Below are 112568 nucleotides of genomic sequence, written 5' to 3'. Positions count from 1 at the left end.
ACGGCTGGACCTCGCGGTAGGAGGCGAAGAACGGCTCCATGTCGACGACGAGGTCCTTCTCGAGCGGAAGGCCCTTGATGGCCTCGACGTAGATCGGCTTCGAGATGTCGAGGTCCTTGATCAGCGTCTTGCAGGCCAGACGATTGCGACCGTTGATGCGCATCGCATCGGAGCCGCAGATGCCGTGGGCGCAGGAACGGCGGAACGTGAGCGAGCCGTCGACCTCCCACTTGATCTTGTGCAGTGCGTCGAGCACGCGGTCGGTGGAGAAGAGCTCCACGTCGTAGTCGACCCAGTGCGGCTCGGAGTCGACCTCGGGGTCGAACCGGCGGATGTTGAAGGTGACGATGAAGGACTGGATCGCCGCCTCTTCGGTCGTGGCCGCGGGGGCTTCGGCGATGGCGTTCGACATGCTCAGTACTTCCTCTCCATCGGCGGGTAGTTCAACTCGCCCTGCTCGTTCTTCGTGAACACGACGGGCTTCCAGTCGAGCTTGATGTGATCGCCCGGGTCGGACGAGTGCGCATCGCCCGTGAGATAGGCCATGGTGTGCTGCATGTAGTTCTCGTCATCGCGCTGGGGGAAGTCGTCGCGCATGTGGCCGCCACGGCTCTCCTCGCGGTTCTGCGCGGCGTAGACGACGACCTCGGCGATGTCGAGCAGGAAGCCCAGCTCGACGGCCTCGAGCAGGTCGGTGTTGAAGCGCTTGCCCTTGTCGTCGACGTGGATGTTCCGGTAGCGGTCGCGCAGGTCGGCGATGACGCCGAGCACGTGCTGCAGGGACTCGTGCGTGCGGAACACCTGCGCACCCTTGTCCATCTCGTCCTGCAGCGTCTTGCGCAGCACGGCGATGCGCTCGGTGCCCTGGTTGTTGCGCAGCCCCTCGAGCATGTCCGAGACGAAGGCCGCAGGGTTCTCGGGAAGCGGCACGAATTCGGCGGTCTTGACGTACTCGACCGCGTTGCGCCCTGAGCGCTTGCCGAACACGTTGATGTCGAGCAGCGAGTTGGTGCCGAGACGGTTGGCCCCGTGCACCGAGACGCAGGCGCACTCGCCGGCCGCGTACAGACCGGGGACGACGGTGTCGTTGTCGGCGAGGACCTCGCCGTTGTTGTTCGTCGGGATCCCGCCCATCGCGTAGTGAGCGGTCGGCATCACCGGCACGGGCTCGACGACCGGATCGACGCCGAGGTAGGTGCGGGCGAACTCGGTGATGTCGGGGAGCTTGGTCTCGAGGACCTCGGCGCCGAGGTGGGTGCAGTCCAGCAGCACGTAGTCCTTGTGGGGACCGGCGCCACGTCCTTCTGCGACCTCCTGGACCATGCACCGGGCGACGATGTCACGCGGCGCGAGGTCCTTGATGGTCGGGGCGTAGCGCTCCATGAAGCGCTCGCCCGAGGCGTTGCGCAGGATCGCGCCCTCACCACGGGCGCCCTCGGTGAGGAGGATGCCGAGCCCGGCGAGACCGGTCGGGTGGAACTGGAAGAACTCGAGGTCCTCGAGGGGGAGACCCTTGCGCCAGACGATGCCGACGCCGTCGCCGGTGAGGGTGTGCGCGTTCGAGGTGGTCTTGAAGATCTTGCCGAAACCGCCCGTCGCGAAGATCACGGCCTTGGCCTGGAAGACGTGCAGCTCGCCCGTCGACAGGTCGTACGCCACGACGCCCGAGACCTGCGTCTTGCCGTCGGCATCCTTCACCGTCAGCAGGTCGAGGACGTAGAACTCGTTGAAGAAGTTGATGCCCAGCTTGACGCAGTTCTGGAAGAGCGTCTGCAGGATCATGTGACCCGTGCGGTCCGCGGCGTAGCAGGCCCGACGCACCGGGGTCTTGCCGTGCTCGGCGGTGTGGCCGCCGAATCGGCGCTGATCGATCTTGCCCTCGGGCGTGCGGTTGAAGGGGAGACCCATGTTCTCGAGGTCGATGACCGCGTCGATGGCCTCCTTGGCGAGGATCTCCGCAGCATCCTGGTCGACGAGGTAGTCGCCGCCCTTGACCGTGTCGAAGGTGTGCCACTCCCAGCTGTCCTCCTCGACGTTCGCGAGGGCTGCCGCCATGCCGCCCTGTGCCGCGCCGGTGTGCGAACGCGTCGGGTAGAGCTTGGAGATGACGGCGGTGTTCGCGCCGGAGCCCGCCTCGATCGCCGCGCGCATGCCGGCGCCGCCGGCGCCCACGATCACGATGTCGAACTGGTGGTAGTGCACTCCGTCGCGCACGACGGAAGCCTGGGTCTCTGTAGTCACTTCTGGTATGCCTTCTCTTCTACTTGCCCAGCGTCTGGCACTGTTCCCACAGCGTGCTCGTCTCGGTCACGCCGAGGCACGGGTCGAAGGTGAAGACGACCAGCGTGCCGAGGATGATGAGCAGGGCCGCAGCCAGGCCGAGGGCCCAGGTCAGCGCCTTGCGGGCGGTGTTGTTCGTGACATAGTCGTTGACGATCGTCCGCATGCCGTTGGCACCGTGGATCAGTGCAAGCCAGAGCATGAGGACGTCCCACCACTGCCAGAACGGAGTGGCGAACTTGCCCGCGATGAACGCGAAGTCGAGGGCGTGGATGCCCTCGCCGACCATCAGGTTGATGAACAGGTGGCCGAAGATCAGCACGACGAGGACGACGCCGGAGCCGCGCATGAACAGCCAGCCCCACTTCTCGAGGTTGAATCCGCGGCGGGCGCGTGCCGGAGCGGCGACGGTCTGAGCGGTCATCAGTGTCCTCCTCCGAAGCCGGCGAACGCGAGCATGAGGTGGCGCGGCACGAAGCCCGCCATGATGATGCCCCAGACCAGCAGCACGCCCCAGAAGAGCTGGCGCTGGTACTTGGCGCCCTTCGACCAGAAGTCGACCGCGATGATGCGCAGGCCGTTCATCGCGTGGAACACGATGCCCGCGACCAGCACGACCTCGCCGAGGGCCATGATCGGGTTCTTGTATGTGCCGATGACCGCGTTGTAGGCCTCGGGCGACACCCTGATGAGTGCTGTGTCGAGCACATGCACCAACAGGAAGAAGAAGATGGCGACTCCGGTGATGCGGTGAAGCACCCACGACCACATGCCTTCGCGACCTCGGTAGAGGGTGCCGCGCGGCGTCTTGGAAGTGGTTTCCGAAATCGACGGTGTCAAGCGAGCGCTTGTGGACACGGTCGTCCTCCCTGGATCGATGTGACTCGGTCGCGTGCGATGCGTCTTTCCCGCGTGAACGTGCTGGCGTAGGGCACGGCCGATCGGACACCATCCTATTCCCGTGAGAGGGGACTGGGCGACGAAGGGGAACCTAACTCTCTCGATGTCGAGATGTCCGCCTCCGTGTCCGGATGCCGGCCCGCGATACCCTGTCGGGGTGAGCCAACCGATTCCGAACTTCTATGCCGTCATCCCCGCGGGCGGCATCGGCAGCCGTCTGTGGCCGCTGTCGCGCGCGGACGCCCCGAAGTTCCTGCACGACCTCACCGGGTCGGGGCATTCGCTGCTCCGCGACACCTGGGACCGGCTGGAGCCGCTGGCCGGAACCGACCGCATCGCCGTCGTCACCGGCCGTGCGCATCGGGCCGCGGTCGAGGCAGAGCTCCCCGGCATCCAGGACCTGAACGTCTTCCTCGAGTCCGAGCCCAGGGAGTCGGCGGCCGCGATCGGCCTCGCCGCCGCGATCCTCCACCGCCGCGACCCCGACGTCATCATCGGCTCCTTCAGTGCCGATCACGTGATCCGCAGCACGAGGGTCTTCGAGTTCGCCGTGCGAGACGCGGTCGAGGTCGCCCGCGAGGGGTACATCTGCACGATCGGCATCGCTCCGACCGAGCCCGCCATCGGGTTCGGGTACATCAAGAAGGGTCCCGAGCTCGTCGTGGAGGGAGCGCGCGAGGCCGCGCTCGTCGAGAGCTTCGTCGAGAAGCCCGACCTCGAGACGGCGAAGGCGTACTTCGCCGATCGTGACTACCTGTGGAACGCCGGCATGTTCATCGCGAAGGCGAGTGTGCTGCTCGAGGAGCTCGCCGAGAACGAGCCCGCCCTCTACTCCGGGCTGCTCGAGCTCGCCGAGGCGTGGGACGACCGCGAACGCCGGGGCCCCGCCGTCGACCGCATCTGGCCGAGGCTGAAGAAGATCGCCATCGACTACGCCGTCGCCGAGCCCGCCGCCCGTCGCGGCCGCCTCGCCGTCGTGCCCGGCCACTTCGACTGGGACGACGTGGGGGACTTCGCCTCGCTCACCAAGCTCATCAACAACGGCCGCAAGAACGACCTCGCCGTGCTCGGGCCCCGGGCCCGGGTGCTGTCGGACGCGGCCAGCGGGATCCTCGTCAGCCAGACCTCGCGAGTGATCAGCCTGATCGGCGTCAAGGACATCGTGGTGGTCGACACTCCCGATGCTCTGCTGGTCACCACCGTCGAGCACGCCCAGCGCGTGAAGGGCGTCGTCGAGTCGCTCAAGCTCACCGGTCGGGGCGACGTGCTCTGATGAGCACGCGCCGGCGCTCATCGGCTGGCTTGGTTTCAGCTTTGTAACCATTCGAAGGCGGCCCTGGGTCGAGCATGCACAAAAGTCGAAACAGTAGGTAACTTTGAGCGATCCGCGATGGGCGCGGGACCCTTCCAGGAGGCATGAGTTGACCATCTCCACCACCAAGAAGCTGCTGGGCGCAACCGTCGCCGCTGGCGTCATCTTCTCTCTCGCCGGCTGCGGCCAGGCTCCCACCGAATCCGGTGGAGATGCGGGCGGAGACGCAGCATCCGACTTCCTGCCCTGCCTCGTCTCCGACGCCGGCGGGTGGAACGACAAGTCGTTCAACCAGTCCGCCAAGGAGGGCATGGACAAGGCAGCCGATGAGCTCGGCGTCAAGCCGCTCGAGTTCGAGTCGGCCAACGACAACGACTACGCACCCAACCTCGAGACCGCTGTCTCCGAGGGCTGCTCGCTCATCGTCTCGGTCGGCTTCAAGCTGTCCGCCGCGACCGTCGAGTCCGCGCTGGCGAACCCGAAGATCAACTACGCGATCATCGACGACTACGCCGACACCGACTTCGACGGCACCACGGATGCTCCGAACATCAAGCCCCTCGTCTTCGACACCGCTCAGGCCGCCTACCTCGGCGGGTACGCCGCCGCAGGCTGGTCCGCTCAGGCCGGTGTGAACAAGGTCGGCACGTTCGGCGGAATGCAGATCCCGTCGGTCGCCGTGTTCATGGACGGCTTCCAGCTGGGTGTCGAGAAGTACAACGAGGACAAGTCCGGCGCCGTCGAGGTCTTCGGCTGGGACAACGTGTCGCAGAAGGGCTCGTTCACCGGTGGCTTCGACGCCAACGACACGGCCAAGCAGACCGCGCAGGGCGTGCTCGACCAGGGCGTCGACGTCATCCTCCCCGTCGGTGGACCCATCTACCAGAGCGCCGCTGCGGCGATCAAGGACAGCGGCAAGGACACGCTCATGGTCGGCGTCGACAGCGACCTCGCGGTCGCCGACGAGTCGGTGGCCGACGTCACCCTCTTCTCGATCATGAAGGCGATCGACGTCGCCGTGCAGGACGCCACGATCGCCGCCTCCAAGGGCGACTTCGACCCGGCGCCCTACGTGGGCACGCTCGAGAACGAGGGTGTGAAGCTCTCGGGCTTCGGCTCGTTCGAGGGCGACCTGCCCGACGGCCTGCTCGACGAGATCGCAGCGCTGCAGGAGCAGATCATCTCCGGCGACATCACGGTGGAGTCCCCGAACTCCCCGTAAGTCATCGATGTCCAGCACGGGGCGAGTGGTGAAAGCGGCCACTCGCCCCGTGCCGTGGGCGGACGATGATGACTGTTCACGGCGCACCAGGGCGATCCCCGGTGATTGCGCCGCAGACCCTCTGGATCACACTTCTGGATAAGGTGCAGATATGAAGCTCGAACTTCGCGGGATCACCAAGAGATTCGGCACCCTCGTGGCCAACGACCACATCGACCTGGTCGTGGAGCCCGGGCAGATCCACGCGCTGCTCGGCGAGAACGGCGCGGGCAAGTCCACGCTGATGAACGTGCTCTACGGCCTGTACCAGGCCGATGAGGGCGACATCCTCCTCGACGACGTGGTGCAGCGTTTCCGCGGCCCCGGCGATGCGATGAACGCCGGCATCGGCATGGTGCACCAGCACTTCATGCTCGTGCCCGTCTTCACCGTCGCCGAGAACGTGATGCTGGGCCACGAGCAGACCAAGGGCGTCGGCACCCTCGACATCGCCAAGGCCCGTGAGCACGTGCGCGCGGTCGCCGCTCGCTTCGGCTTCGACATCGACCCCGACGCCGTCGTCGGCGATCTCCCCGTCGGCGTGCAGCAGCGGGTCGAGATCATCAAGGCGCTGTCGCGCGACGCCAAGGTGCTCGTGTTCGATGAGCCCACCGCCGTGCTCACCCCTCAGGAGACCGACGAGCTGATGGCCATCATGCGCCAGCTCCGCGACGAGGGAACCGCGATCGTCTTCATCACCCACAAGCTCCGAGAGGTCCGCGAGGTGGCGGACACCATCACCATCGTGCGCCTCGGGCGCATCGTGGGCGAAGCATCGCCCACGGCCACCAACGGCGAACTGGCATCGCTCATGGTCGGCCGCGCGGTTGAGCTCACCGTGAAGAAGGATGCTCCGCGTCTCGGCGAGGGCGGTCTGGCGGTCTCGGGCCTGCGCGTGCTCACCGCCGCGGGGGCCATCGTCGTCGACGGCGTCGACTTCACGGTGCGTCCCGGCGAAGTGCTCGCCGTCGCCGGTGTGCAGGGCAACGGGCAGACCGAGCTCGTCGAGGCCATCGTCGGCCTCGCACCGCGTGTCGAAGGTTCGATCACTCTCGACGGCACCGAACTCGTCGGCAGGAGCGTGCGGGCCATCCTCGACGCCGGTGTCGGCTTCGTCCCCGAGGACCGCACGGAGGACGGCCTGGTCGCCGGCTTCACCGTCGCCGAGAACCTGATCCTCGATCGCTCCGCCGACCCCGAGTTCAGCCGCGGCGGCACTCTGCGTCGTGCGGCGCTCGACGAATTCGCCCATGAGCGCATCAAGGAGTACGACATCCGCGCGCAGGGTCCGCACACCCCGGCGGGCACCCTCTCGGGCGGAAACCAGCAGAAGGTCGTGATCGCGCGCGAGATGAGCCGCGAGCTGCGTCTTCTCGTCGCCGCTCAGCCGACGCGAGGCGTCGACGTGGGATCGATCGAGTTCATCCACAAGCGCATCATCGAGACGCGCGACGCGGGGATCCCCGTGGTCGTGGTCTCGACAGAGCTCGACGAGGTCGCGGCTCTCGCCGACCGCATCGCGGTCATGTACCGGGGCACCATCGTCGGGATCGTCCCCGGCGACACGCCCCGGGAGACTCTGGGACTGATGATGGCGGGCGCCGCCGAAGGAGAGGTGGCCGCATGAGCGGTACGACGCCGCAGGCCGGCTCGAACGAGGGGTCGGGCGATCAGCTCTCGCTGAACACGACGACCACTCTGCGCGACTCCGCAGACGTGCCGCCGCCCCCTCGGGGCAACGTCATACTGAAGGAGATGCTGCGGGGGAGCGCCGTCACCACGATCCTCGCGATCTTCCTCGCGCTCGTCGTCGGCGGCATCCTGATCGCCCTCACGAACGAGGACGTCCTCACCGCATCCGGCTACTTCTTCCAGCGTCCGAGCGACACGATCGCCGCCGTGTGGAACGCCGTCTACAACGGGTACGAGGCTCTGTTCCGAGGCGCGATCTTCAACGCGCGCGGCGCGGATTTCGCCACTCAGATCCGTCCGCTGACGAACACGCTCGGCTTCGCCGCCCCGCTCATCGCGGCCGGTCTCGGCGTGGCCCTCGCGTTCCGCGTCGGTCTGTTCAACATCGGCGCCCGCGGTCAGATGCTCATCGGCGTCGCGGTCGCCGGACTCCTGACCTTCCAGCTCGATCTGCCGTTCTGGCTGCACATCCCGGTGACGCTGATCGCCGGCATCGCCGGCGGTGCACTGTGGGGAGCCATCGCCGGACTGATCAAGGCCCGCACCGGGGCGCACGAGGTCATCCTCACGATCATGCTGAACTACGTGGCCTATTACCTGCTGCTGTGGATGATCCGCACCCCCGGCCTGCTCCAGAAGCCCGGCACCAACCAGGCGCTCGGCTATGCCACGCCGGAGAGCGCGCAGTTCCCCGAGCTGCTCGGCCCGCAGTTCCCCCTGCTCGACTTCGGCTTCGTCCTCGTCATCGTGGCGACGCTGTTCGTCTGGTGGCTGATCGAGCGCTCGTCCCTCGGCATGCGGATGCGCGCCGTCGGCGAGAACCCGCACGCCGCCCGCGCCGCCGGAATCAGCGTGCAGCGCGTCTACGTCTACGCCATGCTGCTCGCCGGCGCGCTCGCCGGGCTCGCAGGCATGAACCAGATCCAGGGTGCGGTCACGACCGGCCTCACCGAGACCATCGACGCAGGCATCGGCTTCGACGCCATCACCGTCGCACTGCTCGGGCGCAGCCGCGCCTGGGGCACATTCGCCGCCGGCATCCTGTTCGGCGCGCTCAAGGCAGGGTCGTTCTCCATGCAGGCGCAGGACATCCCCGTCGACATCGTGCTGGTCGTCCAGTCGCTCGTCGTGCTGTTCATCGCCGCGCCGCCGCTGCTGCGCGCGGTGTTCTTCCTGCCGAAGACCGACGCGGAGAAGGCGGCCAAGTCGAGAGCCAAAGCCGCGAAGAAGGCGGTGACCGCATGACCTCCCTCGCTCAGACCGAAGCCGCCGACGGAACCGTGCAGCTCGCTACCGTGCGCGCGCGGCACCTGAAGGCGCCGATCGTCCTCGCCGGAGCCACCGTGCTGCTGGCGCTCCTGTTCCTGCTCGTGCCGCGCAGCGGCACCAGCACCTTCCGGCTCAACGACCCCGCCTCGCCCTTCGCGCTGCCCGACGTGGCGCTGCCGACCGGGCCGACGAGCTGGGTCATCATCGCGATCCTCGTGGTGCTGTCGGCGCTGGCGTTCCTGCGGGCGTGGTCGTACCGCAAGCCGTCGATCTGGCTGGTCATCGCCTTCAGCGTGCTCGCCGTGTTCGGGTTCCTCGTGTGGGCCGGCGCCGGCGGACTCGTGCCCGTGAGCAGCCTGCTCTTCGGCGCCGTCTCGCTCTCCGTGCCGCTCGTGTTCGGTGCGCTCGGCGGAGTGATCGGCGAGCGCGCCGGTGTCGTGAACGTCGCGATCGAGGGGCAGCTGCTGCTCGGAGCGTTCTCGGCGGCCCTGCTCTCGAGCATCACCGGCAGCGCGTTCATCGGTCTGCTGGGCGCGATGGTCGGCGGCGTGCTGGTCGCCGCCGTGCTCGCGGCCTTCGCCATCAAGTACCTCGTCGAGCAGGTCATCGTCGGCGTCGTGCTCAACGTGCTGGTCAGCGGTCTCACCGGATTCCTCTACGGAGCGCTGCTCGCTCCGAACGAGGCGACGCTCAACACCCCTGTGCGGTTCAGCCGTATCGAGATCCCGCTTCTCAGCGACATCCCGATCATCGGCCCGGTGCTGTTCAACCAGACCTTCATCGTCTATCTCATGTTCATCACCGTCGCCGTCGTGGCCTGGGGGCTGTACCGCACCAAGTGGGGTCTGCGGCTCCGCGCCGTGGGCGAGCACCCGCAGGCCGCCGACACCGTCGGCATCAAGGTCAACGCGACGCGCTTCTGGAACGTGCTCCTGGCCGGCGCCATCGCCGGCATCGGCGGTGCGTACTTCACGCTCGTCTCGGTGCCGCAGTTCGGGAAGGACATGACCGCGGGCCTCGGCTTCATCGCTCTCGCCGCCGTGATCTTCGGCCGCTGGGACCCGATCCGCGCCACGCTCGCCGCGCTGCTCTTCGGCTTCGCGACCAACCTGCAGAACCTGCTGTCGATCCTGAAGACCCCGATCCCCGGCGAGTTCATGCTCATGCTGCCGTATGTGGTGACGCTGCTCGCGGTGGCAGGCTTCGCAGGTCAGATCCGTGGGCCCGCCGCCAGCGGCAAGCCGTACATCAAGTCGTAGGAGAGACATGACAGACATCGACTGGGACGAACTCCGTCAGGTCGCGACCGAGGCGATGACGAAGGCGTACGCGCCGTACTCGCGCTACCGGGTGGGCGCCGCCGCTCTCGTCGGCGACGGGCGCATCGTCGCCGGCTGCAACGTCGAGAACGCCTCGTATGGGGTCACGCTGTGCGCGGAGTGCGCGCTCGTCGGCGACCTGCACATGTCGGGCGGCGGGCAGCTGGTCGCCTTCGTGTGCGTCAACAACGACGGACAGACGATCATGCCGTGCGGACGCTGCCGGCAGCTGCTCTACGAACACGCGATGCCCGGGATGCTGCTGGAGACCGTCTCCGGCATCCGGACCATCGATGAAGTACTGCCGGACGCGTTCGGCCCCCGAGCCCTTCGTCAGGCTCAGGAACCAGAAGGAGAGTGGCGATGAGCGTTGAGCCTTTCGACGCGGTAGATGTCATTCGCGCCAAGCGCGACGGAGGTGCGGTGCCCGAGAAGGCGCTGCGCTGGATGGTCGACGCGTACACGCGCGGCTACGTGTCGGATGCGCAGATGGCGTCGTTCGCGATGGCGATCTTCCAGCGCGGCATGGAGCGCGACGAGATCCGGGTGCTCACCGATGCGATGATCGCGTCGGGGGAGCGGATGAGCTTCGCCACCCTAGGCAAGAAGACGGTCGACAAGCACTCCACGGGAGGCGTGGGCGACAAGATCACCCTTCCGCTCGCACCGCTCGTCGCCGTGTTCGGCGTCGCGGTGCCGCAGCTCTCCGGTCGGGGTCTCGGGCACACCGGCGGCACGCTCGACAAGCTCGAGTCGATCCCCGGCTGGCGCGCGGCGCTCAGCAATGAGGAGATGTTCGCGCAGATGCAGGGCGACGTGGGCGCGGTGATCTGCGCCGCAGGCTCGGGCCTCGCTCCCGCCGACAAGAAGCTCTACGCGCTGCGTGATGTGACCGGCACGGTCGAGGCGATCCCGCTGATCGCCTCGAGCATCATGTCGAAGAAGATCGCCGAGGGCACCGACGCGCTCGTGCTCGACGTGAAGTTCGGCTCCGGAGCGTTCATGCAGGACATCGACAGGGCGCGCGAGCTCGCTCGCACGATGGTCGCTCTCGGCACCGACTCCGGCGTCGCCACCACCGCACTGCTGACGGACATGAACGTGCCCCTCGGCTTCGCCATCGGCAACGCCAACGAGGTGCGCGAGTCGGTCGAGATCCTCGCCGGCGGCGGACCCGCCGACGTCCGGGAGCTGACGATCGCCCTGGCTCGCGAGATGCTCGCGCTCGCCGGACAGCCGGATGCCGATGTCGAGGCGGCTCTCGACGACGGACGTGCGATGGACGGCTGGAAGGCCATGATCCGCGCCCAGGACGGCGACCCCGATGCGGCACTGCCGACGGCGCGGGAGACCCACGTGGTCACCGCGCCGGCAGACGGCGTCGTCTCGCAGATGGATGCGCTGCCGTTCGGCGTCGCGGCCTGGCGGCTCGGCGCAGGACGCGCGCGGGCGGAGGATCCGGTCGTCTTCGAAGCCGGCATCGATCTGCATGCGAAGCCGGGCGACCGGGTGGTGGCCGGTCAGCCGCTGTTCACCCTCTCCGCTGCAGATGAGGCGCGATTCCCGAGAGCGCTCGAGGCGCTGGAGGGCGCGTGGGCCGTCGGCGACGAGGCTCCGACCGCGGGTCCCATCGTGCGCGAGCGCATCACGGCGTGAGCGGCGACCGCTAGCCTGAACTGAGCTCAATCCGCGACCGAGAGGAATCCGATGTCGATCGACGCGAACGGTGATGTCACCATCCAGGGGGCCTCCCTGCGCAGTCTGCCCAAGGTGTCGTTGCACGATCACCTGGACGGCGCCGTGCGCCCGTCGACCATCATCGAGCTCGCGGATGCGATCGGACTCGCACTTCCCGAGACGAACCCGAAGTCGCTCGGGCAGTGGTTCGCCACGAAGAGCGACTCCGGCTCGCTCGTCGAGTACCTGAAAACGTTCGACGTCACCACCGCCGTCATGCAGACGACGGAGGGCCTGACCCGCGTGGCGCGCGAGTTCGTGCAGGATCTGGCGGATGACGGCGTGATCTACGGCGAGGTGCGCTGGGCTCCCGAGCAGCACCTCACGCGCGGACTCTCGCTCGAGCAGGCCGTGGAGGCCGTGCAGCAGGGCATCGAAGAGGGCGAGGACGCCGCGGATCGCGCCGGTCGCAGCATCCGCGTCGGCCAGCTGCTCAGCGCCATGCGGCACACCGATCGCTCGCGGGAGATCGCGGAGCTCGCGGTCGACTTCCGGGGTCGCGGTGTGGTCGGGTTCGACATCGCCGGTCCCGAAGACGGGTTCCCCGCCTCGGACCACCGCGCTGCATTCGACCTCCTCGCCGAGAACTTCTTCCCGGTGACCGTGCACGCCGGCGAGGCGGCAGGGCCCGATTCCATCCGCTCCGCGCTGATCGACGGACGCGCACTGCGTCTGGGGCACGGTGTGCGGATCGCGGAGGATCTGCAGGTGATCACCCAGGAGGGCGACGAGGTGCAGGTGCAGTTCGGAGACCTCGCCCGCTGGGTGCGGGACCGCGAGATCCCGCTCGAGCTCTCGCCGTCGTCGAACCTGCAGACCGGGGCGATCACGGCATGGGGCAACACCCTCGCCGACCACCCGTTCGACCTGCTCTACCAGCTCGGATTCGCCGTCACGGTCAACGTCGACAACCGCACGATGAGCGCGACGTCGCTCACGCGGGAGCTCGCGAACCTCGTGGCGACGTTCGAGTACGACCTCGACGATCTCGAGACCTTCCAGTTCAACGCGGCGGCCGGTGCCTTCCTGCCGGTCGAGGAGCGCGAGGAGCTCGTCGAGATGATCGCCGAGGGATTCGACGTCTGAGTCATGGTTTCCGGGGGGAAACGACGCCGTGCAGGCCTCGTCGTCATCATCAGTGCCGTCGTCGTGCTCGCCGGGGGAGCGGCGCTGGCGTATGCCTGGGTCACGCGCACGCCGGCGGAGGTCATCCCGCGCGCGAGCTCCGCGACCCTCGAACGCTCGCTGACGCCCGCACAGCAGCTCCTCGCGGATGCGGATGACCCGCTCGCGTGCGCGGTGAGCTTCGTGGGTGACGGCGCACCGCAGGACCCGATGCTCCAGCATCAGGACGCCCTGTACGTCGGTCTTCCGATCCCCGCCCAGGACGGTCGCGTGTTCGCGGGCTGGTATGCGACCGAGGCCGATGCCGCGGCGATGACGGTCGCCGCCCGCGTGAACGGCGCCGACCCGGTCGTCTGCGTCGACCAGCAGGCAGCCCTGTTCGCCGCGTGGACGACACCGGAGGCCAACGCGGCCGCCGACGTGCAGGTGTCGATCCTGATGTACCACCAGTTCACGACCGACCCCGACGGCGAATCCGGATGGCTGCGGGGCAACTACGCGTACATCGGCGACTTCGACGCGCAGATGAACCACATCGCGAGCACCGGCTTCTACCTCCCGACGTGGGATGAGCTCAGCGCGTTCATCGACGGTCGTCTCTCACTGCCCGCGCGTTCCGTGATCATCACGGATGACGACGCGGACCAGACCTGGTTCGACCTGGCGGTGCCGGTGATCGATCGGTACGGGCTGCTCTCGACCTCGTTCATGATCACCGCGGATCGTCAGGATCCCGCGCCCTCGAAGTACGTCCTCCGGCGATCGCACACGCATGACATGCACAAGGCGGGCGACAACGGCAAGGGACGGATGGTGAACTGGACGGCCGAGCAGATCGCCGCAGACCTCAACGCCTCCGCCGACGTGCTCGGGGTGCGGGAGGTCATCGCCTACCCGTACGGTCACTACAACGACACGGCGAAGCAGGGCGTCACGATGGCCGGCTACGAGATGGCGCGCACGATCGAGCCGGGATACGTCGAGATCGGCACGGACAAGCTGGCCCTCCCCGTCGTGCGCATCGACTACGGCATGGGCCTCGACGCGCTGATCAAGCGGATCGGCTGACCGCCGATCACTGACCGCCGACCACTGACCGCCGCGCACTTCGGAGCCTGTGCGCTGCCGGTCAGCGCGGGGCGAGCTCCGCCATGAAGGGGCCGAGGATCTCGGCGACCAGCGCATGCATCTCGTCGCTCGTGATCGTCGGCTCTCCATCGCCGGACTGTGGGCCGTAGTCACCGAACGATGCGTGTGACGCTCCGTCGATCGCGACCATCCTGGCGTCGTCCGGCAGCAGGTCGCGGGCCGCATCGACCTTCTCGGGCGTGGAGAGACCGTCTTCGGTGCCCGAGAGGCTCAGCACCGCGAGACCGGAGTCGGAGACGTCGTTCGCGCAGTAGGAGCCGAACAGCACGAGTGCCTCGGCGTCGGCAGCGAGCTGGCAGGCGCGGACGCCGCCCAGCGAATGCCCGCCGACGGCCCAGTCGTCGATGCCGGGGGCGGCGGAGGTGAACGCGTCGAGCCCGCGGAGGTCGAAGAACGCGAGGTTGAGCCACGGGCGCGTGATCACGACCGTGACGCCCTCTTCGGCGAGGCTCTGCAGGATCGGGGCGTACGCCCACGGATCCACCTTCGCTCCGGGCACGAAGACCAGGCCGCGGTCGGAGGTGCCGTCGGCGGGAGTGAGGACGATTCCCTGCTCGGCGTCCTCCACCTGGATCGCGGGGTTCTCCTTCACGCTCGCCAGCGGTGCCCGCTCCGCCGGCATCACCCCGATCTGACTCCAGGCGACGGTGCCGCCGATCCCGAGGACGAGGACGGCGACGAGTCCCCAGACGATCACCTTCAGGACGCGACGGCCACGCTTCTTCTGCACGTCTCCAGACTACGGCTCGATCGCGAGCCGCTCCCGGCGCACGGCGGAGCGGTAGGCGTCCTTGTTGACGTAGTACGCCATGCGGTCCAGCCCGAGGTAGCGATAGCCGCCGGTGACGTCCGGCCACGGTGCGGTCCTCACTCGGGAGCGGAACCGCTCAGCGGCATCGGGATCGCGCTCGGCAGCATGGAGGTAGGCGGCGAGGAGGTCGGCCTGCTCGTAGCGCCCCTGCCAGCCGATGCCGGATGCCTCGATCATGCCCATCACATACAGCCCGTTGAACGAGGACGGGAAGATGTTCAGGAACAGACGCGGGGCTGCGCCCTGCCACGACAGGTGTGCACGGTCGACGAACGGGTAGTCCAGCCGGTAGCCGGTCGCGAGCAGCACGAGGTCGTAGTCGTCGGCGGACCCGTCACGGAACCGCACGGTCGCCCCGTCGAAGCGGTCGACGTCGGGACGGATGCGCAGATCGCCCTGTCCGAGATGATTGAGGATCATCGTGTTGACGATCGGATGGGACTCGTAGATCCGATAGTCCGGCCGGGGGAAGCCGAAGCGCACGGGGTCGCCGGTGAACGCGCGGAGCACCCGGCTGTCGACCGACTGCTTGATGCGCGCCGGCAGCGGCCGGCCCTGGTTGAGGGTGTCGCTGGGGCGTCCGAACAGGTAGCGCGGCACGAAGTAATAGCCGCGGCGCACGCTCATGTCCACGGACACCGCTCGGTGCACCGCGTCGACGGCGATGTCGCACCCGGAATTGCCCGCGCCGATCAGCAGCACGCGTCGTCCCTCGAGCTGGTCGGCGGATCGATAGTCGCTGGTGTGCATCAGCTCACCGGTGAACGCGCCGGCGAAGGCGGGGATGCTCGGGGTCGCGAGGGTGCCGTTCGCGAGCACGACGCCCGCGTACCGCTGCGTCTGTGTGCCCTCTGCGTGCACACTCGTGAGGTCCCACCCGCCGTCGCGCGGCTCGAGGCGGGTGACGGTCGTGTCGAAGCGGAACAGATCGACGAGGTCGAAGCGGTCTGCGTACTCCTCGAAGTACTCCTTCAGCACGCGGTGACCCGGATAGTCCGCCGAGGACCGCATGGGGAACTCGGAGAACTCCGTCGTCGTCCTCGACGAGATGAGATGAGCCGACTCGTACATCGTGCTGCGGGGGTTGTCGATGTCCCAGAGCCCGCCGACGCCGTGCGAGGCCTCGTAGCCGTCGACGGCGACGCCCCGACGCGTCAGCGCCCGCGCGGCGGCGAGTCCCGACGGGCCCGCGCCGATGATGGCGTACCTGCTCATGCTGCTCCTCACACGGCATCCTGCACACACGGCATCCTGCTCACACGACACGCCGCTCACACGACACGCCGCTCACACGACACCGTGCTCGCGCGACTGCGCCCCTGCCGATCGTAACGGCAGGGGGCGCAGGGGCGACAGGGCGCAGGACTCAGGCGCGCAGCGCCGTCTGCCGCGACACGACCGCATCGTGGATCGCCGGGAAGAGCGGATGCTCGGGCGCGAGCCCCGTGGTGCGGGTGGTGAACGCCGCGGCGTCCTCCGTGCGCAGAAGGTGCTGCAGCTCCACAGCCTGCTCGTCGTCGGCCTCGTCGAACTCGAGGGCGGCGGTGACGGCGCCGACGAGAGCCGTCGTCGACAGCCCTCGCTCCGCGGCCATGGCGGCGGGGCCGATGAACCTCTCGTTGCGCGAGATCTTGCGCAACGGCTGACGTCCCACGCGCTGCACGGTGTCGACGAGTGCAGGGTTGCGGAAGCGCTGGAGGATCGTCGCGCGGTAGTCGGCGAGGTCGGCGGGATCGAGACCGTGCTGCGCGACGAGCACCGCCGACGTCTCCTCCAGGGCGGCGGAGACCCGAGCCGCGATCTCGGGGTCGTCGAGCGCATCCGAGATGCGCTCGATGCCGGCACGGGCGCCGAAGTACGCCGTGGCGGCGTGCCCGGTGTTCACCGTGAACAGCTTGCGCTCGATGTAGGGCGCCAGGTCGTCGACGAAGTGCGCGCCGGGGATCGTCGGCAGAGCTCCGCCGAAGGCTCCGGTCTCGATGGCCCACTCGAAGTACGGTTCGACGGTCACGTCGACGCCGCCGTCCGCGGGCTGCCCCGGCACGATGCGGTCCACCGCCGTATTGGCGAACACGGCACGCGAGAGAAGGTCTCCGGCATCCGCGCCCGCCGCCTTCTCGACCTCCGTGCGCAGCGTGTCGGTCGCGCCGATCGCGTTCTCGCACGCCATGACCTGCAGCGGGGCGGCGTCGGGGGAGCGGCGGCGCAGTCCCTCGACGATCGTCGGCGCCACGAACCGCAGCACGGTCGGACCCACGGCCGTCGTGACCACGTCGGCGGAGGCGACCTCGTCGGCCACGGCATCCGGATCGGTCCTGCTGTTCACGGCGCGGAAGCCGGTGACCACGTGGTCGACGCCTCCCGGGCCGGCCTCATGCACCGTGTACGAATCGACCGCGTCGATCGCGTCGACCAGGGCGTCGGCGACGTCGGAGAAGACGACCTCGTAGCCGCCCTCGTGCAGCAGCAGCCCGACGAAGCCGCGCCCGATGTTGCCGGCTCCGAAGTGCACAGCCTTCTTCACTCGTTCACCGCCGAGAGCAGGGCGTAGAGCTCCTCCGGGGTCTGTGCGGCGTTGAGCTTCGCGACGTCATCCTCGTCGGAGAAGAGGATCGCGATCTGCGAGAGGATCTCGAGGTGCTCGTCGCCGCGTCCCGCGATGCCCACGACGAACGTGGCGGGCTCGCCGTCCCAGTCCACCCCGCCGTCGTAGCGGACCACCGAGAGCGCGGAGCCGAGGATGGCATCCTTCGTGTCGTTCGTGCCGTGCGGGATCGCCAGGCCGTTGCCCATGAAGGTCGAGACCGTCTGCTCGCGCTGGCGCATGGCGTCGACGTACGCGGGGGTGACGGCGCCGGCGGCCACCAGGATGTCGGTGGCCTCCTGCAGGGCGGCGTCCTGCGTGCTGGAGCCCGCGTGGATGCGGACCTGGTCGAGGGTGAGAACGCTCATGGTGATTCCTTCTTCCTGAATGTGGAGGAGGGGCGGATGCCGAGGCACCCGCCCCTCCCGGTCTGTCACGCCTCGGTGCCGCGCTGCTCGCGCACCATCTCGACGACCTCTTCATACTTCGGGGAGTTCATGAAATTGTCGACCGAGACGTGGATCGAATTCGGCGACTGCGCCTTCGCGCGATCCGTCAGCTGCTGCTGCGTGATCACGAGGTCGGCCGTGCCGTCGAGGTTCGCGATGGCCTGGTTGGTGACGGTGATGCCGTCGACCCCCGCCTTCTTGAACCTGTTGCGCAGCACGCTCGCGCCCATCGCCGACGAGCCCATGCCGGCATCGCAGGCGAACACGACGTTCTCGATACGGCGGTCGGTCGCTACCGCTGCCGGAGCGGCGGCGTTCGCGGCGGATCCGGAGGACGCGCGGAGCGCGTCCATCGCCGCGGAGGACTTGCCCTTGTTCGCCTCGGTCTGTGCGATCGCGGCGCCGAAGGTGTCACCCTCGGCGGCGAGGTCGCTCTTGCGGGAGGCGCGCAGGATCACACCGGTGATGAGGAACGTCACGGCGGCGGCGACGACCACCGACAGGTATACGACGAGGAGGTTGCCGACGCCGCTGCCGATGGCTGCTGCCGTCACGGCGATGATGCTGCCGGGCGCGGCCGGGAAGGCCAGACCGCCGCCCAGGATCATGTTGGTCGTGACACCGGCTGCTCCACCCGCGATCAGCGCGAGGATCGTCGTCGGCTTGCTGAGCGCGTAGGGGAAGTAGATCTCGTGGATTCCGCCGAAGAACTGGATGATCGCCGCTCCCGGTGCCGACGCCTTCGCCGCGCCGACGCCGAAGAACGTGAACGCCAGGAGCAGTCCGAGGCCGGGGCCGGGGTTCGCCTCGATGAGGAAGAGGATCGACTTGCCGTTCTCCGCAGCCTGCTCGATGCCGAGCGGTGTGAACACGCCGTGGTTGATCGCGTTGTTGAGGAACAGCACCTTGGCGGGCTCCACGATGATCGACACGATCGGCAGGAGGCTGAGCGACACGAGCCAGTCGACAGCGGCGCCGAGCACGGCGCTGATGCCGAGCATCACGGGGCCGAAGGCGAAGAACCCGAGGATCGCGAGGATCATGCCGAGGATGCCGGCGGAGAAGTTGTTCACGAGCATCTCGAACCCGGGCCGGATCTTGCCGTCCCACAGTCGGTCCATCTGCTTCGTGATCCAGGCGGCCAGCGGGCCCATGATCATCGCTCCGAGGAACATGGGGATGTTCGTGCCGACGATGACACCCATCGTCGCGATCGTCGCCACGACGCCGCCGCGCTCGCCGTAGACCATACGGCCGGCGGTGTTGGCGATGAGCAGGGGCAGCAGGTAGGTGACCATCGGGCCGACGAGGCCGACGTACGCGAAGATGTTGCCGCCGTCACCTTCGGCGAGTGCCGTCATGGCACCCTGCCAGCCGATGACTGCGGAATCTCCGCCCCCGCCGATGATCTCGGCCACAGGGGCCCAGTGCCACCCGGGGAAGGGTGTCTCCGCGCCGAAGAACCCGGCCGGGATGAACAGCATGGTGATGAATCCCCACGCGATGAACGCGGCGATGTTGGGCATGATCATTCCGGACAGGAACGTGCCGAAGCGCTGCACGCCCGTTCGGAGGTCGCCTGCCTTCGTGGCGGCCGGTGACGTCGTCGTCATGATGTCGTCTCTTTCTGCTGGTGAGGGGGAAGGGGTGCTGTGGCGTCGGCCACGGCGAGGCGGGCTCCGGCGGCGTCGTCTGCCGCCAGTGCCAGTTCGGCGAGGTTGCGGGCCTCGTCGAGGGTTCGGGTGGAGAGCATCCGGCGCACGTCCGCGAGTGCGGAGGGTGCCATCGAGAGGGTCGTCGCGCCGAGGCCGACGAGCACCACGGCGAGCATCGGATCCGCGGCGGCTTCGCCGCAGATGCCGACGGGTTTGCCGAGGCGGGCACCGGCGGCGCCGACCTCGCGCACGAGGCGGAGGACCGCAGGGTGCCACGGGTCCTGGAACCCGGCGACGGAGCCGAGCATGCGATCGGCGGCCATCGTGTACTGGGTGAGGTCGTTGGTGCCGATCGAGGCGAAGTCCGCATGGGCGAGCACCCGATCCGCCAGCAGCGCTGCCGCCGGGACCTCCACCATGACGCCCGCCGTCTTCAGCCCGTACTCACGGGCGAGGGAGGTGAAGTACTGGGTCTCCTCGACGGTCGCGACCATCGGTGCCATGACCCACAGGTCGGCCTCGGTCGCGGCATCCGCCTCAGCGAGCGCCGTCAGCTGCTCGCGCAGGATGTCCTCGCTCGCCCGCAGCGCGCGCAGACCGCGGAGCCCGAGAGCGGGGTTCTCCTCGTGCGCGTCGTTGAGGAACGCCAGGGGCTTGTCGGCGCCGGCATCGAGCATCCGCACGACGACCTTCTTGCCGGGGAAGGCCGCGAGCAGCTCCCGGTAGGCCTCCCGCTGCTGCTCGACGGTCGGCGCCTGGGCCGACGAGAGGAACAGGAACTCGGTGCGGAACAGCCCGACGCCCTCAGCCCCGCGTTCGACGGCATCGGCTGCGTCTGCGGGCTTTCCCAGATTCGCCAGCAGCGGGATCAGCGTGCCGTCGGCGAGGGCGCCGGGAGTCAGCGGTGCGTCGTCTGCCGAGCGTCGGGCGTCCGCGCGCTCGTCGGCACGGTCCTTCTCGTCGTCGGTCGGATCCACGGTCACGATGCCTGCCGCCGCGTCGACGATCACCGACGTGCCCGTGGTGAGATCCGCGGCCGCGGAGGCGCCGACGATCGCGACGATCCCCTTCTCCCTGGCCAGGATCGCGGTGTGCGAGGTGGGGCCGCCGTCGAAGGTCACCAGGGCGAGCACCTGATCGAGATTCAGCAGGGCGGTGTCCGCGGGAGCGAGGTCTCTCGCGACGAGGACGAACGGATGACCCGGGTCCGGCACACCGGGAGCATCCTCGCCCCGGAGTCGGGCGAGAACGCGCTGGGCGATGTCGTCGAGGTCTGCGGCGCGCTCGCCGAGGTAGCCGCCGACGGCCTCCAGTGTCGCGCGGAAGCCGGCGAACGCGTCGTGCACGGCCCACTCAGCGGTGGCGCCGTCGTCGATCCTGGTGTCGACCTCGTCCTGCAGGGTCGGGTCCTCGGCGATCATCGCCTGGGCCTCGAGCACCTCCTGAGCCGAGCCGCCTGCGGACCCGCCGCGAGCCGTGAGCTCCGACGCGACCGCGGCGACGGCCTCGCGCACCCGGGTGCGCTCCACATCGGCGCCCTGCGTGCTCGGAGTGTTCTCGGGTGCGGGCGAGGCCTCGGTCATGCGCACGACGACGCCCTGGGCGACGCCCAGTCCGATGCCGACGCCGCGCATTTCGCTCATGCGCTCTCCTGGTCGTGGTCGGTGGTGAGCAGTTCGGTCAGGGTGTCGAGAACGCCCTCCGCGCCGTCGCCGTCCGCGGTGAGGGTGACGTAGTCGCCATGCTCGACCGCGAGCGCGATGACACCGAGGATGCTGGCGGCGTTGACCGGCTTGCCGGAGTCCTTCGCGATGGTCACCGGGATGCCCGACTCCTTCGCGGCCTGCGCGAACAGCTTCGCGGGGCGGGCGTGGAGTCCGTGGGAGGAGCCGATCCGAACGGTACGGGAGACGGTCATGATGTTCCTTTCGAGGTGGTGTCGGCGAGGATCGAGCGCACGAGCGCCAGCGTGCGGGTGCCGTCGCGGTCGGCGAAGACGTCCTCCGGGAGGACGACGGCACGGGTGCGCGCCACGTCGCGGATGGCGTCGAGGCGATCGGCGAGGTGAGGGCCCACGAGGACGAGGTCGTGCGCGCCTCCGGCGACGGAGTGCTCCATGCCGGCGGACGCGTCCCATTCGAGACCGGCCTCCGACGCCGCTCTGCGGAGCCGCTGCGCGACGAACGTGCTCGACGCGCCAGCGCCGCACACCACGAGGATCCTCATCGATGCTCACCTTTCCTGAGAACAGTCTGGGAACCGCGGGCACCCTCTCGCCAACAGCGTCCTTTCCGCCCCCGCGGAACGTCGGTTCCGGAGCAGGGCGCCCCGCTTACTGACATCATGGGAATCACGTCAGGACAGTGCAGTCGGCACGGAGGAGGGGAGGATCATGTCGCGTCAGCGCCAGGACCAGCTCCTCTCGACCCTCCTCCGCCAGGGCGACTGGGCGACGGCCGCGAGCCTCGCCGATCAGCTCGGGGTGACCCCGCGCAGCATCCGCTCGTATGTGGCTGCCGTGAACGCCCGGACGGGCGACGCGGACGCCGTGGAGTCGGGGCCTGCGGGGTATCGGGCAGGTGCGGGGGCGCGTCGCGCACTGCGCACGCGGCAGAGCGGCGAGTCGGCCCCCAGAGACCGGCTGCACGGACTCGTACGCACGCTCCTCGACGTCCCGACCGGCGTCGACGTGTTCGAGGCGGCGAACGAGCTGCACGTCAGTGAGGCGACCCTCGAGGCGGATCTCTCGCGCGTGCGCGGGCTGCTGGAGGGAACGGAGCTGACCCTGGAGCGCGACCGGGAGATCGTGCGGCTGCGCGGCACCGAGGCGGCGCAGAGGCGGCTGCTCAGCCGCCTCGCTCACGACGAGATGGACGCCGCGTCCTTCCACCCCGAGACCTTCCGGCGCGCGCTCGAGGGCGGTGCGGTCGCGGCGGGGTCTGTCGCGCCCTTCAAATCCGCGCTGGTGGGGGAGCTCGGCGAGCTCGGCTACTACGTCAACGAACTCGCGATCTCCGATGTCCTCCTGCACATCGCGATCGCGGCCGAGCGGGTCGCCGCGGGTCACGCCCTGGAAGCGGGCCCCACGGGGGCGCGTGAGGAGATCCCCCGGGTGGGCGCCGTGATCGCCCGTCTGGCCCACGAGCACTTCTCGGTCACTCTGGGCGACGGCGACAGCAGTCACCTCGCCTCGCTCGTGCTCACGCGCATCGTCGCACCGGGGGAGGATGCCGCCGGCGACGTGGCACGCAGCGGTGTCGACCCCGCCGTCGAGACCGCCGTGAGGGCCGAGATCGCCCGTGCCGCCGAGGACTTCCAGGTCGATCTGGTCGATGAGACCTTCGTGCTGCGCCTGGCGCTGCACGTGCAGAATCTGATGCGGCGTGCCCAGGAGCGCGCGCTGACCCGCAATCCGCTCACCCGCTCGCTGAAGACCTCGTATCCGATGATCTTCGAGGTGGCCGTGTCGATCGCCAGCGGACTGCACGACCGCCTGGGCACGCCGATCCACGACGACGAGATCGCCTACGTGGCCATGCACGTGGGGGGACGGCTCGAGCGCAGCCGCAAGGCGGAGTCGATCCTCACGGCGACGATCGTCTGCCCCGGATACTACGAGCTCCACGAACTGCTGCGATCGAGCGTCGACCGGTCGCTGGGCTCGGCGATCGAGGTCACCAGCGTCATCACGAACGTCGATCCCGACTGGGCGTCCTTCGACACCGACCTGGTGCTCAGCACCATCGAGCCCGGCGTGGTCGGCGATCGGTTCGTGCGCATCCAGCCCTTCCTCACCGACTCCGACGTGGATCGCATCCAGCAGGCCGCGGCCAGGGTGCGCCGGGGGCGACGGCTGACCCGGCTGCGTGCCGAGCTCGCCCGCTACTTCGACGCAGACGCCTTCGTGTACCCGCTCCCCGACGAGGGCGAGGAGGCGATCATCCGACGACTCGGCGGGCTACTCGTCACGGCCGGGCTGATCGGCGAGGACTACGTCGAGAACACCATCGTGCGCGAGCGCATGTCGTCGACGGCGTTCACCGATGCGCTCGCCGTCCCGCACGCGCTGCAGATGACGGCGACGAGGACGGCGATCGCCATCGGTGTGGCCGACGGATCCGCCGCGTGGGGCGAGGGACGGGTGCAGGTGGTCGCGCTCGCCGCCTTCAGCGAGACGGATCGCGCCGCGTTCCAGACGGTCTTCGAGCAGCTCGTCGAGGTGTTCAGCGAGCGCGACAGCGTGCAGCGCATCCTCCGCCGCGGCACCACTTTCGAGACGTTCCTCGACGAGCTCGTCGCCGTCATCGACGGCTGACGCTCAGCGGTCACTCCACCCGCTCTCAGCCGCGGGGGTCGAGGACGGCGGCGAGGGTGCCGAGAACCGCGTCGGCGCCGGCCGACTCCGCGGTCTCGAGCACCACGGCGTCGCCGGGCGCGAGCGCGAGATCCATCAGCGCGAGGACGCTGCTGAGATCCACGACCGCGCCCGACGACGTGCGCAGGGTGACGGCATGCGGATGCGCCTGCACGAGCCGCACGAGCTCGGCGACGGGGCGCGCGTGCACCCCGTTGTGCGCGGTGATGACGACGTGTCTTCTCGGCATCCGGACCCTAGGAGCGTTCTTCCAGGAGCGTCCGCACGGCGGCCTCGAGCCCGCGCACGGTCTCGGCGGCGCCCGTGGCCGAGTCGGCCTTCGCGTCGATGTAGACCTTGAGCTTGGGCTCGGTGCCGCTGGGACGCACGATGATCCGGGAGCCGTCGTCGAGCCGGTAGCGCAGCACGTCGCCCGAAGGCTGCCCCTGCGGGGCATGCAGCAGATCCTGAGCCTCGGCGACCGCCAGGTGTCCGAAGCGCGTCGGCGGCAGCGTGCGCAGCGAGAGCATCACGTCGCCGATGATCGAGAGGTCCTCGACGCGCACCGACACCTGTCCGCTCGCGTAGTGCCCGTAGGTGTCACCGAGCTCGGTGAGCAGTTCGGCGAGCGACCCTCCGCGGGCGTGCGCCTCGGCTGCGAGACCGAGGATCGCGACCGCCGCCGAGATGCCGTCCTTGTCGCGGACCGTCTCGGGGTTGACGAGGTAGCCGAGCGCCTCCTCGAAGCCGAAGGCGATCCCCGGCGCACGCGAGATCCATTTGAATCCGGTGAGGGTCTCGTGGAAGTCCAACCCGTGATGGGCGGCGACCGCACCCAGACCGGGGGAGGAGACCAGCGAGCAGGCCAGTGACGCGCCCGGCGTGCCTGCCGCGGCCCGCGCCGCCCGCGCGCCGAGCAGGAGGCCGACCTCGTTGCCGGTGAGGCGGCGCCAGCCGCTGTCCGACGAGGCGTCGGGGATGGCCACGGCGAGCCTGTCGGCATCGGGGTCGTTCGCCAGGATGAAGTCCGCCTGCACGCGTCGCGCACGTGCGAAGGCGAGATCCATCGCACCGGGTTCCTCGGGGTTGGGGAACGACACCGTGCGGAAGGTCGCATCGGGCTTCAGCTGCTCACCGACGACCATCGGCTGCGGATATCCCGCCGCAGCCACGATCTTCGACAGCGTCTCCCAGCCCACGCCGTGCAGCGCCGTGTACACCCAGCGCAGGTCCGAGGACCCTGCGGGTGCCGGCGACACGGCGGCGGTCGCGGCGATGTACGCCTCGACGACGTCTTCGCCGGCCGTCTCGTACGCCCGCGAGCGCGGGAGCGTCGAGATGTCGCCGTCGTCGGCGATCCTCTGGATGTGCGCGGCGATCTCCGAGTCGGCAGGGGCGACGATCTGCGACCCCTGATCCGCTCCGCCGAGGTACACCTTGTAGCCGTTGTCGTTCGGCGGGTTGTGCGAGGCGGTCACCATCACGCCGGCGTCCGCTCCGAGGTGCCGCACCGCGAAGGCGAGCACCGGTGTCGGCAGGAGCCGGGGGAGGAGGATCGCGCGGAGTCCGGCGCCGGCGAAGAGCTCGGCCGAGTCCGTCGCGAAGACCCGTGAGTTGCGTCGGCCGTCGTAGCCGACGACGACCGTGGGGGTGCGCGCACCCGCGCGCTCGCGCAGGAACGCGGCGAATCCGGCGGCGGCCTGTGCCACCAGCACCCGGTTCATGCGGTTGCTGCCGGCGCCGAGAGCTCCGCGCAGTCCCGCGGTGCCGAAGGCGAGTCGGGTGCCGAAGCGATCCTCGAGGTCGGCGACGGCGGTCTCCTCGCCGCCGGCGGCGCGGGTGATCACGGCGGCGAGTTCGTCACGGGTCTCCGCGTCGGGGTCCTGCCGCATCCACGCGCGAGCCTGCGCGAGGCGTGCCTCGCTCACAGCGCCTCGACCACGCGGGCGAGCAGCGCCGAGATCACAGGCTCCGCCTCGCGGCCGGCCTCGATCACCTCGGCGTGGCTGAGCGGGGTCTTCTGGATGCCTGCCGCGAGGTTCGTGATGAGCGAGAAGCCCAGGATCTCCATACCGGCTTCCCGCGCGGCGATGGCCTCGAGCGCGGTCGACATGCCGACGATGTGGCCGCCCATGTGCTTGGCCATCTGCACCTCGGCCGGTGTCTCGTAGTGCGGTCCGCGGAACTGCGTGTAGACCCCCTCGTCGAGCGACGGGTCGACGCTGCGCGCGATGTCGCGCAGACGGGTGGCGTAGAGATCGGTGAGGTCGATGAACGTCGCGCCCTCGAGCGGAGAGTCGGCCGTGAGGTTGATGTGGTCGCTGATCAGCACGGGCTGGCCGGGGGTCCAGGTCTCGCGCACGCCGCCCGCGCCGTTGGTGAGCACCATAATCTTGGCCCCGGTGGCCGCGGCCGTGCGCACCGAGTGCACGACACGACGGACTCCGTGGTTCTCGTAGTAGTGGGTGCGGGCGCCGATGACGAGCACGTTCTTGCCGTCGGGGGTGCGGATGCTGCGCAGAGTGCCGACATGGCCCTCGAGGGCGGGCTTGGAGAAGCCGGTGACCTCGGTCGCCGGGATGGTCGCTGTGGTCTCGCCGATGATGTCGGCGGCCTTGCCCCAGCCGCTGCCGAGGGTCAGAGCGATGTCGTGCTTCTCGACTCCGGTCAGGCGCGCGATGTCTGCGGCTGCGGCTGCGGCGACCTCGAACGGGTTCGCATTCGGGTCGTCGAGGGGGTTGCTGTGTGTTTCGGACATGGATCCACTCTAGGAAGGTGCAGGCTCGGGGGCCAGGATTGCGGAAGAATGGAGACCATGTCTTCCACCCCTTTTGAGCGCACTCAGCGCGTCGCCGTCCTCGGTGGCGGTCCCGGCGGTTATGAAGCGGCCCTCGCGGCCGCTCAGCTCGGAGCCGAGGTGACCCTGGTCGAGCGTGTGGGCGTCGGAGGAGCGGCCGTGCTCACCGACGTCGTCCCGTCGAAGAGCCTGATCGCCACGGCCGATGCCGCCGTCGCGATCTCGGAGGCCTCGGACCTCGGCGTGCAGTTCTACGCGAAGGGCGAGCACGGCAAGCCGCTCAAGCCCGAGATCGCGATCAACCTGGCCGCCGTCAACAAGCGACTCATCGCACTGGCGGGTCAGCAGTCCGAGGACATGCGCACGACTCTGCTCGACGCCGGCGTGCGGATCCTCTCCGGACACGGCCGCCTCGAGGGGCCGAACGCGATCGTCGTCTCGACCGGCCAGGACGGCACCGACTTCGATCGCATCGAAGCCGACACGATCATCGTCGCCGTCGGGGCCTCGCCCCGCGAGCTCGACTCCGCGAAGCCCGACGGCACGCGCATCCTCACCTGGACGCAGCTGTATGACATGAAGGCGCTGCCCGAGCACCTCATCGTCGTCGGCTCCGGGGTGACCGGTGCCGAGTTCGCATCGGCGTACATGAACCTCGGCGCGAAGGTGACCCTCGTCTCCAGCCGCGAGCAGGTGCTGCCGGGCGAGGACCAGGACGCCGCGCAGGTGCTCGAGAAGGTGTTCACACGTGGCGGCATGACGGTGCTCTCCAAGGCTCGTGCCGAGAAGGTCGAGGTGACGAAGGACGGCGTCGTCGCCACCCTCTCCGACGGGCGCACGGTCGAGGGCAGCCACTGCCTGATGGCCGTCGGATCCATTCCGAACACGGCGGGCATCGGGCTCGAAGAGGCGGGCGTCGAGCTCACCGAGCAGGGCAACATCCGTGTCAATCGCGTCGCGCGCACCTCCGTGCCCAACGTGTACGCGGTCGGCGACTGCACGAACTTCTTCCCGCTGGCATCCGTCGCGTCGATGCAGGGCCGCACGGCCGTGTTCCACGCACTGGGCGACATCGTCATCCCGCTGGAGCTGATCAAGATCACCTCGAACATCTTCACCGCGCCCGAGATCGCGACGGTCGGCTACTCCCAGAAAGACGTCGAGGAGGGCATCGCCGACGGGCTCGTCTACAAGCTCCCGCTGGCGGCGAACCCGCGCGCCAAGATGATGGGCATCAAGGACGGCTTCGTGAAGCTGATCGCCCGCAAGGGATCCGGCACCGTGATCGGCGGCGTGATTGTGGCGCCCAAGGCCTCCGAGCTGATCTACCCGATCGCCGTCGCGGTCGAGCGTCGTCTGACCGTCGACCAGGTGTCCCGCGTGTTCGCGGCGTACCCGTCGCTGTCGAGCAGCATCACCGACGCGAGTCGGGCCATGCACCTCGTCAACGCGAAGATCACCTGACCTCTGCGGCATCCGCAGCGCACGAGAAGAGGCGCCCCGCATCAGCGGGGCGCCTCTTCTCGTCGACGTCGTGGTCAGCTGATGGTGAGCAGCTGGTGGCCGGCCGAGACCGTCGCCCCGGCGACCGCTCCGATGTTGCCGATCGTGCCGTCCTTGTGCGCCTGCAGCGGCTGCTCCATCTTCATCGCCTCGAGCACGACGACGAGGTCGCCCTTGACGACCTGCTGCCCCTCTTCGACGGCGACCTTGACGACGGTGGCCTGCATGGGCGACTTGACGGCGTCGCCGGAGGCGCCGGCGCTCACCGAGGTGGCATGGTTGCGTCGCGACGGCGGCACGGCGGCCGGACGGCCGGTGGTTCCTGCGGCGACGGCGACACGGTCGGGGAGGCTGACCTCGAGACGTTTTCCGGCGACCTCGACGACCACCGTGTGGCGGCTCTCCGCGGCCGACGGCGACTCCAGCTCGCCGTCCCATGCGGGGATGTCGTTGTCGAACTCCGTCTCGATCCAGCGGGTGAAGACCCCGAACTCGCCGTTCTCCGCTGTGAAGGCGGCGTCGCGCACGACCTTGCGGTGGAAGGGGAGGACGGTGGGAAGACCCGCGACCTCGAACTCGTCGAGGGCTCGTCGCGAGCGCTCGAGGGCCTCGGCGCGGTCCTTGCCGGTGACGATGATCTTCGCGAGCAGCGAGTCGAACGCGCCCGACACGGAATCGCCGGCGGTGACGCCGGAGTCGAGCCGGATGCCGGGGCCGCCGAAGGTCTTGAAGACGTGGATGGGGCCGGGCTGCGGCAGGAAGCCGCGACCGGGGTCCTCGCCGTTGATGCGGAACTCGATGGAGTGGCCGGTGGGGGCGGGGTCCTCGTAGTCGATGGTGCCGCCGGCGGCGATGCGGAACTGCTCGCGCACGAGATCGATGCCGGTGACCTCCTCGGACACCGGGTGCTCGACCTGGAGGCGGGTGTTGACCTCGAGGAACGACACGGTGCCGTCGGCGCCGATGAGGAACTCGCAGGTTCCCGCACCCACGTAGCCGACCTCCTTGAGGATGGCCTTGGACGCGGAGTACAGCTGCGCGTTCTGCTCGTCGGTGAGGAACGGCGCGGGCGCCTCCTCGACCAGCTTCTGATGGCGGCGCTGCAGCGAGCAGTCGCGGGTCGAGATGACGACGACGTTGCCCTCGGCGTCCGCCAGACACTGCGTCTCGACGTGGCGCGGCTTGTCGAGGTACTTCTCGACGAAGCACTCGCCGCGTCCGAACGCGCTGACCGCCTCTCGGGTGGCCGACTCGAACAGCTCGGCGACCTCGTCGAGCTCGCGCGCGACCTTCAGGCCGCGACCGCCGCCGCCGTAGGCCGCCTTGATCGCGATCGGGAGACCGAACTCCTGCGCGAAGGCGATAACCTCGTCGGCGCCCGAGACCGGACCGGGCGTTCCGGGGGCGAGCGGGGCTCCCACCTTCTCAGCCACGTGGCGGGCGGTGACCTTGTCTCCCAGTGCCTCGATGGCCTCGGGGGAGGGGCCGATCCAGGTCATCCCCGCACCGATCACGGCACGGGCGAACTCCGCGTTCTCTGCGAGGAAGCCGTAGCCGGGGTGCACGGCGTCAGCGCCGGCGCGACGGGCGACCGAGAGGATCTTCTCGATCTGCAGGTAGGTCTCGGCGCTGGTGGATCCGCCGAGGGCGTAGGCCTCGTCGGCGAGACGGGTGTGCAGGGCGTCGCGGTCCTGGTCGGCGTAGACGGCGACCGAGGCGATCCCGGAGTCCCGAGCGGCACGGATGATTCGGACGGCGATCTCGCCGCGGTTGGCGATGAGCACCTTGGCGATATCAGGCATGATTGCCAGCCTAGCGAGAAGGCTCACGATCCATTTGACGACTCTCCACAAGAAAGACGCGAAAACGTCGAGCGGACCCTACGACCAGAGGTCCGTCCACCGCACACCGAGATCGCCGGCGAGTCGGCGCACCGTCGACAGCGACATCCCGACGACCGTGGAGGGGTCGCCCTCGACGCGGGTGATGAAGGCTCCTCCGAGGCTGTCCACGGTGAAGGCGCCCGCGACGAGCAGCGGCTCCCCGGAGGCGACGTACGCGGCGATCTCGGCATCGGTCACATCGTCGGCGAAGGTCACCGCGGCTTCGGCGGTCGCCGTCGCCTCGACCGGCTCCGTGTCGGGGGAGACCCGGAAGACGGAGTGCCCGGAGTGCAGGATCCCGGTGGCGCCGCGCATCTCCCTCCACCGTCGGGTCGCCTCCTCCGCCGTGTAGGGCTTGCCGTACACCCGGCCGTCGAGGGCGAACATCGAGTCGCCCCCGATCACGATGCCGTCGAAGGAGCCGTCGGCCGCGAGCCGGTGCGCGACGTCCGCGGCCTTGGCCCTGGCCAGCAGAAGCACGAGATCGGCGGGAGGCAGATCGGCGCCTCTCCCCGCCGCCGCGGCCGCGGCCACCGCATCTTCATCGACGTCGGGTGACAGGGTCAGCGGCTCGATCCCGGCCTGTCGCAGCAGCATCAGACGGGCGGGGGAGGTGGAGGCGAGGCAGACGCGCATGTGCACCACCGTATCCTCGAAGGATGACTTCCTCCCCAGCCCTGCTCGATCTGGACATCACCGGCATCGCGCACGGCGGCACCTTCATCGCCCGCCACGACGGACGCGTCGTCTTCGTCTCCGACGCGATTCCGGGTGAGCGGGTGCGCGCCCGTCTCACCGCCGACTCCACCGACGAGTCGAAGAGCTTCTGGCGCGCGGAGACGGTGGAGGTCCTCGACGCCTCGCCGCACCGTCGCCCCCACATCTGGACGGAGGCTGACGTCTCCCGGGCGCCGGAGGACCGACCCGGAGGTGCCGACCTCGGGCACATCGACCTGGCCCACCAGCGCACCCTCAAGCGTCAGGTGCTGACCGAGGCCCTCGACCGGTTCGCCGGCCCGGGGCTCGAGGCGCCCGAGATCGAGGCGGTCGACTCGACCGACGGCACCGGATGGCGCACCAGGGTCACTCTGCACGTCGACGACGAGGGGCGGGTCGGGCCCTACGCCGCGCGCAGCCACCGGGTGATCCCCGTCGGCTCGCACCCCCTCGCGCGCCCGGCGATCGCGAAGGCCGCGCTGCGCCTCCAGGGCGGGGAGGCGGGCAGCGTCGACCTGGTCGAACCCGGCGACGGCACGGTCCGCGTCATCCGCCGCGAGCGGCTCGACGAGCGCCCGGCACGAGGACAGGGCCGTCGGCCCGCTCCGGAGGTCGTCTACGAGCAGGTCGGCGACCGTCGCTTCCAGCTCGACGCCGGCGGTTTCTGGCAGGTGCACCCGCGGGCGGCGTCGGTGCTCGACGGTGCCGTCTACGGGATCCTCGACGGGCACGTCGATCCGGAGGCCGCCCACCTCGACCTCTACGGCGGAGTCGGGCTGTTCGCCGCATCCCTCGCCGACCTCGGCGCCACCGACATCGTGACGGTCGAGTCCAGCAAGAGGGCGACGGCGCACGCGCAGCAGAACCTCGCGGGGAGGGGAGTGAAGGCGGTGACGGCCCGAGTCGACCGCTACCTGGCCGGCCTTCCCGCAGGCACTCGCACCGGTGCCGTCGTGCTCGACCCGCCCCGAGCGGGAGCCGGCCGAGCGGTCGTCGATGCGCTGCACGCCCTCGCGCCGGAGGCGATCGCCTACGTCGCGTGCGACCCCGTGGCGCTGGCTCGCGACCTCGGAACGTTCCGTCAGCACGGGTGGAACGTCGGCACTCTGCGAGGCTTCGACCTCTTCCCCCACTCGCACCACTTCGAGGTCGTCGCGCTCCTCACCCGGTGACAGGGCCGCCGTCGCCGCACTCAGTAGGCTGGGGGGATGAGCAGGGTCGCACTGATCGACGATCACGAGTCCGTCCGCCTCGGTCTGGAAGCGGCGTGCGCCCGAGACGGAGCGCAGACGGTGGTCTTCTCCGGGAGCACGGTGGTGTCGTATCTCGATTGGCGTTCCGCGACGTCCGAGCCGTCGGCCGACGTGGTCGTCCTCGATCTCACGCTCGGTGACGGCACGACGGTGACCGAGAACGTCCGATCCCTCGTCGACGACGGAGCCAGCGTCGTCATCCACAGCGTCGCCGATCGACCGGCGGCGGTGCGTGAGGCGCTCGCCGCGGGTGCCGCGGGAGTCGTCAGCAAGTCCTCCGCGCTGGACGACGTGCTCGACGCGATCGGGACGGTCGCCGACGGCGAGCCGCTCAACAACGTGGAATGGGCCAGCGCCGTCGACGGCGACCGTGATTTCGCCGACGCGCAGCTGTCGGCCCGGGAACGCGATGTGCTGCGTCTGTACGCCGCGGGCCTGCCGTTGAAGGCTGTCGCCGAGCGCCTCGGCGTCGCCTATTCGACCGCCAAGGAGAACATCACGCGCATCCGGGTGAAGTACGTCGAGGTCGGACGACCGGCACCCACGAAGGTCGATCTCCTGCGCCGCGCGATGGAGGACGGGATCGTCGCCCCAGACGGGACCCCGAGTGCCCACTGACCCGCTCAGCATCCGCGAGGCCTGGTCCACGATCCCCTCCCCGGGGAGCGTGGAATCCGAGTTCGAGCGATTCACCGGCAAGCGCATGGAGCGCATCCTCGCGACCGTCGTGGCTCTCGGCTCCGGTGTCCTCGGGACGCAGGCGCTGATCGCCGCGATCACGACCACGACCTGGTCGGATGCCTCGCGGGTCGCGATGGTGCTGGTCGTCTTCGTCCCGCTGCTGGGGATGCTGATCGCCTGTGTCACCGGACGCGCGGTGCGCATCGCGGCGGGGATCTTCGCGATCCTCTACGTCATCGCGCTGGGCGCCTGGCCGATCGTCGTCGACCCGGCGGCCAGGGCGACGGATCAGCCGTGGATCTTCTTCCTCGTCAACGTCGGCGTGGTCGCGGCCGTGCTCGCCTTCCCCCTCTGGCTCCAGCTGTCATGGGCGGTGGCACTGCCCTTCGTCTACGGCTACGTCCGGCTCGTCGAGGGTGGCTTCTCGCGCGAGTACTGGGTGACGACGGCCTTCGATGTGTCGTTCACCCTGATTCTCGGCATCGTCATCATCGCGTTGGGCTGGATGTTCCGTTCGGTCGCGGCGGGCGTCGACGACGCGCGCACCCGCGCCGTGGCCTCGTATGCGGGTGCCGCTGCCGCCGCCGCCGCCGAGGAGGAGCGTGCCGCGATGTCCGCCCTCATGCATGACAGCGTCCTCGCCGCTCTCATCGCCGCCGAGCGCGCTGACGGGGAACGGGCCCGGGACCTCGCCGTGGGCATGGCACGCGAAGCGCTGACCCGTCTCGCCAACACCGAGGCCGCGGTCGCGGAGGAGGGGAGCGACGAACCGGTCGGCGCCGCGCAGATCGTGGTCGAGCTGCGACGTGCGCTCTCCGAACTGGGCGCTGATGCGATCGTCGAAGAGCGGGGCGGCATCGGGCTCATCCCGGGGCGCGCGGCACGTGCCCTCGTTCTCGCCGCTCGCCAGGCTCTCGGCAACGCGGTCGCGCATGCGCAGGGGAGAGGGCTGCACATCATCGCCGAGGGGCGGGGGGAGGAGGGGATCAGCCTCACGATCTCCGACTCGGGGCCGGGCTTCGACCTCCGGGAGATCGGGGAGGATCGGCTCGGCATCAGCGCGTCCATCCTCGCGCGCATGGCCGGGGTCGCCGGAACCGCCGACATCGAGTCGAGCGAGTGCGGAACGAAGGTCACGCTGGGATGGGAACGCCGATGACGTGGACGGTGCGCAGTGTCGCGACCTCGCTCGCGGTGGGCTTCGCGATGTACTTCGCGGCGCGCGGCGTGTGGTGGATCGAGCAGCCCACGGCCCCCCTGCTCATGGTGGCGGCCATCGGCCTGTACCTGGTGGTGGTGAACGTCGCGATCCTCTGGGACTCCGCCGTCTCGGTGCGGATGCCGCTCTGGGCCGGTCTCCTCGCCCTCCTGTCGAGCGTGCTCATTCCCGTGCTGGTGACGTTCTCGCTCGATCCGCTGACGCTCACCGCGCCTTTCGCGACCTGGTACATCGGCGCTCTCGGCGTGCTGGGCGTCGTCTGCGTCGTGCGCCGACGGTTCGTGATCGGGTGGCTCGTCGTGCTCGCCCTCCTGGGGGCGTCGTCAATCTTCCTCGGTCCCGTGGTCGCGCTGTCGCTCGGTGTCGTCGGATCGTTCATGTGGGTCGCGGTCGCACATCTTCTGGTCATGTTCTGGGATCGCGCCGTGCGTGACGCGGAGCGGCTCGCCGGCATCCAGCAGGCGGTCTCGGCGTGGCACGCCACTCAGCAGGTCAGGCAGAAGGAACGGCGACTGCGGACGCAGTTCGCGCTGGCGGTCGCCGGCCCCGTGCTGACCCGCGCGGTGGCGACGGGCGGTGTGCTCGATGAGGAGGAGCGGCTCCGTGCCCGCCTCGCAGAAGGGCGGCTCCGAGACGAGCTGCGCGGTGCCGATCTGCTGAACGACGCGGTGCGGGATGCGATCGAGGACGCTCGGCGGCGCGGTGCGGTCGTGACGGTGTTCGACGAGGGCGGATTGGACGACGTCGATGAGGATCGCCGTGCGGCGATCCGCGACGAACTGGCGGGGGTGCTCCGGGCGGCGGAGGCCGAGCGGTGGATCATCCGTGCTGCGAGGGACGCGCGGACGGCGGTCACGGTGGTGGGCCGAGCGGGCTCTCGTGGAGCGGGTGACGACGACGCGGTCGACGTGTGGCACGAGATCGCCCGCGACGCCGCAGCGGAGTGACCCGTGTGCGGCACCTCGGCTCCGGCCGGGGGAGGGAGCCGGAGACGAGGTCGAAGAGAGTGGGCGAGGGGCGGCGATCACGCCAGCCCCTCGCCATGCGGACAGTTACCCGAAAACCGTCCGCTGGTGGCCGATCTGCGTCTGTCTACCCTGTGACAGAGAGACCAGCCGAACGCGAAGCGTCCCCCTAAGTCTGACGCGTCTGCGGGCGGATGTATGTAGGTATTTTGGGGGACAAGATTCCGGGTCGATGAGAGAGGATGGGGCATGGGTACGCGCCGAGGGACCAACCTCCCCAGGATGGGGGACTTCAATCAGTCCGTGATCCTCGAGGGCATCCGCCGCTCCGCCGCGGGGCTCAGTCGCATCGAGCTCGTGGACATCACCGGCCTCTCGGCGCAGACCGTCACGAACATCACCCGCCGGCTGCTCGACGACGGGGTGATCGCCGAGGCCGGCCGCACGATCAACGGCCCGGGCAAGCCTCGAGTCACGCTGCGTCTGGTCGCCGAGAGCCGTTTCTCGGTCGGCGTTCACCTCGATCCTGCACTGATCACGGTCGTGCTCCTGAATCTCGCGGGGCAGGTCGTCGGTCGACGGGTGCAGCCGACCGCGGATCAGGATCCGCAGCGTGTCGTCGCGACCATCGCGCAGACGATCGACGCCGTGCTCGATGAGTCCGGGATCGACCGCGGCCTGGTGGCGGGGGTCGGCGTCGCGGTCCCCGGTCCGCTCGACGCCGAGAAGGGCACGGTGATCGATCCGCCGAAGCTGATGGGGTGGCACCGGGTGCCGTTGCGTTCCGCGCTCGCGGAGGCGACGGGACTGAGTGTCACGATCGAGAAGGACACCACGGCTGCGGCCGTCGGAGATCTGTGGACGAGCAGGTCGAAGGCGGGGGGATCCTTCGTGTTCATCTACCTCGGCACCGGGATCGGCTCCGCTCTGGTCCGTGACGGCGAGGTCGTCACGGGCTCCTCCCACAATTTCGGTGAGATCGGGCACATCATGGTCGATCCCGATGGACCCGACTGCGCCTGCGGGGGGCGGGGGTGCGTCGAGGTCATGTGCACGCCGCGGGCGATCGTCGAGCAGGCGGTCGCGGCAGGGGTGTTCGACGGCGACGGGGAGGCGTCGGATGGCCCGCACGCCGAGGACATGGACTCGCGTCTGACCCGGCTGTGCGAGCGAGCGTCGGCCGGAGAGGCCGGTGCCGCGCGTGTGCTGCGTCGCTCGGCCGGGCACTTCGCGGTGCTGATCTCCGTGCTGACCAACGTGCTCGATGTCGACCGCGTCGTTCTGGGCGGGCCGTTCTGGGACAGACTGTCGGACGTCTACCTGCGCGAGATCCCCGGGCCCCTCCGCTTGCGCAACGCCACGCGCTCCGTCCGCGAGATCCCCGTGGAGGGGACGGTCGTGGGGGAGGACGGAGGTGCTGTGGGGGCGGCGTGCGTCGTTCTGGACGCGATGCTGACACCCCGCGCGTCGGACCTGTACCTCGATGACTGAACGTCTCGTCAGTTCGTATACCGGAATACTGGTTGATCTTCGTGGAGTGATTACTCCACTCGATATACTAGAGAGCGGATGCGCCGACGGGTCATCCTGATGCGCGACGACGGTCCCGCATCGGCCGGGGGGAGACTGTCTGCGCGGCCCGTGAGCCGGGGGGCTCCGGGCCCGCAGGCGCCTCACGTCTCGGACTCAGCCTGCGAAGCGGCCCCACGGGATGTCGCGCCGCAGCGAGGTGCGCAGCGGACGCTGAGTGCGAGACCACGCCGACACGACGGGCTCCTCTGCGACGGCACCCGCGGCCTCCTGCGCATACGCGTCGCTGACCACGGCGATGAGGGCGGCGAGCTCCTCCTCCGTCGCGGAACCGCGCGTGATCTGCATCGCGGGCGTCGACGGCCGGTCCGCCCCGGCATCCGCTCCCCGTGTGTCGCTCACAGGGGGATGTTCCCGTGCTTCTTGGGCGGGAGCTCGGCGCGCTTGCCGCGCAGCGCGCGGAGCGCCTTGGCGATGGAGACGCGGGTGTTCGCCGGCTCGATGATGCCGTCGATCTCGCCGCGCTCCGCGGCGAGGAACGGTGAGGTGACGCTGTACGTGTACTCGTTCGCGAGCCGCGTGCGCACCGCGGCGACGTCTTCGCCGGCTTCCTCCGCGCGCTTGATCTCACCGCGGTAGAGGATGTTGACCGCGCCCTGGCCGCCCATGACGGCGATCTCGGCCGTGGGCCAGGCGAGATTGACGTCGGCGCCGAGCTGCTTCGAGCCCATGACGATGTACGCGCCGCCGTAGGCCTTGCGCAGGATGACCGTCACCAGTGGAACGGTGGCTTCGGCGTACGCGTAGATGAGCTTCGCGCCACGGCGGATCACACCGGTCCACTCCTGGTCGGTGCCGGGCAGATAGCCCGGAACATCGACGAGGGTCACGATCGGGATCGAGAACGCGTCGCAGAAGCGCACGAATCGGCTGGCCTTCTCGCCGGCCTCGATGTTGAGCGTCCCGGCCATCTGCGACGGCTGGTTCGCGATGATGCCCACCGAACGGCCCTCGACGCGTCCGAACCCGATCACGATGTTCGGGGCGAACAGCGGTTGGACCTCGATGAAGTCGCCGGCGTCGACGACGTGCTCGATGACCGTGTGGATGTCGTACGGCTGATTGGCGGAGTCGGGGATGATCGTGTTCAGGGAACGATCGGCATCCGTGGTCTCCCACTCGAAGCCGCTCTCGTACCCGGGGATCTCCGCCATGTTGTTGTCGGGGAGGAAGCCGAGCAGCGTCCGTGCGTAGTCGATCGCGTCGTCCTCGTCTTCCGCGAGGTAGTGCGCGACGCCGGATCGGGTGTTGTGGGTGAGGGCTCCACCGAGCTCCTCCATGCCGACATCCTCACCCGTGACCGTCTTGATCACATCGGGACCGGTGACGAACATCTGGCTGGTCTTGTCGACCATGATGACGAAGTCGGTGAGCGCGGGACCGTACACGGCGCCGCCGGCGGCCGGACCCATGATGATCGAGATCTGCGGGATGACACCGGACGACCGGGTGTTCAGGCGGAAGATCTCGCCGTACTTGCTGAGGGCGAGCACGCCCTCCTGGATTCGCGCTCCGCCGGAGTCGAGGATGCCGATGATCGGCATCCCGCCCGAGAGCGCGAACTCCATGATCTTGATGATCTTGTCGCCCGACACCTCGCCGAGCGACCCGCCGAACGTGGTGAAGTCCTGCGAGTAGACCGCGACGGTACGCCCGTGGATCGTGCCGACGCCGGTGACGACGGAGTCGCCGTAGGGGCGGTTCTTGTCCATTCCGAAGGCCGTGGTGCGGTGGCGCACGTACTCGTCGAACTCGACGAAGCTCCCGGGGTCCACGAGCAGTTCGATGCGCTCGCGGGCGGTCATCTTGCCCTTGGCGTGCTGCTTGTCGTGCGCGATCTTCTCCGCGTCGACAACGGCTTCGTTGTAGCGAGCGCGGAGGTCTGCGATTCTGCCGGCGGTGGTCGAGAGTTCGGGCTTGTCCGTCACGGATTCCACCCTATCGTCGGCTCGGGCCGCGCCGTTGGATGCTCGCCACAACGGGCCGTCCGATCCTTTGGCGAGGATCGTGCGCGTGACCGGCTCGTCAGCACACTCCTCGCTCAGCTCCGCGGATCACCGGACCCGAGCTCGCCAGGGAGGTCATGGGTCCCCGCGCGATCCACCGCCTTCTCGCTCTTTCCGCGACCTCGACCTACCGAGGCGATTCTGCGTCCGGCCCAGCCGACGCCGCGTGCGGCCGAGCCCGCGGCACCGGCGACGGCGCCTCCCACGAACTGCGCGCCATGCAGCATCCGCAGCTCCAGCTTCTCGGCGCCGTCGACGGGCTCGAGTTCAAGCGGGAAGTCGATCGGAGCGTTCCCGAACGCACGGTGAGACGTGGTGAGCACGCGGCGGCCGAGAATGTGGTTGCCGGCGCCTCCCACGGCGGCCCCCACGCCGAAGGGCAGCGCCTTTCCGACGAACGAGGCACCGCCCCTGGCGGCGAACTGCTTGACGAACATGCTCTTGAGCCGGTCGACCAGCGGACCGACCGCCGCTTTGGGCAGCGACTTCGTCACCATCTCGCCCCAGTACGACGAGCGGGTGCCGCCCTTGCCCGTCGCCTCGCCGGCGAGCTGGCCGACCAGTGCCACGCCCTCCTTGCCGAGCATCAGGGTCATGACCAGCGCTCGCGCCCGGTCGGGGTTGGAGATGGCGATGCCGTGCACCTCTGCCACGGATTGCGCGAACAGCGCGGTCGACTCGACGAAGCCGACGGTCTCGACCCCGGAGAGGGCCAGGGTGATCCCGGTTCCGATGCCCGGGACGACGGCCGTGGCTCCGACGGCTGCTCCTCCGGTCGTCACCGCCGCGAGGTATCGCCGCTCCAGGATGCGGATGATCTGCTCGGGGGAGGCGTGGGGATTGCGCAGGCGGATGCTGCGGATGTGCGCGAGCACCAGGGGGCGCTGGATCGACAGCACGCGGTCGAGCCCCCGCACCATGAGCGGATGCTCGGTCGAGCCCACGGGAGGCACTCCCTTGTCCCACGGGGAATCGTCGGGAAGAGAGTGGATCTTGTGCACCTTGGGGCCCATGCGTCGATCCTAGGAACCCTGGCCGCGAAAAAGCCGAAAGCCCGGCTCCCTTGACGGGGCCGGGCTTTCGTGGAAGACGATCAGACGAACAGGTTCGCCCGCTCGAGATCCTCGGCGAAGTCGACCTCGACCGCGTAGAGGTCCGAGACATCCATCGGCTCGAGGAGCAGTCCGTCCTCGGCGATCGCGAGCTCGAGACCGCGCTCGAAGTAGTCCTGGTCTTCGACCCGCTGCAGCTGGCGCATGAACGCCTTCTTGTTCGCGGCGGAGATGTAGTTGATGCCGACGGCCTCGCCCAGGCCGCCCCTCACGGTCTTCGACAGCTTGTCGATGAAGCCCTCGGCCGTGACCGTGTACTTCACCTCCTCGTCGCTGACCTTCGAGGTGTTGACCGTGACGAACGACTGGTCGCGCTCGATGTATGCGGCCGCACGCCCGAGGATCATCGGGTCGAAGACGACGTCGCCGTTCATCCAGAGAACGCCGGCCTTGCCCGTGGCACCGAGGGCACGCAGCAGGCTCTTGGATGTGTTGGTCTCGTCGTAGCGCTCGTTGTGCACGTAGTTGACGTTCGGGAAGGCCTCGATGATGGTCTCGGCGCGGTATCCGACGACGGACGTGATGCGGGCGTCGGAACCGAAAGCTGCGCGGATGTTGTCGTGCTGCTGACGCATGATGGTGCGTCCGTCGCTGAGCTCGGTGAGCGGCTTGGGCAGTGCACGGCCCAGGCGCGAGCCCATTCCGGCTGCGAGGATGACGGTCTGAAGAGTCACGAGTGCTCCTAAAGGAAGTTGTGTTCACGATCGGTTCACCGATCAGACACTTCGTCGTGCCGAGAGTCATGGTATCGACCGAGCCTGGGAACCCCGGGGGCTGGAGGCCGCTGTTGCCAATTCGTGATCCAGTACACACCCCGCACTCAGATTCGTAAAGGGGTTGACTCGTTCGGCGAACCTGCGTGTCGACCGGGTAATTGTTGCGGCGACCCGAAGAAATCGATCGCCCGTTGATACCGTAGGACGGTGACTGCTTCCCCCGACGACCCCACCGATCAGGCGGCTGACGCTGCGCCCGTGCCTGAGAATAAGACGCCGGCTCGGAGGACTCCCACGAAGAAGGCTCCGGTGAAGAAGGCCGCGGCCCCGCGCACGCCCGCCAAGGCGTCTGCAGACAAGGCCGCTGCGACCATCGAGGTCGTCGCGGAGCCTGCGCTGCGGATCAGTCCGGTCACCGGAGAGACGGCACGATCCGCCGCGCCGACGAAGACCGCATCCGCCGCGCGCGCCGCTGCTGCCAGGAACTCCAGGACGACAGCGGCCAAGACCACAGAGGCGAAGACGAGCGCTGCGAAGGCGGCATCGGCGAAGCCCGCCGCATCGAAGCCCGCCGCATCCAAGAGCGTCGCATCGAAGACCGCCGCAGCCAAGGCGGCAGCGGAGAAGAGCGCCGCAGCGAAGACCAAGGCTCGCGCGGCGGCGGCTCGCACCACCGCTGCCAAGACGGCTGCCGCGAGGGCGGCGGCGGCCAAGGCTGCCGCCGCCAAGGCTGCGGAAGCGGAGGCCGTCGAGGCGGAGAAGACCGCCGTTGCCGACGATCGGCCCGCGGAGACGATCGGTGCGGAGGCCTCGGGCGCGCGCACGGTCGAGACGGAGACGCCGATCTCCGCCGCCCGCGGCGAGACGGCTTCCGGCGAGGTCTCGGTGAGCGCACCAGCGGTGCCCGAGGAGCCCGAGGAGCCCGAGGCCATCCCCGCGGAAGACACCGAGGCTCCCGTCGTGGAGGAGGCTCCCGTCGTGGAGGAAGCTCCGGTCGTGGAGGAGGCTCCCGTCGTGGAGGAAGCTCCCACCGTGGAGGAGGCTCCCGTCGTGGAGGAGGCTCCGGTCGTGGAGGAGGCTCCAGCTGACGCTCCCGCCGACGACGTCGTGAGCACCGAGGACGAGCCGCCCGTCGTCGACGACGACGGTGCCATCGCTGACGTCGGCGCAGGCGAGCAGCCGGTCGACGGCGCGGGGGCGGCATCGGCGAGCGAGGCGATCCGGATCCGCGGGCTCGTCAAGAGCTTCGGCGACCACACGGCCGTGAACGGCATCGACCTGACCGTGCCTGCCGGATCGTTCTACGGGATCGTCGGCCCCAACGGTGCAGGAAAGACGACCACGCTGTCGATCGTCGCAGGACTGCTGCGCTCTGATCGGGGCGAGGTGGTGATCTGCGGCATCGATCAGGCGAAGAAGCCGCTCGCAGCGAAGCGCATGATGGGTGTCCTCCCCGATCGGCTGCGGACGTTCGATCGACTGACCGGGCGCCAGCTGCTCTACTACTACGGTCTGCTGCGGGGCCTCCAGTCCGACGTGATCGAGAAGCGCGTGGGAGACCTCGCGCGGGCCTTCGATCTGGGCGAGGCCCTCAACCGCGTGGTCTCCGACTATTCGGCGGGTATGACGAAGAAGATCATGCTCGCCGGTGCGATGATCCATTCGCCGCGCGTGCTGGTGCTCGATGAGCCGTTCGAGGCCGTCGATCCCGTGTCTTCCGCGGTGATCCTCGACATCCTGCGTGCTTACGTCGCGCACGGTGGGACGGTGATCCTGTCCAGTCATGGAATGGATCTCGTGGAGCGCGTCTGCTCCCGAGTGGCGATCATCGTCGGAGGTGAGGTACTCGCCGAAGGCACCGTAGACGAGGTGCGCGCGGGGCAGACCCTCGAAGCGCGATTCGTCGAGCTCTCCGGCGGCATCGGAGAGGTGGAGGGGCTCGAGTGGCTGCACACGTTCTCCGACTGAGAGCTGCGCTCCTGATCGGATCGCTGCGCGGCGAACGTCGGGGCCGGACGCTGGTCGTGCTCGCCGTCGTCGTCGCCCTCACCGCCGTGGTCTGCGCCGCCGTGCTCAGCCTCGTCGACGCTCCGGTGGCCGTGGCACGCACGGTGATCATCCTCGGCAACGCCGCACTGCTCCTGGGCTTCCTCGTCGGACCGCTTCTCGTGGGCTCCGCCGATCAGCTCGACCCCCGCCGCTTCGCGGTGTTCGGAGTGAACGAGCGGCAGATGCCGTGGATTCTCGCGCTCGCCTCCCTGGTCAGCGTGCCGAGCCTCGCGCTGATCGCGGTCAACGTCAGCGTGTGCATCGTCTCGATCGCGCTCGGCGCACCCTGGGGCCTCGCCGTGCTGATGAGCATCGTCAGTCTCCTGACCGCGACCCTCGCCGCGCGCGTCAGCATGGCGGTCAACGCCCTCCTGCTACCCGAACGCCGTTCGCGCGAACTCACCGCCCTCTTCGCGCTGGCCGTCGTCGTGGTGGCGTTCCCGGTCGCGGTCTTCCTCGCCTCGCTGAGATGGGACGGGCAGGTGCCCGCCGCGGTGGGCGCGCTCACCGCATCCGTCGGGTTCACGCCCCTCGCCGCGCCGTCACGCGTGCTCTTCTCCTTCGCCTCGGACGACCCGACCGGTTCATGGATCAGCGGCCTCGTCACACTGATCACCGCGGCGGGACTCTGGATCCTCTGGTCCTGGCTGGTGCGTCGGCTGCTCACCACCACCGCGCGTCCGGTGGCGTCACGCGAGCGGTCGGGGCTCGGCTGGTTCGGCCTGATGCCGTCGAACGCGTTCGGCGCGATCGCCTCGCGCAGCCTGGTCTACTGGCTGCGCGACCGTCGGTACATCATGAACCTCATCGTGGTGCCCGTCGCCGGCGTGCTCACCGTGCTGCCGCTGCTGGTCGCGGGTGTGCCGCTCGAGATCGCCGCGCTGGTCCCGGTGCCGGTCATGGCGCTCTTCTTCGGATGGTTGCCGCACAATGACGTCGCGTACGATTCCACTGCGCTGTGGACGCACGTCGCCAGCGGCGTGCGGGGACTGCCCGACAGGCTGGGGCGTCTGGTCCCGGTCGCGCTCGTCGCGATCCCCGTGCTGGCCGTCGCAGTGCCGCTCACCCTGCTCTGGATCGACGACTGGCGGCTCCTGCTGCCGCTCACCGGCCTGGGCGCCACTCTGCTGCTCTCCGGTCTCGGCTTCTCCAGCATCGTGTCGGTCGTCGCGCCCTACGCGGTCTCGCGCCCGGGTGACAGTCCGTTCCAACAGCCGCAGCGTCCGACCTCTCGGGGCACGTACGGCCCCGCCATCGCGTTCCTCGGCGCGATCGTGGTCAGCATCCCGACGATCTGGCTGCTGGTGCTCACGGTCGTCGAAGGCGGGCAGTTCGCGCCCGCGACGTTCTGGGTGGGACTCGCGACAGGAGCCGTCGCGCTCGCGGCAGGCGTGGCACTGGGCGGGCGCACCTTCGAGCGTCAGGGTGAGCGCCTGATGGAGTTCGTCGAGACCGCGTGACCGCCGCCTACCCCGGGTGCTCCACGGCTAGACTCTCGGAATGAGTACTCCGCTGGACAGCCCCGATCAGGGTGGCGTGGCAACGCTCGATCGCGAACTCGAAGAACTCCTCCGCGAGGAGAATCTCGAACCGGGAGACCACGAGCGCTTCTCGCACTACGTCAAGAAAGACAAGATCCTCGAGTCCGCGATCACCGGAAAGCCGGTACGCGCACTGTGCGGCAAGAAATGGACTCCGGGTCGAGACCCCGAGAAGTTCCCGATCTGCCCCACCTGCAAGGAGATCTACGAATCGATGGTGCGCTGACGCGCCACCGCGTCAGCGACGCTCAGCCCGCGTCGACGAAGACCGTGGGGATCGCCGGGTCGGATTTGCTCAGCGCGAGCGCCCGCACCGGAAGCTCCTCCCGCACGCGCAGATGATGCGCTCGAGCCGACGTCGTCCCCGCCGGCCCCTCGAAGGACCGGTCGATCTCGCCGCCCTCGACGAACGTCGTCTGCAGCGCGCGTCCGTCCGGATGCTGCGCGGGAGTGCCGAGCTCTTCGAAGCCGTCCGACACCACGACCGTCTCCGCGCTCGCGACTCCGTCGACGAGCGTGCGGAACGCCGCCTTGCGTCCTCCGTGCGACGCCTTGTCCGTCGACGCCTTCGCGACCCCGATCCATGCGCCGTTCGGGTCCTGCCGAGCGACCAGCTTGTAGACCATGCTGGCCGTGGGGTATCCCGACCCCGTCACCACCGAGGTGCCGACCCCGTAGGCGTCGACCGGTGACGCGGCCAGGGCCGCGATGGCGTACTCGTCGAGGTCGCTCGTGACGGTGATGCGCGTGTCGGTCGCGCCGAGCTCGTCGAGCTGTGCGCGCACCTCGGCGGCGACGATGGGCAGGTCGCCGGAGTCGATGCGCACGCCGCCGAGGCCGGTCCCCGCCACCCGGATCGCGGTCTCGACGCCGGTGCGGATGTCATAGGTGTCGACGAGCAGCGTCGTCGCGGTTCCGAGGCTGTCGATCTGGGAGCGGAAGGCCTCTTCCTCGCTCTCGTGCAGCAGCGTCCAGGAGTGCGCGGCGGTTCCCATCGTCGGGATGCCCCAGCGCCGACCGGCCTCGAGGTTGCTCGTCGCGCCGAAGCCGGCGATGTACGCCGCCCTGGCGGCTGCGACCGCGGACTGCTCGGCGGCTCGGCGCGAGCCCATCTCCGCCAGGGGTCGCTCGCCGGCGGCGATGCTCATGCGTGACGCGGCGGTGGCCACGGCCGAGTCGTGGTTGAGGACGCTGAGGGCCAGGGTCTCGAGCACGACCGCATCGGCGAAGCTGCCCTCGACGGTCAGGATGGGAGATCCGGGAAAATACAGCTCGCCCTCGCGGTAGCCGCGGATGGAGCCGGTGAAACGGTAGCTCTCGAGGTAACGCAGCGAATCCGCGTCGACCACGTTGTTGTCGCGGAGGAACCGCAGCTCGTCGTCCTCGAATCGGAACTCGCGCAGCAGGCTGAGCAGACGCCCCGTGCCGGCGACCACGCCGAAACGACGTCCGCCCGACAGGCGGCGGGAGAACAGCTCGAACACGCTGGGCCGCGAGGCCGTGCCGTCGCGGAGTGCGGCGGCGAGCATGGTGAGCTCGTAACGATCGGTCAGAAGCGCCGTGGACGTCGTCATCCGCTCAGCATAGTGACGAGATCCGCTCGAGTTCCTGAGCATGACCAGCGGTGCGCGCGGGTAGGCTGGGTAGTCATGAACGACGCCCCGATCGGAATCTTCGACTCCGGTGTCGGCGGACTCACGGTGGCCAGGGCCATCCGAGCCCAGCTGCCCCGGGAATCGTTCGTCTACATCGGCGACACCGCGCACTCGCCCTACGGCCCGAAACCCATCGCCGACGTGCGGCGCTACAGCCTCGAGGTTCTCGACACTCTCGTCGACCAGGGCGTCAAGATGCTCGTGATCGCCTGCAACACGGCATCCGCGGCCATGCTGCGCGACGCGCGCGAACGCTATGACGTGCCCGTGGTCGAGGTGATCGGTCCCGCCGTGCGCCGGGCCGTGTCGACCACGCGAAACGGACGGGTCGGTGTCATCGGCACGGTCGGGACCATCGGCTCTCGCGCCTATCAGGACATGCTCGAGGTGAACGAGCGTCTCGAGGTCTTCACAGCCGCATGTCCGCGCTTCGTCGAGTTCGTCGAGGGCGGCATCACCGGGACCCCCGAGGTGCTCGCCACCGCCGAGCACTACCTCGCACCGCTGCGTGACGCCGGGGTCGACACGCTCGTGCTCGGGTGCACGCACTACCCCTTCCTGCGCGGCGCGATCAGTTATGTGATGGGGGAGGGGGTCACGCTCGTCTCCAGCGACGATGAGACGGCGGGCGACGTCTACCGCCAGCTGGTCCGTGGAGATCTGCTCGCATCCCCCGACGCCACGGCGTCGTATGTGTACGAGGCGACCGGCGATTCGGCCATCGAGTTCACCGCGCTCGCCAACCGACTGATGGGTCACGAGGTGCGCGATGTGCAGCTCGTGGAGACCGGCGTCATCACCCTTCCGGGGCACGCCTCCGGGCTCTGACCTCGGCGTCCCTCCCTCCTCCGTCTTCGCTTCACCCACCCCCACCCGAAGGATTCTCATGACCAGCATCGTCCGTGCCGACGGCCGTTCCACCGACCAGCTCCGCGAGATCACCATCGAGCGCGGGTGGAGCGCTCATGCCGAGGGATCGGCCCTGATCAGCTTCGGGGGCACGAAGGTGCTGTGCACCGCCTCGTTCACGAACGGCGTGCCCCGCTGGCTCACCGGCAAGGGCAAGGGGTGGGTCACCGCCGAGTACTCGATGCTTCCCCGCGCCACCAACAGCCGCAACGACCGCGAGAGTGTGAAGGGCCGCATCGGCGGACGCACGCACGAGATCTCGCGCCTGATCGGCCGGGCGCTGCGTGCGGTCGTCGACACCAAGGCCCTGGGCGAGAACACGATCGTGATCGACTGCGACGTGCTGCAGGCCGATGGCGGAACGCGCACCGCCGCGATCACCGGGGCCTACGTCGCTCTGGCCGATGCGATCGAGTGGGGTCGTGAGAAGAAGTTCATCGGCAAGAATTCGACGCCCCTGCTGGACTCGGTCTCCGCGGTCTCCGTCGGGATCATCGACGGCGAGCCCATGCTCGATCTGGCATACGTCGAAGACGTCCGCGCCGAGACCGACATGAACATCGTGGTCACCGGACGCGGCCTGTTCGTCGAGGTGCAGGGCACCGCCGAAGGCGCCCCCTTCGACAAGCGCGAGCTGGATGCGCTGCTCGACCTGGGCGTCGCCGGCTGCGCCGACCTCAAGAGCGAGCAGCTGAAGGCACTCGCGGGCTGATGGAGGTCGTCCTCGCCACGCACAACCCGCACAAGGTCGACGAGTTCCAGCAGATCGTCGCGGTGACGCGTCCTGATCTCGAGGTCATCGGCTACGACGGTCCGGAGCCGATCGAAGACGGAGTGACGTTCGCCGAGAACGCGCTCATCAAGGCGCGCGCCGCCTCGCTGCACACGGGTCTCGCGGCTCTCGCCGACGACTCCGGCATCTGCGTCGACGTGCTCGGCGGGTCACCCGGCGTGTTCTCCGCCTACTGGGCGGGGCAGAAGAAGGATGCTGCGGCCAATCTCGCACTGCTCCTCGATCAGCTGCATGACATCGCGGATCCGCACCGCAGCGCGCACTTCACGTCGACGATCGCCCTGGTGACCCCGGCGGGTGCCGAGCACGTGGTCGTCGGGAACTGGCCGGGGCGCCTCGCGAGGTCGGCATCCGGTGGTGGCGGATTCGGCTACGACCCGATCTTCATCCCGGACGGGCAGCCGGCGGGTGCCGAGCGCACCGTGGGCGATTTCAGCGCCGACGAGAAGCAGTCGCAGTCGCATCGGGCGCGGGCCTTCCGCGAGCTGGTGCCACTCCTCGCCGACCTCTGACCCTTCACGGTAACCACTACGCTTGACGTACTTCATGCGTAGTGGTTACTGTGGTCGGCATGCGAGAACTCACCTACTACATCGGCGTGACCCTCGACGGATTCATCGCGGGGCCCGACGACGAGGTCGACTTCTATCCCGTGACCCCGGCGTTCGCCGAGACGCTGGGCACGGAGCTCGCCGACATCCAGCCCGCGCATGTGAGAGCGGGGCGGGGAGGCGTCGACGAGCCGCTCACTCGGTTCGACACCGTGGTGATGGGTCGTCGCACCTACGAGCCCGCGCTGCAGGCCGGGATCACCGATCCGTACTCGCAGCTGCGGACCGTGGTGTTCAGCACGACGGTCGCCGACCCGGATGAGCCGAACGTCGAGATCGTGCGCACGGATCCGGTCGCGAGGGTGCGTGCTCTCAAGGCCGAGCCCGGCCTCGGCATCTACCTCGCGGGCGGGGCGATGCTCGCGGGCGCGCTGCTCGACGAGATCGACAGACTGATCGTCAAGAAGTACCCGGTGATCGCCGGTTCCGGCATCCCGATGGCGAGACACCCGTTCGCCCCGACGATGTTCGGTCTCGACCAGGTGCGCTCCTTCGACAACGGCTGCGTCGTGCTCGAATACACCCGCCTGCGCCGAGGACGAGGCTACTGAGAATCATCACCATTCCCGACCTGGGCCGGAATCGCGCTGAAAAACAAGAAAATGAACTAGCTTCCCTGCGGATCAGGGTACGTCATGCCCACCAGATTGGGCACGTCTTGGGCAGGACCAGGAGGGAAGGTCGTTTCGAGCGATAGGTAGACCTATGCCTTCCTCCACTCCAGACCTCTCCCGCTTCGCCAACCTCCTTGAGGAAGCGGAGTCGGCCTTCCTCACCGATACCTCCTACGGGGTCGCCGTCGCTGAGGCTGCATCCGCAATGCAGATAGCGAAGGAGCACAGGGAAGACCCTGAGGAGCTTCGAGCTACCGTTCTGCGTCTTCACGCACAGGGGGCCGGGGTGAGTGAGATCAAGAAGGTTGCCCACACTACTCAAGAGAAGATCGCTGCGATCCTCCAAGATGCTCCTGAGAGGCCACAGGAGGCTCGTAGCGCGACGTATGAGGGTGAGGTTGAGCCGTTGCCCGCCCCGCGTCCTGTCATCCCCTCAAAGCGTCTTCAGAAGTGGGTACCTCAACCACTGGCAGACAACGACGAGAGACATGGCACGACTAACGGATACAGAAACTACTCATGTAGGTGCCTCCGATGCTCCCTCGCTCAAAAGGAGGCTAAGAGGCTAGAGCGACTGGAAGGGCCGAAGGGCACTCGAAGGGCCAAGGCCGTTCACGGCACTACCTCGAAATATTCTGCTGGGTGCCGGTGCCAGGACTGCAAGGATGCAGCCGCCACATACGCCCGCGAGAAGAGAGCATCATCCGGTGGAGGAACCGCTACCTCCAAGGGATGATCACCTTCCCGCACAAGGGACACTGCCATATCAGCCTGCCTCGTCGGCCTGTGGGGGTCGGCACCATACGTACCGGACACCGCCGACAGAGCGGGGCGGGGCCAGGAAGGTCGAGTTGGCGGGCTTTCATGCTTGAGAACGTAGTTGCCAACCCTCCCTGCACAGACTTCTCAGCCGCTTTTGACTACGGAATCCTGGCATTTAGGCGGAAAAGCTACGCATGACTACGTTGTGCGCTCTGTCTGTCCATGGTGCAGACGGATGGCCGACGGGAAAGTATCTGGAATTTTCACCTGTGAGTTTCCTGGGAGTGGGTTGTCCGGGATTCTTTACGAATTGACAGGCTTACTACCCATAGCGACCGATAACGGACTACAGCGACCGATGGCGGACACGCGATGGCGGGCGACTGGGCACCCTGCCACCAAAGATGTGTCTGCGGGAGCGATTAGAATGGGAGCAAGAGGTGAATCACCCTCCGCCTAGCGGAAGATGACCCTCGAAACGAGAAAAGCCCCCCGAGATTAACAACCTCGCGCAGGGGGGCCTTCTCTGATTCGATTCGCTCAATGGAGAGGGAATCTGGCTCCCCGGAGCGGGGTCATCCAGGGCGGCAACCCTGGATGGCCCTGGAGGGGCCGTATATCCAGTTTACGACACTACCCGCTCCAGCGAGTAACTTATTCGCCTGCACTGGCGGTCTAGCTCACAACAGTTGCCACTGGTTAGTGATCATCGGGAACCTGAACAGCGTTCCCCCACACCCAGCACCGCCACACCTGGCCTTCAGCGGAGAACTCGATACCTGCCGCGTGTGGAGTGGATCGCATCAGCTTGGCCTCCACGCGGATGGCCTCTCCTCCGAAGCGGACCCAGGCTTGAACTCGGCGCTGGAGGTTTTTGGGATAGATCGTCACCGCACAGTCCTTCAAGGCGAGTTCGCGATCAGTCAGAGACTGGAGGGGGCCGCGCTTCGATGCCGCGATGACAGAGGCTCGGTAGGCCCGCATATCGTTCGCGAGCTTCACACGCTCCCCGGCACCCATCCCCACACCTCGACTTCAAGAGGTCCAGAGTAGCGCGATTCGAACCTATGTTCTACTTCCGATCGCGAGCGCAGTGCGGCTCGGATGAAGTCTCGGCAAGCCTGTCCACGCGATCTCGTTACGCCGCTAGCGAGTGGGCGTGACCCCTGTCAGTTCGTCGAAGCGTCCCCGAATCACTGCAAACTGTCGTTGTGGCAGCGAAGGGTCATCCTCGGCGGCTTCGTACTCCTCCAGAAGTTGAAGGAGATCCAAATCGTCGAGAGCGATCACGAATCCGTGACTATCCACGGCTGCGGAGCGGCAGCGGTCGAGGAGGCGTTGCTTGTTTCGCACTGTTCTGCAGACAAGAAATCCGATCTCACCCCGAGTAGGCGAGAGTCTCATCGCGATCTGATCGAGTTCAGGGTTGGCCGGATCGTCGAAGTAGTTCTTGCATTCAACTGGGATCGACGCTGCTGCACGGTGCAAGCCGAACCATCGGAAAAGCCCGTCACCAGCGACGTTGTCATACGTGATATCGATCCGTTTGACGCCGTGCAGCGTTACCTCAAGGCGCTGATTTCCCAGGCTCCCAGTGAACAGCGCGGTGAGAAAAGCAGCGACGGCTCGGTGGTAGGCGGTAGCTCCAGGTTTTCCTGGCTGAATCGCTTTGATCTCCTCATAGAGTTCGCGAAGGCTCGGCTGCGGTGTGCCCGTCCGGGCTGCGAGAGACTGTAGCGATAGGGGCACTTGCGCCTCGGTCGCCTTCTCGCCTCGGTACTCCTGCATTGCCTCGGGGAAAGCTTCGGCGTTCTCCGCGATTTTCGCCTTAGTTGTACCCAGGTGCTCGTCTAGGAGACCCTTTTTGACTTTGAGCCGGGCGTTCTTCTTTCCTGCCCGCACAAGCTTTACGAACTCTGACGCTACGCCTCGGTTCAACTCCGAGTCCTCGAAGTAGGGTCGCAGGAATCCGCGATAGAACTGACCCTTCTCATACGTGGGGTGCAGGCGGACGATCGCCTTGGGTACGAGTAGCAGCAACCCCTGGGGGCCTCGGGGTAGGTCGAAGTAGCCTTCGTCCCACCTTCGCTGGGCGGAGTCCCAGTAGCGGCCTGGGTGCTGCGTCTGAAGAGGGATGTTGTGGAACTTGCTCTGATTGACGGTGTACTCAATCAGCTGAGCACGGATCACGCAGGTTGTGATGTCGCTCAGAATGTCCTTACCGATGCCGTCGACGAACAACACCGTGTCTTCGAGGTCTTCAATCAAGCCGCTCTTGATCGCCCGGCTCCGTCGAAGCGCCGCGACTAGTTGATCAGCCCTCTTGCGGCTGCCGAGCGAGCGTCCCTTCGAAAGCCCTTTGCTCACGCCAAGGTGCGTCTCGTTCGGTTCACTGAGTGGGTAAATCAACTCTTTGATCTTTGGAAGATCGTCAGCGCGAATTGCAGCAAGTAACTCGTCGAAGAACGTGTACAGCCCGTGGGCGCACGCCTCCACCCAGTCACCCGACTGAACGCGGATCGCAGTCGGATCGATGTAGACGGGGACGTCTCCATGAACGTCAACGTCCACGAAGTCCAGGCCGCCCTGTTCTACGCCGAGATTGAAGTATCCCGACACTCGCTGCACATGCGTCATCTTTGACACGCCCCCTCCGGTAGCAGTTTCTGAAGCCTAGCGAAGTACGGGTGCCTGAGTTCCATGCATCGGACAGTGTGAGATGCGCCGTCACGAGGAGCCGAAGCCACGGACTCTCGTCCGCTGCCTTGCCTGAGTCAATCACAGCCAGCGTGTGAGATGACGATTGATCCTTCTGTGTTTCCCTGGAGTCCCCGACGGAGGACGCCTCTGTGGGGCCAAATCCACAGACATTGGAGGCCTGCGGTCTAGTCTTCCTACGTGATGAGGAGAGAACAGACGGGTATCCGCAAGGGCTTCATTGTGCTGTGGACTGCAGTTGGACTGGCTTTGCTGGGGGGAGCTACTGCTCTTGTGGACGGTTGGCAGGATGCTTCGTTCTGGTCGTCAGTCCTCGTGAATCTCGGGACCACAATTTTCCTCGCTGGATTTCTGGTGTGGCTAGAGCGCCGGCTAGTAGCGACGACCAGGACCGTGGCAAAGGAAGCTGCCACAGAAGCAGCATCTGAGGCCGCGATGGTCGCTACGGAAGAAGCGACCCGTGTGTTGAACGACCGGCTGGACGCGATCCAAGAGCGGTTCGAACGCCAGCTAGCCGAGCAAGCAGCACAAGAGGATTCGGCAGTCTCAGGTATCGCGGATGAGGTTTCATACGAGAGTGTCATGGCGGCGATGGAGACTGCGAACAAGCTCGGGGCTGTGGAGCAAGAGGTGCATGTCTCAGGAGGTGACCGACTCACTGATCCAGTCGTCAGCGTGGCGCTCGCAACCGAGCAGCAACAGATTGACTACGGGAGCTACTCCGAGCCACGAGTGATCGGGCTGGCGCTAGCCGTGGACACCCGGCTCCTTGGGACTGGTTACGTAGTCGAATCCCTCTGGACTAAGGACGACGACCCGATCACAGTTTTCGGCCGCCTGCGGTCCGAAATGGTGCGAGTTGGATACGGTCCCGAGTTTAAAGGTGTGAACGTGCAGCGTTTGTTTCAAAACCTAAACCGCGGGCTAGAAGATGCCGTCGCTGGACGCCGAGGAGATCAGGGGGCTTGGCGAAGCCCGGGCACTCTTCTCGATGTCCTGTCCGACGATTGGGTGGTAAGCAATCGAGGAATCGAGCATCGAGAACACGGGATAGTCTGCCCGGCCATCGCCCTGAGAGCGAAGCGAACTTTCGATAAAGAACCCGACCTTCCACCCGCGCCCGAATGGGTTGATGAGGAGAGGTGGGGCCATATGGTGACCAGAGCGAGGGCGAGGCTCATCAATTACATGATGTTCTGAGTTCGAAATCTAAGAACGCAGAATCAGCAGCATCGACGGACTCGTCCACTGGGAAAGCGGCTTGGGGCTTTCACCATCCGTGCCGAACGGACCTACCGAGATCGAGGAAGCCTGTTGTCACCATTCGCGCGCTTGCAAGTTTGACAAAAAATGTGCTATACGACGATGATAAATCGTATGACAAACAACGAAGAGTTCGAGAAGTACAATAATCAAGAGTCTGAAAAGGACTACGCCCCATTCCCTGATCCCTTCCCTGAAGATAGTGGTTTTGGCCCGCTGACCAGTGATAACCGCAAAGAGTGGTGGAAAGACAAGCGGAAATGGGAAGCGGTGCACGGGAGCCCGGACGAGAAACCAGAAGGCATCTGACCGCACCTGACGGCGTGGATCCGCACAGACGCTCGGCGGGGTCAGTCGAGGATGAAAGGCCCGAATCGGGTGTAGATGGCCTCGCCGAGTGTTTCGCGAGCGGAATACCCCGCCTGCCGTGCGTCATAAAGACCGGTGCCCAGGCGGAAAACCGGCGCTTGGGCACCGAACATCCGCCAGGCGAGCCACTCGTCTTCCTCGGTCCGCATAACTGTCACCAGCACGGCACGCTTCCTTCCCGAGTACTCGATTGTGAAGGTCGACCCGATCGGGAGATCCGGGGCGTCTTTAGCGAGCATCTCAGTGTTGTCGAGCGTCTTGTAGATGGTGATCACGATGCAAGGTTACGGGTGCCCACGTTCCTTCGGGAGAGCTTTTTGCGGTCTAGAAGCTCCAACAAGCCTGCATACTGAGATGCCAGCGGAGGTTGGCACCATCGGTTCCTATGGTCCCGCTTGATCTCACCTCTTCCGGCCGGGATCAAGTGGAGACAGCTCGCGCGTTTCAGGCATCATGCTTTCGCATGTGTTCCTCGAAGTCGATGTCTGCGCTAGCTTGTCCGCATGGCTAGAGTTACCGATCTTCTTCATGTCCAGACGTTCACCATCCAGCTTCTTGGTGCAGGTGTTCGGCAGCCCAGTGTTTCCGAAGTCTCCGATCAGGCTGAGGCGCACACACTGCTTCCGTTCCTCATCGGACTCGGGCGGGATGCGGGGATAGACGTTTCGCTCCTGGAGCATCTGGCAACGACTGACCGTGCGGAAGGGATTACGCATTCTCTGGCGAGCGCGGCAAACGCGATCGACGCTGAGAGGAAGTACGGGTTTGCGGACGATGCGGATCTCGGCCTTCTCACGCTCCTTTGGTGGGTTGTTGATTCGATTCCAGAAGAGGCCAGGCGCATCGATAACGGCCACTAGGCGACATGCGCCCCGGGGTTGGGGTGGCAGGCTACTGTTGCTCCATGGGATACAGACTTGAAGGTGGTCCGCGTCACGGAGAGTACTCCGAAGAGCTTCCTATGGGGTACACCGATCTCGGTGTCCGCGCCGGGGTGGTTAGCCGAGAAGGGGAGTCACCCGTACATCGGGCGGTATGGCAAGCCGACCGCGATGAGGCAGAGCAGATCATCGAGGACCAGGGCTACCGCTCAAGCGAGGATCGCTAAAGCGGCTATGACTCCCTGGTGCACCTCCACTGCGTGAGTTCGCGGCAGAGCGAGATTGCTGTCAGCTGAAGCTCTAAGTCTGCGCTCGCAGATAAAGTGCGGTCATGGACACTGAGAAGGTCATCGACCTGTTGGAGTGGTGGAGCAAGACGGCGAACGCTGCGCGCGCGACGAACGTTGACCCCGGTAGTCGGCGGACAGTGACTTACGCGTTCGTTTCGGGTGAGCACGACTCCTTCCCGGTGCTCAGGGACAAAGAAGACCAAGTGCGCCGGGTATTGAAGCACGTACTCGGTTTGAAGACGCCTCCTGAGATCCTGAGTACGAGCAGTGGCAATTATTACGATGTCGTAGGCGGGATCGAGCTTGCTACCTACGCGATTGGTCGCCTCCGCAACGATGCTGAGACTCGGGCAATGATCGGCAGTAGTGCGCCGACTATGCAGGCTGACGCACTGCACCCGTTGGTATGGGATGCCGCGTCTAAGAGGTGGGACTCCGGACACTACTCGGACGCCGTCCAACGGGCGGCTACGTTCTTGAATGCTCACGTGCAAGACATCACAGGACGCACAGATGTCTCGGACAACGACCTCATGTCGCAAACCTTCTCGCTGAGCGAGCCTCAGCGCAACAAGCCCCGGCTTCGCTGGCCAGGTGACGATACCAACCTCACGGTCAAGGCGATGAGAGTAGGGATCCTCAACCTCTCGCAGGGGGTGTTCTCAGCAATCCGCAACCCCGCGACCCACTCGACGGAGGATATGGAAAGGCAAGAGGCACTAGAGCAACTTGCAACCCTCAGCATCCTTGCTCGATGGATAGATCGATGTGACCTTGTCTCCGCTTAAGTCGGCATACAGTCGCCCTTAGAGAGTCTGTAGCACTCGGTACAGGGTGGCGGGGGAGACGCCTACCATCCTCGCGATGTCCGCACGGCTGTGGTCCCCGGAGGACACTAGCTTCTTGATGGTGGCGAGCTTCTTGGGGTCCACGACTGAGGGACGGCCACCCACCTTGCCCTTTGCTCGTGCTGCTTCTAGACCTGCACGAGTACGTTCAGCGATGGTGTCCCGCTCCAGTTGAGCGAAGGCCGCCATGATCGTGAGCATGGCCTGTCCCATCGGCCCTGAGGTGTCGATCCTCTCGGTGATGCTGTGAAAGGTGGCCCCCTTATCGGTGATCGTCTTGACGGCCTCCAGGACGTTCATGGTGTTGCGTCCGATCCTGTCGAACTTCCACACCACTACCTCGTCACCCTCTTCTAGTCGGTCTATGAGCTTGTCCCATTCAAGGCGGGATGCCAGGGTGCCGCTCACTCCCTCATCGGCGTACACACGCTTGATCCCGTCAAGCTCATTGATCTTCAGCCATTGGAGGTCAGCATTCTGATCCTTCATGGATGTGCGGATGTAGGCGTAGCGGCTCATGTCTCAATACTCTCAAAACCCATCTGTCTTAACAAGCAGTTGTGAGAGATATTTTTGAGTTGCAGATTCTTGTTGTAGAAGGTCTCGGCGGACACTCTCACCCAGCCTTCGTTTTTGAGACACCGAAACCCCGCACAGGTTGGGGTCCGTGCGGGGTCTGGTTGGCCGGGATCAAGGGCCGGTCCCGTGCGGCGTCCTAGGACCGACACGGGAAGATTCTCTAGATGCGACCGTTGTTGGCATCCTCGATCAGCTTCGCGATGCGGGCCTCAGCGTCTCCGTGTAGTCGGCGGGCCAGTTCAGCTTCCTCGGCTGCTGTCCACTGCTTGGGGGCGTGCTCGATTTGGGCGCGGGCTGAGTCCGTGTTCTGGTTGGAGAGGGAAGACCTGATCTTTGCCATGAACATGGCATCGTCTGGTGTGTCAGTCATTTTCAACTTCTTTCTGATCGACTTCATAGCCCGCCCATCGCTCAAGGTGATGAAGGACGGAGTTGTACGACGCCTCTAGGTCACGGGTCATCCAGAAACGCCCCGGAAGACTCTCTAGCGCTGCTTCTAGGTCATCGTGCAGCTTGAGGAGGGCTAGGCGCTGATCTGCGGTACTACGTGCTGTCCTGAGCGCCATGTCAGACCTCCCATGACTGCAACGTGCGTTGACTGCTCTGTGGAGCGCCAAAGCGTTCTCTAATGGCTACGTGTGCCGCTCTGCGGGCTTCAGGATCGCTGATCAGATCTGCCCTCTTGATCGCCTGGTCTCGGAGCTTTGCCATCACTGAGATGTCATCTTCGGCTATGCAGCGGATGCTCTCGGCCTCGACCTGATTTCCCAGGACGAAGTTACGGTGCCCCCAGCGAGCAATTTGCTGCTCTTCATCCAGGTCCAACCACGTGGAGCCGAGAGCATCGCGGGTAGCTTCTACGGCCTCGGGGCTGAACGTGAGAACTTCCCCACGGTATGCCACGCGACCTGAACTGTAGTTCGGCCTGGTCTGCTCGAAGTCAGGAACTGTGAATCCGCTTCGGAGGATAGTGATAGTCACTGTGTTGTCGGTCATGAGGTCGTCCTTCTGTTGGTGCGGGCGCTGAGGGCCGTCGCTAGTTCTTCTAGCTCGGGGGTGCTGCGGAAGACCTCGATGAGGTCACTCGCAGAGTCGGGGTACTGCGTGAGAAAAATCTTGAGAGCCGACACGAGAGCCTGGCTTTCGTTCAGGGCTTCGGCCACACCAAGGTCATCGACCCTAAGCTCTTCGAGAATCCGCTGGAGAATTTCGGCTTCGCTCTTGATCGCTCTTATCTGTTGGACGGGAGAGCCTGTCAACTTGGACTGGCGGCGGAGAGAGTTAGCGTGCTCGGCCAGTTCTACGAGTCTGCTGAGAATGTGAGTAACGCCAGGCTCGTCATCAACCAGCCGTGCGAGTTCACTTTTTCGTGACAAAGCATAGCGCCCAACACTTCCCAAACTCGTGCCACCCACCGTGCGTACAATTTCGGCATAGGAGACACCATCATCCAGCATCATGTCTATGCGCGCACGTTGAGGATGCGTAGCTACTGTGTTTCTTCTGCCCATGGAGTTCCCTTGTAATTATTGGAGAGAGCGGCGCTCGATACCCGTCAAGGACGCCGCTCTCTCCCACCCCGAACAAAGGTGGTAGGCGGTTAATTCGATGTTCCCCGCCCGCACTATCTACTATCGTACGAAGATAGCGAAACGAGAACGTCTGCGATTGCGTGAAGGTACTGAGAAGGATTCCTAGAAGCCACGAAGAATATCATTCAGTTTGATGTCATCGTGTAGACGTGGTTCCAAGAACTCAATCTTTCTTGATCCAGACCTCTCCACCAAAGGCACCTTGAAGTCGTCTGTGAAGACAGGTTCCATACCAGCTGTGAGTTCTTCAACGGTAGGCATCTTCTTTTCCCTATTTTCTTGTTCTCCTGCGTCGTCGCTAGCCGTAGGCTGAGCGACGGTAGACGCAGAGGAGGGAACAGAAGTGACCGACTCATTCGTATCTACATTCATGGACATTCCTATTGTGGGGTTGTGCTCCCCACTGGGTGGGGTTGTGCTACCCACTGGGTGGGGTTGTGCTACCCACTGCACTGGGGTTGTGCTACCTAGTGCGCTTCTGTCTGATCTCTTCCAGAGGTCTCGATCGAGATTTCGGTCACGGATGGTCACGACTTGGTGGACGTGTTCGGAGTACACCAACGTGTAGTTCTTAACTGGCGTTCCACCCCCTGGCCTCTTGGATTCGGCTACGACCCGGATGGCCCCTGTCTTCTCCAGCAGGCTCAAGACGCGACGGACAGTCTTAGGAGATGCTCCCGAGATATCAGCGATTGCAAGCTGCGACAGCCGGAAGTTCTCGCCGGTCTTGAAGTCACCAACTTCTATGAGTGCATGGGCTACGGCGTAGAACGACAATCGGTCAAGAGTTTTGTACTGATCGCCTAGAATTTCCCCCGCGCTACGGAGCCATTGGTTGGGAAAGTGGCGAATGAAGGATTCAAAGGTGCCCTTTTTCATGCGGTCACCGATGTTGTACTTGATTGGGGTTGACTTGTAGGTCATTTTCTTCTTCTATCTATTCGGTTACATTCCTGTCGGAGGAATGGTGATGCCCTATCGCGCGGATGAAGAAGAAAACGACGCTGACGATAGGGCATCACGCTGGTGACGCGGCTTTCCGACAATCCGCTATAACCTACTATCGCTTATACGCGGCTTCACGCCGATTGTAAAAGTTGGGAGCAATCTACTTTTGGTGTTCGGCGGCCATAGGATTGGGCAGGGTGGATACCATCTGTCGATCTCGCTCGGAGTCCGTATGTTGGTACCTCATGGCGATTCGCTCCGACTTGTGACCACCTCTTGCCATAATGTCCGCAAGTGTGACGCCGGGTTGACGGCCATACGTTGTCAGGCTTATGTGCCTCAAATCGTGGAGGTGCATTTCCTCCAGGCCAGCAACCTTCCTGAGCTTCCGGAATATTCTCTCCGCGCTATCGACTGAGAGCCTTCCTCCGCGCTGATTGTTGAATACAGCGCCGGTTACCTCGCCCTGCTCTGATCGGAGCGCATATAGGGCTTCTAGCTCCTTTGAGACCCATGTGGGGAGTGCCAGGTGCCTTGTATCCTCCTCGCCGGTCTTTGTTCCCGTTCTCATACCCTTAGGAGTCAGGTGGCGAAGGACGTTGGCTGTGGCATCAAAGAAGCTGATGTCTTCCCAGTCAAGTGCTACCGCCTCGCCTATCCGCATGGCGGTGCCGCTCAACAGAGTCAGAAGGCCACGTGTCTGCACTTCGTCTGTTGAGAAGTACAGCTTCGCCACGTCCGACTCAGTGAAGGTCGGGCGCTTCTGCGATACGTCTTTGGCTGCGTTCTTCACCCTGCACGGGTTACGAGTAATCAATTCGTCATCGACTGCCAGCGTCATGATGGTCTTCAACAGGCGGTAGGTGTCTCTGCGTGCACTTCGGGCTGTGCTGTGAGCGTTCCACCAACCACGCACCTGCATCGAGGTGATTTCGTGAAGCGCGAGGTGGCCGAACGTCTTGTTCAGGATCGCCAGTCGCCTTTGCTCCTTGTAGTAGCTCATGGGAGCGAGAGCACCGGGTTCTCCTGGCCGTCGAGTCCACAGGTACCCCTCCGCGTAGGTGTCGAACCGGATCGGCTCTGCTACCTCACCTGGAGACGATTTCCGAAGCTCGGCAAGCTTCGACACCTGCGCATCTTGAGCCTTCCGCTTGCTCCGATGGGTGCCAGCGCTATGCCGCTTCCCATCCGGCCCTGTGACGCGTGCCTGCCATCTGCCTGATGCCAACTGCCTCGGTTGTTCCATCGTTCCTCCTGAGTTCTCATACGCCTCAGGAAGCCGTTTGTTCAGTCCTCGTGACCATCAACTTTGGGCACGTGTGCCCACGTCGGCTCGCTTGCCCTACTGCTTGTTGGTGAGACCGATTTTCATCACCATTCCCGACTGGGCGGAGACCCGCCGAACGGCACGGTGGCCGGTCTAGCCTGGAGACATGCACGATCATGCGCCCGCTGCCGGCGGCATCCGCTCTGCGAGTCATCGCCGTCTTCTGGCGATCTCGCTGAGCCTGACCGCGACCATCATGCTCGTGCAGGTCGTGGGTGCGATCTTCACCGGGTCGCTCGCTCTCCTGGCCGATGCCGCCCACATGTTCACCGACGCCTCGGCACTCGTGATCGCTCTGATCGCCGCGGCGGTCGCCGCACGACCGGCCGACGACCGCCGGACGTTCGGATACCAGCGTGCCGAGGTGTTCGGGGCGCTGATCAACGCGATCATCCTGATCCTGCTCGCCGGATGGGTCGGGATCGAGGCCGTCGGGCGCCTGATCGACCCGGGCGAGACCGAGGTCGTCGGAGGGCTCATGCTCGTCGTCGCGGTCGTCGGTCTCGTCGCGAACGCGATCTCGATGTGGTTGCTCAGTCGCGCGCAGCGCACGAGCATCAACGTCCGCGGCGCCTATCTCGAGGTGATGGGCGACCTGATCGGTTCGGCGATGGTGATCATCGCCGCGATCATCATCGTCACGACCGGCTGGATGCCCGCCGATGCGATCGCCTCGATCATGATCGCCGTGCTGATCATCCCGCGGGCCATCGCCCTGCTGCGCGAGGTGTTCTCGGTTCTGTCCGAGTCGGCACCCGCGGGAACCGCAGTCAGCGAGATCCGTCAGCATCTGCTCGATTACGACGGCGTCGTCGGGGTGCACGACGTGCACGTGTGGCAGCTGACGCGGGGTGCCCCGGTGTTCAGTGCTCACGTCAGTGTCGATGCCGCGCTGCTTGCGGGCGGACGCTCGGCGAAGCTGCTGAGCGACCTGCAGTCGTGCCTCGCGCATCATTTCGACGTCGAGCATTCGACCTTCCAGATCGAGCCGGCGGAGCAGTCGGACTGCGAGCCGCACCACGCCTGATCGTCAGCTCTCGACGACGACCTCGGCGGGCGACTTGTCGGGACGAAGCCCGCGCCAACGGGAGTGGCGGAGCACGCCGTCAGGCGTCCAGTTCGCGAACTCGACCTCGCCGACCACCTCGGGCTCCACCCACAGCGCGTCGGACGCGTCGAGTGCGGGCACGCCGTCGAGCGGTGCCGCATCGATGCGCAGCGGTGCGAGCCGGGCGAGCAGGTCTCGCAGCATCCGGTCGCTGAAACCCGTGCCCACGCGCCCGACATAGCGGAGGTCGCCGGCATCGGGCACGGCGAGCAGCAGGGAGCCGAAGGTCGCCTCGCGGTCACCTCTGCCCGGGCGGATGCCGACGATCACGACCTCCTGCGTGCGGGTGTGCTTGAGCTTGAGCCAGGAGGGGGAGCGCTGCCCCGGCCGGTACCGGGAGGCGGGATCCTTGACCACGACACCCTCCAGACCGAACTCCGCGCTGGCCGCGAGTGCGGCATCGACGTCGTCGAACACCGGCGGCACCTGCACGGGCGCATCGAGGTCGGCGATCACGTCGTCGAGCAGGGTGCGCCGCTGGGAAAGAGGCATCGCGCTGAGGTCATGCCCGTCGAGACGAAGCAGATCGAAGACCATGAACACGATCGGCGTGCGCACCACTTCGCGTTCGATCTCGCGGGGACGCGTCAGGTGCATCCGGTTCTGCAGCAGCGAGAAGCTGGGGCGACCCTGTCGGTCGAACGCCACGATCTCGCCGTCGACGATCGCGTCGCCGACGGGGAGGAAGGGTGCGCCGTCGGCGGTGAGCTCGGGATATCGGGCGGTGATGTCGGTGCCGCTGCGGGCGTGCAGCAGCATCCGTCCGTCGGCCCACGTGCCGATCGCTCGGATGCCGTCCCACTTCACCTCCACCCAGGAGGGTGAGCTGAGGCCGCGGGCGATCGCCGGCGTGCCGTTCTCCGCGAGCATCGGGGACACCGAGGCCGGAGCAGCGGATGCCGGCGCACTCGCGGCCGCGGACAGTCTCGCGCGGTGACGGGCCGGAGCCAGTCGCTCGGCGGTGACGGGTCGATCGGATGCGGACTTGTCCGCAGCCGTCGCGCTCGAGGCCGGGTTCGGGCGCAGCGCGGCGATCGGATCCACGCCCGATGCGGCCCGCTCCATCACCGTCGCGAAGTCGAGCTGCGCGAGGTCGGGGTCCTCGAGCTCGTCCCAGGTGCGGGGCGCGGCCACCCACGGCTGTGCGCGCCCGCGCATCGAGTAGGGCGAGATGGTGGTCTTCCTGCCGTTGTTCTGGCTCCAGTCGAGGAACACCTTGCCGCCTCGGGCGGCCTTGGCCATGGTGCTCGTGGCGAGGTCGGGGTGCTCGGTCTCGATGAGACGGGCGACTTCCTTGACGACGGCGGAGATCTCGTCGCTGGTCTGCGCACCGGGCAGGGCGGCGTAGAGGTGGATGCCCTTGCTGCCGCTGGTGACGGGCACAGGGTCGAGACCGATGTCGGCGAGCAGTGCACGGGCGATGCGGGCCACTTCGGAGCACTGGGCGAGGCCGACGCCCGGGCCGGGGTCGAGGTCGAGCACGAGGCGGTCGGGGTTCCCCGGCGAACCGTCGTGCGCAAAACGCCACTGCGGCACATGCAGCTCGATCGCGGCGACCTGCGCGAGCCAGACGAGGGTCGGCACGTCGTCGACCAGCGGATATTCCTTGGGGCCCTCCGAATGGCGGATCTCCCGCCGCGGGATCCATTCGGGCGCCCCCGGCTCGAGCTGCTTCGTGAAGAAGGAGTCTGCGGGGTGATCCGCGGTCCCGACGCCCTCGACCCAGCGCTTGCGTGTGACCGGACGGCCCTCGAGCAGCGGGAGCAGATGCGGCGCGATCGCCGTGTAGTAGGCGATGATCTCGCCCTTGGTGGTGCCGGTCTGGGGGTACACGACCTTGTCGAGGTTGGTGACGCGCAGTCGACGCCCGTCGATCTGCACGTTCTGCGCCTCCGCAACCATGACGCCAGCGTAGTCAAGCCTCTGGCCCCCGCGACTGCTGCTGGTGTTCACTGGTGCCATGAGAACCATCTGGAAGGGTGCGCTCACCTTCGGCCTCGTCAACGTGCCCGTCAAGGTGTACTCCGCCACCGAGGACCACGATGTGCCGCTGCATCAGGTGCACGAGAAGGACGGCGGTCGCATCCGCTACCAGCGCACCTGCGAGGTCTGCGGCGAGATCGTCGCGTACGCCGACATCGACCGCGCCTACGTCGAGGAGGGGCAGACCGTCGTTCTCACGAAGGAGGATCTCGCCGCGCTGCCGTCAGAGAAGAGCCGGGAGATCGATGTCGTCGAGTTCGTGCCGTCCGAGCAGGTCGACCTGCTGACGCTCGACAAGCCCTACTACCTGGAGCCCGACTCCAAGTCGCCCAAGGCCTATGTGCTGCTGCGCAAGACGCTCGAGCAGACCGACCGCACCGCGATCGTGCGGTTCACGCTGCGACAGAAGACGCGGCTCGCCGCGCTGCGCGTTCGGGGCAAGGTGCTGGTGCTGCAGACGCTGCTGTGGGCCGACGAGGTGCGCGAGGCCGAGTTCCCGTCGCTGGATGAGGATGTGCGCATCTCGAAGAAGGAGCTCGAGCTCTCGGCATCCCTCGTCGACAGCTACTCGGCCGACTTCGACCCCGCCTCGTTCGTCGACGAGTACCAGCAGGAGCTGCGCACGCTGATCGACGCCAAGATCGAGGCCGGCGAGACCTTCGACGTGTCGGAGACGTTCGGCGAGGCCGAGGGCGACGCCAAGAGCGGAGAGGTCATCGACCTCATGGAGGCCCTGCGCGCGAGCGTCGCGCGCACGAAGGCCGCTCGATCGGAACCCGCCGAGAAGACCAGTACGACGAAGAAGGCCCCGAGCAAGAAGAAGGCGGGCTGAGTCCTCAGCCCGCCTTCTGTCAGCTGACGCTGATCAGTGCTTCCCGTCGCCGTCGAGGTCGGGAGCCCGGTCGAAGACCTCGGCGTCGAGCGTGAGTTCCTGCGCTTCTGCAGAATCGGTCTCGCCGTGGCCGGCCTCGCGCTCCTTCTTCGCCTTGTGGCGCTCGGACAGGTAGTGGTAGAGCGTGATCAGCGCGGTGCCGCCGACGGCCGCGAGGAGGATCAGATCGATGTAGCTCTCGACGAATTCGGCGACCGGGGGGATGAAGCCGATCAGGTAGCCGAACATCGTGAGGCCGAAGCCCCAGAGGATCGCGCCGATGAGGTTGTAGAGCGAGTAGCGCCGCCACGGCATGTGACCGACGCCGGCCGCGACCGGCGCGAACGTGCGGACGATCGGTACGAAGCGGGCCAGGATGACGGTGATGCCGCCGAAACGCTCGAAGAACGCGTTCGTGCGCTCGACGTTCTTCTTGCTGAAGAGGCCGGATTCCTTGCGTTCGAAGACTGCCGGCCCGCCCTTGTGTCCGATCAGATACCCCACTTCACCACCGACGAAGGCAGAGAGGCCGATGAGCAGCGCCACGATCCACACGTTGAGGCCGAAGACCCCGTGCTCGGAACCGGCGATCGGGTGCGACAGCAGTCCGGAGATCACCAGCAGCGTGTCACCCGGCAGCAGGAACCCGATGAGCAGGCCCGTCTCGGCGAAGACGATGAAGCACACCACCAGCAGTGCCCACGGGCCGGCCGAGCCGATGATCGTGGCGGGGTCGAGCCAGGGGATGAGAGCGGCGTGATGCATGGATTTCCCGTCGTAGTGCGCTGCGCGGCGGTCACGTCGTCGGCCGCACGGCATGCGACTGATCGGTGCGGAAGGTGGGACTTGAACCCACACGCCCTGGGGCACAGGAACCTAAATCCTGCGTGTCTGCCAATTCCACCACTCCCGCGCGGTGGAATCAGTCTACTGATCGAGGCATCCGCCGATGCTGGGGATCCGCCCGCAGGTGCGCTGCTGTGGTTGTGGATAACTCAGACGGCCCGAGGCGGATCCTTGCGAGGATGCTCGGGTGATGCAGCCGACCGTCCTCGTCTCCGAACGCGTCCGGCAGCGCCTTCGCGCTGAGGGCACAGACCCCACTCTCGATGCGGAGACGGCGCACGGCGTCGCGCTCGCCGAAGTGCGACGGTTCAACGACGCGGCCCTCGCTCGTGGCGGGACCCTGATCGACGACGAGGCGGGGTGCGTGCGCGACGTGCTCGCCGCGGTGAACGGGTTCGGAGCGCTGCAGCCGCTGCTCGACGACCCCGAGATCGAGGAGGTCTGGCTCAACGGGCCCGACAGCGTCCACGTCGCCCGACGAGGGGTGGCCCAGCGCGTCGACCTGCACCTCACCGAGTCGCAGGTGCGCGATCTCGTCGAGCGGATGCTGCAGTCCACGGGCCGCCGTGTCGACATCAGCCGGCCGTTCGTGGATGCCTCCCTGCCCGATGGGTCACGGCTGCACGTCGCGATCGCCGATGTCGTACGGGGCTCGTGGTCCGTCAACATCAGGAAGTTCCTGCCGCGATACCGCACGCTCGATGCACTCGTCTCCGACGGCGCTCTGACCGCCGATCTCGCTGACTTCCTCGGCATGTCGATGCGGGCAGGCAAGACCGTCATCGTCTCGGGCGCGACCCACGCGGGGAAGACGACGGTGCTCGGTGCGCTGCTCGCATCCTGTGTCGAGGTGCAGCGCGTGATCACCGTGGAGGAGACGTTCGAGCTCGCAGTCACGGGACCCGACGTCGTGGCGCTGCAGAGCCGGCAGGCGAGTCTCGAAGGAACGGGGGAGATCTCCCTGCGCAGGCTCGTGAAGGAAGCACTGCGGATGCGTCCGGATCGTCTCGTCGTCGGCGAAGTCAGGGATGCGGAGGCGCTCGACCTCGTGCTCGCCCTGAACACGGGTGTGCCGGGCGCCGCCACGGTGCACGCGAATTCCGCCCGAGACGCCCTCGAGAAACTCACGTTGCTGCCCCTGCTCGCCGGGCGGAACATCGAGCGCTCGTTCCTCGTCCCCGCGCTGGCCGGGGCGGTCGACCTCGTCGTGCATTGTGAGCGCGACGGTTCGGGAGTGCGGCGCGTGCGTGAAGTCCTCGCGCTCACCGGCGAAGTGGTCGACGGGCAGATCACCGCGCGATCGGTGTACGGGGGAGCAGACGGGGCGCGGACCGCGACGTGGCGCCGAGCCGACCTGCGGCGGGTCGGTGGGGCACTGTGACGGTACTGCTGGGCGCGCTGCTCGCTGCAGGACTTCTGCTGTGCCTCTCGCCGTGGTTCTGGCCGTCGCGCGAGCGAGATGAGGCGGGCCGGCGCGGCGGTCGCTCGCTCCGCCTCCTCGAGGAGGCGGGTCTCGGCGGAACCACGGCCCGCGCGCTGCTGGCGATCTCCGCGCTCATCGCACTCGCCGCGGCATCCGCGGCATGGCTGGCAACGGCGATACCGGTGCTGGCGGTTCTCGCAGGCCTGACGGGAGCGCTGGCGCCGATCGTCTTCCTCAGGTCGCGGCGGATGCGGTTGCGCAGGCTGCGGCGACAGCTCTGGCCCGACGTCTGCGATCTGCTGATCGCGTCGATCCGGGTCGGGCTGCCGCTGCCGGACGCGGTCGCGGGGCTTGCGGAGTCGGCACCGGTGACGATGAGGCCGGCGTTCGCCGTGTTCGCGAGAGACATGCGGGCGACCGGGCGCTTCGACACCAGCCTCGATCGCCTGAAGAGCGCGTTGGCGGATCCGATCGCGGATCGCATCATCGAGACTCTGCGCATGGCGAGGCAGGTGGGCGGTACCGAGCTCGGGGGAGTGCTGCGTTCGCTCTCCTCGTCGGTGCGGGTGGATGCGGCACTGCGAGGCGAAGTCGAAGCCCGGCAGTCGTGGATTCGTGGGGCCGCCGTGCTCGGAACCGTGGCGCCCTGGGTGATCCTCGCGCTGCTGGTGCTGCGGCCCGAGGGCGCGGCTGCGTACGCCACCGCCGAGGGCATGATCGTCATCTGCGTCGGGGCCGCCGTGTCGGCGATCGCCTTCCGCATCATGATCAGGATCGGTCGGCTGTCCGAGTCGAGGAGGTGGTTCGGGTGAGTGCGTTCTCCGCTCTGGCTGTCGCCGTCCTCGGCGGGGGAGTCTTCGCCACGGGAGTGCTGTGCGTGCTCGCTGCGGTGCCGCGATGGTCGGCATCGCCGCTCACCCTGCGGATCGCGCCCTATGTGCGCGATGTCGTCGCGGATGAGGATCTGCCTGCGATCGTCCTTCCCAGGGTCGGGGTGCTGCCGGTGAGCGACCGTCGAATCTGGATCCGTGCGCTGACGACGTTCGAGCGGATGCTCGGCGGAACAGAGGCTCTGCGGCGCCGTCTCGTTCAAGCAGGGTCGATGCTGGAGCCCGCGACCTTCCGAGCACGACAGCTCGGCTGGATCCTCGCGGGCCTCACCGTGGGAGCGGTGTGCGTGATCGTGCTCGCCGTGTCCGCCCGTATGAGCCCTCCACTCGTCGTGCTGCCGGCGCTCGCCGCAGCGGCGGCCGGCATCGGCTACGACGTGCTGCTCGGCGCACGGGTGGCCGCGCGGCGCGCACGACTCACCGACGAGCTGCCGACCGTCTTGGAGTTCCTCGCCCTCTGCCTCGCGGCCGGTGAGGGACTACTGGACTCGGTGCGGCGCGTTGCAGCGATCGGATCGGGCGAGCTCCCCGCGGAACTACGTCGCGTGGTCCTCGCGGTGGGGACGGGATCGCCGCTCGCCGATGCTCTGGTGGAGATGGGTGCGCGCGTGCAGATGCCGGCCCTCACCCGGGCGATCGATCAGGTGGTCGCCGCCCTCGAACACGGCGCGCCCCTCTCGGCTGTGCTGCACGCTCAGGCCGGCGACGCCCGAGGCGACGCGAAACGAGTGCTCATCGAGCAGGCGGGTCGCAAAGAGATCCTGATGCTCCTGCCGCTGGTGTTCCTGATCCTGCCGCTCTCCGTGCTCTTCGCCATCTACCCGGGACTCTTCATCCTCCGCCTCGGCATCGGCTGAGCGCACACGACGAAAGGACGTCATGAACATCACACGAGACGAATCAGGAATCGCGGACGCCGCATCTCCGACGCTGCTGCGGGACGAGCGGGGCGACGTCCCGGGGTGGGTGCTCGCTCCATTCCACCTATGTCAGAACCAGAGTCTCCTCTTTGGAGGCGCGAGCGTCTCTGCTACCGTGCAATCGAGCCCGCCCAAGGCGCATCTACCCGGTAAGGGTGTGCCCAACCCGCAGCCTGTCGAGGGTGGTCGCCCGTTCGAGTCGGGCCGGGTCCGGGAGGCGCACGGTACTGCGGGTGCTGTCGGCGTTTCCGCCTCTGATCGAGTTCACGCCTGGGGGCACCGTGCTGCGGAGCGGAGTCGTGATCTCTTCGAGGACGAGCGGGGCGATGTCCCGGGTTGGGTGCTCGTAACCCTCATGACCGCCGGTCTGGTGGTTCTCATCTGGGCGGTCGCCGGGCCGGCGCTCAGCGCGCTTTTCGAACAGGCGATTCAGAGGGTGTCGGGGATCTGAGGTGGTCCGGGTGGCCCTCACCCCGCGTCGCACCGGAGATGACAGGGGCTCGAGTCCCGTCGAGTTCGTGCTCGTGGGCACACTTCTCACCGTGCTGACGCTCGCTGTGCTGCAGTTGGCGCTCGCCGTGTACGTCCGCAACGTGGTGCACGATGCCGCGGTCGAAGGCGCCTACTACGCCGCCCTCGCCGATACGACCCTCGAGGACGGCGCGCAACGCGCACGCGACGGCATCACCCGAGTGGTCGGCGATGCGTACGCCGGTGAAGTGACCGTCGAGCGCTCCACCGCGCACGGATACCCGACGGTCGATCTGCGGATCCGCACGACCCTGCCCGTCATCGGTCTCCTCGGCATCCCGCTGGCTCTGGAGGTGGAATCCCATGCGCCGGAGGAATCCTTCGATGAGCGATGACGACGGCTCGGCAGCACTGGAGTTCATCACGGTCGGAGTGCTCCTCCTCGTGCCGCTCGTATACCTGATCCTCGCACTCGGGGCCATCCAGGAGCAGTCGATGGGGGTCGAGGCCGCCGCGCGACATACGGCTCGGATCATCGCGGATGCGCCCGACGCGGCGGCGGCCGGGGCGCGAGGCGATCAGGTGATCGCGAACATCTCGGCGCAATACGGCATCGATGCGGATGCTATCTCGGTGGCGACGACGTGCGACCCGGAAGGCGTCCCATGCCCCTCGGCAGGAGCGACGATCACGGTCACCGTCGCGACCGAGGTGCGGCTGCCGCTCGTGCCTGAGGTTCTCGGGCTTCGCGAGGCCGCGTCCGTGCCGGTGGAAGGCGTCGCGGTGCAGAAGATCTCGCGGTTGTGGGGTGCGGAGTGATGCGCACCCGCGAGGACGGCAGCGTTCTTCTGCTCACTCTCGGGTATGCGCTGCTCGCCCTCGCTCTCATCTTCGTGACGGTCTGCGCCACCGATCTCTACCTGGCCCAGAAGCGCCTCGACGCGCTCGCGGACTCCGCCGCGCTCGCCGGAGCCGATGGTTTCACCCTGGTCGTCGAGGGCGAGAGTGCACGAGCGGTGCTCACAGACGAGGGCGTCCGCGAGCAGGTCGATGAGGTGCTGTCCGCGATGCCCGGTGGTGCAGTACGGGAATCTGCGACGACACCGGACGGCATCTCGGCGCGCGTGACGATCACGATCGACTGGCATCCACCGCTCATCTCCTCCTTCGTCCCCGACGGCGTGCGCCTGGAATCGACGGGCACGAGCCGGACGGCGCTGCGGTGAGCTCAGCCAGCCATACGATCGCGCAGGCCATCGAAATCGAAATACCGAGATAGAGCACGGATGTCCACGTCGCACACACGAGGCTCGTCCTCGATCGGCGATCCTGGGGATGGGTGAAAGAGAGCCGCCCCTGGTGAGGAACGCAAGATGAATCTGAACACGTCGCGCCCCAGTGCGAGACCGAGGAGCAGCAGCGCGCCCCTTCTGCGCACCTGGCTGCCCGGAATCCTGATTGTCGTTTCGGTCGTACTCGCGCTCGTCACATCTATTGATCCATGGATCATCGGCGCGTGCACCGGGGTGCTCATCGTGATCGTCCTCGCCGTGGACCGAGCGATCCGCAGAAGAAGGCGCACACTCGATCTGGCCGACGCTCCCACCCGCTAGTCCTGCACTCACGCCTGGAGTCGACGAGCCGGACGGCGCTGCGGTGAGCTCAGCCAGCCAAACGATCGCGCAGGCGGTGCACGCGCTCCTCGAAACCGTGCGGAACGTCGGTCGGCAGCGCGTCCAGCGCCCACCAGCGCACATCCTCGGACTCGTCGCTCAGTCGGAGCGGCGCGTCATCGGGCACCACGACGGCGACGCCGATGTCGAGATGCGAGGCGCAACGACCGAACGCCGACGACAGTGCGTGGTGGTCGAGGTCGTAGATGAACCGATCACCGAGCGGGGCAGGGTCGGCCCCCGTCTCCTCTTGCAGCTCGCGCAGCGCGGCATCCGTGATCGATGCGTCGCCTCGCTCGAGATGGCCGCCGGGCTGCACCCAGAACCGCCCCTTGCCGTGGAACACGAGCAGCGTGCGCGTGAGCGTCGGATCGAAGGCGAACGCGGAGGCCGTCGCGTGACGCGGGCCGTCGTCGCGCGACACCGGCCCGTCATCGTCGGCGAAGAACGTCGCGAAGTCCTCTCGGGCGGCGCGCTCCCGCTCGGACGACACGGCTGCGCCGTCCACCAGGCGGTGCAGATCGGCACCCAGCACGCTCATGGTCGCTCCTCCCTGGCGCGCGGCACGAACCGCGGTATCCAGCGGATGAACCCACCGGCGCCGACCAGACCGATCACGCCGACGACGGCAGCCGCGATCGGCAGCGAGGCGAGCGCGGTGACAGCCGAGACCATGAGAGGCGCGACGGCCCCTCCGGCATCCGTCAGAGTGCGCCACGACCCGAGGAACGCGGCCGGCTCGCTCTTCGGTGCGACGTCGGCCCCGAGGGTCAGCAGAATGCCGCTGGAGAGTCCGTTGCCCACTCCGAGCACCGCGGCGAACATGCCGAACCACAGCACGGACGAGTCGAGATCGTGAGTCAGCGACAGCGCGAGGAACCCCGAGCCCATCAACACCATCGCCGGCATGGCCGCCCACAGCCGGCCGAAGCGGTCCATCACCTGGCCGCTCGCGTAGAAGAGGGCGAAGTCGATGGCGCCGGAGATGCCGACCACCAGCGCGATGGTCGAGGCGTCGAGCCCCAGAGAGAGGCCCCACAGCGGCAACACGACCTGTCGCGCGGACCGGACGGCCGACAGCGACGCCGCCGCGAGTCCGAGACGCCCGAGCACGCTGCGCTGCTGCCACATCGTGCGGAAGATCCCCGCCCGCTCCGCCGTGGGGATCGCTCCGCTCACGGCCTCGCCGGAGTCCGGCGCGAGCGGAGCCGTGCGCAGGGCGGTCGTCACCGGGATCGTCTTCTCGGGATCCGGGCCGAGCAGCACGAGCAGCACCATGACGACGAGACACCCGAGGAAGAACCAGATCGCGGCGGACTCGGCACCGAACAGCTGCAGCAGCCCGGCCGCGACGAACGGGCCGATGAAGACGCCGAGACGGAAGCTCCCGCCGAGCAGCGACAGAGCCCGCGCGCGGAACGCGATCGGCACGCGGGTCGTCATGAATGCGTGCCGTGCGAGGCCGAACGCTGCGGCGCAGAAGCCGAGAAGGAAGACGGATGCCGCCAGCACGCCGAGTGTCGGAGCGAAGACCATGCCGACGCCCGACCCGATCGCGATCACTCCCGCGATGACCATCGTCAACCGCTCTCCGATGCGCGACACCGCCCATCCCGCGGGCAGATTGCCGCACAGCTGTCCCACCACGAGCGCCGACGCGACCAGCGCGGCGAAAGCCACATCCGCTCCCATGCGCGCGGCGATCACGGGGATCAGCGGGATCACCGCTCCCTCACCGAGGGAGAAGAGCACCGTGGGGAGGTACACCATCGGCCCGAATCGTCTCAGGACCGTCGATGCGCTGCTCACTCGTTTCACGCTACTCCCGTTCGACGCCGTCCCCGCCTGCGCAGGCGGCACGTTAGGCTGGTCCCGACATGCTCGAACTCGATCTCTCCGCCGACATCCAGGCCCTGCGACTCACCTACGGTGACATTCGCGAGGTCCTCGACGTCGAGGCCATCCGCTCCGACATCGCCCGCCTCAGTGAGGAGGCCGGTGCGCCGGACCTCTGGGACGACCCCGAACGCGCACAGAAGGTGACCAGCGCGCTGAGCCACCGGCAGTCCGCGCTCGCCAGGGTCGAGGGAATCGGCCGGCGGCTCGACGACCTCGAGGTGCTGGTCGGACTCGCGAACGAGATGGGTGACGAGGAGTCGGCCGTCGAGGCGCGCGCCGAGCTCAGCGCTCTCACCGAGATGATCAACCAGCTCGAGGTCCAGACGCTCATGGACGGCGAGTACGACGAGCGATCGGCGATCATCACGATCCGCTCCGGCGCCGGCGGCGATGACGCCACCGACTTCGCCGAGATGCTCATGCGCATGTACCTGCGTTGGGCCGAACGCCACAAGTACCCCGTCAAGGTCATGGACACCTCGTACGCCGAGGGCGCGGGCATCAAGTCGGCGACGTTCGAGATCGACGCCCCGTACGCGTTCGGCACGGTGTCGGTCGAGGCCGGCACGCACCGCCTCGCGCGCATCAGCCCGTTCGGCTCCGCGGACAAGCGGCAGACGTCGTTCGCCGCGGTCGAGGTCATCCCGCTCATGGAGGAGGCGACCGAGGTCGACATCCCCGAGAGCGACATCCGCGTCGACGTGTTCCGTTCATCGGGCCCGGGCGGTCAGTCCGTCAACACCACCGACTCCGCTGTGCGTCTCACGCACCTTCCGACCGGCATCGTCGTCTCGATGCAGAACGAGAAGTCGCAGATCCAGAACCGTGCGGCCGCCATGCGCGTGCTCCAGACGAGGCTCCTGCTGCAGCAGAAGGAGCAGGAGGCTGCGAAGAAGAAGGAGCTCGCCGGCACCATCACGGCCAGCTGGGGCGACCAAATGCGCTCGTACTTCCTCTACGGTCAGCAGCTCGTCAAGGATCTGCGCACCGGACACGAGTCGGGCAACCCTGCCGCCGTGTTCGACGGCGACCTCGACGGCTTCATCTCGGCCGGAATCCGCTGGCGCAAGCGCAAGGACGAAGACTGACCGCGTGCGGCGACGAGGAGTGACCTCGTCCGGCATGGAGCCCCGCATACACGAGACGCCCGGCGATCATGATGATCGCCGGGCGTCTCGTATGTCGGTCAGCCTTCGGACGCGGTGAACCGGATGCTCGCGACGTCCTGCAGCAGCTCGTCCGTGAAGGTGATCCGGTACGCGGTGCTCTTGGCGACGTCGAAGGTGATCTTGCCCGAGACGGTGTCGCCTTCAGCAAGCTCCTCCGCCACGATGCCGTCGACGTAGTAGTCGTAGGTGCCTTCGGTGCCCTCGGCGGTCGTGAGTGCGAAGTAGAACGGGTTGACGTAGCTCGTGCCCGATACGCCCGTGAAGGTCACATCGAGGATCACGTACCCGCCGTTGGTCGAGGGGATGCTCGAGCCGTCCTCGGTCGCCCACGTCGCGGAGTTGACCGTGACCTCGCTCGTACCCGACATCTGCGTGATCGTGAGGGGAGAGCCGATCTCGCCCTGGACCACGTCGGTGGGGCCGGTGCCTCCGTCGGTACCGGGATCCGTACCCTCGTCGGTGCCGGGGTCGGTACCGGTGTCGGAGTCACTGGACGGCGGCGTGGTCGGCAGGTCGCGCACGGCCTGGGCGACGCTCGACGTCACGAACACGATGGCCACCACGACCGCGAGGATCGTGCCGACGACCGACAGGATGAGACCGGCGATGCCCGGCCACTTCTTGCCCTTGAGGAAGATCGAGATCAGCGACACGATGAAGCCGGCGGCGAGCAGGATCCAGCCGAAGACGAAGGTCGCCGGGATGCACGACAGGATCGTGCCGAGGCCGGCGATCGCGAGTCCGACCACGCCCACGATGGACAGGCGCGGCGGTTCGACGGGAGCCGGGCTGCCGTACGCGGCGGGATAGCCGCCGCCTGCCCCGTAGGCCGGGCCGGGCGGAGCGTACGCGGATGCGCCGGGGTAGCCGGGCGTCGTCTGGGGGTAACCGGGCGTCGTCTGGGGGTAGCCGGGCGTCGTCTGGGGATATCCGGGTGCGCCCTGGTACTGCTGCGGCTGTTCCGGAGCAGCCGCGCCCGGGTAGGAGGCTCCGGCGCCCGGGTAGGAGGGGGCGGGGTGTCCGTAGGGCGACCCCGGATCGCTCGGGGGAGTGGCGGCAGCAGTGGCACCCGGAGCGGCGAAGCCCTGATCCGGCCACTGGGGCGCATTCTCGTTCCTGACCTCGGTGCCGCTGTCAGCGTCCGTGCCGGCAGCCGCGGCGGTGTCGGTGGGCGGCCATGTCGCGGCCGGCTCGCCCGCGTCGGATCCGGATGCGGCGTTCGTGTCGTCGTACGCAGGTGTGGCGTCGTGCGCAGGTGTGGCGTCGTACGCGGGGGTAGTGTCGGATCCGTAGGCGGGAGCAGCATCAGCGGAGCCCGCGTCGGCGGAGGCGGCATCCGAGGTGGCTTCGACGTCGTCGGCGTCGGTCGGGGCCGGGGTGTTCCAGGACTGGCTCTCGACAGCGGCGACCGAGCCGATCGCGTCTGCGGTCTCGGCGGCGGCAGCGTCATGCGGGGCCTCGTCGCGCGCGGCCGCAGCGGTCTCGACGGCTCCGGCATCGCTGCCCGTGACATCGCTGCCGGTGACATCGCTGCCGGTCGTGTCAGCCGCGGGTGCGTCGTCGGCCAGGGGAGCGAAGTGCTCGGTCCACTGGGCGCCGTCCCACCAGCGCTGTCGGCCGGATCCGTCGTCGTACCAGCCTGCAGGCGTCGTCATGGTTCCCCCTCGGAGTCGCGTCCACGCGGACGGCATGGATCGGCACTTTCATGTATAGCAGTGCACGGCGACACTCCGGGGGCGAGCGGGGTGTCGCTCGCGGAGTCGATGCACAGCGCGCTTAGGCTCGAAACGCCATGATTCGGTTCGAGAACGTCACGAAGCGCTATCGCGGGACCCTGCGTCCCGCGCTGTCCGAGGTCGACTTCGAAGTCCAACGCGGGGAGTTCGTCTTCCTCGTCGGAGCATCGGGCTCGGGCAAGTCCTCCTGTCTGCGGCTCATCCTGCGCGAAGACGTGCCGACGACCGGCCGGGTCGCCGTGCTCGGGCGCGATCTGAGATCGCTCGCCAACCGCAAGGTCCCCTACTTCCGCCGCCATATCGGATCCGTGTTCCAGGACTTCCGACTGCTGCCGTCGAAGACCGTCTATCAGAACGTCGCGTTCACGCTCCAGGTGACCGGCTCCTCGAGAGGCTTCATCCAGCAGGCCGTCCCCGAGGCGCTTGCGCTGGTGGGGCTCGACGGCAAGCAGAAGCGGATGCCGCACGAGCTCTCCGGCGGTGAGCAGCAGCGCGTCGCGATCGCGAGGGCGCTGGTCAACCGCCCACAGGTGCTGCTCGCCGACGAGCCGACCGGAAACCTCGACCCCGCCACCTCGGTCGACATCATGCAGCTGCTGGCGCGCATCAACGCCGGGGGCACCACGGTGCTGATGGCCACGCACGAAGCGGCATTCGTCGACCAGATGCAGCGCCGGGTCATCGAGCTCCGTGACGGCGTGATGGTGAGAGACGAGGTGCACGGCGGATACGGCGACACCTCGAAGATCCCGAGACTCGTGCCCGAGGAGGTGCGTGGGGCCGCAGCGGCAGCCGCGCTCACCGCAGTGCAGGAGGTCCAGCGCCAGACGGCTGACCTCTCGGTCGTCCGCGCGGCCCTCAGCGAAGAGCTCAATGCGCAGCGCCGGGCTGCGGCGACGTCGTCCGATGCCGTTCCTCGCGCGTCGGAGACGCCCGAGGCCCAGGCAGCCCCGTCCGACGTGCCCGCATCCTCCGATGTGATCGCGCCCGAGGACGCGGCGGTCCCGACGCAGGCCGCAGTGGGCCCCCGCACGCATCCGATCGTGCTGCCCACCGTGGACGTCGCAGAACTCGGAGTGGCCGATCGGCTCGGCCTGTCCGACGACGGCGCAGATGAAGTGGGGCCCACCTCATGAGAATCGGACTGATCCTGGCCGAGGCTCTCGGCGGACTTCGCCGCAACATCTCGATGGTGATCTCGGTGGTGCTCGTCACCTTCGTCTCGCTCACGTTCGTCGGAGCGGCGATCCTGATGCAGGGCCAGATCGGCACCATGCGGGGCTACTGGACCGAGCGGGCCCAGGTGGCGGTCTACATGTGCTCGGACATCTCCGAGAAGGACACCTGCGTCGACGGCGGGGCCTCCGAAGACCAGGTGAACGCGGTGCGCGCGCAACTCGAGGGTGAGGCGCTGGCACCGCTCATCAGCGAGGTCACCTTCGACTCGAAGGAAGACACCTACGCCAAGCTCGTCGACCAGCTCGGCGAGGACCAGGCCAGCGTCATCACACCCGACCAGGCCTTCGAGGTCTTCTTCGTCACGATGAAGGACCCGGGGCAGTCGCAGGTGATCGCGGAGGCGTTCAACGGCGTCGCCGGTGTCGAGCAGGTGCAGGACCAGCTGCAGTACCTCGAACCGCTGTTCTCTGCGCTCACCGTCGCCACCTACATCGCGGTGGGGATCGCCGTGCTCATGCTGATCGCTGCGATCCTGCTGATCGGCACGACCATCAGGCTGTCGGCGTACGCCAGACGCAAGGAGATCGGGATCATGCGCCTCGTGGGGGCGTCGAACCGGTTCATCCAGACCCCGTTCGTGCTCGAGGGGGTGTTCGCCGCGTTCCTCGGGTCGGTGCTGGCCAGCGCCGCGGTGGTCGCGGGAGTGCACTTCGGCGTCAACGGCTACCTCCGGGGACGCGTGCCGTTCATCACCACCTGGATCGGGATGCAGGATGCCGCGGTCGTGGTGCCCGTCCTCATCGGCATCGGCGTGCTCTTGGCCGCCCTGTCGGCAGGATTCGCGATCCGCAGATGGCTGCGTACCTGAGGTCGCGGCCGGTATAGACTGACAGGCTGTCGTGTGCCCCGGACGGGGCTCGAGAACCACTGCACGACGCGGATCAGGAGAGAAGCATGCCCAGGGAACGCGGGGAGAAGGTCATCGCGACCAATCGTCGCGCACGTCACGACTACACGATCGAGAAGTCGTACGAGGCGGGGATGGTGCTCACCGGCACCGAAGTGAAGTCGCTGCGCCAGGGGCGCGCGAACCTGAGCGACGGCTACGCCTTCGTGAAAGGCAACGAGGTCTTCCTCGACTCCGTGCACATCCCGGAGTACTCGCAGGGTCACTGGACCAACCACGCGTCGAAGCGCGTGCGCAAGCTGCTGCTGCACCGCGAGGAGATCGCGAAGCTCTCCCATGCCGTCTCGGCCGGCGGGTACACGCTGATCCCGCTCAAGCTCTACTTCTCGGACGGACGGGCGAAGGTCGAGATCGCTCTGGCGAAGGGAAAGCGCGAGTACGACAAGCGTCAGACCCTGCGTGAGCGGCAGGACACCCGTGAGGCCGACCGGGCCATGCGGCTGCGCAACCGCGTCGGCGAGTGATCAGTCCGCGGGACTGAACCCGAACACGCGCCCGAGGAAGCGCAGTTCACGCTCGAGCGCATCGACGATGGTCTCGGACGAGCGGAATCCGTGGCCCTCGCCCGGGTACAGCACGTACTCGTGGTCGACGCCGCGTTCTGCCAGCGCATCACGGATGGCCTCGGACTGGGCGGGCGGGACGACGCGATCCTCCGCCCCCTGCATGAGGAGCACCGGCACGTCGATGCGGTCGGCGTGGGTCAGGGGAGACCTCTCGATGTAGAGGTCCTCCGCTTCAGGCAGCGGTCCGACGAGTCCCTCGATGTACGGGGCCTCGAAGTCGTGCGAGTGCGCGCTCAGCATCCGCAGATCGGTGACGCCGTAGCGGCTGATGCCTGCGGCGAAGGTTCCCCCGCGCACGAGCGCCGAGAGCACCGTCCAGCCCCCGGCGGAGCTCCCGCGGATCGCGATGCACGCGGGATCCGCGAGACCCGCATCGGCCAGCCCGCGCGCCGCGGCGATGACATCGTCGACGTCGACGATGCCCCATCCGCCGTCGAGACGCTCACGGTAGGCGCGCCCGTAGCCGCTCGACCCGCCGTAGTTCACGTCGAGCACGCCGATGCCGCGGCTCGTGTAGAACGCGATCGCAGAGGATGCGGCCCCCGTCACATGCGCGGTCGGTCCGCCGTGCACGAGCACGAGATACGGAGGCAGCTCGCCCTCGGGAGCCGTGGCCTCGGGGTGAGCGGGCGGGTAGGCGAAGGCGTGCACGGTGCCGTGAGCGCCGTCGACCACGATCTGAGATGCGGGCGGCATCCAGTCGCGATCGACCGGTCGGCCACCCGCGACCGTCGTCACGACACCGCTGTCCACATCGACGCACCAGACACCGGATGCGGCACGGGAGCTGTCGCCGGAGAGCAGCACACGCGAGCCGGAGACGTCATCGACGCTGACGTGGCCGTCGGCGGGGACGTCCAGCCGGCGCATCCGTCCATCGTGGTCAAGGGCGGCGACCTCGTCGCGGCCCTGTGTGCGTACGAGGACGATGCGGCCGTCCTCCAGCGGCCGATACCAGCGGTTGCCCAACACCCAGAGCCCATAGCCGGTGTCGGCGTCGTCCGTCGCCTCGCCGACGCCGACGGGCTCGCCCTCGGGGTCGAGGTGGTCGAGGCGCTGACGGTACAGGGCCCAGCGGCCGCTGGGGTCGTCGGAGAACAGGAGAGCGTCGTCGCCGTCCCACTCCGGCTGCAGTGCGGCCAGGGTCGGGAGAACGACGCGTCGGGTGCCGTCGGACACGATGAGAGACGCCTGCTGCCAGGGCATGCGCTGAGCGGACCATTCGACCCAGGCGATGCGCGTGCCGTCGGGGGAGAGAGCGGGATGCGCATAGAAAGACGGGCCCTCCGCGACGATCGAGAGTCTCGCGGAGTCCTCCGCGGCCGAGCCGTCCACCGGGATCTCGATGATCGCGCGCCGATGGGGTTCTGACGTCAGGTCCTCGCGCACGGCGAACAGCCGCCCCTGCTGCACGCGAAGGCCGCCGTGGGCGGGGCCAGGCGACGTGAGCGGTGTCGGGGCGTCGCCCGGACTCATCCGGTGCACACGCTGCGTGTCCGCGTCGACGAAGTACAGGGTCCCCGCGGCGTCGGCCGTCCACGCACCGCCGCCGTACTCATGAACGCGGGATCGGGTGCTCCACGGCGCCGGCAGGATCTCTGCGCCCGAGGTGCTGCGCACGGTGCGCCGACCACTCTCGGCCGGGACGCTCTCGCCCCACCAGATCTCGTCTCCCACGAACACGGCGCCGTCGAAACGCGGTGAGGATGCGGCTACGGATGACGGGGAGAAGGGCGATGGCCAGGTACCGAACGGCGACGACATGGAACGAGCCTACGGCGCGTCGGAGAAGACCGCCGTCACACGGCGCGGAGCACGGCGACGACCTTACCGAGCACGACCGACTCGTCGCCGAGGATCGGCTCGAAGGCGGAGTTGCGGGGCAGCAGCCACGTGTGGCCGTCGCGGCGGCGCAGGACCTTGACGGTGGCCTCGCCGTCGAGCATGGCGGCGACGATCTCGCCGTTCTCCGCGCTGTTCTGCGAGCGGATGACCACCCAGTCCCCGTCGCAGATCGCGGCGTCGATCATCGATTCGCCCGAGACCTTGAGCATGAACAGGTCGCCCTTGCCCACGAGCTGACGGGGGAGGGGGAAGATCTCCTCGACCTGCTGGTCTGCGGTGATCGGGACTCCCGCGGCGATGCGGCCGACGAGCGGCACCAGTGCGGCGTCGCCGACGGGGGTCGCGACGTCGTCCGGATTCTCGGTGCCCGAACCGGGGAGGTCGATGAGGACCTCCATGGCGCGCGTCTTGCCGGGATCGCGGCGGAGGTAGCCGCTGAGTTCGAGCTGGCCGAGCTGATGCGTGACGCTCGAGAGCGACTTCAGCCCCACCGCGTCTCCGATCTCGCGCATGCTCGGCGGGTAGCCGTAGCGGCTGATCGATGTCTGGATGACCTCGAGGATCGCCATCTGCTTCGGGCTCAGGCTCTTCCGGCGACGCGTGCGGGGGGCGTCGGACTCGGGGGCGGCGATGTCGCTCATGGTGCTCCTCAGGTGTGCGATCCGGCGTCTCAGTTCGAATGTCGGAGGCCCGTGGTGGGGTGTTGTTATCGAAACCGTATCCGAGAATCACCTCGATCTGGAAGATCTGTTCGAGCGTGTCGAGGGATTCGTGGCCCGGTTTTTCGAAGAACGCTTGACAGATGTTCGAATTCGAAGATAACTTCGGAACGTAGCTTCGCATTCACGGCTCCCGGCCGAGTCGCGAATGCGAACGCTACGCCACCTTCACCGCTCACGCGGTAGATGCAGAGGAGTACGACATGAGCACCATCACCTTCAGCAACGCAGCCATCGTCTCGCCCCGTGCGGCGACGAAGCTCCGGCTGACGGCACGTGGCCGCCGCGTCGTGCTCGCTCTGGCCGCAGTGCCCCTCGCGGCGGGCATCGGGTTCGCCGCGCTGAGCGGCGGCAGCGCCATGGCCTCGGGCGAGCAGGTCGCGACCGCATCTTTCGCCTCGGTCACGGTGATGCCGGGCGACACCCTCTGGTCGATCGCCGAGTCGGTGGCGCCCGGGGCAGACCCGCGCGAGGTCATCGGAGACATCACCCGCCTGAACGCCCTCCGCAGCGGCGCGCTGCAGATCGGCCAGGAGCTGGCGATCCCCGCACAGTACTCGGAGTGAATCGCGGCCGCACAGTCGACCGCTCATTCACCGTCACCTCGGAGTGAGGCGGTCGCGCGCGGCCTACCATGGGAAGGGTGACTGCATCACTCGACGACCTCCCGCTCCGTGACGACCTCCGAGGGCTCACGCCCTATGGTGCCCCGCAGGCTCCGCTGCCGGTGGCGCTGAACGTGAACGAGAACACGCATCCGGTGCCCGATGCGGTGGCGAGCGACATCCTCGACGACATCGCCGTGGCGCTCCGCGACGTCAATCGCTACCCGGATCGTGAGTTCACGACGCTTCGCGATGGCTTCGCGGACTACCTCGGCCACGGCCTGCAGGCTGAGCAGATCTGGGCGGGGAACGGATCGAACGAAGTGCTGCAGCACATCCTGCAGGCTTTCGGCGGTCCCGGTCGCACCGCATTCAGCTTCGCGCCGACCTACTCGATGTACCCGCTGATCGCGCAGGGGACCGGTGCACGCTGGGTCGCAGGCACCCGTCAGCCCGACTACACGATCACCCCCGAAGAAGCGGCAGCCCAGGTGGTCGACACCGATCCGGACGTGATCCTGCTCTGCTCACCGAACAACCCGACGGGTACCCCCCTCGGACTCAACGTGATCGAGGCCGTGTACGAGGTAGCACGTGGCATCGTCGTGGTCGATGAGGCCTACCAGGAGTTCGCTCCGCGGGAGGCGCCCTCCGCGCTGACCCTGCTCGAGGGGCGCCCGCGACTGGCGGTCTCGCGAACCATGAGCAAGGCGTTCGCGTTCGCGGGTGCCCGCGTCGGATATCTGGCTGCGGACCCCGCGTTCATCGATGCGCTGCGGCTCGTCCGCCTTCCCTACCACCTCAGCGCCCTCACACAGGCGGCCGCCGTCGCGGCGCTCCGCAATTCCGAGGTCATGCTCGGTATGGTCGCCGAGATCGTCGAGCAGCGCGATCGCATCTCGGCGACGCTGGAGGCACTCGGCTACACCCCCCATGATTCCTGGTCGAACTTCGTCCTCTTCGGGGGTGTCTCTGAGCCTCGAAAGGTGTGGCAGCAGCTGTACGACCGCGGTGTTCTCGTGCGTGACGTCGGGATCCCCGGACACCTGCGCGTCACCGCCGGAACGGAGGCCGAGACCACGGCATTCCTCGACGCCCTCGCCTCGATAGGATCGGATTCATGAGCATCCCCGCCCCGACACACCGCACCGCCACGCGCGTGCGCAGCACGTCGGAGTCCACCGTCGAACTCGAGCTGAACCTCGACGGAACCGGATCGAGCCGCATCGACACGTCGGTGCCGTTCTTCGACCACATGCTGACGGCGTTCGCGAAGCACTCGCTCACCGACCTCACCGTCCGCGCCTCCGGCGACACGCAGATCGATGCTCACCACACCGTCGAGGACGTCTCGATCGTGCTGGGACAGGCCATCCGCGAAGCTCTCGGCGACAAGTCGGGGATCTCCCGTTACGGCGACGCCCTCGTCCCGCTCGATGAGGCTCTCGCCCAGGCCGTGGTCGACATCTCGGGGCGTCCCTACCTCGTGCACACCGGCGAGCCGGCCGGGTTCGAGCACCACCTGATCGGCGGGCACTTCACCGGGTCGCTCGTCAGGCACACGTTCGAGGCGATCGCCTTCAATGCCGGTCTGACCGTGCATGTACGTGTCCTCGGCGGGCGCGACCCGCATCACATCGCCGAGGCCGAGTACAAGGCGTTCGCTCGGGCCTTCCGCCAGGCGAAGGCCCTCGACCCGCTGGTCGACGGGGTGCCGTCGACGAAGGGAGCGCTGTGAGCGGCGCGCCCAGGGTCGCCGTCTTCGACTACGAGTCAGGAAACGTCCACTCCGCGGTGAAGGCTCTCGTCGCCGCGGGCGCCGATGCCGTCCTCACGCGCGATCGCAAGGAGGCGACGGAGGCCGACGGTCTGCTCGTCCCCGGCGTGGGGGCGTTCCAGGCTGTCCGTGAGGCGCTCCATGCTCACGGCGGCGACGAGATCATCGACCGGCGCCTCGCCGGAGGACGCCCCGTGCTGGGCATCTGCGTCGGGATGCAGGTTCTCTTCGCCCACGGGGTCGAGCGTGGACACGATGCGGAGGGGCTCGGCGAATGGCCGGGCGCCGTCACGGAGCTCAACGCGCCGGTGCTGCCGCACATGGGATGGAACACCGTCGAGCCCGGTGCCGATTCCGTGCTGTTCCGCGGCATCGAGCAGGAGCGCTTCTACTTCGTGCACTCCTACGCCGCCCAGTCCTGGGAGCTCGACGTGATCCCGCCGTTCCCGCAGCCGGTTCTCACCTGGTCGACGTACGGCGATTCGTTCCTCGCCGCTGTCGAGAACGGTCCGCTCTCCGCGACGCAGTTCCACCCGGAGAAGTCCGGCGAGGCGGGGATCCAGCTGCTCCGCAACTGGGTCGGCAGCCTGCGCGGCTGAGCCACACCGTTCGGCATCCGCCTTCGGCATCCGCGTGTCGCGGGAGTCGCAGGGGCGCGCGCGTTTGACGGGTCGTCCGACCCGCACGCGTCGTGCAGGAGTCAGAACCCTCGCGCCACCGCGGCGGCGGCGGAGAGCCACGCGCGCTGAGTGGGTGCTGCCAGCGCGCGGAGCCGCAGGTGCCCGTCGACCATCTCCCGGTCGAACGGGATGTCCACGACCTCTCGAGCGAGGGAGCGGTATCCGGCGACGACCTCGGAGACATCCGCAGACGACGCCTTCGGGTCGGCCTGGCTGACGACGACGACGGACTCGCGTGCGAGGCGGGCCGACCGCTCGTCGCGATCTTCCAGGGCTTCGAGCAGGAGAGCGCCGGCCTCGGCATGGTCGTCCCGTGTGGTCGTCGCGACGACGATCTGGTCGGCGAGATCGATCATCCGCAACCACATGGGGTCGGATTCGTCGTTGCCGGAGTCGATGATGATCAGGCGATAGAACTTCGCGGCCACCGCATGGATGGCATCGACGTCGGTGGGGCTCAGCCGATTCTCGTGCGCGAGGCGGATCGGCTTGGACCGCAGGACGTCGTACTTCTCCTGCGGCTGGTGGTGCACGAAGTGCGCCAGATCGGCGGACTGCCCCTGTGCCCCGAGCAGCCGCTGCGTCTGCGGCAGCAGTTCGAGCAGGGTCCTGTCGTGCGCCCCTGTCTCGGTGCGCCAGCCGAGCGTGCCGCGGGTCTGGTTGTTGTCCCAGGCCAGCACTCCGGCACCGCCGTACTGGGCGAAGACCGCCGAGAGCAGGACCGTGGCGGGCGTCTTGCCCGCGCCTCCCTTGCCGTTGACGATCGCGACGGTGCGAGGGCCGGGCCAATGCCGACTGACGGCATGCTCGTCTTCACGCACCGCGCGTTCCCGGGAGTCGGGACCCAGGGAGAAGCCCACGCGGTTCAGGAAGCCCCGCGCACCGCGACGAGCGGGTTCCTCACGTCGCTCGTCCTGCAGGAAGGAACGACGCTCGACGCCCTGCTCGCGCTGCTGGCGTCTGGATGATGAGGAGCTCTCCGGGGCGGCGACGGGGCTGGCGGGCCCGGCGGGCCCAGCCGCGGGGCCGGCGGGCGCGGCCCGGGGCGCCGGGGGCGTGGGCGGCGCGACGATGTCGTCCGGCGACGTGTGCGACGCGGGGGCGTAGGTCGGCACCTGCTCCGGCGCATGAGCCGGGGCCGCGGGGTGAGCCGGGGCCGGAGCCGGAGCCGGAGCCGGTGCATGAGCGGGAGCCGGTGCCGGAGCCGGAGCTGAAGTCGGGGCCGGTGCCGGAGTGACGGCCCGTGCCGGTGCAGATGATGCCGGTGCGGAGGCCGGGGAGGTGAAGGTCGGCGATGCCGGAGGCGCAGACGGCACCGGGGGAGTGGGAGGAGTCACCGCGGTGGCGGGTGAGGGCGCCGATGGCTCGAAGGCCACCGCCGAGGCGGGGGCGCCAGGAGGCGCCGGCAGCACGGGAGCGGGAGAGCTCGGCACCGGGGGGAGGGCGATCGCCGGCGTCGTCCGATCGGCAGCAGCCCCGGTCGCCGGAGCCTGCGCGCGCGACCAGGCGGCGGCTGCAGCCGCCGCGGCACGCGTCCCGGGTACGGGCGGACGGTCGGGTGCGGTCGTGCGGAGGGGGCGGGTCTGCTCGATGTCCTCGGGGACCGATGCCAGGGTTGCGGCATCGCTCTCCTGCGCCTCTCCGACCGAGGGGGCCGCACCGGTCTCGGGCGTCTCGGGGTTGCCGCGCCGCAGTGGGCCGACTCCACGCGCATCCGCATCGCGCACCATGGAACATCTCCTCACCGACCGAACAGGGGCGTGATCGAGGCTACCGCGTGCCGCCTCCGTTCTCAGCCGTCATCGTTTTGGAGCGGGAGGATGCGCGGGATAGTGTCGATTCTCGTGCCGACGAATCGGCCCTCCCATCTCACCTGAGGACGTCATGAACGACTTCGCGCAGTCCCCATCGCTCACTCTGCTCCCCGCGGTCGATGTCGCCGGCGGCAAGGCCGTCCGTCTCACGCAGGGCGAGGCGGGCACCGAGACCAGCTACGGCGACCCGTTGGACGCCGCAGGCGAGTGGGTCGCACAGGGCGCCAAGTGGATTCACCTCGTCGACCTCGACGCGGCCTTCGGCCGTGGCAGCAACGCTCCGATCCTGCGCAAGGTCATCAAGCAGTTCAAGAACGTCAACGTCGAGCTCTCGGGAGGCATCCGCGACGACGCCACACTCGAGGCGGCGCTCGAGAGCGGGGCGACCCGCATCAACCTCGGTACTGCGGCCCTGGAGAACCCCGAGTGGGCCGCCGACGTGATCAGCCGCTTCGGCGAAGCGATCGCGGTCGGCCTGGACGTCCGCGGCACCACGCTCGCGGCGCGTGGCTGGACGAAGGAGGGCGGCGACCTCTGGGAGGTCCTCGAGCGTCTCGAAGACGCGGGCTGCAGCCGCTACGTCGTCACCGACGTCACGAAGGACGGCACTCTGAAGGGACCGAACCTCGAACTGCTGCGCGAGGTCACGGCGCGCACCCCGAAGCCCGTGGTCGCCTCGGGCGGCATCTCGAACCTCGACGACATCGCCGCTCTTCGCGATCTCGTCCCGCTCGGCGTCGAGGGCGCCATCGTCGGAAAGGCCCTGTACGCGGGAGCGTTCACGCTGGCCGAGGCGCTGGATGTCGCCGGCGACGACTGACGGGCCGCGCGGCCACGGCGACCACGATCACGCGGCCGGTCACGGCGATTCTGCGGGCGTCCCCTGGGAGGGGCGCAGCTTCGAGTCGAACCCGCATGCCGCCGACGACGGATCCGCCGACCCCGCCCTGCTGGCGGCGCTGCGGCGATTCCGCGCCGGTGAGGGCAGTCAGGTCGAGGTGGTCGACGCCTTTCGCAACGCGAGGGTCCTGATCCCGCTGATCGCCGAGAAGGGCGCTCTTCCACCCGCTCAGGAACCCGACCTCGGTCCGCACGGTCTCGCCGTCGACAAGACGCAGGAGCTGTCGATCGTGACGGTCGCCGCCCCCGACGGCCGTCGCGTGCAGCCGGTGTTCTCGTCCGTCGAGGCGATGCGCACGTGGGATGCCACGGCACGGCCCATTCCGGTCGAGGCCGTGCGCGCGGCGCTTGCCGCGTCCGCCGAGGACACCGATCTCATCGTGCTCGACCCGACGTCGGACACCGAGTTCATCCTCCGTCGCCCCGCGGTCTGGGCTGTCGCGCAGGGGCATGACTGGGAGCCGAGCTTCCTGTCGCCCGAGGTGTTCGGGGCGCTGCAGGAGAGCGTCGCGCACGAGCTGGCCGTGATCGACGTCGCGGTCGCCCCCGGTGATCCTGACGCCCGCCTGCGCGGGCCCGAGCTCGTCGTGGTGCTCGAACTCGTCGACGGTCTCGAGCGGGAGGTCCTGGATGCCGTGCTGTCGCGCCTCGCCCAGCGCTGGGCGGGCGACGACCGCATCGCCGTCCTCGCGGACTCCCTCACGGTCAAGCTCCGCCGCTCGATCTGACGCCTGGGCCGCCAGCCCGCGTCAGGATGCAGGACCGATGCACGGATGCAGGAACGGATCGGGTCATCTGTCCCTGCATCCGTGCCGCGATCCTGCATCCGTCACGTCGAACGCGGCGGAGTCGCTCCGGGAGTCAGTTGACGGGGCCCGTCCACTTCTCGCCGGGGCCCTTGCCGATCGGATCGGGAATGGGGGAGGCCTCGCGGAACGCGAGCTGCAGGGAGCGCAGACCGTCGCGCAGCGACCGGGCGTGCATGTCGCTGATCTCGGGCGCGCCTGCGGTGATCAGCCCGGCCAGGGCGTTGATCAGCTTGCGCGCCTCGTCGAGGTCGAGCTGAGCCGCGGCATCCGGGTCGTCGGCGAGGCCCAGCTTGACGGCCGCCGCGCTCATCAGGTGAACGGCCGCGGTGGTGATCACCTCGACCGCAGGGACGTCGGCGATGTCCCGCGTGGCCGATGAGGCCGCCTCTTCTTGCCGTGCCCAGCGCTCTTCGCGCTCGCGTGCAGCCTCGTCCGATGCCTGGTTCGTCACTTCGCCTTGCCTTCTGTTAGACTGTGTCGGGCTCCGGAGCGTCATGCTCCGGTACGAAAGAGGATTCACTTCCCACCCGCGCTTGCCGTTCCAGGCTACCGGGTCTTGCACTCCACCGGATCTCGTCGCCAGACGGATCCGGCAGATCGGGTGCGGAGCCGGCGTCTGAATGCCGGCGGGTGGGACGATTCTGATTTCGCCCGGGATGCTGACAGCGTCCTGGTGGCCGAATCCACTCGTCTAAGGAGTTCCGCATCAGCGATCCCCGCACCAATGAGCGCATCCGCGTCCCCGAGGTCCGCCTCGTCGGCCCCGCGGGTGAGCAGATCGGCGTCGTCCGCATCGAGGCGGCGCTGCGCCTTGCGCAGGAAGCCGACCTCGACCTCGTCGAGGTCGCACCCAACTCGAAGCCTCCCGTGGTCAAGATCATGGACTACGGCAAGTTCAAGTACGAAGCTGCCCAGAAGGAGAAGGAAGCTCGCCGCAACCAGGCGAACACCATCCTGAAGGAGGTGCGCTTCCGTCTGAAGATCGAGGCGCACGACTACACGACCAAGCTCAAGCGCGCCGAGGGCTTCCTCAAGGCCGGCGACAAGGTCAAGGCGATGATCCTCTTCCGCGGTCGCGAGCAGTCGCGCCCCGAGCAGGGCGTGCGCCTGCTCCGCAAGTTCGCGGAGGACGTCGCCGAACTCGGAACGGTCGAGTCCAACCCGACCATCGACGGTCGCAACATGGTCATGATCGTTGCTCCGATGAAGAGCAAGTCCGAGGCCAAGCAGGAGCAGAACGCGGTTCGCGACGCACAGCGCGCCGACAAGAAGCAGGCTGCTCGCGACGCCAAGACCGAGGCAGATGCACCCGCCGAGGCCACCGCGGAGTAACTCCCGCCCCCAGACTCCCGCACCGCGGGTTGACACCGTCGCCTGAGAAGGCGCCATACGAAGGAAGAGAAGATGCCGAAGCAGAAGACCCACTCGGGTGCTAAGAAGCGCTTCAAGATCACCGGCAGCGGCAAGCTGAAGAAGCAGCAGGCCGGAATGCGCCACAACCTCGAGCACAAGTCGAGCCGTCGCACCCGTCGCCTCAACCAGGACCAGGTGCTGTCGAAGGCTGACACCAAGGTCGCCAAGAAGCTTCTCGGCCGCTGAGCGCCCGAACGCACGAATAGGAACACAGGAAAATGGCAAGAGTCAAGCGGGCGGTAAACGCCCACAAGAAGCGTCGCGTCATCCTCGAGCGCGCGTCCGGTTACCGCGGTCAGCGTTCGCGCCTCTACCGCAAGGCCAAAGAGCAGGTCATCCACTCCCTGGTCTACTCGTACCGTGACCGTCGCAAGCGCAAGGGCGACTTCCGTCGTCTGTGGATCCAGCGCATCAACGCTGCGGCCCGCCAGAACGGCATCACGTACAACCGCTTCATCCAGGGCCTCGGCCTCGCGGGTGTCACGGTCGACCGTCGCATGCTCGCCGACCTCGCGGTCAACGACGCAGCGACGTTCACGACCCTGGTCGAGACGGCGAAGAAGGCACTGCCCTCCGACGTCAACGCACCGAAGTCGGCCGCGTAAGCAGCTCGTCACCACACAGGGCGCTCTCCTTCGGGAGGGCGCCCTCTGTCGTTCCCGTCGCCGTGCACGGTGAGGGCGTCGTCGTTCTCTAGACTGGGATCGTGCTGGAGAACCCGCGTTCGCCCCGAGTCCGAGCTGTCGCGAAGCTCACCAAGCGCAGCGCCCGCAGCGAGACCGGCCTGTTCCTCCTCGAGGGGCCGCAGGCCGTGCGCGAGGCGCTGACCTACAGCCCCGAGGCGATCGTCGAGCTGTTCGCGACGCCGGCCGGCTGGGACAAGCATCCCGACATCAGGGCCAAGGCCACGTCGGCCGATGTCGAGGTCGAGCACGTCACCGAGTACGTCCTGAACGCGATGGCCGACACGGTCACGCCGCAGGGACTCGTAGCCGTGGTGCGGCAGACGCCCACCTCGGTGCGCGACATCTTCGCAGCTTCCCCGCGCCTCGTCGCGATCTGCGAGGAGATCCGGGATCCCGGCAACCTCGGCACCATCATCAGAGCCGCCGATGCGGCGGGTGCCGATGCCGTCGTGCTGACAGGCCGTACGGTCGACCCGTACAACCCGAAGGTCGTGCGCGCCACGACAGGTTCGCTCTTCCATCTGCCGGTGTCGGTGGGGGCGGAGCTCGAGGATGTCGTCGAGAAGGCTCATGCCGCGGGACTGCGCGTGCTCGCCGCCGACGTCAAGGGCGACGACCTGCTGCGTGCCCGCGCAGACGGCGTCCTCGCCGAGCCCACGGCGTGGCTCTTCGGCAACGAGGCCAGAGGGCTCGAGGACGAGGCACTGGCTCAGGCCGACCAGGTGCTGAAGCTCCCGATCTTCGGTCGAGCGGAGTCGCTGAATCTGGCGACTGCAGCCAGCGTCTGCCTGTACGAGAGCGCCTTCGCGCAGCGCGCAGGCTCCGTCGACTGACCGCCGGACGGGGCGGCGTCGGCACGATGCCGCGTGTCGGTGACCCGTCGCCGGGTGAGCTGCCGCGTGCGCGCCCGCACGGCTGATAGATTGAGGCCTGCTCGAGCGGAGAAGGGGCCCCGGAGTCGATGCAGATTCTGATCGTGGAGGACGACGACCGTGTCTCGGCCGCCCTCGAGGCCTTTCTCGCACGGTCCGGCTATGCCACCGTGCGGGCCTCGGACGGCGCCGCCGCGCTCGAGCTTCTGGGCGCGGACACCGAGGTCGTGCTGCTGGACCTCGGGCTGCCCGACATCGACGGCGTCGATCTGTGCCGCCGTATCCGTGGCCGTTCCGAGGTGCCGATCGTCATCGTGACCGCCCGCAGTCAGGTGGCCGAGCGCATCAGGGGTCTGCGGGCCGGAGCAGACGACTTCGTCGTCAAGCCCTACGACGTGCACGAGCTCCTCGCTCGGATCGAGGCGGTCACCCGTCGTTCGCGTCCGATCCGGCCCGAGTCCGAGGCTGTGGTGCTCCTGCAGGACGGCGCCGTGCGGATCGACCTCGTGGGCCGGCAGGTGCTCATCGACAGCGCCGCGATCGAGCTCACCCGCAAGGAGTTCGACATCGTCGCGGTGCTGGCCAGATATCCGGGAGTCGCTGTGCCCAAGGAGCGTCTGATCCGCGAGGTGTGGAACACCGACTGGCGCGGCTTCGGGCACTCCCTCGAGGTGCACGTCGGAGCGATCCGCCGCAAGTCCGGCGCGCACCGTCTCATCGAGACCGTGCGCGGCGTGGGCTACCGGCTGGCGGGGTGACCGGCGATGCTGCGCCGTCTCGTCGTGGTGTTCCTCGTGCCTCTGCTGGCCGTCCTGCTGTTGCTCGGCAGCGCGACGGCGTGGAGTGCGACCCGCGGCATCCAGCAGGGGTTCTATGCCGAACAGCTCGGTGACCTCGGGTACTTCGCCGCGAGTGCGCGTCAGGCGCTGCGGTCGGGGAGCACCACGGTGATCGATGCGGAGGTGCATCGTTTCCATGAGGTCTACGGGACGGAGGTGATGGTCTTCGATCTCGCGGGCGGCGTCTGGGCGGCCGGGGGAGCGGCCGACCGGGTCCTCGCGGATGACGAGGCCGCGCGCGTGCGTCTCGCCCTCTCCGGCCGTCGTGCAGACGCTCCGGAACCGGTCTTCCCCTGGATGCTCGCCGAGTCGTCCCTCGCCGAGCCGGTGTTCGACGACGGTGATGTGATCGGGGCCGTGATGGTGTCGACGGACATCGAGGCCCCCCGTACACAGATCCTTCAGCAGATCCTCCTTCTCAGCATCGTGTCGATCCTCGCTGTCGGGCTGGGGGTGCTCCTGGTGTTCCAGATGGCACGGTGGGTGCTGTCACCGGTCAGACGCCTCGACGAGGCGATGGTCGCGATCGAGCGCGGGGCGATGGACGCCCGCGTGTCGGAGGACACCGGACCGCCGGAGCTGCGCCGCATGACGCGGGTGTTCAACGGCATGGCGGACGAGATCGAACGGGTGATGACGCGGCAGCAGGAGTTCGCGCTCAACGCCTCGCACGAACTGCGCAACCCGCTGAACGCCCTGCTGCTGCGCGTCGAGCACCTCTCGACCGGTCTCGGAGCGGAGTGGCAGGGCGATATCGAAGAGACCCGCGAGGAGGGGCGACGGATGGTCCGGATCCTCGAGACGCTGTTGGCGCTCGCCCGAGGCGGGCGCGCCGACACCGCCGTCTCGGCCGTCGATCTGAGCGTGCTGGCGGCTCGCCGGGCGGACGCCTGGCGGGATGTCGCCGCGCAGCGCGGAGTGCGGATGCAGGCCGGGGCCGAGGCATCCGTGATGAGCGTGACCGATCGCACGATCGTCGAGAGCGCCCTCGACGCGGTGATCGACAACGCCGTGAAGTTCTCGCCGCCCGACTCCGTCGTGGTGGTCGAGGCATCGAGGCAGGGCGATCGGTGCCGGCTCACCGTGCGCGATCACGGCCCTGGTCTCACCGTCGCCGAAGCCGCCTCGGCGACTGACCGGTTCTGGCGCAGCGAGGACAGCGGCGAGACGCCGGGAACGGGATTGGGGCTGGCCATCGCGACCGATCTGCTGGAGACGATCGGCGGCGAGCTCACGGTCGCATCGGCAGACGGCGGGGGACTCATCGTCTCCCTGGTGCTGCCGGACGGAGCAGTCGGATGAACCGCGTGTGGGGTCAGCGCGGCCCGAAGGGCTTCGCATGGCGGCGGATCGCCGCGGCGATCCTGGTTCTCGTGCTGGCCGGTACGGCAACCGCCTGCAGCCCCCGGTCGAAGGACTGGAGCTCGGCGCGGTACGTGATCGCCGGCGGAGGGTCGAACGGCCTCTATTTCGCCTACGGCAGCGAGCTCGCGGCGGAGCTGTCGTCGTCGCTGGACGTGCGGATGGAGGTCGCGGAGACCGCGGGATCGGTCGACAATCTCCTCCGGGTGAGCTCGGGTGAGGCGCTCCTCGGGTTCGCGCAGGGCGATGCGGCGGCGGATGCGGTCGCCGGAGCCGGTCCGTTCGACGCGCCGATGCCCGTGCAGGCGGTCGCCCGGCTCTACGACGAGTACCTGCACGTCGTCGTCCGCGCGGACTCGCCGATCGACTCGCTCGACGATCTGGCCGGACGGCGAGTCTCCCTCGGCGCCGAGAACTCCGGAGTCAACGTCATCGCCTCGCGCGTGCTGGACGCCGCCGATGTGGACGCGGCCACCATCGAGGACCCTGAGCTGGATCTGAGCGAGTCGATCAGCGCGCTGGAGCGCTCGGACATCGACGGGTTCTTCTGGGTCGGCGGCATCCCGACCCCCGGGATCGCCCAGCTCGCCGAGACCGCTCCCGTGCGGTTGCTGCCCATCGAGCAGGGCTGGGTCAACGCCGTCAATGCGCGCTACTCCGACGCCTACCGTCCGTCCGACTTCCCGATCGGGCTGTACGGGCTCGATGCGTCCCAGCCGACGATGGCGGTCCCGAACTACCTGGTGACGTCGTCGGAGACCCCGGACGGCATGGTGCGCGACGTCCTCGAGAGCCTGTTCGACGGCAGGACCCGCATCGCTCGGAACGTTCCCGCCGCCGCGCTGCTCGACCTGAGGCAGGCCATCTTCTCGGGGCCGGTGGACCTGCATCCCGGCGCGGTCGCGTACTACCGGGGCCAGCGGGACTGACCCCTCAAGAAATCCTCAAGAAGTCCGTCCACCGACGGGCCTCTCTGCCACTCTGAGGATCGATAGCGTTCGATTCGACGGAGAATTCAGATGCCACAGTGCTCACGCCCCTCGCACAGGCGCGCACTCAGCGACCGTCTCGACCCGTCGCACGACCGCATCCGGCCGGAGGCTTGCCGCCGTGCTCTCCTCGGGGGAGGGGCGCAGCGGCAGGGACGCCCCCGCGGCTCGCGGGGGCGGGCTGCGGGGCTCTCCGCCTCCGTTGTGCGGCCAGATGCCTCGCGCGGTTACGAACGTGTAAATGTCGCCGCGTCCGTGTGGAGCCACGTGTTCGACCTGGCTAGTTTGGAGAAATGATGACCTCTGGTAAGCCTCTCGTCGTTGTCGACAATGTTCAGAAGCACTACGGCGACTTCCAGGCACTGACCGATATCGATCTCACGGTCAACGCCGGCGAGGTCGTCGTCGTGATCGGCCCGTCGGGTTCGGGCAAGTCGACGCTGTGCCGCACGATCAACCGCCTCGAGACGATCACGAGCGGGTCGATCAGCATCGACGGCAAGGAGCTCCCGGCCGAGGGCAAGGGACTCGCGAACCTGCGCGCCGACGTCGGCATGGTGTTCCAGTCGTTCAACCTGTTCGCGCATCTCACGATCCTCGAGAACGTGACGCTCGGGCCCATCAAGGTCCGCGGGCTCAAGAAGGCCGCCGCCGAGAAGGAGGCCATGCAGCTCCTCGAGCGCGTCGGCATCGCGAAGCAGGCATCGAAGCTCCCGGCCCAGCTCTCGGGCGGACAGCAGCAGCGCGTGGCGATCGCCCGTGCGCTCGCGATGCATCCCAAGGTGATGCTGTTCGACGAGCCGACCAGCGCACTCGACCCCGAGATGATCAACGAGGTCCTCGATGTCATGGTCGACCTCGCGCACGAGGGCATGACGATGATCGTCGTCACCCACGAGATGGGCTTCGCCCGCAAGGCCGCCGACCGGGTGGTCTTCATGGCCGACGGGCGGATCGTGGAGGAGGCGACTCCTGAGGAGTTCTTCACGAACCCGACGAGCGACCGTGCCAAGGACTTCCTCTCGAAGCTCCTCACGCACTGACGCGCGCAGCACGACGCACATCAGCACCCACGCACTTCACAGACCCTGCACACACAGCACACGAAGGAGACGCACATGCGACGCACACGGACACTGGCAGGCATCGGGATCGCCGCGGCAGCGCTGCTCGCGCTGACCGCCTGCAACAGCGGAACGCCGTCCAGCACGGGAGCCCCGGAGGGGGGGCGACGAGGGTGACACCTCCAGCAGCACTCCGTGGACCGTTCTGACCGATGTCAGCATCGATGGCAGCCCCACGTTCGACCGGATCGAGTCCGCCGGCACGATCAAGGTCGGCGTCAAGGAGGACCAGCCCGGTCTGGGCTACCTGGACCCGGTGACGAACGAACGCACCGGATTCGACGTCGACATCGCCCGTTGGATGGCGGCATCGCTCGGAGTCGACCCGGAGAAGATCGAGTTCCAGGCGATCGCCTCCGCGAACCGCGAGCAGGCGATCGTGAACGGCGACATCGACTACTACGTCGGCACGTACTCCATCACCGACAAGCGCAAGGAGCAGATCTCCTTCGCCGGGCCGTACTTCGTCACAGGTCAGGGACTGCTCGTCGGCGCAGACAGCGACATCAAGAGCGTGGACGACCTGAGCGCGGACACGACCGTGTGCTCGGCGACGGGATCGACCCCGATCCAGAACATCAAGACGAACTACCCCGACGTGCCCACCAAGGAATACGACACGTACTCCAAGTGCGTCGAGGACCTCAAGAACGGCCAGGTCGACGCCGTCACCACCGATGAGGCGATCCTCATCGGCTACGCGGCCCAGGACCCGGACAAGCTCAAGGTCGTCGGGGAGCCGTTCAGCGAGGAGCGCTACGGCATCGGACTCGCCAAGGGCGATGACGCGCTGGCCGAGTACTTCAACACGCAGCTGACCGACGGCGGCGAGATCTGGCAGCAGATCTTCGACAACAACCTCGGCGCCTCCGGCGTCAAGGCGACCCAGCCCGAGGTCGACCCGATCGGCTGATTCCCGCGGGGCGGTCGACTCCGTCGACCGCCCCGCTACCGGCAGGAACCATCCGATAACTCGAATCGACAGGAGCACCAGTGGGAGTCATCACCGACCACCTCGATCTCTGGGGAGAGGCACTGTGGGGAACCATCGTGCTGTTTCTGGGCGGTGGCATCATCGCACTGGTCCTCGGACTGATCGTCGGGGCAGCGCGCGTGTCCCCGGTTCCGATCGCCCGCGCCGTCGGAGGCGTGTACGTCAACTGGATCCGCAACACACCGCTGACGCTCGTCATGTTCTTCTTCGCGTTCTGCCTCCCGATCCTGCTGGGGGAGCGCGTGAACTCACTGCTCCTGGCCGTGATCGCGCTCGGGCTCTACACCGCGACCTACGTCGCCGAGGCGTTGCGCGCCGGCATCAACACCGTGCCGGTCGGCCAGGCCGAGGCGGCGCGTGCGATCGGCCTGAACTTCGGACAGGTCATGCGCTACGTCGTGCTGCCGCAGGCGACGCGCTCCGTTGTCCCGCCGATGATGAGCGTCCTGATCGCTCTCATGAAGAACACCACGGTGGCCGCCGGCTTCTCCGTCGTCAACCTCGGCACGATCCGCGCGGCGCTCAGTGAGCGCGGTGAGAGCGCGCTCGTCGTGCTGCTGTGGGTCATGGTGCTCTTCGTGGTGCTGGTGCTGCTGCTCGCCTGGGTGCAGCGCGTTCTCGAGAACAAGTGGAGGATCGCGCGATGAGTTCCGTCCTTTTCGACGTCCCCGGCCCTCGGGCCATCGCTCGCAACCGACTCATCGGAGTCGCCACCATCCTCGTCGTCCTCGCCGTGCTCGGCTGGGTCGTGTGGAGGCTGATCGCCACCGGGCAGTTCTCCGCCGAGAAGTGGAACATCTTCACGTTCTCGGCCGTCTGGGTCCGCTTCGGCGAGGGACTGCTGTCGACGCTGGCCGCGTTCGTCGTCGCCGGCGTCGGGGCCATCGCCCTCGGCTTCCTGCTCGGCATCGGACGCCTGTCGGAGCACGCCTGGGTGCGTGAGCCGGTCCGGTGGATCATCGAGGTGCTGCGAGCGGTTCCCGTGCTCATCCTGATGATGCTGCTGTACTACGGCCTCCCCGTGATCGGCGTGAAGATGCCGCCCTATTGGGCCGTCGTGATCGCCCTGATCGTGTACAACGGATCGGTGCTCGCCGAGGTCCTCCGCGCCGGCATCGAGTCGCTGCCCCGTGGGCAGAAGGAAGCCGGTTACGCGATCGGTCTGCGAAAGACCGGGGTGATGTACTTCATCCTCATCCCGCAGGCCGTGCGCGCCATGATGCCGGTGATCATCGCGCAGCTCGTCGTGGCGCTCAAGGACACCGCGCTCGGGTTCATCATCACGTACCAGGAGCTGCTGTACGTCATCAACCAGATCGGCAACCAGGCGCCGTACGGATCTCCGCTGATCCCCGCTGCACTCGTCGGCGGGTCCATGTACGTCGCGGTCTGCCTCCTGCTCTCGTACGTCGCATTCCGTCTGCAGAAGCGCGCGCGCCGTTCGCCGGCTCAGACGGCGGCCGCCGGAAACGTCGCGGCCGACGACGAGTCGACCCTGACCCAGGTGATCGCGCTGCAGAAGGGCGCGGGCACGTCCGGTCTGGACGGCGGTTCGGGCAGGGTCTGACGGTCTGCCGGCGCGGGGCGACCGCCGTGCGCCGGTAGACTCCTGTCTCGTGTCTGAGTCTCCCGAAATCACCCCGGAAGCCGTCGAGGCCGCTGTCGCAGCCGCCCTCGAAGCGATCGCCGCAGCCGCCGATACGGCCGAGCTGAAGGCTGCCCGCGCCGCCCACGTGGCCGACGGTTCGCCGCTCGCCGTGTTGAACGCCTCGATGCGTCAGGTCGCCCCCGAGAACAAGGCCGCCTTCGGCAAGCTCGTCGGCCAGGGGCGCGGACAGGTGACGAAGGCGCTCGCCACCAAGGAGGCCGAGCTCGCCGCCGCCGAGGTGGCCGCCCGCCTCGAGGCCGAGCGCGTCGACATCACGGCCGTCCCGTCGCGCACGCGCGTCGGCGCGCGGCATCCGCTCACCCTGCTCAGCGAGCAGATCTCCGACATCTTCGTCGGCATGGGATGGGAGATCGCGGAGGGACCGGAGCTCGAGCACGAGTGGTTCAACTTCGACGCCCTGAACTTCGACGTCGACCACCCGGCCCGCCAGGAGCAGGACACGTTCTACGTCGACCCGACGTCGCGTCATCTGGTGATGCGCACGCACACGAGCCCCGTGCAGGTGCGCTCGATGCTCGACCGCGAGGTGCCGATCTACGTGCTGTGCCCCGGCCGGGTCTACCGCACCGACGAGTTCGACGCGACCCACCTGCCGGTGTTCACGCAGTTCGAGGGCCTGGTCATCGACAAGGGCATCTCGATGGCGCACCTCAAGGGCACGCTCGACCACGTCGCGCGTCAGCTCTTCGGACCCGAGGCGAAGACGCGCTTCCGCACCAACTTCTTCCCCTTCACCGAGCCCTCCGCCGAACTCGACCTATGGCACCCGACCTTCAAGGGCGGTGCGCGCTGGATCGAATGGGGCGGCTGCGGCATGGTGAACCCGAACGTGCTGCGCGCGGCGGGCATCGATCCCGACGTCTACAGCGGCTTCGCCTTCGGCATGGGCGTCGAGCGGGCACTGATGTTCCGCAGCGATGTGCAGGACATGAGGGACATGGCAGAGGGCGATGTCCGATTCAGCGAGCAGTACGGGATGGTGGTGTGATGCGCGTCCCGCTTTCGTGGTTGCGTGAGTACGTCGATCTGGCAGCGGATGCGACGCCTGAGGATGTCCTCGCGGCGATGGTCACCGTCGGCTTCGAAGAGGAGGACGTGCACCGCTTCGACATCTCCGGCCCGGTCGTCGTCGGTCAGGTCGTGTCGCTCGAGGCAGAACCGCAGTCCAACGGCAAGACGATCAACTGGTGCCAGGTCGACGTCGGCGCGGCGAACGGCGGTGTGCGCGGCATCGTCTGCGGCGCCCACAACTTCGTCGCCGGCGACAAGGTCGTCGTGACGCTCCCCGGCGCCGTGCTGCCCGGCCCGTTCCCCATCGCGGCACGCAAGACCTACGGGCACGTGTCGGACGGCATGATCGCGTCAGCGCGCGAGCTCGGCCTCGGCGACGAGCACAACGGCATCCTCGTTCTCGCGGACCTCGGCATCGACGCGCCTGTGGGCACCGACGCCATCAGCCTGCTCGGGCTCGACGATGTCGCGGTCGAGATCAACGTCACCCCTGACCGCGGATACGCGTTCTCTGTGCGCGGTGTCGCCCGCGAGTATTCCCATGCCACCGGAGCGTCCTTCCGTGACCCGGCCGAACGTGATTTCGCCGAACTGCAGCCGGGCGCCGGTCACACGGCGATCGTCGACGATGCGACGCCGATCCGCGGCAACGTCGGTGCGAGCGAATTCGTCACCCGGGTGGTGCGCGACGTCGACCCGTCACGGCCGACCCCGCCGTGGATGATCGCCCGGCTGTCGCTCGCCGGCATGCGCTCACTCGGCATCCTCATCGACATCACGAACTACGTGATGCTCGAGCTCGGCCAGCCGCTGCACGGATACGACCTCGATCGTCTCACCGGCGGCATCACGGTGCGTCGCGCGACGCACGGCGAGAAGATGACGACCCTCGACGGCCAGGAGCGCACGCTCCACGGCGAGGACCTGCTGATCACCGACGAGTCGGGGCCCATCGGCCTCGCGGGCGTCATGGGCGGCGGCACGACCGAGATGAGCGAGTCCACGCGCAACGTCCTCATCGAGGCCGCGACCTTCGACCCGATCACCATCGCGCGCACCGCCCGTCGGCACAAGCTCCCCAGTGAGGCGTCCAAGCGGTTCGAGCGCGGCGTCGACCCGCTGGTGCCGTTCGTGGCGGCGCGCCGGGCCGCTGATCTCATGGTCGAGCTCGCCGGAGGCTCGCTCACCGACGAGGGCGGTGCGCTGTTCGCCGAGGTCTTCGTCGGCGACATCCACCTGCCCGAGGGCTTCGTGCAGTCGCTGATCGGCGTCGACTACACGGATGCCGAGATCACCGACGCTCTGACGATGATCGGCGCCGAGGTCACCGCGGCCGAGGGCGGCTGGCTCGTCATCCCGCCGACCTGGCGCCCCGACATCACCGACAAGTGGTCCCTCGCCGAGGAGGTCGCCCGCATCCACGGTCTCGACCGCATCCCCTCGGTGCTGCCGACGCCGCCCTCGGGTCGTGGTCTGACCGCGCACCAGCAGGGGCGCCGGCGGGTGGCCGACGCGCTCGCCGCGGCGGGACTCGTCGAGACGCCGTCGTTCCCCTTCGCCACCGAGGCCGAGAACGACCTGCACGGCTCCGCATCGGGAGAGCACCTGCCCAGCATCCGGCTCGCGAACCCGCTCGACGGATCCGCGCCGTTCCTTCGTCGCTCGCTGATCCCCGGGCTGCTGCAGATCGCGCATCGCAACATCTCGCGCGGCCTCACGGATCTCTCGCTGTTCGAGACCGGTGTCGTCTTCCTGCCCGAGCCCGGTGTCGAGTACGGCACCGACGAGGTCCCGCCGCTCGGTGAGCGCCCGTCGGACGAGACGCTGGCAGCGCTGAACGCCTCGATCCCGCCGCAGCACCGGCACGTCGCCGTGCTGCTCACCGGAAACGTCGTCGTGCGCCAGCCCGGCCGCACCGCCGAGGTCGCGGGTCTCTCCGAGGCTCTCGACGCGGTCCGTGTGATCGGTGCCGCCGCCGGGGTCGACATCGATGTCGCACAGGGGCATCGTGCTGCTCTGCACCCGGGGCGTACCGGCGTGCTGTCGGTCGCGGGCGTCGAGGTCGGATACGTCGGCGAGCTGCACCCCGACGTCTCGGCCGCGGCCGACCTGCCGGGGCGCGCCACGGTGCTCGAACTCGATCTCGACGGCATCCTCACGCTCGCGACCCCGCGTGCTGTGGCGGCATCGTTGTCGACGTTCCCGGCCGCCACCCAGGACGTGTCGCTGGTGATCGATGCAGACGTCGCCGCCGGCGAGGTGCGCGATGCGCTGGCCGAGGGCGCCGGGGCGCTGCTCGAGGGCATCCGCCTCGTTGACGACTACCGCGGAGACGGCCTTCCCGCCGGGCAGAAGAGTCTGACGTTCGCGCTGCGCTTCCGTGCCGACGACCGCACGCTGACCGCGGCGGAGGCGACCGAGGCCAAGCTCGCGGGCGTCGCCGTCGCCTCCGAGCGTTTCGGAGCCACGCTGCGCGACTGATCGGCACCGCTCCGTGCACGAGTCCCGCATCCCCCAGGGGTGCGGGACTCGCGCATTCTCCGGGTCTCGACGCGGTGGCGGCAGCGTGCGGTGCTGAGCATCCTCCCTCACCGCACTCCTGCGGCGGTGCCCGACGGCGGCGTCCGCCCTGAGCGGACGCCCCTTCCGCTGCGGCGCGGATGCTGGTGGCATGGGCGCATGACAGATGTGCTGATCCTCGGAGGAACGGGCTGGCTGTCGAGCCGCATCGCCCGACGGATGCTGGTGGACGGGGCGACCGTGATGTGTCTCGCCCGGGGCGGGCGGCCGTCGCCGGAAGGGGCGAGCCTCGTGCTGGCCGACCGTGACGACCCCGCGGCGTACGACGCCGTGTCGGGTCGCGACTGGGACCACGTGATCGATGTCTCCTCTCGTGCGGAGCACGTCGGTCGGGCCGTGGCCGCGCTGGGCGAGAGGGCGGCCCGGTGGACCTGCATCTCGTCGGTGTCGGTGTACGCCGACGACGAGACGGCCGGCGCCGACGAATCGGCACCGCTGCATGCCCCGGCGGAGCCCGGTGACGACGAGTACGCCGCCCAGAAGGTCGCCGCAGAGAATGCGGTCCGCACCCTGGGGGAGCGTGCGCTGATCGTGCGTCCCGGTCTCATCGTGGGCGAAGGCGACCCGAGCGATCGCTTCGGCTACTGGGCCGCGGCGTTCCTCCGCTCGCAGGACGGCCCCGTACTCGTGCCCCGCTCCGAGGCACGCCACGCGCAGGTGATCGACATCGACGACCTGGCGGAGTTCGTCGCGACGACCTCCGTGACCGGGGTCGTCGACGCCGTGGGAGACCCGCACCCGCTCGCCGAGGTCCTCGCATCCTTCCGGCGCGCCGCGGACCACCGTGGCGACACCGTGACGGTCGACGACGAGCGGTTGATCGAGAACGGCGTCGCGTACTGGGCGGGAGAGCGATCGCTGCCGCTCTGGCTGCCCCTCGACATGACCGGTTTCATGACCCGGGCGAACGCACGGTACCGCGCCGCGGGCGGTGGGCTGCGGCCCCTCGACGAGACGATCGCGACCGTCGTCGCCGACGAGCAGGAGCGGGGAATCGATCGCGACAGGCGCGCGGGCCTCACTCGCGCGGATGAACTCGCGCTGCTGCAGCTGCGGGGGTGACAGCGGGTCGTCGCTAGACTTCGAGCAGTGACACGGGGTGCCGCATCCGCGGCTGAGAACAGACCCGTCGAACCTGATCTAGTTCGTACTAGCGAAGGGATGTCGCAGTGAGCGATCGTCTGCGTCCGGAATCCGAATCGACCCTGGTGGCCTCGGCCGCCGAGCTGCTGTCCGCGCTGCGTGAGTCACCACCGCTGACTCACTGCATCACCAACACCGTCGTCACCGGGTTCACGGCCAACGTGCTGCTGGCCCTCGGGGCGGCACCCGCGATGGTCGACATCGTCGACGAGGCGGGGCTCTTCGCGGGAGTCGCGTCCGGGACGCTGATCAACCTCGGAACCCCGACTCCCGAGCACCGTGCCGCGAGTCTCGAGGCCGCCGCCGGCGCGAACGCCGCGGGCACCCCCTGGGTTCTCGATCCGGTCGCGATCGGTGCGCTCCCCGTGCGCACCGCACTCGCGCATGATCTCGTCGCCTCGCGCCCGACGGCGATCCGTGGGAACGCGTCCGAGATCCTCGCACTCGCGGGCCTCTCGTCCGGTGGGCGCGGAGTGGATGCCACCGACACCACAGACGCGGCGTCGGACGCCGCCCTCGCGCTCGCTGCCCGTCACGGCTCGGTCGTGGCGGTGTCGGGCCCCGTCGACCTGATCACGGACGGGCACCGCATCGTACGGATCGCGAACGGCGACGAACTGCTCACGAGGGTCACCGGTGGCGGGTGCGCGCTGGGCGCCGTGATGGCCGCCTTCCTGGGGACTGCCCGCACGACAGGGGTCGATCCGCTCACCGCCGTCGCGTCGGCGAGCCTGGTGTACACGGTCGCGGCGGAGCGCGCCGCCGCACGGGCCGCGGGGCCCGGCAGCTTCGCGGTCGAGCTCCTCGACGCGCTCGCGTCGGTGGGGCCGCGTGACATCGCCGACGCGGCGCGCGTCGAGGAGCGTGCGCTGTGATCGCGGATCTCTCGCTGTACCTCGTCACTGATCCGGATCTCTGCGGGGATCGCGGCGTCGTCGGGACCGTCCGCCGTGCTGTCGACGGGGGTGTGCGGATCGTGCAGCTGCGAGACAAGACGGCGACGGATGCCGAGACCACGGCGCAGCTCGTCGAACTCTCGCGCGTGATCGACGGTCGTGCGCTGCTGCTCGTGAACGACCGCCTGGATTCCGCCCTCGCCGCGCGGGAGCGGGGCGCGCGGGTCGACGGCGTCCATCTCGGGCAGGGTGACGCATCGGTGCTCCGTGCGAGGGAGGTACTGGGGGCCGAGGCGGTCATCGGTCTCACGGCGAACAGCCCGGAGCACCTCGAGGCTGTGCGCGCGCTGCCGCCCGGCACGGTCGACTACCTGGGCGTCGGCGTCATCCGCCCCACCGCCACCAAAGCCGACCATCCGCCGGCACTCGGCGTCGAGGGCTTCCGTGCCGTCGTCGAGACGACCGCGCTCCCGTGCGTGGCCATAGGAGGGGTGGGCATCGACGACACCGAGCGGCTGCGGAGCGCGGGGGCGGCCGGGCTCGCCGTGGTGTCGGCGCTGTGCGCGGCTGCGGACCCGGCCGAGACCGCGGAGGCGTTCGTGCGTCGTTGGCGCGCGGCGGGCACGCCGCGGGTGCTCAGCATCGCCGGGAGCGACCCGTCCGGCGGAGCCGGGATCCAGGCGGACCTCAAGTCGATCGCCGCGAACGGCGGGTACGGCATGGCGGCGCTCACCGCGCTGACCGCTCAGAACACGACCGGCGTGCGGGGCGTTCATGTGCCGCCCGCTGCCTTCCTGCGCGAGCAGCTCGACGCGATCTCCGACGACATCGTCATCGACGCGGTCAAGGTCGGGATGCTCGCGAACGCCGACGTCATCCGCACGGTCGCCGATTGGCTCGATGTCGTTCGGCCGCCGATCGTCGTCCTCGATCCGGTGATGGTCGCCACCAGTGGCGACAGGCTGCTCGACCGGGATGCCGAGGCGGCGTTGCGTGAGCTCCTTCGGCGTGCACACGTCGTCACCCCCAATCTCAGCGAGCTCTCCGTGCTGGCCGGGCGGACGATCTCGGGATGGGACGACGCGCTCGCGGCCGCGGAGGAGCTGTCGACGGCGACCGGGGCGGCCGTGCTGGTCAAGGGCGGGCACCTCGACGGGGACGATGTCCCCGACGCGCTCGTGGACACCGGGGCGGGAGTGCGATGCGAGTACCCGGGCCGTCGGATCCGCACCGCGAACACCCACGGCACGGGGTGCTCGCTCTCGTCCGCGCTGGCCACCCGTCTGGCTCGCGGCGAGTCGGCCGTCGACGCCGTCGCCGCGACCCGGGCGTGGCTGCGCGAGGCGCTGCGCGAGAGCACAGCGCTGAACGTCGGTCGTGGTCACGGACCGGTCAGCCACTTCGCGGGGCTGTGGGAGCGCGGCCGGCTCGAGACGAGACCGACGCCAGAGCAGATCCGCGCCGAGTGGTGGACGCGCACGGTCGATGTGAGGGCGGGGATCGACGAGCTCCCCTTCATCCGCGGCCTGGCCGACGGCACTCTCGCTCGGGAGCCGTTCGTGTTCTATCTCGCGCAGGACGCGCTGTACCTTCGCGAGTACGCCCGCGTGCTCGCCGAGGCCTCGCGCCTCGCGCCGTCTCCGCACGAGCAGGCGTTCTGGGCACGTTCCGCCGAGGGGGCGATCGTCGGAGAGCTCGAGCTGCACGCGTCGTGGCTGACCCCGGGGGAGGACGTGGATGCGGCGATGTTCTCGGTCGCCCCCGCACCCGCGACCGTGGCGTACCTCGATCACCTGCGCTCCGTGGCGTTCGGCGGTGACTATGCCGAGCTCATCGCCGCGATACTGCCGTGCTTCTGGCTCTACACCGACCTCGGCCAGCGCCTGCACGCGGGGGAGTTCGGCGCGTCCGCGCTGGATCCGCTGCATCCGTACGCCTCCTGGCTCGCGACCTATGCGGACCCGGCGTTCGAGGATGCGACAGCCGAGGCGATCTCTCTCGTCACGGCCGCAGCGGCGACCGCCGCGCCGGCCACACGGGATCGGATGCTCCGCGCCTTCGAGGTGTCGAGCGCCCACGAGCTCGCGTTCTTCGCCGCTCCGCTCGCCTCTGCCGTCACTGCATGACGACCTGGATTTGCGCATGCCACGAGGCGCGCGCTATCGTCGCCGCATGTCCTCGGCCGCCTTCGCTCCCGCCACGCGGTTCCTGAGCGCGCGCAGCGAGTCGAAGAGCGTTCCGAGCGTCATCGCCGTGCGCCGACGCCGCAGCGGCCGCCGACTCTAGGCGACCCTGCGCTTCTGCCTGCACGTGCACGGCGGTCGAGTGCCGGTGTCGCCGCCCCGGTCCCCGACACCGCTCCCTCGAATTCCGCGAGGGGTCCGACCGTTAAGGTAGAAGCATGACGTACTCCGTCGCCGTCTCCGGCGCATCCGGCTACGCGGGCGGCGAGATCCTGCGCCTCCTCGCGTCTCATCCCGACATCGAGATCCGCACGGTCACCGCGCATTCGAATGCCGGACAGCCGCTGGTCGAGCACCAGCCGCATCTGCGGTCTCTCGCGCACCTCACCCTTCAGGACACGACACCCGAGATCCTCGCCGGTCACGACATCGTCTTCCTCGCACTGCCGCACGGGCAGTCCGGCCAGTACACGGACGCGCTCGGTGCCACACCGCTCGTGATCGACGCCGGAGCCGACCACCGGCTGACCTCGCAGGCGTCATGGGACGCGTTCTACGGCGGCGACTTCCACGAGCCGTGGGCGTATGGCGTCCCCGAACTGCTCGTCGGCGGCACCAAGCAGCGCGAGACCCTGCGCACGGCGACGCGCATCGCGGCCCCCGGCTGCAACGCGTCGACCGTGAGCCTGAGCCTCGCACCCGGCGTCGCCGCGGGAGTCATCGACTCCGGCGACATCGTGTCGGTGCTCGCCGTGGGCCCGTCGGGGGCGGGGAAGAGCTTGAAGACCACCCTGCTCGGCAGCGAGATCCTGGGCACGGCGAACCCCTACGCGGTCGGTGGCACCCACCGGCACATCCCCGAGATCAGGCAGGCGCTCGCCGCGGCGTCCGGGGCGGCACCCGAGGGCATCCGCATCTCGTTCACCCCCGTGATCGTCCCGATGGCGCGGGGGATCCTGGCGACCTCGACCGCACCGATCGTCGACGGCGTCAGCGATGCCGAGATCCGGGCGGCGTGGGAGCACGCGTACGAGGACGAGACGTTCGTGCAGCTGCTCCCCGAGGGACACTTCCCGCGCACCGCCGACGTCCTCGGCGCGAACACCGCCCTCATCGGCCTTGCGATCGATCGCGCGGCGAACCGCGTGACCGTGGTCACGGCGGTCGACAATCTCGTCAAGGGCACCGCAGGCGCTGCCATCCAATCCATGAACCTCGCGCTGGGACTGCCCGAGTCCCGCGCCCTCTCAGTGAACGGAGTCGCGCCGTGAGCGTCACCGCCCCCGCAGGATTCGAGGCGGCCGGAGTCGCCGCCGGTCTCAAGTCGACCGGCAAGCCCGATGTCGCCGTGGTCGTCAATCGAGGTCCCCGCAAGGTCGGCGCCGCCGTCTTCACGAGCAACCGCGCCAAGGCCAACCCGATCATCTGGTCGCAGCAGGCCGTCGCCGACCGGATCGTCGAGGCCGTCGTGCTGAACTCGGGCGGAGCGAACTGCTTCACCGGCAGCTTCGGCTTCCAGACGACGCATCAGACCGCCGAGAAGGCGGCGGAGCTCCTGGGCGTCAGCGCCGGCGACGTGCTCGTCTGCTCGACCGGTCTCATCGGCGTCGGCGACGAGGTCTTCCGCGGCAAGGTCCTCGCCGGCACAGAGCAGGCCATCGCCGAGCTCTCGACCGAGGGCGGCGAGGTCGCGGCCGAGGCGATCATGACCACCGACAGTGTGGCGAAGACCGCCGTCGTGAGCCGTGACGGCTGGACCATCGGCGGCATGGCGAAGGGGGCGGGCATGCTGGCCCCGGGCCTCGCCACCATGCTGGTCGTCATCACCACGGACGCCGTGCTCGAACCGCTCGATGCGGATGCCGCGCTGCGTGCCGCGACCGGAACCACGTTCGACCGGCTCGACTCCGACGGGTGCATGTCGACCAACGACCAGGTCACGCTGCTCGCCAACGGTGCCTCAGGGATCGTTCCCGACACCGAGGAGTTCTCGGCGGCCCTCGCCGAGCTGTGCCTGCAGCTCGCGGTCAAGCTGCAGGGCGACGCCGAGGGCGCGAGCCACGACATCACCATCGAGGTGCAGCACGCGGTGTCCGAGGGGGAGGCCGTGGAGGTCGGTCGCTCCGTCGCGCGGAACAATCTGTTCAAGGCCGCCATCTTCGGCAACGACCCCAACTGGGGCCGGGTGCTCGCCGCCATCGGCACCACGAACGCGCAGTTCGACCCGTACGACGTGGACGTGTGGATGAACGGCGTCAGGGTGTGCAGCGAGGGCGGTCCCGATCGTCCACGCGAAGAGGTCGATCTGACCCCGCGTGCGACCCACCTGGTCATCGATCTGAAGATGGGCGAGGCCACGGCCACGATCCTCACGAACGACCTCACCCACGACTACGTGCACGAGAACAGCGCCTACGCCTCATGACCGACATCCAGGACGTCACCCCCGACGTCGCCGCCGTGAAGGCCGCGACACTCATCGAGTCCCTGCCGTGGCTGAAGAGGTTCCGCGACCAGATCGTCGTCGTCAAATACGGCGGCAATGCGATGGTCTCCGACGAGCTGCAGGAGGCGTTCGCGCAGGACATCGCCTACCTCCGCTACGTGGGCGTGCTGCCGGTCGTCGTGCACGGCGGCGGTCCGCAGATCTCGAACATGCTGCAGCGGCTCGAGATCCCCAGTGAGTTCAAGGGCGGCTACCGGGTCACCAACACCGAGGCGATCAGCGTCGTGCGCATGGTGCTCACCGGCCAGGTCAACCCGCAGCTCGTCTCCAAGATCAACTCGCACGGGCCCATCGCGACCGGTCTCAGCGGGGAGGATGCCGGCCTCTTCGGCGGACGCCGTCGCGGTGTCGTCATCGACGGCGAGGAGATCGATCTCGGACGCGTCGGCGACGTGGTGGAGGTCGACCCGACGCCCGTGCTCGATCATCTCGCCGCCGGTCGCGTTCCGGTGGTCTCGAGCATCGCGCCCGATCTCGATCACCCCGGTCAGTCGCTGAATGTGAACGCGGATGCCGCGGCCGCCGCGCTTGCGGTGGCGCTCAATGCGCGCAAGCTCGTCATCCTCACGGATGTGCCGGGGCTCTACGCGGATTGGCCCAACCGGGACTCCCTCGTATCGCACATCACCTCGGACGCTCTCATCGAGATGCTCCCGAGCCTCGAATCCGGCATGATCCCGAAGATGAAGGCATGCCTGGATGCGATCGAGGGCGGCGTGGACGCCGCCGCCATCATCGACGGACGGGTGCCGCATTCGGTTCTCGTCGAACTCTTCACCAGCAAGGGAATCGGAACAGAAGTGGTCTTGGGAACGACAGGGACGAACGCATGAGCAACTGGCAGGACGACGCAGCGAGCGATCTGGTCCTCAACGCAGGACCACGCCTGGCGATGCTCACCCGAGGGGAGGGGTCGTACCTCTGGGACTCCGAGGGACGTCGTCATCTGGACTTCCTCGCGGGAATCGCGGTGACCTCCCTCGGTCACGCGCATCCGGTGTTCGTCGAGGCCGTCTCGAGGCAGGCCGCCACACTCGCCCATGTCTCCAACTACTTCGCCACGCCGTCGCAGCTGGCACTCGCCGCGCGACTGAAGCGCCTGGCCGGTGCGGGTCTCGACGGACGCGTGTTCTTCTCGAACTCGGGGGCTGAGGCCAACGAGGCCGCCTTCAAGCTCGCGCGACTGCACGGTGGTGCGGAGAAGCCGCGCATCCTCGCCCTGCAGAACGGGTTCCACGGTCGCACCATGGGCTCGCTCGCGCTGACCGCCAAGGAATCCATGCGGGCGCCGTTCGAGCCGATGCCCGGGGGAGTCGAGCACATCCCCGCGACCGTCGAGGCGCTCGAGGCGGCGATGGACGACCGCGTCGCCGCGGTGATCGTCGAGCCCATCCAGGGCGAGGCCGGGGTCGTCGAGCTTCCCGAGGGGTACCTCCAGTCGGCCCGCTCCCTGACGTTGGCGCACGGCGCGCTGCTCATCGTCGATGAGATCCAGACGGGGGCGGGGCGCACCGGAGCCTGGTTCGGCTTCAGTCATGAGGGCATCACCCCCGACGCCATCACCCTCGCGAAGGGGATCGGCGGCGGCTTCCCCATCGGAGCGCTCGTCACCTTCGGAGCGGCGAGCTCGCTGTTCACACCCGGCTCCCACGGGTCCACCTTCGGCGGAAACCCGTTGGCGACCGCCGTGGCCGATGCCGTGCTCGCCGAGATCGAGAGCGCGGGACTCGTCGAGAACGCCGCGCGCCGCGGGGAGGAGCTCCGCGACATCATCACGGCGATCGATTCACCCCTCATCACCGGCATCCGCGGTCGCGGCCTCCTGATCGGCGTGGCGCTCAGCCACCCCGTCGCGAACGAGGTCGTCGCCGCCGCCCAGGAGCGCGGTCTCATCGTGAACGCCGCGAACCCCGAGACGGTGCGTATCGCGCCCGCACTCACGATCGGAGACGCGGAACTCACCGAGTTCCGCGAACTCTTCGCCGCATCGCTCGCCGATGTCCAGGCATCCCTCACCGACTCCGGAAAGGCCCCCGTATGACCCGCCACCTGCTGCGTGACGACGATCTGACCCCCGCAGAGCAGGCGGAGATCCTCGATCTCGCCCTCGAGCTGAAGAAGGATCGCTGGGCGAACAAGGCCCTCGCGGGTCCCCAGACGGTCGCGGTGATCTTCGACAAGTCGTCGACCCGCACCAGGGTCTCGTTCGCGGTCGGCATCGCCGACCTCGGAGGCTCGCCCCTGATCATCTCGACCGCGAGCAGCCAGCTGGGCGGCAAGGAGACCCCGTCCGACACCGCGCGGGTGCTCGAGCGTCAGGTCGCGGCCATCGTGTGGCGCACCTATGCGCAGGCGGGCCTCGAGGAGATGGCCGCCGGAACCAGCGTCCCCGTCGTCAACGCCCTCTCCGACGACTTCCACCCGTGCCAGCTGCTCGCCGACCTGCTCACGATCCGTGAGCACAAGGGCGACCTGAAGGGGCTCACCCTGACCTTCTTCGGCGACGGGCGGAGCAACATGGCCCATTCGTACGCGCTCGCCGGGGTCACGGCGGGGATGCACGTGCGCATCGCCTCGCCGGCGGACTACGCGCCCCGTGCCGACATCGTCGAGGCGGCGGATCGTCGTGCCGCCGAGACCGGCGGTTCGATCACCCTCCTCACCGACGCCGTGGAGGCGGCGGCCGGCGCCGACGTCATCGTCACCGACACCTGGGTGTCGATGGGCAAGGAGGAGGAGAAGCTCGCCAGGATCCGCGACCTCGGGGGATACAAGGTGACGCCGGAGACGATGGAGCTCGCCGATTCCGACGCGATCTTCATCCACTGTCTCCCCGCCGACCGGGGGTACGAGGTCGACTCCGACGTGATCGACGGCCCGCAGAGCGTCGTGTGGGATGAGGCCGAGAACCGTCTGCATGCGCAGAAGGCGCTGCTGGTGTGGCTGCTCGAGCGGAAGGGCGCCTGATGGTCGACGCCAAGAACGAAGGCACCAACGAGGGCGCCCTCTGGGGCGCGCGGTTCGCGACCGGACCGTCGCCCGAGCTGGTGGAGCTCAGCCGATCGACCCACTTCGACTGGATCCTCGCGCCGTACGACATCGCGGGGTCGCACGCCCACGCCACGGCGCTCGCCGCGGCCGGGTACCTCGAGCCCGATGAGGCGACGAGGATGCACGACGGACTGGATGCCGTCGCGCGCAAGGTCGCCGACGGAACTCTCCGGCCCGCGCCCTCGGACGAGGATGTGCACGGAGCCCTCGAGCAGGCGCTGATCGCGGAGCTCGGCCCCGAGCTGGGCGGACGCCTGCGCGCCGGACGCAGCCGCAACGACCAGATCGCCACGCTCGTGCGGATGTACCTGATCGACCACGCCAAGGTGATCGCACGCGACCTGCTCCGTGTCATCGACGCGCTCGTCGCACAGGCCGAGGCGCATCCCGATGCGATTCTGCCCGGACGCACCCACCTGCAGCACGCGCAGCCCGTGCTGCTCGCCCATCACCTGCAGGCGCACGGCTGGCCGCTCGTCCGCGAGCTCGAGCGTCTCGTCGACTGGCGGCGTCGGGCCGGCGTCTCGCCCTACGGCGGGGGAGCGCTCGCGGGATCGACTCTCGGACTCGACCCCGCGCTCGTGGCCACGGAACTCGGCCTCGATCGTCCGGCCGAGAACTCGCTCGACGGCACCGCGGCACGCGATGTGGTCGCCGAGTTCGCCTTCATCACGGCGATGACCGGTGTCGACATCTCTCGGCTGAGCGAGGAGATCATCCTCTGGAACACGCGCGAGTTCGGGTTCGTCACGCTGCACGACGGGTACTCGACCGGGTCGAGCATCATGCCGCAGAAGAAGAACCCCGACATCGCCGAGCTCGCGCGCGGAAAGTCCGGGCGCCTGATCGGCAACCTCTCGGGCCTGATGGCGACCCTCAAAGGACTCCCGCTCGCGTACAACCGCGATCTGCAGGAGGACAAGGAGCCGGTCTTCGACTCCGTGCAGACCCTCGAGGTCGTGCTGCCCGCGTTCGCCGGCATGATCGCCACCCTCCGCTTCGACACCGAGCGGATGGCGGCACTCGCCCCTGAGGGATTCTCGCTCGCGACCGATGTCGCCGAGTGGCTCGTGAAGCGCCGAGTGCCGTTCCGCGACGCTCACGAGATCTCCGGAGCCCTGGTCCGGGCCTGCGAGGAGCAGGGCATCGGGCTGGAGGATGCCTCTGACGAGCTGCTGCTCTCGGTCTCAGCACACCTGGTGCCCGAGGTGCGCGAGGTGCTCACGATCGAGGGGTCGGTGGCGTCGCGCACCGGTGTCGGTGGCACCGCGCCCGTGCGGGTGGCCGAGCAGCGGGCCGAGCTCGTGGCTCGTGCCCAGGCGGCTGCGCACGCTCTCGGACTCTGACGGTCCCTGACGCCGGCCGTCGAGGATCGACGGCCGGCGTCAGGGTCAGTGCAGCTCGGCGTCAGCGGCCGACATCGTCCAGCGGGTGAAGCGCACGACGAGGCCCGCGCGGGTGGGGCCCGCGAGGAACGGTCCGGCCGAGGCGGCGGCCTCACCGTCGAACGGCGCCACGCGCACCAGTCGCCAGTCGCCGTCATCCGCACGCGCGCGCACGATCATGGCATCCTGCCAGCGGCTCACCCGCACGGTGATCTCGCTGCCGAGCCAGTCGTCGACGTATCCGACGGACCAGTCGGATCGCCTGTCGGTGACCACCGCGCCGAGACCGAGGTGGTCGTCGGCGAACTCCACGCCCGCCTTGATCCAGTGTTCGCCGTCCCGGCGGACGAAGACGCCCGCCTGGTCGAACTGGCCGTTCCAGGGAGCGCGGAACGAGACGTCCATCGCCTCGCCCACGGCCAGCGGGGCGAGCAGGGCGTGCTCGGTGTCGTGCACGAAGCCGTAGGCCGTGTGACGCCAGGCGTCGCTGCCCTCGACCGCGGTCACGAGCAGATGGTCGCCGTCGACCGTGATGTCGGCGGGGTCGTGTGTCCAGGACGCGTCGGCCCAGGGGATGATGTGCGATTCAGGCATATTCCGAGGCTATAACCGAATAGAGCATAAAGTAAAGTTATTCGTGATATGATTATGTCATGGTCATCGCCGTACTCGCCGACATCGTGGGGTCTCGCAGACTCGACGACCGCGCTGCGGCGCAGCGGACCCTCGACGAGACCATCGCCAGAGTCGAGAAGGACGTTCCGCTCGCGCAGCATCCGCTCGTCCCCACCGTCGGCGACGAGCAGCAGGGGCTCTACCGCGACCTCGAGAGCGCGATGGTGTCACTGCTGATGATCCAGCTCGCGCTGCCGGACGGCCTCGCCTTCCGCTTCGGGATCGGGGTCGGGGAGGTGCGCGCGGTCGACT

The 112568-nt window shown here is 68.0% G+C and carries 109 protein-coding genes, 1 tRNA gene, 2 pseudogenes and 1 riboswitch (2 of these 113 cut by a window edge); of the genes and pseudogenes, 70 read left to right on the top strand and 42 right to left on the bottom strand.

Annotation, left to right across the window (positions count from 1 at the left end):
- The 4 genes in view from DXT68_RS11505 to sdhC are tightly spaced (at most 19 nt apart) and all read right to left on the bottom strand, a layout consistent with a single transcriptional unit that may run on beyond the window.
- Positions 1–412 carry the 5' portion of a succinate dehydrogenase iron-sulfur subunit gene (locus DXT68_RS11505; protein ID WP_045253530.1) on the bottom strand. It extends 356 nt beyond the left edge of the window, so the window shows 412 of its 768 coding nt (coding positions 1–412); its start codon is at positions 410–412; the stop codon falls past the left edge of the window.
- A 2-nt stretch (positions 413–414) separates the two neighbouring features.
- Complete coding sequence (gene sdhA, locus DXT68_RS11500) at positions 415–2241, bottom strand: succinate dehydrogenase flavoprotein subunit (RefSeq protein ID WP_045253529.1); 1827 nt, start codon at positions 2239–2241, stop codon at positions 415–417.
- A gap of 19 nt (positions 2242–2260) precedes the next feature.
- Positions 2261–2704 (bottom strand): succinate dehydrogenase hydrophobic membrane anchor subunit, encoded by a 444-nt coding sequence (locus DXT68_RS11495; protein WP_045253528.1) that lies wholly within the window; start codon positions 2702–2704, stop codon positions 2261–2263.
- Entirely contained in the window at positions 2704–3138 is a 435-nt protein-coding gene (sdhC, locus tag DXT68_RS11490) for a succinate dehydrogenase, cytochrome b556 subunit (protein ID WP_072591539.1), read from the bottom strand. Before sdhC ends, DXT68_RS11495 begins: the two co-directional genes overlap by 1 nt.
- Positions 3139–3337: 199 nt before the next feature.
- Between sdhC and DXT68_RS11485 the strand changes: the two genes are divergently transcribed.
- The 9 genes from DXT68_RS11485 to DXT68_RS11445 all read left to right on the top strand — a co-directional run bounded on the left by DXT68_RS11485 (position 3338) and on the right by DXT68_RS11445 (position 13963).
- Positions 3338–4453 (top strand): mannose-1-phosphate guanylyltransferase, encoded by a 1116-nt coding sequence (locus tag DXT68_RS11485; protein ID WP_045253527.1) that lies wholly within the window; start codon positions 3338–3340, stop codon positions 4451–4453.
- A 148-nt stretch (positions 4454–4601) separates the two neighbouring features.
- Positions 4602–5714 (top strand): BMP family lipoprotein, encoded by a 1113-nt coding sequence (locus DXT68_RS11480; protein WP_045253526.1) that lies wholly within the window; start codon positions 4602–4604, stop codon positions 5712–5714.
- A gap of 151 nt (positions 5715–5865) precedes the next feature.
- Positions 5866–7380 (top strand): ABC transporter ATP-binding protein, encoded by a 1515-nt coding sequence (locus tag DXT68_RS11475; RefSeq protein ID WP_045253525.1) that lies wholly within the window; start codon positions 5866–5868, stop codon positions 7378–7380.
- The gene (locus DXT68_RS11470) at positions 7377–8690 is read left to right on the top strand and encodes an ABC transporter permease (protein ID WP_045253524.1); all 1314 of its coding nucleotides are present in this window, start codon (positions 7377–7379) and stop codon (positions 8688–8690) included. The genes DXT68_RS11475 and DXT68_RS11470 overlap by 4 nt, the downstream gene beginning before the upstream one ends.
- Entirely contained in the window at positions 8687–9973 is a 1287-nt protein-coding gene (locus DXT68_RS11465) for an ABC transporter permease (protein ID WP_045253523.1), read from the top strand. The genes DXT68_RS11470 and DXT68_RS11465 overlap by 4 nt, the downstream gene beginning before the upstream one ends.
- Before the next feature lie 7 nt (positions 9974–9980).
- Positions 9981–10400 carry a cytidine deaminase gene (locus DXT68_RS11460; protein ID WP_045253522.1) on the top strand — a complete coding sequence of 140 codons (420 nt, stop codon included), beginning with the start codon at positions 9981–9983 and terminating at the stop codon, positions 10398–10400.
- Positions 10397–11689: a thymidine phosphorylase gene (locus DXT68_RS11455; RefSeq protein WP_045253521.1), complete on the top strand. Its 1293-nt coding sequence runs from the start codon at positions 10397–10399 to the stop codon at positions 11687–11689. The genes DXT68_RS11460 and DXT68_RS11455 overlap by 4 nt, the downstream gene beginning before the upstream one ends.
- Positions 11690–11740: 51 nt before the next feature.
- Positions 11741–12856: an adenosine deaminase gene (locus DXT68_RS11450; protein WP_045253520.1), complete on the top strand. Its 1116-nt coding sequence runs from the start codon at positions 11741–11743 to the stop codon at positions 12854–12856.
- Positions 12857–12859: 3 nt separating this feature from the next.
- Complete coding sequence (locus DXT68_RS11445) at positions 12860–13963, top strand: polysaccharide deacetylase family protein (protein ID WP_045253519.1); 1104 nt, start codon at positions 12860–12862, stop codon at positions 13961–13963.
- A 61-nt stretch (positions 13964–14024) separates the two neighbouring features.
- Here the strand turns inward: DXT68_RS11445 and DXT68_RS11440 are convergent, their stop codons facing one another.
- The 8 genes from DXT68_RS11440 to DXT68_RS11405 form a co-directional block, all read right to left on the bottom strand.
- Positions 14025–14774: an alpha/beta hydrolase gene (locus DXT68_RS11440; RefSeq protein ID WP_045253518.1), complete on the bottom strand. Its 750-nt coding sequence runs from the start codon at positions 14772–14774 to the stop codon at positions 14025–14027.
- Between the two features lie 9 nt (positions 14775–14783).
- Positions 14784–16070 carry a flavin-containing monooxygenase gene (locus DXT68_RS11435; RefSeq protein ID WP_045253517.1) on the bottom strand — a complete coding sequence of 429 codons (1287 nt, stop codon included), beginning with the start codon at positions 16068–16070 and terminating at the stop codon, positions 14784–14786.
- Positions 16071–16221: 151 nt separating this feature from the next.
- A complete protein-coding gene (locus DXT68_RS11430; protein ID WP_045253516.1) occupies positions 16222–17379 on the bottom strand; it encodes a mannitol-1-phosphate 5-dehydrogenase in 1158 nt (385 codons plus the stop codon).
- A complete protein-coding gene (locus DXT68_RS11425) occupies positions 17376–17807 on the bottom strand; it encodes a PTS mannitol transporter subunit IIA (RefSeq protein ID WP_045253515.1) in 432 nt (143 codons plus the stop codon). Before DXT68_RS11425 ends, DXT68_RS11430 begins: the two co-directional genes overlap by 4 nt.
- 65 nt (positions 17808–17872) lie before the next feature.
- The gene (locus DXT68_RS11420; protein ID WP_045253514.1) at positions 17873–19501 is read right to left on the bottom strand and encodes a PTS mannitol transporter subunit IIBC; all 1629 of its coding nucleotides are present in this window, start codon (positions 19499–19501) and stop codon (positions 17873–17875) included.
- Positions 19498–21186: a phosphoenolpyruvate--protein phosphotransferase gene (gene ptsP / locus DXT68_RS11415; protein ID WP_045253513.1), complete on the bottom strand. Its 1689-nt coding sequence runs from the start codon at positions 21184–21186 to the stop codon at positions 19498–19500. The genes DXT68_RS11420 and ptsP overlap by 4 nt, the downstream gene beginning before the upstream one ends.
- On the bottom strand, positions 21183–21461 hold the full coding sequence (locus tag DXT68_RS11410) for an HPr family phosphocarrier protein (protein WP_045253512.1): 279 nt from the start codon (positions 21459–21461) through the stop codon (positions 21183–21185). The genes ptsP and DXT68_RS11410 overlap by 4 nt, the downstream gene beginning before the upstream one ends.
- Positions 21458–21769, bottom strand: coding sequence for a PTS sugar transporter subunit IIB (locus tag DXT68_RS11405; RefSeq protein WP_045253511.1), 312 nt, complete (start codon positions 21767–21769; stop codon positions 21458–21460). The genes DXT68_RS11410 and DXT68_RS11405 overlap by 4 nt, the downstream gene beginning before the upstream one ends.
- 166 nt (positions 21770–21935) lie before the next feature.
- On the opposite strand from DXT68_RS11405, the gene DXT68_RS11400 reads away from it, so the two are divergent.
- On the top strand, positions 21936–23858 hold the full coding sequence (locus DXT68_RS11400; protein WP_045253510.1) for a BglG family transcription antiterminator: 1923 nt from the start codon (positions 21936–21938) through the stop codon (positions 23856–23858).
- Between the two features lie 25 nt (positions 23859–23883).
- On the opposite strand, the gene DXT68_RS11395 is transcribed toward DXT68_RS11400, so the two are convergent.
- Genes DXT68_RS11395 through DXT68_RS11385 form a run of 3 tightly spaced genes read right to left on the bottom strand, consistent with a single transcriptional unit; the run spans position 23884 to position 26655 of the window.
- On the bottom strand, positions 23884–24147 hold the full coding sequence (locus tag DXT68_RS11395; RefSeq protein ID WP_045253509.1) for an HPr family phosphocarrier protein: 264 nt from the start codon (positions 24145–24147) through the stop codon (positions 23884–23886).
- A gap of 7 nt (positions 24148–24154) precedes the next feature.
- Positions 24155–25825: a phospho-sugar mutase gene (locus tag DXT68_RS11390; protein WP_045253508.1), complete on the bottom strand. Its 1671-nt coding sequence runs from the start codon at positions 25823–25825 to the stop codon at positions 24155–24157.
- Positions 25822–26655, bottom strand: a complete 834-nt coding sequence (locus tag DXT68_RS11385; RefSeq protein ID WP_045253507.1) for a purine-nucleoside phosphorylase — start codon at positions 26653–26655, stop codon at positions 25822–25824. The genes DXT68_RS11390 and DXT68_RS11385 overlap by 4 nt, the downstream gene beginning before the upstream one ends.
- Positions 26656–26703: 48 nt before the next feature.
- Between DXT68_RS11385 and DXT68_RS11380 the strand changes: the two genes are divergently transcribed.
- Positions 26704–28158: an NAD(P)H-quinone dehydrogenase gene (locus DXT68_RS11380; RefSeq protein WP_174233208.1), complete on the top strand. Its 1455-nt coding sequence runs from the start codon at positions 26704–26706 to the stop codon at positions 28156–28158.
- Positions 28159–28232: 74 nt separating this feature from the next.
- On the opposite strand, the gene DXT68_RS11375 is transcribed toward DXT68_RS11380, so the two are convergent.
- On the bottom strand, positions 28233–29999 hold the full coding sequence (locus DXT68_RS11375; protein ID WP_045253506.1) for an acetyl/propionyl/methylcrotonyl-CoA carboxylase subunit alpha: 1767 nt from the start codon (positions 29997–29999) through the stop codon (positions 28233–28235).
- Positions 30000–30077: 78 nt separating this feature from the next.
- Entirely contained in the window at positions 30078–30716 is a 639-nt protein-coding gene (locus DXT68_RS11370; RefSeq protein ID WP_045253573.1) for a Maf family protein, read from the bottom strand.
- Positions 30717–30739: 23 nt separating this feature from the next.
- Here DXT68_RS11370 and DXT68_RS11365 point away from each other — a divergent pair, with 23 nt between their 5' ends.
- From DXT68_RS11365 to DXT68_RS11345, 5 genes are all read left to right on the top strand, one after another.
- The gene (locus DXT68_RS11365) at positions 30740–31969 is read left to right on the top strand and encodes a class I SAM-dependent RNA methyltransferase (protein ID WP_045253505.1); all 1230 of its coding nucleotides are present in this window, start codon (positions 30740–30742) and stop codon (positions 31967–31969) included.
- 36 nt (positions 31970–32005) lie between these two features.
- Positions 32006–32668: a response regulator transcription factor gene (locus DXT68_RS11360; protein ID WP_045253504.1), complete on the top strand. Its 663-nt coding sequence runs from the start codon at positions 32006–32008 to the stop codon at positions 32666–32668.
- A complete protein-coding gene (locus DXT68_RS11355; RefSeq protein ID WP_052677662.1) occupies positions 32658–33890 on the top strand; it encodes a sensor histidine kinase in 1233 nt (410 codons plus the stop codon). Before DXT68_RS11360 ends, DXT68_RS11355 begins: the two co-directional genes overlap by 11 nt.
- Complete coding sequence (locus DXT68_RS11350) at positions 33887–34897, top strand: hypothetical protein (RefSeq protein ID WP_045253571.1); 1011 nt, start codon at positions 33887–33889, stop codon at positions 34895–34897. Before DXT68_RS11355 ends, DXT68_RS11350 begins: the two co-directional genes overlap by 4 nt.
- Before the next feature lie 267 nt (positions 34898–35164).
- Positions 35165–36406 (top strand): ROK family transcriptional regulator, encoded by a 1242-nt coding sequence (locus DXT68_RS11345; RefSeq protein WP_244268151.1) that lies wholly within the window; start codon positions 35165–35167, stop codon positions 36404–36406.
- 195 nt (positions 36407–36601) lie between these two features.
- Here DXT68_RS11345 and DXT68_RS11340 read toward each other — a convergent pair whose 3' ends face one another.
- The 4 genes from DXT68_RS11340 to DXT68_RS11325 all read right to left on the bottom strand — a co-directional run bounded on the left by DXT68_RS11340 (position 36602) and on the right by DXT68_RS11325 (position 40297).
- The gene (locus DXT68_RS11340; RefSeq protein ID WP_341853354.1) at positions 36602–36847 is read right to left on the bottom strand and encodes an acyl-CoA carboxylase subunit epsilon; all 246 of its coding nucleotides are present in this window, start codon (positions 36845–36847) and stop codon (positions 36602–36604) included.
- On the bottom strand, positions 36844–38433 hold the full coding sequence (locus DXT68_RS11335) for an acyl-CoA carboxylase subunit beta (RefSeq protein WP_373372448.1): 1590 nt from the start codon (positions 38431–38433) through the stop codon (positions 36844–36846). Before DXT68_RS11335 ends, DXT68_RS11340 begins: the two co-directional genes overlap by 4 nt.
- A gap of 113 nt (positions 38434–38546) precedes the next feature.
- Positions 38547–39524, bottom strand: coding sequence for a hypothetical protein (locus tag DXT68_RS11330; RefSeq protein ID WP_045253500.1), 978 nt, complete (start codon positions 39522–39524; stop codon positions 38547–38549).
- 80 nt (positions 39525–39604) lie between these two features.
- Entirely contained in the window at positions 39605–40297 is a 693-nt protein-coding gene (locus DXT68_RS11325; RefSeq protein WP_045253499.1) for a phosphocholine cytidylyltransferase family protein, read from the bottom strand.
- Between the two features lie 249 nt (positions 40298–40546).
- Between DXT68_RS11325 and DXT68_RS17375 the strand changes: the two genes are divergently transcribed.
- The 3 genes from DXT68_RS17375 to DXT68_RS11310 are packed head-to-tail and all read left to right on the top strand — an operon-like array spanning position 40547 to position 44155.
- Positions 40547–42307, top strand: a complete 1761-nt coding sequence (locus DXT68_RS17375; protein ID WP_341853353.1) for an ABC transporter ATP-binding protein — start codon at positions 40547–40549, stop codon at positions 42305–42307.
- Positions 42283–43848, top strand: a complete 1566-nt coding sequence (locus DXT68_RS11315; RefSeq protein WP_045253498.1) for a hypothetical protein — start codon at positions 42283–42285, stop codon at positions 43846–43848. The genes DXT68_RS17375 and DXT68_RS11315 overlap by 25 nt, the downstream gene beginning before the upstream one ends.
- A gap of 40 nt (positions 43849–43888) precedes the next feature.
- Entirely contained in the window at positions 43889–44155 is a 267-nt protein-coding gene (locus tag DXT68_RS11310; protein WP_045253497.1) for a DUF3039 domain-containing protein, read from the top strand.
- A 22-nt stretch (positions 44156–44177) separates the two neighbouring features.
- Here the strand turns inward: DXT68_RS11310 and DXT68_RS11305 are convergent, their stop codons facing one another.
- Positions 44178–45503, bottom strand: a complete 1326-nt coding sequence (locus DXT68_RS11305) for a nicotinate phosphoribosyltransferase (protein WP_045253496.1) — start codon at positions 45501–45503, stop codon at positions 44178–44180.
- Between the two features lie 75 nt (positions 45504–45578).
- On the opposite strand from DXT68_RS11305, the gene murI reads away from it, so the two are divergent.
- From murI to DXT68_RS16960, 5 genes are all read left to right on the top strand, one after another.
- On the top strand, positions 45579–46412 hold the full coding sequence (gene murI, locus DXT68_RS11300; RefSeq protein ID WP_045253495.1) for a glutamate racemase: 834 nt from the start codon (positions 45579–45581) through the stop codon (positions 46410–46412).
- A gap of 58 nt (positions 46413–46470) precedes the next feature.
- Positions 46471–47205 carry a ribonuclease PH gene (gene rph / locus DXT68_RS11295; RefSeq protein WP_045253494.1) on the top strand — a complete coding sequence of 245 codons (735 nt, stop codon included), beginning with the start codon at positions 46471–46473 and terminating at the stop codon, positions 47203–47205.
- On the top strand, positions 47205–47798 hold the full coding sequence (gene rdgB, locus DXT68_RS11290) for an RdgB/HAM1 family non-canonical purine NTP pyrophosphatase (protein ID WP_045253493.1): 594 nt from the start codon (positions 47205–47207) through the stop codon (positions 47796–47798). Before rph ends, rdgB begins: the two co-directional genes overlap by 1 nt.
- A gap of 59 nt (positions 47799–47857) precedes the next feature.
- Positions 47858–48448, top strand: a complete 591-nt coding sequence (locus DXT68_RS11285; RefSeq protein ID WP_045253568.1) for a dihydrofolate reductase family protein — start codon at positions 47858–47860, stop codon at positions 48446–48448.
- 154 nt (positions 48449–48602) lie between these two features.
- Positions 48603–49247 carry a hypothetical protein gene (locus DXT68_RS16960; RefSeq protein ID WP_156149267.1) on the top strand — a complete coding sequence of 215 codons (645 nt, stop codon included), beginning with the start codon at positions 48603–48605 and terminating at the stop codon, positions 49245–49247.
- A 1172-nt stretch (positions 49248–50419) separates the two neighbouring features.
- Here DXT68_RS16960 and DXT68_RS11275 read toward each other — a convergent pair.
- The gene (locus tag DXT68_RS11275) at positions 50420–51910 is read right to left on the bottom strand and encodes a DUF8370 family protein (RefSeq protein WP_162829122.1); all 1491 of its coding nucleotides are present in this window, start codon (positions 51908–51910) and stop codon (positions 50420–50422) included.
- Between the two features lie 264 nt (positions 51911–52174).
- Here DXT68_RS11275 and DXT68_RS11270 point away from each other — a divergent pair, with 264 nt between their 5' ends.
- Both DXT68_RS11270 and DXT68_RS16955 read left to right on the top strand, forming a co-directional pair.
- The gene (locus tag DXT68_RS11270) at positions 52175–53191 is read left to right on the top strand and encodes a hypothetical protein (protein ID WP_162829121.1); all 1017 of its coding nucleotides are present in this window, start codon (positions 52175–52177) and stop codon (positions 53189–53191) included.
- A gap of 177 nt (positions 53192–53368) precedes the next feature.
- Complete coding sequence (locus DXT68_RS16955; RefSeq protein WP_156149265.1) at positions 53369–53563, top strand: hypothetical protein; 195 nt, start codon at positions 53369–53371, stop codon at positions 53561–53563.
- Between the two features lie 41 nt (positions 53564–53604).
- On the opposite strand, the gene DXT68_RS11265 is transcribed toward DXT68_RS16955, so the two are convergent.
- Entirely contained in the window at positions 53605–53898 is a 294-nt protein-coding gene (locus DXT68_RS11265; protein ID WP_045253490.1) for a hypothetical protein, read from the bottom strand.
- A 228-nt stretch (positions 53899–54126) separates the two neighbouring features.
- Between DXT68_RS11265 and DXT68_RS11260 the strand changes: the two genes are divergently transcribed.
- Positions 54127–54483 (top strand): hypothetical protein, encoded by a 357-nt coding sequence (locus DXT68_RS11260; RefSeq protein ID WP_045253489.1) that lies wholly within the window; start codon positions 54127–54129, stop codon positions 54481–54483.
- A 352-nt stretch (positions 54484–54835) separates the two neighbouring features.
- Complete coding sequence (locus DXT68_RS11255; RefSeq protein ID WP_045253488.1) at positions 54836–55582, top strand: TIGR02391 family protein; 747 nt, start codon at positions 54836–54838, stop codon at positions 55580–55582.
- Between the two features lie 18 nt (positions 55583–55600).
- Here the strand turns inward: DXT68_RS11255 and DXT68_RS11250 are convergent, their stop codons facing one another.
- From DXT68_RS11250 to DXT68_RS17435, 7 genes and pseudogenes are all read right to left on the bottom strand, one after another.
- Positions 55601–56161, bottom strand: a complete 561-nt coding sequence (locus tag DXT68_RS11250; RefSeq protein WP_045253487.1) for a recombinase family protein — start codon at positions 56159–56161, stop codon at positions 55601–55603.
- Between the two features lie 220 nt (positions 56162–56381).
- On the bottom strand, positions 56382–56591 hold the full coding sequence (locus DXT68_RS11245) for a hypothetical protein (protein WP_156149264.1): 210 nt from the start codon (positions 56589–56591) through the stop codon (positions 56382–56384).
- 197 nt (positions 56592–56788) lie between these two features.
- Entirely contained in the window at positions 56789–57217 is a 429-nt protein-coding gene (locus DXT68_RS11240) for a hypothetical protein (protein ID WP_045253485.1), read from the bottom strand.
- Positions 57214–57681 carry a hypothetical protein gene (locus DXT68_RS16950; protein WP_156149263.1) on the bottom strand — a complete coding sequence of 156 codons (468 nt, stop codon included), beginning with the start codon at positions 57679–57681 and terminating at the stop codon, positions 57214–57216. The genes DXT68_RS11240 and DXT68_RS16950 overlap by 4 nt, the downstream gene beginning before the upstream one ends.
- Before the next feature lie 234 nt (positions 57682–57915).
- Positions 57916–58737, bottom strand: coding sequence for a helix-turn-helix domain-containing protein (locus DXT68_RS16945; protein ID WP_156149262.1), 822 nt, complete (start codon positions 58735–58737; stop codon positions 57916–57918).
- Between the two features lie 184 nt (positions 58738–58921).
- On the bottom strand, positions 58922–59890 hold the full coding sequence (locus DXT68_RS11235; protein WP_162829120.1) for a tyrosine-type recombinase/integrase: 969 nt from the start codon (positions 59888–59890) through the stop codon (positions 58922–58924).
- 21 nt (positions 59891–59911) lie between these two features.
- Positions 59912–60007: pseudogene (locus tag DXT68_RS17435) on the bottom strand (hypothetical protein); the annotation flags it as partial.
- Positions 60008–60194: 187 nt separating this feature from the next.
- On the opposite strand from DXT68_RS17435, the gene DXT68_RS11230 reads away from it, so the two are divergent.
- The gene (locus tag DXT68_RS11230; protein ID WP_045253483.1) at positions 60195–61115 is read left to right on the top strand and encodes a cation diffusion facilitator family transporter; all 921 of its coding nucleotides are present in this window, start codon (positions 60195–60197) and stop codon (positions 61113–61115) included.
- 3 nt (positions 61116–61118) lie between these two features.
- On the opposite strand, the gene ligD is transcribed toward DXT68_RS11230, so the two are convergent.
- Positions 61119–63098 carry a non-homologous end-joining DNA ligase gene (gene ligD, locus DXT68_RS11225; RefSeq protein ID WP_045253482.1) on the bottom strand — a complete coding sequence of 660 codons (1980 nt, stop codon included), beginning with the start codon at positions 63096–63098 and terminating at the stop codon, positions 61119–61121.
- A gap of 58 nt (positions 63099–63156) precedes the next feature.
- On the opposite strand from ligD, the gene ku reads away from it, so the two are divergent.
- A complete protein-coding gene (ku, locus tag DXT68_RS11220; RefSeq protein WP_045253481.1) occupies positions 63157–64011 on the top strand; it encodes a non-homologous end joining protein Ku in 855 nt (284 codons plus the stop codon).
- 33 nt (positions 64012–64044) lie between these two features.
- Here the strand turns inward: ku and DXT68_RS11215 are convergent, their stop codons facing one another.
- Both DXT68_RS11215 and DXT68_RS11210 read right to left on the bottom strand, forming a co-directional pair.
- Positions 64045–64815: a DedA family protein gene (locus DXT68_RS11215; RefSeq protein ID WP_045253566.1), complete on the bottom strand. Its 771-nt coding sequence runs from the start codon at positions 64813–64815 to the stop codon at positions 64045–64047.
- 66 nt (positions 64816–64881) lie between these two features.
- Positions 64882–64963 (bottom strand) — tRNA-Leu (locus DXT68_RS11210).
- A 123-nt stretch (positions 64964–65086) separates the two neighbouring features.
- On the opposite strand from DXT68_RS11210, the gene DXT68_RS11205 reads away from it, so the two are divergent.
- From DXT68_RS11205 to DXT68_RS11170, 7 genes are all read left to right on the top strand, one after another.
- Positions 65087–66277, top strand: a complete 1191-nt coding sequence (locus tag DXT68_RS11205; RefSeq protein WP_045253565.1) for a TadA family conjugal transfer-associated ATPase — start codon at positions 65087–65089, stop codon at positions 66275–66277.
- Positions 66274–67131: a type II secretion system F family protein gene (locus DXT68_RS11200; protein WP_045253480.1), complete on the top strand. Its 858-nt coding sequence runs from the start codon at positions 66274–66276 to the stop codon at positions 67129–67131. Before DXT68_RS11205 ends, DXT68_RS11200 begins: the two co-directional genes overlap by 4 nt.
- Positions 67128–68066, top strand: coding sequence for a type II secretion system F family protein (locus DXT68_RS11195; RefSeq protein ID WP_045253479.1), 939 nt, complete (start codon positions 67128–67130; stop codon positions 68064–68066). Before DXT68_RS11200 ends, DXT68_RS11195 begins: the two co-directional genes overlap by 4 nt.
- Positions 68067–68590: 524 nt before the next feature.
- A complete protein-coding gene (locus DXT68_RS11185; protein WP_045253564.1) occupies positions 68591–68995 on the top strand; it encodes a TadE/TadG family type IV pilus assembly protein in 405 nt (134 codons plus the stop codon).
- Entirely contained in the window at positions 68985–69419 is a 435-nt protein-coding gene (locus DXT68_RS11180) for a TadE family protein (protein WP_244268150.1), read from the top strand. The genes DXT68_RS11185 and DXT68_RS11180 overlap by 11 nt, the downstream gene beginning before the upstream one ends.
- Positions 69419–69826, top strand: a complete 408-nt coding sequence (locus DXT68_RS11175; protein WP_174233207.1) for a pilus assembly protein TadG-related protein — start codon at positions 69419–69421, stop codon at positions 69824–69826. Before DXT68_RS11180 ends, DXT68_RS11175 begins: the two co-directional genes overlap by 1 nt.
- 147 nt (positions 69827–69973) lie before the next feature.
- A complete protein-coding gene (locus tag DXT68_RS11170; protein WP_045253476.1) occupies positions 69974–70213 on the top strand; it encodes a hypothetical protein in 240 nt (79 codons plus the stop codon).
- Between the two features lie 49 nt (positions 70214–70262).
- Here the strand turns inward: DXT68_RS11170 and DXT68_RS11165 are convergent, their stop codons facing one another.
- Positions 70263–70814 (bottom strand): NUDIX hydrolase, encoded by a 552-nt coding sequence (locus DXT68_RS11165; protein ID WP_052677659.1) that lies wholly within the window; start codon positions 70812–70814, stop codon positions 70263–70265.
- A complete protein-coding gene (locus DXT68_RS11160) occupies positions 70811–72043 on the bottom strand; it encodes an MFS transporter (protein ID WP_045253475.1) in 1233 nt (410 codons plus the stop codon). Before DXT68_RS11160 ends, DXT68_RS11165 begins: the two co-directional genes overlap by 4 nt.
- 107 nt (positions 72044–72150) lie before the next feature.
- On the opposite strand from DXT68_RS11160, the gene prfB reads away from it, so the two are divergent.
- A complete protein-coding gene (prfB, locus tag DXT68_RS11155) occupies positions 72151–73260 on the top strand; it encodes a peptide chain release factor 2 (protein ID WP_045253474.1) in 1110 nt (369 codons plus the stop codon).
- 98 nt (positions 73261–73358) lie between these two features.
- On the opposite strand, the gene DXT68_RS11150 is transcribed toward prfB, so the two are convergent.
- Positions 73359–74996 carry a DUF2510 domain-containing protein gene (locus DXT68_RS11150; protein WP_052677658.1) on the bottom strand — a complete coding sequence of 546 codons (1638 nt, stop codon included), beginning with the start codon at positions 74994–74996 and terminating at the stop codon, positions 73359–73361.
- A gap of 137 nt (positions 74997–75133) precedes the next feature.
- On the opposite strand from DXT68_RS11150, the gene ftsE reads away from it, so the two are divergent.
- The 3 genes from ftsE to smpB all read left to right on the top strand — a co-directional run bounded on the left by ftsE (position 75134) and on the right by smpB (position 77687).
- Positions 75134–76213: a cell division ATP-binding protein FtsE gene (gene ftsE / locus DXT68_RS11145; protein WP_045253473.1), complete on the top strand. Its 1080-nt coding sequence runs from the start codon at positions 75134–75136 to the stop codon at positions 76211–76213.
- On the top strand, positions 76210–77124 hold the full coding sequence (ftsX, locus tag DXT68_RS11140; protein WP_045253472.1) for a permease-like cell division protein FtsX: 915 nt from the start codon (positions 76210–76212) through the stop codon (positions 77122–77124). The genes ftsE and ftsX overlap by 4 nt, the downstream gene beginning before the upstream one ends.
- Positions 77125–77210: 86 nt before the next feature.
- A complete protein-coding gene (gene smpB / locus DXT68_RS11135) occupies positions 77211–77687 on the top strand; it encodes an SsrA-binding protein SmpB (RefSeq protein ID WP_045253471.1) in 477 nt (158 codons plus the stop codon).
- Here the strand turns inward: smpB and DXT68_RS11130 are convergent, their stop codons facing one another.
- Complete coding sequence (locus DXT68_RS11130; RefSeq protein WP_045253470.1) at positions 77688–79553, bottom strand: S9 family peptidase; 1866 nt, start codon at positions 79551–79553, stop codon at positions 77688–77690.
- Between the two features lie 35 nt (positions 79554–79588).
- Complete coding sequence (lexA, locus tag DXT68_RS11125) at positions 79589–80275, bottom strand: transcriptional repressor LexA (RefSeq protein WP_045253469.1); 687 nt, start codon at positions 80273–80275, stop codon at positions 79589–79591.
- 281 nt (positions 80276–80556) lie between these two features.
- On the opposite strand from lexA, the gene DXT68_RS11120 reads away from it, so the two are divergent.
- The 4 genes from DXT68_RS11120 (at position 80557) to hisH (ending at position 83334) form a co-directional block, all read left to right on the top strand.
- The gene (locus tag DXT68_RS11120; RefSeq protein ID WP_045253468.1) at positions 80557–80919 is read left to right on the top strand and encodes a LysM peptidoglycan-binding domain-containing protein; all 363 of its coding nucleotides are present in this window, start codon (positions 80557–80559) and stop codon (positions 80917–80919) included.
- 68 nt (positions 80920–80987) lie between these two features.
- Complete coding sequence (locus tag DXT68_RS11115) at positions 80988–82082, top strand: histidinol-phosphate transaminase (protein WP_174233206.1); 1095 nt, start codon at positions 80988–80990, stop codon at positions 82080–82082.
- Positions 82079–82696, top strand: coding sequence for an imidazoleglycerol-phosphate dehydratase HisB (hisB, locus tag DXT68_RS11110; RefSeq protein ID WP_045253466.1), 618 nt, complete (start codon positions 82079–82081; stop codon positions 82694–82696). The genes DXT68_RS11115 and hisB overlap by 4 nt, the downstream gene beginning before the upstream one ends.
- On the top strand, positions 82693–83334 hold the full coding sequence (hisH, locus tag DXT68_RS11105; protein WP_045253465.1) for an imidazole glycerol phosphate synthase subunit HisH: 642 nt from the start codon (positions 82693–82695) through the stop codon (positions 83332–83334). Before hisB ends, hisH begins: the two co-directional genes overlap by 4 nt.
- Positions 83335–83435: 101 nt before the next feature.
- Here the strand turns inward: hisH and DXT68_RS11100 are convergent, their stop codons facing one another.
- Positions 83436–85145 (bottom strand): MinD/ParA family ATP-binding protein, encoded by a 1710-nt coding sequence (locus tag DXT68_RS11100; RefSeq protein ID WP_115760497.1) that lies wholly within the window; start codon positions 85143–85145, stop codon positions 83436–83438.
- 154 nt (positions 85146–85299) lie between these two features.
- Here DXT68_RS11100 and priA point away from each other — a divergent pair, with 154 nt between their 5' ends.
- Together priA and DXT68_RS11090 are read left to right on the top strand one after the other, a co-directional pair.
- Complete coding sequence (priA, locus tag DXT68_RS11095; RefSeq protein ID WP_045252677.1) at positions 85300–86049, top strand: bifunctional 1-(5-phosphoribosyl)-5-((5-phosphoribosylamino)methylideneamino)imidazole-4-carboxamide isomerase/phosphoribosylanthranilate isomerase PriA; 750 nt, start codon at positions 85300–85302, stop codon at positions 86047–86049.
- On the top strand, positions 86030–86857 hold the full coding sequence (locus DXT68_RS11090) for an SseB family protein (protein WP_045252678.1): 828 nt from the start codon (positions 86030–86032) through the stop codon (positions 86855–86857). Before priA ends, DXT68_RS11090 begins: the two co-directional genes overlap by 20 nt.
- 133 nt (positions 86858–86990) lie before the next feature.
- Here DXT68_RS11090 and DXT68_RS11085 read toward each other — a convergent pair whose 3' ends face one another.
- Positions 86991–87389, bottom strand: a complete 399-nt coding sequence (locus DXT68_RS11085; RefSeq protein ID WP_045252679.1) for a DUF1844 domain-containing protein — start codon at positions 87387–87389, stop codon at positions 86991–86993.
- A gap of 230 nt (positions 87390–87619) precedes the next feature.
- Here DXT68_RS11085 and infC point away from each other — a divergent pair, with 230 nt between their 5' ends.
- The 22 genes and pseudogenes from infC (at position 87620) to argH (ending at position 111602) form a co-directional block, all read left to right on the top strand.
- A complete protein-coding gene (infC, locus tag DXT68_RS11080) occupies positions 87620–88270 on the top strand; it encodes a translation initiation factor IF-3 (protein ID WP_082068770.1) in 651 nt (216 codons plus the stop codon).
- Positions 88271–88342: 72 nt separating this feature from the next.
- Positions 88343–88537, top strand: coding sequence for a 50S ribosomal protein L35 (rpmI, locus tag DXT68_RS11075; protein WP_017828564.1), 195 nt, complete (start codon positions 88343–88345; stop codon positions 88535–88537).
- A gap of 32 nt (positions 88538–88569) precedes the next feature.
- Positions 88570–88956 carry a 50S ribosomal protein L20 gene (gene rplT / locus DXT68_RS11070; RefSeq protein ID WP_045252681.1) on the top strand — a complete coding sequence of 129 codons (387 nt, stop codon included), beginning with the start codon at positions 88570–88572 and terminating at the stop codon, positions 88954–88956.
- 101 nt (positions 88957–89057) lie between these two features.
- Positions 89058–89870: a TrmH family RNA methyltransferase gene (locus tag DXT68_RS11065; RefSeq protein WP_045252682.1), complete on the top strand. Its 813-nt coding sequence runs from the start codon at positions 89058–89060 to the stop codon at positions 89868–89870.
- A gap of 128 nt (positions 89871–89998) precedes the next feature.
- Positions 89999–90667 carry a response regulator transcription factor gene (locus tag DXT68_RS11060; RefSeq protein ID WP_045252683.1) on the top strand — a complete coding sequence of 223 codons (669 nt, stop codon included), beginning with the start codon at positions 89999–90001 and terminating at the stop codon, positions 90665–90667.
- A gap of 6 nt (positions 90668–90673) precedes the next feature.
- Entirely contained in the window at positions 90674–92050 is a 1377-nt protein-coding gene (locus DXT68_RS11055) for a sensor histidine kinase (RefSeq protein WP_045252684.1), read from the top strand.
- Positions 92047–93039, top strand: a complete 993-nt coding sequence (locus DXT68_RS11050; protein ID WP_045252685.1) for a TAXI family TRAP transporter solute-binding subunit — start codon at positions 92047–92049, stop codon at positions 93037–93039. The genes DXT68_RS11055 and DXT68_RS11050 overlap by 4 nt, the downstream gene beginning before the upstream one ends.
- Before the next feature lie 353 nt (positions 93040–93392).
- Positions 93393–94142: an amino acid ABC transporter ATP-binding protein gene (locus tag DXT68_RS11045; RefSeq protein WP_373372447.1), complete on the top strand. Its 750-nt coding sequence runs from the start codon at positions 93393–93395 to the stop codon at positions 94140–94142.
- 75 nt (positions 94143–94217) lie between these two features.
- Positions 94218–95136: pseudogene (locus DXT68_RS11040) on the top strand (glutamate ABC transporter substrate-binding protein).
- Between the two features lie 80 nt (positions 95137–95216).
- Entirely contained in the window at positions 95217–95864 is a 648-nt protein-coding gene (locus DXT68_RS11035; RefSeq protein ID WP_045252686.1) for an amino acid ABC transporter permease, read from the top strand.
- Positions 95861–96784, top strand: coding sequence for an amino acid ABC transporter permease (locus tag DXT68_RS11030; RefSeq protein ID WP_045252702.1), 924 nt, complete (start codon positions 95861–95863; stop codon positions 96782–96784). Before DXT68_RS11035 ends, DXT68_RS11030 begins: the two co-directional genes overlap by 4 nt.
- A 49-nt stretch (positions 96785–96833) precedes the next feature.
- Entirely contained in the window at positions 96834–97874 is a 1041-nt protein-coding gene (pheS, locus tag DXT68_RS11025; RefSeq protein WP_045252687.1) for a phenylalanine--tRNA ligase subunit alpha, read from the top strand.
- The gene (gene pheT / locus DXT68_RS11020) at positions 97874–100378 is read left to right on the top strand and encodes a phenylalanine--tRNA ligase subunit beta (protein WP_045252703.1); all 2505 of its coding nucleotides are present in this window, start codon (positions 97874–97876) and stop codon (positions 100376–100378) included. Before pheS ends, pheT begins: the two co-directional genes overlap by 1 nt.
- 198 nt (positions 100379–100576) lie before the next feature.
- On the top strand, positions 100577–101539 hold the full coding sequence (locus DXT68_RS11015; protein WP_045252688.1) for an NAD-dependent epimerase/dehydratase family protein: 963 nt from the start codon (positions 100577–100579) through the stop codon (positions 101537–101539).
- A 23-nt stretch (positions 101540–101562) separates the two neighbouring features.
- Positions 101563–101656: riboswitch (TPP riboswitch) on the top strand.
- Positions 101647–102495, top strand: coding sequence for a hydroxyethylthiazole kinase (gene thiM / locus DXT68_RS11010; RefSeq protein ID WP_045252689.1), 849 nt, complete (start codon positions 101647–101649; stop codon positions 102493–102495). It overlaps the preceding riboswitch by 10 nt.
- The gene (locus DXT68_RS11005) at positions 102492–104642 is read left to right on the top strand and encodes a bifunctional hydroxymethylpyrimidine kinase/phosphomethylpyrimidine kinase (protein ID WP_045252690.1); all 2151 of its coding nucleotides are present in this window, start codon (positions 102492–102494) and stop codon (positions 104640–104642) included. Before thiM ends, DXT68_RS11005 begins: the two co-directional genes overlap by 4 nt.
- A 275-nt stretch (positions 104643–104917) precedes the next feature.
- Positions 104918–105970, top strand: a complete 1053-nt coding sequence (gene argC, locus DXT68_RS11000) for an N-acetyl-gamma-glutamyl-phosphate reductase (RefSeq protein WP_045252691.1) — start codon at positions 104918–104920, stop codon at positions 105968–105970.
- Complete coding sequence (gene argJ / locus DXT68_RS10995; protein WP_045252692.1) at positions 105967–107124, top strand: bifunctional glutamate N-acetyltransferase/amino-acid acetyltransferase ArgJ; 1158 nt, start codon at positions 105967–105969, stop codon at positions 107122–107124. Before argC ends, argJ begins: the two co-directional genes overlap by 4 nt.
- A complete protein-coding gene (argB, locus tag DXT68_RS10990; protein ID WP_045252693.1) occupies positions 107121–108038 on the top strand; it encodes an acetylglutamate kinase in 918 nt (305 codons plus the stop codon). Before argJ ends, argB begins: the two co-directional genes overlap by 4 nt.
- Positions 108035–109246, top strand: a complete 1212-nt coding sequence (locus DXT68_RS10985; RefSeq protein ID WP_045252694.1) for an acetylornithine transaminase — start codon at positions 108035–108037, stop codon at positions 109244–109246. Before argB ends, DXT68_RS10985 begins: the two co-directional genes overlap by 4 nt.
- Positions 109243–110172 carry an ornithine carbamoyltransferase gene (gene argF, locus DXT68_RS10980; RefSeq protein ID WP_045252695.1) on the top strand — a complete coding sequence of 310 codons (930 nt, stop codon included), beginning with the start codon at positions 109243–109245 and terminating at the stop codon, positions 110170–110172. Before DXT68_RS10985 ends, argF begins: the two co-directional genes overlap by 4 nt.
- Positions 110172–111602: an argininosuccinate lyase gene (gene argH / locus DXT68_RS10975; protein ID WP_045252696.1), complete on the top strand. Its 1431-nt coding sequence runs from the start codon at positions 110172–110174 to the stop codon at positions 111600–111602. The genes argF and argH overlap by 1 nt, the downstream gene beginning before the upstream one ends.
- 45 nt (positions 111603–111647) lie before the next feature.
- On the opposite strand, the gene DXT68_RS10970 is transcribed toward argH, so the two are convergent.
- Positions 111648–112235, bottom strand: a complete 588-nt coding sequence (locus DXT68_RS10970; protein WP_045252697.1) for a DUF1349 domain-containing protein — start codon at positions 112233–112235, stop codon at positions 111648–111650.
- Between the two features lie 59 nt (positions 112236–112294).
- Here DXT68_RS10970 and DXT68_RS10965 point away from each other — a divergent pair, with 59 nt between their 5' ends.
- Positions 112295–112568, top strand: the 5' portion of a protein-coding gene (locus tag DXT68_RS10965) for a SatD family protein (protein WP_045252698.1). The gene runs 371 nt beyond the window's last position; the window shows 274 of its 645 coding nt (coding positions 1–274); it begins with the start codon at positions 112295–112297; the stop codon falls past the right edge of the window.

It is taken from the genome of Microbacterium foliorum (genome assembly GCF_003367705.1).
GTDB classification, from domain to species: Bacteria; Actinomycetota; Actinomycetes; order Actinomycetales; family Microbacteriaceae; genus Microbacterium; species Microbacterium foliorum.
Note: the sequence above shows the minus strand (reverse complement) of the source record. Positions and strands in the feature narration are given on the sequence as shown.

What these genes read in the sequence shown, in the direction of transcription:
- DXT68_RS11495 (WP_045253528.1), bottom strand. Translation starts at nt 2,704, where the DNA reads ATGACCGCTCAGACCGTCGCCGCTCCGGCACGCGCCCGCCGCGGATTC.
- DXT68_RS11475 (WP_045253525.1), top strand. Translation starts at nt 5,866, where the DNA reads ATGAAGCTCGAACTTCGCGGGATCACCAAGAGATTCGGCACCCTCGTG.
- DXT68_RS11470 (WP_045253524.1), top strand. Translation starts at nt 7,377, where the DNA reads ATGAGCGGTACGACGCCGCAGGCCGGCTCGAACGAGGGGTCGGGCGAT.
- DXT68_RS11465 (WP_045253523.1), top strand. Translation starts at nt 8,687, where the DNA reads ATGACCTCCCTCGCTCAGACCGAAGCCGCCGACGGAACCGTGCAGCTC.
- DXT68_RS11460 (WP_045253522.1), top strand. Translation starts at nt 9,981, where the DNA reads ATGACAGACATCGACTGGGACGAACTCCGTCAGGTCGCGACCGAGGCG.
- DXT68_RS11455 (WP_045253521.1), top strand. Translation starts at nt 10,397, where the DNA reads ATGAGCGTTGAGCCTTTCGACGCGGTAGATGTCATTCGCGCCAAGCGC.
- DXT68_RS11450 (WP_045253520.1), top strand. Translation starts at nt 11,741, where the DNA reads ATGTCGATCGACGCGAACGGTGATGTCACCATCCAGGGGGCCTCCCTG.
- DXT68_RS11445 (WP_045253519.1), top strand. Translation starts at nt 12,860, where the DNA reads ATGGTTTCCGGGGGGAAACGACGCCGTGCAGGCCTCGTCGTCATCATC.
- DXT68_RS11435 (WP_045253517.1), bottom strand. Translation starts at nt 16,070, where the DNA reads ATGAGCAGGTACGCCATCATCGGCGCGGGCCCGTCGGGACTCGCCGCC.
- DXT68_RS11425 (WP_045253515.1), bottom strand. Translation starts at nt 17,807, where the DNA reads ATGAGCGTTCTCACCCTCGACCAGGTCCGCATCCACGCGGGCTCCAGC.
- DXT68_RS11420 (WP_045253514.1), bottom strand. Translation starts at nt 19,501, where the DNA reads ATGACGACGACGTCACCGGCCGCCACGAAGGCAGGCGACCTCCGAACG.
- ptsP (WP_045253513.1), bottom strand. Translation starts at nt 21,186, where the DNA reads ATGAGCGAAATGCGCGGCGTCGGCATCGGACTGGGCGTCGCCCAGGGC.
- DXT68_RS11410 (WP_045253512.1), bottom strand. Translation starts at nt 21,461, where the DNA reads ATGACCGTCTCCCGTACCGTTCGGATCGGCTCCTCCCACGGACTCCAC.
- DXT68_RS11405 (WP_045253511.1), bottom strand. Translation starts at nt 21,769, where the DNA reads ATGAGGATCCTCGTGGTGTGCGGCGCTGGCGCGTCGAGCACGTTCGTC.
- DXT68_RS11400 (WP_045253510.1), top strand. Translation starts at nt 21,936, where the DNA reads ATGTCGCGTCAGCGCCAGGACCAGCTCCTCTCGACCCTCCTCCGCCAG.
- DXT68_RS11395 (WP_045253509.1), bottom strand. Translation starts at nt 24,147, where the DNA reads ATGCCGAGAAGACACGTCGTCATCACCGCGCACAACGGGGTGCACGCG.
- DXT68_RS11385 (WP_045253507.1), bottom strand. Translation starts at nt 26,655, where the DNA reads ATGTCCGAAACACACAGCAACCCCCTCGACGACCCGAATGCGAACCCG.
- DXT68_RS11380 (WP_174233208.1), top strand. Translation starts at nt 26,704, where the DNA reads ATGGAGACCATGTCTTCCACCCCTTTTGAGCGCACTCAGCGCGTCGCC.
- DXT68_RS11375 (WP_045253506.1), bottom strand. Translation starts at nt 29,999, where the DNA reads ATGCCTGATATCGCCAAGGTGCTCATCGCCAACCGCGGCGAGATCGCC.
- DXT68_RS11370 (WP_045253573.1), bottom strand. Translation starts at nt 30,716, where the DNA reads ATGCGCGTCTGCCTCGCCTCCACCTCCCCCGCCCGTCTGATGCTGCTG.
- DXT68_RS11365 (WP_045253505.1), top strand. Translation starts at nt 30,740, where the DNA reads ATGACTTCCTCCCCAGCCCTGCTCGATCTGGACATCACCGGCATCGCG.
- DXT68_RS11360 (WP_045253504.1), top strand. Translation starts at nt 32,006, where the DNA reads ATGAGCAGGGTCGCACTGATCGACGATCACGAGTCCGTCCGCCTCGGT.
- DXT68_RS11350 (WP_045253571.1), top strand. Translation starts at nt 33,887, where the DNA reads ATGACGTGGACGGTGCGCAGTGTCGCGACCTCGCTCGCGGTGGGCTTC.
- DXT68_RS11345 (WP_244268151.1), top strand. Translation starts at nt 35,165, where the DNA reads ATGGGTACGCGCCGAGGGACCAACCTCCCCAGGATGGGGGACTTCAAT.
- DXT68_RS11330 (WP_045253500.1), bottom strand. Translation starts at nt 39,524, where the DNA reads ATGGGCCCCAAGGTGCACAAGATCCACTCTCTTCCCGACGATTCCCCG.
- DXT68_RS11310 (WP_045253497.1), top strand. Translation starts at nt 43,889, where the DNA reads ATGAGTACTCCGCTGGACAGCCCCGATCAGGGTGGCGTGGCAACGCTC.
- DXT68_RS11305 (WP_045253496.1), bottom strand. Translation starts at nt 45,503, where the DNA reads ATGACGACGTCCACGGCGCTTCTGACCGATCGTTACGAGCTCACCATG.
- murI (WP_045253495.1), top strand. Translation starts at nt 45,579, where the DNA reads ATGAACGACGCCCCGATCGGAATCTTCGACTCCGGTGTCGGCGGACTC.
- rph (WP_045253494.1), top strand. Translation starts at nt 46,471, where the DNA reads ATGACCAGCATCGTCCGTGCCGACGGCCGTTCCACCGACCAGCTCCGC.
- rdgB (WP_045253493.1), top strand. Translation starts at nt 47,205, where the DNA reads ATGGAGGTCGTCCTCGCCACGCACAACCCGCACAAGGTCGACGAGTTC.
- DXT68_RS11285 (WP_045253568.1), top strand. Translation starts at nt 47,858, where the DNA reads ATGCGAGAACTCACCTACTACATCGGCGTGACCCTCGACGGATTCATC.
- DXT68_RS16960 (WP_156149267.1), top strand. Translation starts at nt 48,603, where the DNA reads ATGCCTTCCTCCACTCCAGACCTCTCCCGCTTCGCCAACCTCCTTGAG.
- DXT68_RS11275 (WP_162829122.1), bottom strand. Translation starts at nt 51,910, where the DNA reads ATGACGCATGTGCAGCGAGTGTCGGGATACTTCAATCTCGGCGTAGAA.
- DXT68_RS11270 (WP_162829121.1), top strand. Translation starts at nt 52,175, where the DNA reads ATGAGGAGAGAACAGACGGGTATCCGCAAGGGCTTCATTGTGCTGTGG.
- DXT68_RS16955 (WP_156149265.1), top strand. Translation starts at nt 53,369, where the DNA reads ATGACAAACAACGAAGAGTTCGAGAAGTACAATAATCAAGAGTCTGAA.
- DXT68_RS11260 (WP_045253489.1), top strand. Translation starts at nt 54,127, where the DNA reads ATGGCTAGAGTTACCGATCTTCTTCATGTCCAGACGTTCACCATCCAG.
- DXT68_RS11255 (WP_045253488.1), top strand. Translation starts at nt 54,836, where the DNA reads ATGGACACTGAGAAGGTCATCGACCTGTTGGAGTGGTGGAGCAAGACG.
- DXT68_RS11250 (WP_045253487.1), bottom strand. Translation starts at nt 56,161, where the DNA reads ATGAGCCGCTACGCCTACATCCGCACATCCATGAAGGATCAGAATGCT.
- DXT68_RS11245 (WP_156149264.1), bottom strand. Translation starts at nt 56,591, where the DNA reads ATGACTGACACACCAGACGATGCCATGTTCATGGCAAAGATCAGGTCT.
- DXT68_RS11240 (WP_045253485.1), bottom strand. Translation starts at nt 57,217, where the DNA reads ATGACCGACAACACAGTGACTATCACTATCCTCCGAAGCGGATTCACA.
- DXT68_RS16950 (WP_156149263.1), bottom strand. Translation starts at nt 57,681, where the DNA reads ATGATGCTGGATGATGGTGTCTCCTATGCCGAAATTGTACGCACGGTG.
- DXT68_RS16945 (WP_156149262.1), bottom strand. Translation starts at nt 58,737, where the DNA reads ATGACCTACAAGTCAACCCCAATCAAGTACAACATCGGTGACCGCATG.
- DXT68_RS11230 (WP_045253483.1), top strand. Translation starts at nt 60,195, where the DNA reads ATGCACGATCATGCGCCCGCTGCCGGCGGCATCCGCTCTGCGAGTCAT.
- ligD (WP_045253482.1), bottom strand. Translation starts at nt 63,098, where the DNA reads ATGGTTGCGGAGGCGCAGAACGTGCAGATCGACGGGCGTCGACTGCGC.
- ku (WP_045253481.1), top strand. Translation starts at nt 63,157, where the DNA reads ATGAGAACCATCTGGAAGGGTGCGCTCACCTTCGGCCTCGTCAACGTG.
- DXT68_RS11215 (WP_045253566.1), bottom strand. Translation starts at nt 64,815, where the DNA reads ATGCATCACGCCGCTCTCATCCCCTGGCTCGACCCCGCCACGATCATC.
- DXT68_RS11205 (WP_045253565.1), top strand. Translation starts at nt 65,087, where the DNA reads ATGCAGCCGACCGTCCTCGTCTCCGAACGCGTCCGGCAGCGCCTTCGC.
- DXT68_RS11180 (WP_244268150.1), top strand. Translation starts at nt 68,985, where the DNA reads ATGAGCGATGACGACGGCTCGGCAGCACTGGAGTTCATCACGGTCGGA.
- DXT68_RS11175 (WP_174233207.1), top strand. Translation starts at nt 69,419, where the DNA reads ATGCGCACCCGCGAGGACGGCAGCGTTCTTCTGCTCACTCTCGGGTAT.
- DXT68_RS11170 (WP_045253476.1), top strand. Translation starts at nt 69,974, where the DNA reads ATGAATCTGAACACGTCGCGCCCCAGTGCGAGACCGAGGAGCAGCAGC.
- DXT68_RS11165 (WP_052677659.1), bottom strand. Translation starts at nt 70,814, where the DNA reads ATGAGCGTGCTGGGTGCCGATCTGCACCGCCTGGTGGACGGCGCAGCC.
- DXT68_RS11160 (WP_045253475.1), bottom strand. Translation starts at nt 72,043, where the DNA reads ATGGTGTACCTCCCCACGGTGCTCTTCTCCCTCGGTGAGGGAGCGGTG.
- prfB (WP_045253474.1), top strand. Translation starts at nt 72,151, where the DNA reads ATGCTCGAACTCGATCTCTCCGCCGACATCCAGGCCCTGCGACTCACC.
- DXT68_RS11150 (WP_052677658.1), bottom strand. Translation starts at nt 74,996, where the DNA reads ATGACGACGCCTGCAGGCTGGTACGACGACGGATCCGGCCGACAGCGC.
- ftsE (WP_045253473.1), top strand. Translation starts at nt 75,134, where the DNA reads ATGATTCGGTTCGAGAACGTCACGAAGCGCTATCGCGGGACCCTGCGT.
- ftsX (WP_045253472.1), top strand. Translation starts at nt 76,210, where the DNA reads ATGAGAATCGGACTGATCCTGGCCGAGGCTCTCGGCGGACTTCGCCGC.
- smpB (WP_045253471.1), top strand. Translation starts at nt 77,211, where the DNA reads ATGCCCAGGGAACGCGGGGAGAAGGTCATCGCGACCAATCGTCGCGCA.
- DXT68_RS11130 (WP_045253470.1), bottom strand. Translation starts at nt 79,553, where the DNA reads ATGTCGTCGCCGTTCGGTACCTGGCCATCGCCCTTCTCCCCGTCATCC.
- lexA (WP_045253469.1), bottom strand. Translation starts at nt 80,275, where the DNA reads ATGAGCGACATCGCCGCCCCCGAGTCCGACGCCCCCCGCACGCGTCGC.
- DXT68_RS11120 (WP_045253468.1), top strand. Translation starts at nt 80,557, where the DNA reads ATGAGCACCATCACCTTCAGCAACGCAGCCATCGTCTCGCCCCGTGCG.
- DXT68_RS11115 (WP_174233206.1), top strand. Translation starts at nt 80,988, where the DNA reads ATGGGAAGGGTGACTGCATCACTCGACGACCTCCCGCTCCGTGACGAC.
- hisB (WP_045253466.1), top strand. Translation starts at nt 82,079, where the DNA reads ATGAGCATCCCCGCCCCGACACACCGCACCGCCACGCGCGTGCGCAGC.
- DXT68_RS11100 (WP_115760497.1), bottom strand. Translation starts at nt 85,145, where the DNA reads ATGGTGCGCGATGCGGATGCGCGTGGAGTCGGCCCACTGCGGCGCGGC.
- priA (WP_045252677.1), top strand. Translation starts at nt 85,300, where the DNA reads ATGAACGACTTCGCGCAGTCCCCATCGCTCACTCTGCTCCCCGCGGTC.
- DXT68_RS11090 (WP_045252678.1), top strand. Translation starts at nt 86,030, where the DNA reads ATGTCGCCGGCGACGACTGACGGGCCGCGCGGCCACGGCGACCACGAT.
- rpmI (WP_017828564.1), top strand. Translation starts at nt 88,343, where the DNA reads ATGCCGAAGCAGAAGACCCACTCGGGTGCTAAGAAGCGCTTCAAGATC.
- rplT (WP_045252681.1), top strand. Translation starts at nt 88,570, where the DNA reads ATGGCAAGAGTCAAGCGGGCGGTAAACGCCCACAAGAAGCGTCGCGTC.
- DXT68_RS11060 (WP_045252683.1), top strand. Translation starts at nt 89,999, where the DNA reads ATGCAGATTCTGATCGTGGAGGACGACGACCGTGTCTCGGCCGCCCTC.
- DXT68_RS11055 (WP_045252684.1), top strand. Translation starts at nt 90,674, where the DNA reads ATGCTGCGCCGTCTCGTCGTGGTGTTCCTCGTGCCTCTGCTGGCCGTC.
- DXT68_RS11050 (WP_045252685.1), top strand. Translation starts at nt 92,047, where the DNA reads ATGAACCGCGTGTGGGGTCAGCGCGGCCCGAAGGGCTTCGCATGGCGG.
- DXT68_RS11045 (WP_373372447.1), top strand. Translation starts at nt 93,393, where the DNA reads ATGATGACCTCTGGTAAGCCTCTCGTCGTTGTCGACAATGTTCAGAAG.
- DXT68_RS11030 (WP_045252702.1), top strand. Translation starts at nt 95,861, where the DNA reads ATGAGTTCCGTCCTTTTCGACGTCCCCGGCCCTCGGGCCATCGCTCGC.
- pheT (WP_045252703.1), top strand. Translation starts at nt 97,874, where the DNA reads ATGCGCGTCCCGCTTTCGTGGTTGCGTGAGTACGTCGATCTGGCAGCG.
- DXT68_RS11015 (WP_045252688.1), top strand. Translation starts at nt 100,577, where the DNA reads ATGACAGATGTGCTGATCCTCGGAGGAACGGGCTGGCTGTCGAGCCGC.
- argC (WP_045252691.1), top strand. Translation starts at nt 104,918, where the DNA reads ATGACGTACTCCGTCGCCGTCTCCGGCGCATCCGGCTACGCGGGCGGC.
- argB (WP_045252693.1), top strand. Translation starts at nt 107,121, where the DNA reads ATGACCGACATCCAGGACGTCACCCCCGACGTCGCCGCCGTGAAGGCC.
- DXT68_RS10985 (WP_045252694.1), top strand. Translation starts at nt 108,035, where the DNA reads ATGAGCAACTGGCAGGACGACGCAGCGAGCGATCTGGTCCTCAACGCA.
- argF (WP_045252695.1), top strand. Translation starts at nt 109,243, where the DNA reads ATGACCCGCCACCTGCTGCGTGACGACGATCTGACCCCCGCAGAGCAG.
- argH (WP_045252696.1), top strand. Translation starts at nt 110,172, where the DNA reads ATGGTCGACGCCAAGAACGAAGGCACCAACGAGGGCGCCCTCTGGGGC.
- DXT68_RS10970 (WP_045252697.1), bottom strand. Translation starts at nt 112,235, where the DNA reads ATGCCTGAATCGCACATCATCCCCTGGGCCGACGCGTCCTGGACACAC.